We start from the raw sequence: 115,343 nt of genomic DNA, 5'->3' as shown, positions 1-115,343 counted from the left end.
TAAAGCTTGTTGAATGGACGCTTGGTTCAATTCGCTCACCCTTTACGATGGTTTTGTATTTACGAAACGCTCATATTGCTCTATGAGTCCTTCACGTTCTAAGACGTGTTTTTGATGATCACCAAAAACGTCAAAATGTGATAATTCTCCCCGTTCGTGGACCCACTCCGGACGAAAGCCGTAGCTCTTCCCCCATTGTAGCAATTTCTCAATGTCTGAACAGGCGACTTTGGTTACAGAATCGCACCCTGGGAAACGTTCATCAACCCAGTAGTGCGTTAAAATACTAATCTCACCTTGTTTCGCTCGTTCTTTCCATTGCATGAGCTCTTGTTTGTTAATTCCAAATGCCACGCCTTCTCAACCTTTCACGTCCTACTTTGTTCTTTATATACAGCGTGCCAATCCGGTGCTGCCTTCTTAATCGAAACAGGACGGAAATCTTCCTTACGAACGACGACGTGCGTAGTCGTCCCATCTACACAGACATCTCCGCTTTCATCCTTAATTTCGTAGCCATACGTGGCGCGAATGCCTGTGTAAGACTCTAACCACGTCGCGACTGTTGCGACAGTTGGGTAACGGATCGCTTTTTTATAGGAAAGGTTCACTTCAGTCACAGGAGAAAGCAACCCCTCTGCTTCCATCTGCGCATAGGAGAAGCCAAATTTCTCAATTAAATCCGTTCGACCTATTTCACACCAAATCAAGTACTGTGAATGGTGAATCACACCCATTTGATCGGTTTCTGCGTATCGTGTTTGTACTGGTACTTCAGATTTTAACATGATCTACACCCTTATCCATAAAGTTCTATATTTTTCTAGCATATAAAATAACGATTACGCAATCAAGCACTAGCCATCAAAAAAAGCAGAAACTGCACAATTCAGAAGAAAAAAAGCCTTAAAAGATCGGGAGTTTCCGTCTTTTAAGGCTTTTTAATACTAAGCTTTACGTTTTGAATCCAGTTTTGCGTCGATTTTTTCTAATGCCTCACGGTCATTCATAATTTGTTCCCGATTCGTCCGAAGAAGTTCCTGGAAACGAGCTTTTTTAATACGTTTCATACACAAATCATCTCCTTTTCCACATTATGGGTAGAAGCGGACAATTTTATGCATCTTCTTTTGGGCTAATGTACCATTCATTGTTGCGATTGATCGTTAACAAGAAAATGTTATCGGCCGAATCATAACCCCTTTTCTTCAATTGCTTATAAAATTTCTCTTCCGATAAATGCTCAGGAAGGTTTTTTTTCTTAAGCGTCCCATCCGAAATGATGACCGATGCATACCCTTTATCGTTCGTTGAGATGTTCATATCATCTGGAGTTAACTGGTCAAAACGCGCTTTTTTAATAACACTAACCTTCCCATTTTGCTCAAGCACGACCGTGTCGATCTCATTTAAATCTGAACTACTCGCTTGCCGAAGTTCCATAAGTACTTGTTCAATCGTCATGTTCGCTTTTCTTAAGATTTTCTCATGAAACACACCGTTACTCGCAAGAATGTACGGCTCATCTTCAAGGAAACGACGAGATTTCTTCGGGAGTTTAAGCGCAATATACGATAGCGACCAATGTAAGGCACCAATCGTTGCCGCTGCTAGAAACGGCCCCCCCAATTCACTGTCCCCGGTTGCGAGTGGTTCACCAAGAATGTCCCCGATGACAACACCAAATATAAAGTCCAACGGATCAACTGTTGCCATCGACCGCTGACCGAGCAATTTGATCATCGTAAAAATGTACACATAAACGATCAACGCTCGAACCGCAAACCCGTATAACGGTAACGACGAAGATCCTTCCCACAATTCCACTAGTTGGTCCATCAACACCCCACCTTACACTTCCACATTAACGTGCGCAATTGGAAGAGAATTATTCTCGGTGTGGCTGGTTGATGGCATGGGTCTGGGGAAATAGCTTATTACGGTGCGTGAAATTATGAGTTGGAGTAAAGGTGCTATTCACATAACCTGCTCTATGTGAGCAGAACCCCGCTGATCGTGACGGTTTTCTCTTCGGCTGATCACAATCAGAGCCGTTTCATCTTCGCACAACAAAAAAAGCACCCCAAGAAGGGGTGCTTTTTAATAGAAGCTTATTTCTTCGCTGCTTCTTTTAGCTTGCTACGTAGTACCATCGGTAGGATTCCACCGTGGCGGTAGTAGTCGATTTCAATTTCAGAGTCAAAGCGGACAATCGCTTCGAATGTTGTTGTTTTACCAGCTTCATCCGTTGCTGTTACAGAAATTGTATCACGTGGTGTTACGTCATCTGTAATGTTGATGCTGAACGTCTCTTTACCTGTTAGGCCGAGAGAGTCTGCACCTTCGCCTTTTTTGAATTGAAGTGGTAGTACACCCATAAGGGCAAGGTTACTACGGTGGATACGCTCAAAGCTTTGCGCGATAACCATCTTGATGCCAAGAAGGTTTGTACCTTTCGCTGCCCAGTCACGTGAACTTCCCATTCCGTAGTCTTCACCAGCCATAACGACAAGGCCCGTGTCGTCTGCTTTGTACTTCATCGCAGCGTCATAGATCGCCATGACGTCACCTGTTGGCCAGTACGTCGTATAGCCACCCTCAGTGCCTGGTGCCAATTGGTTCTTGATGCGGATGTTCGCAAATGTACCACGCATCATGACTTCATGGTTACCACGGCGTGAACCGTAAGAGTTGAATTCAGAAGGCTTAAGACCTTTTTCCATCAAATACTCACCGGCAGGGCTGTTCTTCGCAATTGAACCTGCTGGAGAAATGTGGTCTGTCGTAACAGAATCGCCGAACTTACCGATCGCACGAAGGTCTGTAAGTGGCTTAATGTCTTGTGGATCTTCAGACATGTTCTCAAAGAACGGTGGGTTTTGAATGTACGTAGACTCACTATCCCAGTTGTAAAGGTTCGCATTGTCTTTTGATTGTAATGCGTTCCAACGTTCGTTGTTGTCGAACACGTTCTCGTACTCATCTTTGAACAATTTCGGAGAAACATTCTCACGGATGAACTGCTCGATTTCAGCTGATGATGGCCAAAGGTCGCTGAAATAAACGTCGTTTCCGTCGCTGTCTTTTCCGAAAGAATCTTTACGAAGGTCAAAGTTCACATTACCTGCAAGTGCGTAAGCAACAACGAGTGGCGGTGAAGCCAAGTAGTTGGCACGTACAAGTGGGTGAATACGTCCTTCAAAGTTACGGTTACCAGAAAGCACTGAAGAAACGAGAAGATCGTTATCTGCAATCGCTTGCTCAATTTCATCTGGAAGTGGACCACTGTTACCGATACATGTCGTACAACCGTACCCAACGAGGTTGAATCCAAGTTTGTCAAGGAAAGGCATTAGACCTGAATCCTCTAGGTAACGCGTAACAACTTTTGAACCTGGTGCAAGTGATGTTTTCACGTACTCAGGCACGTCAAGACCTTTTTCTACTGCTTTTTTCGCAACAAGTCCAGCACCGATCATTACTGATGGGTTAGACGTGTTCGTACAGCTCGTAATCGCTGCGATTGTTACGGCACCCGTTGCAAGGTCAGACTTCTTACCGTTAGGGTGAGCAACTTCTACAGAGCGATCAAGCTCAGAGCTCTCAAGACCGAAACCGTGGTTGCCTGCTGGTGCAGTAACCGCTTTTTCGAATGCAGACTTCATGTTGTCAAGTTCAATCATGTCTTGTGGACGTTTTGGACCTGCTAATGAAGGCTCGATTGTGCTCATGTCAAGTTTTACAACTTGCGTGTATGTCGGCTCCTCAGCGTCTGGAGTGAAGTACATGCCGTTTGCTTTCGTGTAAGCTTCAACAACAGCGATTTGTTCTTCAGAACGACCTGTTAGGCGCATGTAGTTCAATGCTTCTTCGTCAACTGGGAAGAAACCACATGTTGCACCGTATTCTGGTGCCATGTTTGAGATTGTCGCACGATCAGCAAGTGACATGCCTGATAGTCCTGGTCCGAAGAACTCAACGAACTTACCAACAACGTTCTTCGAACGAAGAAGTTGTGTCACTTTAAGTGCTAAGTCAGTTGCAGTTGCGCCATCTGGAAGGCTTCCTTCAAGACGTACACCGACAACTTCTGGTGCTGGGAAGTATGAAGGTTGTTGAAGCATTCCTGCTTCCGCTTCAATACCACCAACGCCCCAACCAAGAACGCCAATACCGTTGATCATCGTCGTATGAGAGTCAGTACCGACGAGTGTATCAGGGAACGTAACACGCTCACCTTCAGCATTTTCGTTCACGTGAACGACGTTCGCTAAGTACTCTAAGTTCACTTGGTGAACGATTCCTGTTGCTGGTGGAACAGCACTGTAGTTTTCGAATGCTTTTGTTGCCCAGCTTAGTAATTTGTAACGCTCTTCGTTACGTTCGAACTCAAGGTTCATGTTCTTCATAAGTGAATCACTTGTACCGAACTTGTCAACTTGTACAGAGTGGTCAACGACGAGGTCCGCTGGAATCGCTGGATCGATTGATTCAGGATCGCCACCGAAGTCTGCAATCGCTTTACGTAGTGACGCTAAGTCTACAACTGCTGGAACACCTGTAAAGTCTTGCAAAATAACACGTGAAGGTTTGAACGGCACATCTTCGCTGCCACCGTCTTTTTTGCCCCACTTCGCAAGGCTTTCTACGTGCTCAGGCTTAATCACCTTTCCGTCTTGCTGTCTTAATAAAGATTCCAATAATACTTTAATAGAATATGGAAGTTTCGATACGTCTGCGACGTTGTTTAGTGATTTTAAATCATAATAAACATATGATTTACCATTAACGTCGAATGTTTGTTTGGCTTGATAGAGATCGTTTGTTTTACTCATCAAATCCCTCCCTTTACTCCTATCATATAATACGTTCGCTAATTTGTCGAAACTAAAAGTGCAAAAATCGTCATCCCTTGTTCAACTTTTTTCTTATATGCTATGATAAGAATTGATTATACGACTGAGGTGAACGACGTGTTAGAAAATCTATTTATGTGGTTTATCGTTTTTTGGGGCGTCTTTATGATCGTTTTTATGTTCATCGGTGGGTTCTTTATGTTTCGAAAGTTTTTGAAGCGTCTTCCGAAAGAAGACGGCAACTCGGTTCTCGATTGGCAAGACTATTATCTTGAGAAAACGAGACACCTTTGGACGAAGCAACAGAGCGATTTGCTCGAAGAATTAATCTCCCCGGTTCCCGATCTTTTTAAAGACGTGGCACGTGAGAAGATTGCAGGGAAAATTGGCGAACTTGCGCTAGAACAGAAAGCAAATAGCATATCAGAAGACTTGCTCATACGCGGATACATTTTAGCAACACCAAAACGTGATCATAAGTTTCTACGGCGGAAACTCGATGAGAAGAACATGAGCTATGAGCAATACGAACATCTTCTTTCCTAAAAAAAACTCACAGAGAACTGTGAGTTTTTTTGTTATGTGCGTTCGCCTTTCATCGACAAATTCCAAAGTGTGCCGTCACGAGTTGCTTTTCGGTGAATCTTCTTAAACGAATAGAGCATTGCGATTCGCCACGGTAAAATCATCCCAAAAGCAAGTAAGAAAAACATTCCTGCTAGTTGCGGCAAAACGACTTGCTCGCCGAGGATCAACTTCACGATTACTCTAGCAATTAATAAACCGACAAGTAAGTAGATAAACATCTTCGAACGTTCCATATAAATTTCGCCTTCACGAATGTGAAAATTCGACGTTCGAATTAAAAAATACGAACAAATCACACCCGTAATTAACGGCCCGAAGATTTGTAACGTTTCAAGTCGCGCCGGTTCATAGACGAACATCAAAAACCCTGTGCTCATCATGATTGGCGGGATGATTATCTTCTTTACAGAAGCAGGTCTTTTAATTGCTTTCAGACGAATCATAATGACGGCTGAACTCATAAGAACTGCCATAATTGTCGTTAAGAGCAACAGCGTCGATTCTGTCATGACTTTGCTCTCCTTCCACTATGTACCCTTATGCACCTATCATACACTGATTCTCTCTAATCATGCAAAATTCGCAGAGAAATGATAAAACACCTCGAGTGTTGGAGGTGTTTGTTGTTACTTTTTATTGCTAACGTCTTGCTGCTTTTGCATTGCTTTCATCATTTGATTGATTTTCTTTTGCGATGGGTTCTGTCCCATTTGCATCATCATGACGCGTAGCATTTGCTCATTAATTGGTGGATTCTTCTTCATGTAATTCATCATTGTTTTACGTGCGATGAAAAAGCCTAATGCAACCCCACCTAATAGAGCAGCAAGCGCAATTAACACGACCCAAATAGTGCTCAAATCATTTCCTCCTTACCCTTATCCATAAGCAGTATCTAATAAAAACAGATGTTTGTCCTAAACAAACACCATCATTATACCGTAAGTTACTACTTATGAAAAGTCCAGAACCACTCAGATTAAGAGGGATTTGAATTTAACCGGCTTTAACCAGCCGTACTTTTCTCGCTGAACGTCACACGCAAAAAAGTACGGATCAAGCGATTGCAACGTATCAAACCAAGGCCATTCATCATCAAGCCCTTCTTCGCTCCAAAGCTGAATGCGCTGCTCACTAATCGACATTTTCATTTCTTGATTGTGCTCAATGAAAATTACTTTACCACCAGCAATTTTCTTTTTATGAAAAGGTAACTGTTCCGTTATCTCGTCCATCGATAACGGTCGACAAATGTAATCGATTTGTTTTTTGACGATCTCATACAACGGCTTTACCGTCTCATATTCTTTAAAAAGACGAAATAGCTTGTCTTCTGCACGTACAAAAGAGTTCGCATATTCTGTTTTTAATAAGTAAATGTCATAACGATGCATACTGAGACCGCCTCCTTCTTGTTTCCCATATCATACCAAACAAAAGGTAAAAAACGTGTCGTTCTATGCAAGTCTTTCCTTCTAATGTCGTCAGATCGTTCGATTATTTGTAAGAATGACGCCCCTAGTCGAAAACAAAGAGCAGAGACTGTACGTAGCCCCTGCTCTTCGCGGTATTATTTTAGAACGTTTGTGACAGTGCTCACGACATTGTCGACGTTAAATCCGAATTTCTCCATCACGAGATCTCCAGGTGCAGACGCGCCAAACGTATCAATTCCAATAGATGCGCCAGTGCGGCCTGTGTAACGTTCCCAACCAAACGTTGTACCTGCTTCAATGGAAACAACAGGGACGTCTGATGGCAATACTTCTTCTTTATAAGATGCTGATTGCTTCTCAAACCACTCTTGGCTCGGCATGCTTACGACACGCGCTTCAATGCCCTTTTCATGAAGTGCTTTCTTCGAATCAAGTGCAAGCGACACTTCAGAACCTGTCGCAAGTAGTGTAACGTCAGGTGAACCACTATCACTTAAGACGTACGCTCCCTTTTTCACTTGCTCGTAAGCTGCGTCCGCATCAATCATCGTTGGCAAACCTTGACGCGTAAGAATAAGTGCTGTTGGGTGGTCTTTCGCTTCAAGCGCCAACTTCCAAGCAGCAGTCGTTTCATTCGCGTCCGCCGGACGGATAACCGCCAAGTTCGGGATCATGCGAAGTGAGCCCGTTTGTTCAACCGGTTCGTGTGTTGGGCCGTCTTCACCAACTGCAATGCTGTCATGCGTAAACACGTACGTTGCCGGTACATTCATAAGTGCAGACAGACGAATCGCAGGTCTCATGTAATCAGAGAAAACGAGGAACGTCGCTCCGTATGCATGTAAACCACCGTGAAGCATAATTCCGTTTACCGCTGCAGCGGTCGCGAATTCACGAACACCGAACCAGACGTTACGGCCAGAACGGTTTTCCTTCGTAAAGTCTTCATGAGCGTTCATGAGTGTGTTGTTCGAAGAAGCAAGGTCCGCAGAACCACCGAAGAACCCGTTCACTTCTTCAGAAAGTGCTTGAATCACGTCCCCTGATGCTTTACGAGTCGCAAGCTTATCTTCTCCAACGGTGTATTTCGGAAGCTTTTGAAGATCAGCGACGTTCCACTCACGGTCAAACGCACGGTTGAGTTCCGCCGCGAGTTCAGGATGAGCGCTTTCATAAGAAGCGAACACGTCTTGCCACGCTTTATGAGTAGCGGCTCCTTCTTCTTCCTTCTCACTAAATAAACTACGTACTTCGTCTGGCACGTGGAATTCTTCATGATCCCATTTGTAGCTCTCTTTAATGAGTGTTGATTCGTCGGCGCCCATCGGCTTACCGTGCGCTTCGTTCGTACCTGCACGGTTCGGAGAACCAAAACCGATGACCGTCTTAATCTCGATCATACTCGGACGTGGATCTTCTTTCGCTGCTTGAATGGCAGCGTCGATCGCATCTACATCGTTCCCGTCTTCAACGAGAATCGTATGCCAACCGTATGCGTCATAACGCTTTAATACGTCTTCTGAGAATGAACGGTTCAAGTCACCGTCTAATGAAATGTCGTTCGAATCGTACATCACGATCAACTTGCCTAACCCTAAATGTCCAGCAAGTGATGCGGATTCAGAAGCAACACCTTCCATAACGTCACCGTCGCCACAAAGCGCATACGTATAATGATCAAAAAGCGTATGATCTGCATTGTTGTACGTGCTTGCTAGATGCGTCTCAGCCATTGCCATACCAACACTCATCGCAAGACCTTGACCGAGTGGTCCAGTGGTTGCATCGACTCCAGGCGTATGACCGAACTCTGGGTGACCTGGGGTTTTACTTCCCCATTGACGGAAGTTCTTCAATTCTTCCATGGAAAGCTCATAGCCACTTAAATGCAATAAACTATATAGAAGCATCGAACCATGTCCTGCTGACAACACGAAACGGTCACGGTTCCACCAATCCGGTTGCTTCGGATTGTGATTAAGGTGTCTTGTCCATAAAGCAAACGCCATTGGCGCAGCTCCCATCGGCAATCCTGGATGTCCAGAATTCGCACGATTAATGCTATCAATTGATAGCGTACGGATCGTATTGATTGCTTTCTCTTCCACTCTGTTCAAGGTGATTCATCCTCTCAATTCAACCTAAATAGTCTACACCCTTATGATAAACGGTTTCACGAGGCAAAACAACCTTAATGACGAACAGACTAAGGGAATATATGTTCGATTATTAGGTGAATAAAAAACCTGGAAAAGTACGTCCAGGCAAGCGGTGCCATTCCTGCATTAATAAGAACGCTTAGGACTTATGCAATCGACTTCTTTGGGAGTTACATCTTGTCCGTCTTCGTTTACGAGTGTGACCGATTGTAATTGATTGCGGAATGTATTCCGTAAATTGTCGAAATACTCCACTCGTAATGATTGCTGCTCTTCGATTTCTCTACTCGTCAGACCAATCGTTCTTGAGCGCTTTGCAAGTTCATTCATTCGATCAATTCTCTCTTGTGACTTCAACGTGAATCCCTCCCTTATCAAGAGATCGTACTACTTAAGCGTACACGATTGTATGCGCTTGCTCAAGGCAACAGCAGAATTGCTTAACATAGACCTATATCGATAATCCGTACAACTTACACAAATCTATAGATCTTATTCCCTTACAAACCCAATGATAAACCTATAATTACGAATATTCAGATTCAAGCTGAATTAATCATTAAACTTCATATTAAAAACCTATGTTCGCAACCGTTAACATGGCAATTACAGCAACAAAGAATAATACTAAAATTGCCCACTCTTCAATTGATGTTCTTCTTATAAAGCTTTGCATTCTCTTCACAATTCTCATCTCCCCAAAACGTTTGTTCGTATATCGACTATAACTAAGAACGAACGTTCGTGTCAAGAGGAAAAATAGAACGGATGTTTGCAAACACATGTTTTGTATGCTATATTCGACATAGTAAAAATTTAGAAATTGTGAGGTGAACGACGGTGTCAAAATTGTCTCCACGCCAGGAGAAGATTCTTACGTACATTAAATCCAATGTTAAAGCGAAAGGGTATCCCCCATCAGTTCGAGAAATCGGGGAAGCCGTTGGACTTGCCTCAAGCTCGACCGTCCACGGACATCTTGCTCGCTTAGAGAAAAAAGGCTTTATTCGACGCGATCCTACGAAACCGAGAGCAATCGAAGTGTTGCACCTCGATGCACAAAATGAAACGAATGCAACGCAGTCCTCATCTTATACACAAGGCGAAGTACCGGCGCCAACTTCTTACGTACCGATGATCGGGAAAGTAACGGCCGGACAACCGATTACTGCTGTTGAGAATATTGAAGAATACATTCCATTGCCTGAATCTTATGTCGGTCATGACCAAGTGTTCATGCTTACGATTGTTGGGGAAAGTATGATTAATGCCGGCATTCTTGACGGTGACCGTGTCATCGTTCGCCAACAACGCACCGCAGAGAACGGCGACATCGTCGTTGCGATGACCGAAGACCAAGAAGCAACAGTGAAACGCTTCTTTAATGAAGGAAACCACATTCGTCTTCAACCAGAAAACGATTCAATGGAACCGATTTTATTAACCAACTGCCAAATTCTCGGCAAAGTCACTGGCGTCCTTCGTACCATTCATTAAAATCTGTGGTAATCACAGATTTTAATTATTAGTTTACATAATATATTTATGGTTACTATTTATTTTTTAACAATGACGAATTGTAAAATCAAGTGCAACACCTAAAAATAAAGACAGCTCATGACAGCCTTGTGTAAGATGGATTGTAACCACACAAATACACCTACGGAGGCTTTGTCATGAGCTATCAACATCTTACCACATTTGAACGAGCGCGTATTGAAACGCTACAGAAAATAGGATACTCGATTCGGAAAATCTCCGATGAACTAAGAAGAAGTCCTTCCACGATATCAAGGGAGCTTCGTCGCAATACTGTCGTTACTCAAGAATACCGTTCTGAGATCGCACAAGACATCGCTCATAAGCGGCGCCTAGCATGTCGCCCTGATGGGAAGTGGAGTCCTGAGCTCGCTCGGATTATACAAGAAAAGCTAGATCAAACGTGGTCTCCAGAGCAGATTGTAAATCGTCTATTTTTTGAAACGTTATCTTTCAAGACCTTGTACAGATGGCTTTATCAAGGGTTTCTCGAACGTAATGTTCAGGTCCTTCGCCACAAGGGGAAACGTCAGAAACCGAAAGAAACACGCGGGCGCTTTAACATCGGTACTACCATTCAAAAGCGACCGAAAGACATTCGAAAACGCGAAACATTTGGTCATTGGGAACTCGATACGGTCGTCTCGAGCCGTGGAAAAAGTAAAGGTTGTATGGCTACGCTTATTGAGCGCAAGACACGTTGGTATATCGTCTTTAAGATGCCGAATCGTACGGCAGCTTCTATGGAGTCAGCCATTAAAAGCTTGCATAAGTTACTGCCGTCCGGAGCGCTGAAAACAGCGACCGTGGACCGAGGAAAAGAATTTGCGTGCTATTCAAGGATCGAGGCCGATCTCCCACTACGCATCTATTTCGCAGATGCTTATTCGTCTTGGCAACGTGGGAGTAATGAGAATGCCAATGGTCTTCTGCGCGAGTTCTTTCCGAAAGCATATGATTTAAGTCTTGTATCTGAGGGAGAAATGGAGAATGCCCTTCGTTTAATTAATGGACGCCCACGCAAATGTTTAAATTGGAAAACGGCGCACGAGGCTTTTCAACATGAACTGTTGCACTTAGATTGACAAACCGTCCAATAAAAAAAACGCTACAAAAAGCTGTAGCGCTCTTTCTCCTTACTTACAGTAGGTAAGCTGCAAGCGAAGAAGTTTGGACTTCCTTTACTATATCCCTCACAACCATCCACGACAATCGGTTTTACAATCAATTAACAAACAATTCATACACCATTTACGATTTAGTACATTAACAAAGAATTGTTACAATGCCTCAAGATGTACTAGTACGAAGGTTTTCCTGATGTTTTGTGGAACGGTGGCTGCATCGGCCTTTTTTCAATGACTAATACACTGTCGTAATAACTCATTGAATACGCCGACTTCGTAAAGTCATTCACCTGCAACCGCTCGTCTTCAGAATGCCACGCATTCAGTTCATCGATCCGTTTCTTCGAATACTCAATAAATGTGTTCGCCTTCTCATAGCCACCAGCATAATAACTCATGTAACTCGTATGCAAATCTTCAATAAGAAAAACACCATTCTCTGAAAGCAACGGAAACATCTCTTCAAACGTAATGATTTGCTGATCCATCGAGTGCCCACCATCATCGATGATGATGTCAAACGTCGGCAACGTTGGCTTGATCGACTTCCAAAACTCACGATCGCCTTGGTCGCCAATTAGTACTTGCACTCGGTCTTCTTCAAACGACTTACAAGTCGGATTTATATCCAACCCGTAAATGTTCACTTCTTTCCCGAAATAGTCCTTCCACATTTGAAGCGAACCACCGTGAAAGACTCCAATCTCCATTACGTTCACATCTTTATCAACAAAACGCTCAAAATGCCGCTCGTAAATGTCGAAATAATGATCCCATTTGTGAATTAAGCGGTCATTATTGTTTTCAAAGTACTCGCGAAGCTTGTTCATTGCAACACCCCTAGGTCTACTGTGTAGGGTATATATATGGCAATGGGGTTGGAATGTTGCTTAGTTGGTTAAATGTATAGAACTTATCTAACTAAGCTTAAAAAATCTTAGCGTTTTGTTTAAAAGCGTCATTTTTAAAGATTATTTTTTTCTATTAACGAGTAACCTAATCTTCTATAGACATAGAGATAAGAGGACTGGTATAAATAATTTTAATGGAGAAAGCTCTTCCATTCCAATAAACCATTAATTCATAAATTTTTATATAAAGCCCATAGATGGATTTGAAAAGCTGAACACTACTTTACCATTTCTGTATCAGGGGTTTTGTACGGGCTTCATTTCCCCATGAAACCCATGAGTACTGGATTGTTGGTATCCCTCTCCCCTGTGCGATCTCGGTTAATTCCAAGTGTTTGTAATTAGTTTGTTAGCAATTTAGTTTGCAGATTAGTTAGCACAATAATAGAAAAATTTGAATTTCATTAATGGATACAGCAAAACCTAAGCTTACTACTCTTAAATAATCACTATCACTTATTTGCTGTTAGGATAAACATTTGCCATTAGATGAGCATTCTATTAGATTATTTACCAATGTATATTGCAACAGAATGTCTAGCACGAGTCAACGCTACGTAATATTTTGCTAAAGATTGTTCTTTAAAGTTAGTGTCAATTCTCATAGCATGATTTTTCATTTCTGAAGTCGGGAAAATTAAAACATGATCTCTTGTTACACCTTTAGATGTACCAAAGGTCAAATACTCCAAATTATTTGGTAGACCATATTTTTCAGCCTTTTTAAATATTCTTTTATCGTAGTGAAGAATTGTGGGTTCCCTATTTTGAATATGACTAAGTAAATTGCTTTGATTTTCTATAAGAATAATTCCTTCATCCTCTAATTTCTTGCTTTTTCTGACTGCTCTCAACTCAAGATCATCATATAAAGGATTTACAAAATCGCATATCTCTTGATTACATCGGTAACAGTCATTTAACTGTTCTATTTCTTTAATACTCATTTCTTCTTTAAAGAAATTAAATATCTTACTATTTTTATATTTAGAGTGTTTTCTACCACTGTTAGTAGAATATGTTGATTGTCTATGGTCACCAACAATAATAATATTACATTCTAAATTATATAGCTCTTTTACTATTTCTAAATCATAACCATTCAAATCTTGAACTTCATCAATTAGAATAGTACTATACATTTTATTGATTCTATTAAAAACCATCCCATTAATCTTGTTATTAACCTCACAAATGAGTTGAGCAAGTCTCTCAGAATATAATTTATTCTGACGATTAATATAGTACTTTACGTTCTCAGTAGTGACACCTTTCTTCTTAGGTATTTTGCTTTCCATAGTATTGTCTAAACCTTCAATAGCAGGAATTTCAACTAATTTTCTGTATGGTTTGGCTAATTCATTTAATAAAAACTCTATCCAAGTTCGACATTCAATTTCTTTAGGTATAAATCCTTTATCCTTTAAAATATCATCCTTCATTGATCGTAAGTTGTTTCTTGTGTAAGTAAGGTAAAGCACCTTTCCTTCTTGTATATTAATAAGAGCCTCTTTAATTAATAGAGTAGTTTTTCCCGTCCCTGCACCAGCTTGAATTATTCTTTTAACGTACGGCATTTTTTATATACCCCGGAAAATCAAATTCTTCCTCATCATCCATAAGAACTTTCAACGCCCAATCAGTCTTGTTTTTTTGCATATAATTCTCTAACTCTTCCACTGTCAAATCTTCCTTATCCAAAACCTTCTTAAGACTTTCATAGTTCTCCCCTGCATATAGAAATTGCGGCTCTAACGTCTTTAAAGTATTGTTTTGATCAGCACATATATTGATAAATGTTTCCCTATAATCAGCATATTTTTTTTCTATATTCTTAGCAAAATCACCATCATTGTCAGTAACTACTGAAGTATCTATTTTTAAAAGTTTTGCAATATCTAAAAACCGTTTAAATGATAGCCCATTAACACTAAAAACATCAACCCCATCATCTAATGGAACTTTACCATTATACTTAGCTGTGTAACATTTAGTTACGATTAATTCATCGGCTGGACCTTCCACCAATATAACTCTATCGGAAAGTATAAATCTTAGGGTATTATAATTCGGCATTTTCTGAAAATAACGTACTGTCTCATCATCTAGATTGTTCATAGCACTATGGTTTTCACGACTAAGCAGTATTAACTTATTTAAATGAAGCTTATTAAGCACATATGAATTATGAGTAGAAATAAAAACTTGTTGACCTACTGATAACTCTTCCAAGCGAGAAAGTAATTTACGCATATTTGAGAAAGATAAGTGATTCTCTGGTTCTTCCATTAATAATATTGTCTGCTTATCTTTACGATTTTGCACTGCATAAACAGACTTTAGCATATTTTGATTTCCGGTTCCTATATTATCAAACGGAATATTATCGATGTAAGCATTTACAGCAGATTCCCAACTCGTTTTCCGGCTTACATCAAGTGAGAGTGTTAACTCTTTAGGATCATCTTTATTAAATGATCCTTTCTTCTTCTCATTTAAAATTTTGTTCAATTCTATTACTTCATCTCTTTTAGCAAATTGTTCCTTATATTCTCGATATAGGACTGAAAGATTAGCACGTTGCTTGTTATCTAAAGTATTATCAATTATTCCCATAAAATGCTTTTGAGGAAGTTGACCAAAAGACGCATCGTTTGAATCAATTAGGTACGATTTAAAAGGAATTGATCTTGGTGTAATTATTGAGTCCCCAAAACTTCTCCACTCTATAGAATAATATTCTGTTGGTATGTAAGAAATCTCTTTGTTAGCCAAGTACTCTCTATACTCCTCGCTATATCTTTCATCAAATCTAATTGAAAGACTAAATCCTAAAAGATCTTTAATTAATGAATTCTCTGTGCCTCGAAATTTATTTAATTCTTGATCATCAGATTCTGAAAAATATATCTCAATTAAAATTTTAGGTGGTTCAACGGTTTCTATTTCTCCTCCTTGAAAGCGTCTTGCGTCTTCAACAAATTTATTATTAGCTGATATATTAAATAAATAAGGATTTATCTCATAATAAATAGGACGATTACGAAGATTTCCTGTCAAAGCTAAATGTATTATCTCCAAAATTGTTGATTTCCCTGTCCCGTTATTTCCAATTAACAAATTCATATCGTTATTAACACATAAGTCAAGATTTTGAAAGCTCTTATAGTTCCTTACAATGATTCTTTCTATTGTCATTATACACCCTACCTTTATATTTAAGTTGCTAACTCTATTTTCGACAACTTTTCTATTTTTTTCAATATATTAATATTAATTAAAAAAATTTACTTCAGCAAAGTTTATTACTGATTACGTTTTTATTCTTCTTCAAAAACAAAAACCCCGCCTAACGGCGAGGTTTTGACCTAATTATTGAAGTAATTGAAGTACTGATTGAGGAAGTTGGTTTGCTTGAGCAAGCATAGATTGAGAAGCTTGTGAAAGGATGTTGTTCTTTGTGAATTCCATCATCTCACGAGCCATATCTACGTCGCGCACGCGTGATTCAGCTGCTTGAAGGTTCTCAGAAGCGTTATCAAGGTTAGCAATCGTATGCTCAAGACGATTTTGGATAGCACCGAGATAAGAACGTTGCTCGGAAACTTGATTAATTGCGCTATTGATCGTATCAATAGCACCATCTGCTGCTACCTGGTTAGAAACATCAATTCCTTTTGTAGTTGTTAATTCAACAGATGCAGCTGTACTTGTTGTAACATCTCCAGCAGTACTTTCAGTGAAGTCAATTTGTCCTGCATTTTCTGTATCTTCTTCAAGGTCACTTACCTCATACCATGATGAGCCATTTTGAATTGCAATAATCTCATCATCTGAATTTCTAAGAACAGTAGTTCCTGAATCAACTGTAACATTATTTCCGTCAACAGTTACTGTCTCATCACTACTTAACTCTTCTGCTACGTAAGTTTCTCCATTAAGCGTATGAGTTGTTACTTCTGCTGGTGCGTCAATGTTGTCAGCCCCGTCTTTTGCAGCTAAACTTCCATTTTCATCTACTTCAACGTCGTTAACGTTAAACCATTCACTGCCGATTTCTACAGCAACAACGTTATTATTACCATCAACAAATGCATTTTGATTTTCTACACCTAGAACAGTACTATCGTTGTTAACTGAACCAGTTACAACCTCAGCTTCTCCTTCTCGTGACACTCCTAGAGTAGAAGAGTTTAAGTTACCAATTTCAACATTGATACTTTGGCCTGAGTTAGCGCCAATATGAAATTCACCTTTAAAACTACCATTCAATAGGTTTTTATTATTAAATTCCGTATTACCGGCGATTCGATCTAGTTCTGCTGCCAAAGCATCTACTTCTTCTTGAATAGCTTCACGGTCAACGTCATCTTGGTTTGTATCGTTTGCTGATTGTACTGCGAGTTCACGCATTCTTTGAAGGATGCTATGTGATTCGTCTAAAGCACCTTCAGCTGTTTGGATCAAAGAAATACCATCTTGTGCGTTACGGCTTGCTTGATCCAGTCCACTGATTTGTGCGCGCATTTTCTCAGAGATCGCTAGACCTGCTGCGTCATCGCCTGCGCGATTAATGCGTTGTCCTGAAGACAATTTTTCCATTGATGTTTGCATCGATGTTTGGTTCATTCCCATTTGGCGATGCGCGTTCATTGCGCTCATGTTGTTGTTAATAATCATACTTGTCACGTCCTTATAATGTTGTTTAGGTAGCATCCATTCTACCTATTTGAATGACATCCTTGTCATCCTTACATGGTTTATATCGGACGTTTGTGACGGTTGTTAATAGATTTCTAAAACTTTTTCAGGAATTTAGTCCAAAATGGTTTCACTTAGTCAATTTCAACTGTTTTAAAGTTGTGTGGATGCGTATTTCACACTTAACCACCGATTAATGATAAAGAACAGCAATCCTGATAACAGATAGACGATGTTAATTAGCATCCCTTCACCAACCAACGTTCCTGTTAGCAACAACGAAATTAGCGAACCCATCACAATACTTATTCCTGAGAAAATCAATATTCCATATAAGACATTGATTTTGTTATTTAAAAGTGTGTAAACCATTAAACAAACAACGTGTAAGGGTATAACGAATACTAAGAAAATCGGCAGTATTTCTGTCATGATGAAGTAATACTCAACCATCGGAGAATTCAGCGTGAAAAACACGGTAAATAAAACAAACACGATCACACTACTACAAAGAGCACTCGCAATACTAACAATAACATTCACAGTAATTCCTCCTTCTAAAAGTCGGACTACTTATTACAAACCATAGTATTATTATAAACCGTTCGTGCACTGTAGGTGATGAGGTTACGCGCTGTGGTATTCAAACTCTTAAACTTCTATAATCTGAATAGACACATTATTGAAGAATAAAATAACCATAAAGATAAGTTCTCAGGACCGAGAATAAATACAAATTAAAAATTGTCCCTTTGCTAAAAAACTGAATATTTAAATTCCAGAAATCATATAATAAATCTTTATTGCCATCATATTATAATAGTGAAGGAGGGTGCCGTCTAACACCCTAGTGGGATATAGATGCTGCATGACCCTCCGCTATCAATTTCACATAAGCATGTTCACTTTTGTGCTGACATTCACCAAAACTTTTGGTTAAGCTATCCATACAGAGTAATTGCGTTGAGAGTCACAATTTCAGCAAGTTCGTTCCCTTATCTTATGTATACCTCCTTAAAAACTTGTACATAATTTTACTACAGCAGTCCTTTGTTTTGTTCTCGCATGAACCTTGACACGTCCCTTTATGGGGCGTGCTTTTTTGCTCTTTTTTATGTAAAAAACACCCCGCACGGTTAATTGCGGGGTGATCACTCGACCATTGCGAGCAAATAATGGAACCTCAATCATAGCACTAATTATCTATAATATTAATACTTAATAGCTAGCAACTATTTCCATTTTTCTTTTTGAGCTTTCAATGACTTCGTCTTCCTTTTAGCTTTAGGAATCGTACTTAATTCTGCCGATGATGTACACAACAAAGAAAGTACATCAGTTGTATCAATACACGTACCATTTTTCATCAGTAACAGTTTCAAACTGAGTCATTTATATGAATTTTATCTTAGTGGTACGAACCCCACATATCTTCAATATGCTCAATCAACTTAACACGTTTCTCATAAGCTAAATCGTACTGCTTAAAAACATAAACACCATCAGACACACTCACATTCACAGCTTTTCTAATGTCTCTCTCGGAGTATATTAATCGGACACTGCCGTTATTGTCATCGACTTTGTTCAATTCCTGAATTGTTATATATTCCATTTGTAAACAACCCTCCATGTTAAATGTACTAACAATACTTTAACACGTAAACGCCTAACATTGTAAAAGTTCACAGAAATGAAAAATAATTATTACTCTTCTACAATTTGTATCTTGCATACTTTCTTCATATTGAAGGCCAAATAAAAAAGCCCTATCCCTCTCAGGATAAGGCTTTCTAGCTCTTAGTAAGAACTCATATACTGCTCGCGCTCCCACGGGTGCACTTGCGTTCTAAACATGTCCCATTCGATCTCTTTTGCTTCAACAAAGTGTTCCATTGCGTGTTCGCCTAGGGCTTCTACGAGGACTTTGTCAGCTTTGAGTTCGTCTACGGCACCTTTGAGGCTACCTGGTAGAGCTTCGATTCCTTCTTCTTGTAACTCTTCTTCGCTCATGATGTAGATGTTGCGGTCTGTTTCTTCAGGAGCTTGAAGCTTGCGCTTAATTCCGTCAAGGCCAGATGCAAGAAGCGCTGCCATTGCAAGGTATGGGTTCGCTGCTGGGTCTGGGCTACGTACTTCGATCCGTGTGCTCGCCTTACGTGAAGACGGAATTCGTACGAGTGGGCTACGGTTTCTTAGTGACCAAGCGATGTAAACCGGTGCTTCGTAACCTGGTACAAGGCGCTTGTACGAGTTAACGATTGGGTTTGTGATCGCTGTAAATGCTTTCGCATGGTCTAAGATTCCAGCTAGGAAGTGCATTGCTGTTTCGCTAAGCTGAGACTTTGTGCTTTCGTCGTAGAAAGCATTCTTGTCACCTTTGAATAGGGACATGTTACAGTGCATTCCTGAACCATTCACACCAAAGAGTGGTTTCGGCATGAATGTCGCGTGAAGACCGTGCTTTCTAGCAATTGTCTTAACGGCTAATTTAAACGTTTGGATGTTATCACATGTTGTGATCGCATCTGCGTATTTGAAGTCAATTTCGTGTTGTCCTGGCGCTACCTCATGGTGAGATGCTTCGATTTCGAAGTCCATTTTCATGAGTTCAAGAACGATGTCACGACGGCAGTTTTCGCCTAAGTCCGTTGGTGCAAGGTCGAAGTAACCACCTTTGTCGTTTAGTTCCATTGTTGGTTCGCCTTTTTCGTCGTTCTTGAAAAGGAAGAATTCTGGCTCTGGTCCAATGTTGAAGTCGGTGAAGCCCATTTCTTCAGCTTCTTTAAGTACTCGCTTCAAAATGCCGCGCGGGTCGCCTGCAAATGGTGTTGGTGCTTCGCCTGGCTCGCTTGGCTCGTAAATGTCACAAATTAAGCGTGCGACTTTGCCTTTATCTGGCGTCCAAGGGAATACAACCCACGTATCAAGATCTGGGTATAGGTACATGTCTGACTCTTCAATACGTACGAAACCTTCAATTGAAGAACCGTCAAACATCATTTCATTGTCTAAGGCTTTCTCTAATTGATCAACAGGGATCTCTACGTTCTTGATCGTTCCTTGAAGATCCGTGAATTGTAAACGGATGAATACGACATCTTCTTCTTGTGCAAGTCTTGTAATATCTTCGCGCGTATACTTTGCCATGTGTCTTTATTCCCCTTTTCATTTAATAATGCAAAGCCTTAAAGCTTCACTGTATGTGACTTACATCTGATTGGGTTCAGATGTAAGGGATCACTATGATTTGTAGAAGTGTGAAAGTTGTCCTTGAATCATCGATGCTTTCTTCTGATTCGGATGGTGCAGAGCTTCTCGCTTCATCTGTTCGCGAAGCCTCTTCAGTTCTTCACGCTCTTCTTGTTCTTTCTTGTACTTTTGTTCTTGCTCCATCATCATCTCTTTAATGCCTGCCATGTTGACGCCACGATCAATTAATTGCTTAATGTCAAGTAGCCGGTCAACATCAGCGAATGAGAATAAACGCTGATTGCCCTCTGTACGTGCAGGCTTTACGAACCCATGAGATTCATAGTAACGAATCTGTCTTGGGGTGAGATCGGTTAATTCCTTCACGATGCGAATGGAGAACAAAGGCATATGCAATCGTTCACTCTGTTCCATGTTGCTCCCCCTTTCTCCTGCTGAGAAAAGAACCGCTTTACGTCTTATATTGTGTGAATATATTACTTATTTTAAGAGATCGGTACTACCATGTCAACTTTTTTCCGTAAATGATGTTAAAAAAGTTAACATGAGCTAATCGATCATCGATTGTAGCGCTCTTCGAATTGCAACTTTACAGTGTGCGAACGTTAATCCGCCTTGCACGTAAGCCGTATATGGCGGTGCTACTGGGCCATCTGCACTTAACTCAATGCTCGCTCCGAGCACGAACGTTCCTGCTGCCATAATAACGTCACCGTCATATCCAGGTAATGGTCCCGGAATTGGTGTTGCCTTCGCATCGATTGGAGAATGGTGTTGAATGCTTTGGCAAAATGAAATCATGTCTTCCGCATTTCCAAACTGAACCGCTTGAATGAGATCGGTTCTTCTCGTCGTTGACGACGGTGTCGTTTCGTAACCTGCTTTCTCAAGCATCGAAGCTGTATAATGGGCGCCTTTAATCGCATCGGCAACGACCGTCGGTGCGATAAACAATCCATGGTACGCATCTTGTAGAAAAGCACCTGTCGCTCCGGCTTCCATACCAATGCCAGGAGCCGCAAGGCGAGCTGAGGCTTGTACGACGAATGATTCTTTACCGGCAATGTACCCGCCAGTTTTCGTAATGCCGCCGCCTGGGTTTTTTATGAGAGATCCTGCTAACAAATCGGCTCCGATGTGACCCGGTTCAAGTTCTTCCGCAAATTCTCCGTAGCAATTATCAACGAAAATATGTACGTGACCGTGTCGCGCTTTAATTGATTGGATTTGATACTTCATCTCTTCAATAGAAATTGACGGGCGATCGTCATACCCACATGAGCGTTGAAGAACGACCCATTTCGTCTTCGCAGTGATCGTATCGTTTACGAGGGCAACGTCTACACGACCTGTGTCATCAAGTGGCACGACTTTTGTTGTCATCCCGTATTGTTTGAAGTTCCCCGCTTGATCCCCGTTTAAACCTACAACTTCTTTCATCGTCGCATACGGTTCTCCACTTGCATAAACGAGCTCATCTCCAGGCCGTAAGTTCCCGAACAGCGCCGCTGTAATGGCGTGCGTCCCTGATACGAACTGAGGACGCACGATCGCTGCTTCCGTTCCGAATATACGAGCGTAAACGCGACCGAGTGCGTCACGTCCTTCATCGTCATACCCGTAACCGTCTGAACCATTCAAATGGTAGCTTGAGATGCTTTCCGCTTGGTACGCATCAAGCACTTTTGCTTGATTCTGTTCACAAACGATGTCGATTTGTTTATAGATGTGTTGCAATTCTTCTAATGTTTCATCGTTCCATTGTTGAATGACTGTATTCATGTTGAAACTCCTTCATCTTTTCACTGTTGATTTATTTCTGGATGGCTTCGGTTTGCAAAGCCTGTGACCGTATACACTTCATCGCTCTCATCAAATTCAATATGCTCGACGATTGTCGTCGTTTTGAGTCGTGCGAGTCGCTTTCCTTCTGAAGCATCGACAGTTAACGTATACGCCTGCATGTCTTCTTTAAGTGCGATTTCAATTTGCGCGTTCAAAGCGTCCAGGTTGTCTTTATGCTTTGCACTAATGTAGACTTTCGGGTTTTTCAGTTGTTCTACCCCATTTGGAATTGGGTTCGTTCGATCATATTTGTTCAATACTGTAATCGACGGAATGCCTGTTGCACCGAGTTCCTCTAATAACGTGTCGATTGTTTCTTGCTCTTCACTCATGTACGGACTCGTGACGTCAATGACACGTAGCAACAAATCACTGTCGGACACTTCTTCAAGCGTTGAGCGAAAGGCAGCAATTAACGTTGTTGGCAAATCGCGTATAAAACCAACCGTATCACTAATTGCGACGTGTAACCCAGAAGGTAAGCGGTATTCCCGGGTTAACGGGTCCAGTGTTGCAAATAAAAGGTCTTCAGCAAACGCCTCTTCATCGGTTAATGCATTTAAGAGCGTCGTTTTCCCTGCGTTCGTATACCCAACGAGCGCCACTTTCGGGACGAGGCGTTGGTGTTTGTTGTTTTTGAGCAACTGACGGTGTTTGACGATTCGTTTTAACTCGCGCTTTAACTCGTCCATCCGACGTTGTATATGACGGCGGTCGGTTTCAAGCTTTGTCTCACCAGGACCTCTCGTCCCAATTCCACCACCGAGCCTCGACAACGAATGTCCTTGTCCACGAAGCCTTGGCAACAAATACGTCATTTGCGCGAGCTCCACTTGTATTCGTCCTTCTTTCGTCCGTGCGCGCTCAGCAAAAATGTCCAAAATGAGTTGCGTACGGTCAATGACCGCCGCTTCGGTGTTCGCACTCAACGTATAGCCTTGTCGAGGCGAAAGTTCACCGTTAATGATGATCACGTCCGCCTCGTGTTCTTCAACGAGCTCTTTTAATTCTTCCATCTTCCCTGACCCGACATAACTCGTGACGTGGGCGGTTTTACGGTTTTGCGTTTCGGTGTGAACGACCGTTCCGTGGGCGGTGTGGACTAAGCTCTTTAACTCTTCAAGCGACTGCTGTGCTTCTTCTTCTTTTTCGTTTTCTTCAATAACTGCTACGACGATCACTCGTTCCAAATGATCTAACCTCCTAGAAATCTCGTTCCGTTAATGTTTTTAAAGCATCGATGTCTTTTTCTGTTTGTTCTTTCACGATGCGAACTGCGTGAGAGCGGATCGCCTTTTCAATGGCGTTTCGAATTGCCCGGCCATTACTGAACGGTTCTCTTGCTCTACCTTTTTGATCATCTAATTTCTTCTTCAGTTTTTCTTTTGCATCAATCGTCCATACGTAATCTCTTGATTGCAACATATTCTCTGCGATCATCATCATCTGATCCATTGAAAAGTCAGGAAAATCCAACTGAATCGGGAATCGTGAAGGAAGCCCAGGGTTTAGCGTAATAAACTGTTCCATTTCTTTCGAATACCCAGCTAAAATTAAAATAAACGAATGGTTTCCTTCATCCATCGCTTTCACGAGCGTGTCGACCGCTTCTTTTCCGAAATCCTTCTCTCCACCACGATTTAACGCATACGCCTCATCAATGAACAGGACCCCTCCGTGAGCTTTTTGTAGCAGCTCTCTCGTCTTTTGTGCGGTTTGGCCAATGTACTCCCCAACAAGGTCCGCCCGCTCTGCTTCAATAAAATGACCTTTACTTAAATATCCAAGGTCTTTTAATAATCGACCGACAAGACGTGCAGCGGTTGTTTTCCCTGTACCTGGATTTCCTTTGAAGATCATGTGCATTGAATGGGCTTCTGTCTTCAATTGATGTTTTTCACGACAACGGTTAATATGAACCCAAGCATAAATTTCACGAACCATGGCTTTCACGTTTTCAACGCCAATGAGCTTTTCGAGTTCGAATTCTGCTTTTTGAAGTAAATAGTTAATGTTAGTCGTGTTAACGTGCGGTTCTTTTTTTATCTCTTTTTCACGCAGTCGCACACGAATTTTCGTTTTCTGCTCGTGAGCATAACTCATCATCATCCCTCCGTACATTTCCATCACGGGTGTTTGCCCATATCTTACGCAACCCGATATGAAAATGTGCAACGAAGCGCACTCATTACTATCATTGTATCGAAAGGAGTAAACCGTTGCACCCTTTACAAGAACAGTTGCCAACAACGGCAAACCAATACTTAGAACAACTCACAGCTAAAGGCCGGAAATCGTCAACGGTCCGCAGGTATGCGTATGATATCGCTGACTTTTATTCGTTTATCGACGTGACGAACCATCCTGCGTATACAAAAGAGACGTTAGAACACTTTATGAAGCATCTCATTCAAGAGCGCCATTATAAGCATAAAACATACAAACGGGTCTACCGTGTGTTGCATAGCTACTTTAACCATTTGATGCACCAGAACGTACTCTCAGACAATCCGATCGAGCACGTCATATTGCCAGATGAAGAGGATGAGCCGTTAACTGAAGACGATCTTTTTACTAAGAAAGAAATCGACCAGTTGCTACGATCTACTGAATCCATCGACGGACTGAATGATGATCAAAAACAATCACGTCCGCTGCTTGCACCGAGAAATTTGATTATGCTGCGGTTAATTCTCTTTTATGGCTTACGCTTGCAAGAATTACACGGTCTTCATATCGATCATTTGCTCTCGTCGAACACGCTTTTTGTTACGCCAGTCGACGGTGAAGTGAATCCTAGGAAAATTACGCTTCAACAAAAAGACCAAACGCTGCTTGCAAACTATCTGGATGTGATTCCTAAAGCGGTGAAACCTGTGCGTGGCAACGAACATCCATTGTTCGTCGCGTTTGACTTTAAACGTCAGACGTATCGCTGGTCGTATGAAGAAGACAAACCAAAGCGTTTAACGATCGTGGCGATTCAGAAAATGATCCGCGAAGAACTACGTCGCGCTGGTATTCCGCTCGGTCGAAGCGCCCAACATATGCGCCATACGTTTATCGTGAACGCCTTACGTTTAGGTCGTTCGACAAAAGACATTCAAACCCAGCTCGGTTTGCATTCAGAGCTCGTATTGCTGCGGTACGAAACCATTGCCGATTCGATGAAAAAAGCTCATCATCTTTAAACGATGACGAGCTTTTTTTCGTTACGATTCAGATGGATCCAGTTGTAGCTGTACGTTTTTTGAAGGGGAAAACGTTGAGATCGCATGCTTGTATACGAGTTGCTGCTTTCCGTCCGTATCAATGATGATCGTAAAATTATCAAATGCCTTTAAGTAACCGCGAATCTGAAAGCCATTCGTTAAGAATACGGTAATCGAGATGTTTTCTTTTCTAAGCGTGTTCAGAAATTGATCTTGAATATTGACGTTTTTCACCGCGGAGCCCCCCTAATTATGTCTGCTGTCTAATTCGACATTTTTTCCAATTCCCCTGCAAGAAATTGAACAATTCCCGTAAAATGGTCATGTTTTTCTTGCTCACTGTCAAACCAATGGACCGTTTCTTTGTTACGAAACCACGTGAGTTGCCGTTTGGCAAATTGCCTTGAATGGGTTTTGATCGTCTCAACGACGTGCTCAAAGGATGCTTTTCCTTCGAAATAATCAATCCATTCTTTGTAGCCAATCGCTTTCATCGCTTGTTCGTCTCGTAAACCTTCTTCGTAAAGCTGCTGGACTTCTTCAAACAGACCTTGTTCGAGCATGACGTCGACGCGGCGCTCAATTCGTTCATAAAGCGAGCTTCGGTCCATCGTTAACCCAATCATAATCAGATCATATGGCGAGTTGTCAACCGATTGCAGTGGTTTTGGTGCATCGTGCCCACGTTCTAACAGCTCAATCGCCCGAATCATCTTCCGAATGTTGTTCGGATGAATCCGCGCAGCAGCCGCTTGATCAAGGCTATGAAGTCGCGCATGCAACCGTTCGTTTCCGTTCGGCTCTAAAGCAATTGCTTCTAACTGTTGTTGAACGTCTCGGTCTGCTTTTTCTTCTTGAAACGACCAGTCTGACGTAACGCCTTTGACGTACATGCCAGTACCACCGACTAAAATTGGCAGACGTTTGCGCTCATGAATGTCTGTGATCGTCTCTTTTGCGGTACGTTGAAACTCGGCGGCGCTAAATGATTCATCTGGCTTTTTTATATCAAGCAAATGGTGCGGCACGTTGTCTTTCTCTTCTTCGGTCACTTTTGCAGTGCCGATATTTAACCGCTCATACACTTGGAACGCATCACCATTAATAACTTCACCATTAAACGCCTTAGAAAGCGCGATGCCAAGTGCCGTCTTTCCGACAGCGGTTGGTCCGACGATAACAACGAGAGGACGTTTCATAGCCTTCTCCTTTCCTTATAATCGACGTAATGCGCCGTAACTCGTTCTGGATGGGCGTTTTTCTAGCCTCTCAAACGAATACTTTTCCCATAATGAGCTACTACTTTCTGCTTTTAAAATAACATGCTTTCTAGTCACACGTCTCGCTTCATCTAATGTTTCTGATTGTAACGTGTCATAACTCGCGGATGCTCGTAAGCCATTTAGTGATAAAGACTCATCGATCGTTCGTTCGAACATCGGATCAAGGTAGACGACATCAAACGATTGATCAGGTAACGTTCGTAAGTATTCGGTATGGTCACGTTGAATGACTTGAATGCGACGCATCGCGTCAAGTAGCGACTCACTGCCATCATCCCACGTAACCAGGCCACTTTTAACAAGTTCTGCAACAGCATGTTGCTTTTCAACACCGTGAACGATTCCGTCTTTTCCGACGAGGTAACTTGCAACGATGCTGTCACTCGCAAGGCCTAACGTTAAGTCCAAAAACGAATCGCCATGTTGCAATGTTGTAATAGTGGCAAACGGATCGCGACCCCCTTTTTCGAGTCGTTGTATGCGAATCGTCGCCATACTCGGATGAAAAAAGAAATCATCATGACCTTTATTGTAGAGCACGTCTTTGCCATTTTTCCCGACCATATAGACCGCAGTGTCTGTGTGGTGCATGCTCGCAATCGTCCGCTTCTCCCTGGCAAGGTGCGGGACGTTCCACTCGTGCGACAAGCGCTTTGCTTTTTGAAGCATCGGTAATGTTGGCTTACGACTTGTCGTAATGAGCATGAATGCATTTCCTTTCTTATTGAAAAGGAGGTGCTCCCCTAAGCGGGTAGCACCTCGTATTCGACGTTAGTTCTTCGCGGAGTATTTAAATAGAACGTATGCCATAACGACTGCTACAACTACAGCTATAAACGTAATGCCAAGGATGGCTACTAAATCCATCGGTGTCATGTCTCTCTACTCCTTTATCTGTCATTCTTTCGTATAACAATCCCATGTCATACAAGTTGTCTTTTCCTAGTGTATCATAGAACAAATCATTTAAACAACGAGCATGTGACAATCAAGGAACGATTTGTCAATTCATGACACGTTTAAACATTTTTTCAAGCTCATATGTCGTTACATGAACGAAGATGTTCCGTCCGTGAGGGCACGTAAACGGCTCCTCGCAGGCACGTAGACGCTCAATCAAACTCAGAAGTTCATCATTTCGCAAATGACGATTGGCTTTAATTGCCGCTTTGCACGACATGAGAATCGCTGCTTCTTCACGCAAAGCAACAACATCTGGTTTCTTAAGCTCAAGCGCTTGATTCGTCAGCTCACGAATCGTCTCTTCTTCTTGACCTTTCGGGAACCATGTCGGATGCGCACTCACACGGTACGCTTGTTGCCCGAAGCGCTCCATATACAAACCAATCGATTGAAAGTCTTCTTGCAACTGCTCAATATGAATGACTTCTTCATTCGTAAATTCCATTACGAACGGAATTAACAATTCTTGCACGTCTCGGTTTTTCTTATACAGCAACGCATGAAACTCTTCGTAATAAATCCGCTCTTGCGCTGCGTGTTGGTCGATCATGTACAAGCCCCGATCATTTTGAGCCAAAATGTACGTTCCATGCAATTGCCCAATCGGGTAAAGGGGCGGAATACGCTCAATAGACGCTTCTTCTCGTTGTTCTTCCTTTACTTCAGGCTCAGGCTGTGACGTAGGTGTAGGTGCTACTACACGTTCCTCTGGCACGTCGACGTTTGGTTCTTGTTTAACGATCGATTCAACTTCGTAGTGTGATGGAACGGGCTCTTCAACCGTTTCTCGAACAGGTTGCTTCTCTGAATAAGACAATGGCAGTGGGGTTTCTTCAAACACGGGTGTCTTCTCTTTTATGACGTCGTTTGACGTTTGTTCAGGTATAAGTGTTTCGCGCGCTAAGCGGCGCTCAATGCTTTCGGTGACTTCTTGTAAAAGCGCCTCTTCCTTACTGAGCCTCACGTCCCACTTAGACGGATGAACGTTCACATCAACGAGAGAATGGTCCATCGCAATGGACAGAACGACAATCGGATGACGGTGCGACGGCAAACGGGTGTAGTACGCTTGTTCAATCGCTTTCACTAACGGGAAGTGACGAATGTAGCGACCGTTAATAAACGTACTCATATAATGTCTACTCGCCCGGTTCACTTCTGGTTCAATGACGAACCCTGTAATCGTGTAGTCAAGCGTCTCATGATGGATCGGGAGTGCCTTCTCCATCACTTGCTTGCCGTATATCGCAAACATCACATGACGCAAATCACCACGACCATTTGTGAACAGCATTTGCTTATGGTTATGAGTAAAGCGAAATGAAATGTCTGGTCGTGATAACGCCGCCCGGTTCATAATATCAGTAATCTTGCCGAGTTCGGTGTTAATTGTTTTCACGTGCTTTAAGCGAGCAGGGGTGTTGAAGAACAGTTCCCGAACTGCAATCTTCGTGCCTTGTCGTGCCTTTGCTTTCGTTCTTCCGATCAATCGTCCACCTTGATACGTCAACTCAACACCTGCATTGCCATTTGCGCTCGTTTCAATCGTTAGTTTGCTCACTGACGCGATACTCGGCAACGCTTCCCCTCGAAAACCGAGTGTTTCAATGCGGTGCAAGTCGGATTCTTTTTTGATTTTGCTCGTTGCATGGCGTAAAAAGGCGAGCTCCACTTCATCTTCTGGTACACCGTGACCGTTATCGATGATCACAATCGACGACAGGCCACCTTCTTCAACTGCAACGTCGATTTCAGTGCTACCCGCGTCAATCGCATTCTCGAGTAATTCTTTCACGACCGAAGCGGGACGCTCCACAACTTCACCTGCGGCGATTTTATTTGATAAATGTTCGTCCAGTTGAATGATTGTATTCATTGCACTCACACTTTCTTAACGCAATTTTCGTTGCCATTCGTACAGTTTCTCTAACGCTTCAAACGGCGTTAAATGAAGGACATCAAGCTGCTGTAGTTCTTCTTTCAATTGAGCAAGCTCACGATCAGTCGTCGGTTTCGGCTCTTTCACTTTTTCCGCTCGTTTCGGTTCTTCAAACAACGTTAACTGCTCATCTGGCATCGGTTCGGTTCGTTCTTGAACCGGCGCTGTTGGTTGTCCACTTTCATACGTTTTTAATAACGTTTCCGCACGGTCAGTCACTTCAGTCGGCAACGAGGCCAGCTTCGCGACGTGAATGCCGTAACTTTTGTCCGCTCGCCCTTTTTCTACACGGTGTAAAAAGACCACATTTCCGTCTTCTTCCTCTGCTTTTACGTGCACATTATCAAGCGTCTCTAGCTCCTCTTCGAGTACCGTCAATTCATGATAATGCGTTGAAAACAACGTCTTCGCTCGCACCCGTTCATGAATAAATTCGATAATCGCTTGCGCTAAAGCCATGCCATCATACGTCGATGTTCCCCGACCGATTTCATCGAGCAAGATTAAACTATTGTTCGTCGCTTGATTTAACGCATATTCGGTTTCAACCATCTCGACCATAAACGTACTTTGACCGCTCACAAGATCATCAGCGGCGCCGATGCGTGTGAAAATCCGATCAAATCGCGGCAATTGTGCGGTGTCAGACGGCACGTAGCACCCGATTTGCGCCATTATGCTAATGATCGCCACTTGCCTCATGTACGTACTTTTTCCGGCCATGTTCGGACCTGTGATGAGTAACATCTCTCGCTCTTCGTGCAAGTGCACGTCGTTTGCGACGTAATCGCCGGCAGGGATCGTCACTTCAACGACCGGGTGACGACTGTTTACGAGGTTTAACGTACGATCATCGGTAAACGACGGTCGCGTAAAGCGTCGGTTTTCGCTCACAACCGCAAACCCTTGCAAAACGTCGATGTAAGAAATCACTTTCGCGAGTTGTTGGATTTTCGTAATTTGAGCTTTTGTCGTTTCCCGAATTTGCACGAACAAGTCGTACTCAAGAACCTCCATTTTCTCTTGCGCGTCGAGAATCTTTCGTTCCATATCTTTTAGTTCAGGAGTGACGTAGCGCTCCGCATTCGTTAACGTCTGTTTACGCTCAAAGTAATCAGGAACGAGGTGTGATTGCCCGCGAGACACTTCTAAATAGTAGCCGAACACACGGTTATAACCGATTTTCAATGTCTTAATCGATGACTTTTCACGTTCTTCCCGCTCTAAATTGCTAAGCCACGTTTTGCCGTTTTCATTGGCTTCACGGTACTCGTCCAATTGTTCATGAAACCCTTTACGAATCATGCCTCCGTCTTTTGTAGAAATCGGCGGTTCATCAACGAGTGCGTTTTGTAAGTGATCCGCAAGCGCTTCACACAACTCAGCTTCTTTTGTTACTGCACGTCCTTCGATGCCGAGCTTGTTGACCGCTTCAAAAATGGATGGCGCTTGTTGCAGCGAGCGCTTTAATTGCACAAGTTCTCGTGCGTTCACGTTGCCATAGGCGACTTTACCGACTAATCGCTCCAAGTCATAAACGTTTTGCAACGCATCTTGAATGTTGACGCGCTCAAGCATTTCATCTTTAAGCTTGTTCACAAGTTCCAAACGGCGCTCAATCGCTTGTTGATGATACAACGGTGACTCGATCCAGCGACGAAGTCGACGGCTTCCCATTGCGGTTTTCGTTTCGTCGAGCAACCCGAAAAGCGTACCCTTTTTCGTGCGATCAATAAGCGACGACGTAAGCTCTAAGTTCCGTCGCGTATGGGCATCCATTTGCATAAATTGTTGCGACATTCTAACGGTTACTGGCTGCAAATGATCAAGGGATCGTTTTTGCGTTTCACTTAAATACGACCATACTCGTCCAACTGCCTTTTCAACCGCTTCATCTTGTCCGTCGTACAACGATTGAAGTGGCTCTGGAATCGTGTCTTGATCATCAAATGAGACCGTAAATGGAACGGCTTTAAGCCAGCTTTTCAAATCCCCTGGGTAGTCGTGGCTCACGATCAGCTCTTTCATGCCATCAATGAACAACACACGTTCAAGCTCAACGAGCTCATCGGTGACGATGCCAGCTTCCGTTTCCCCGGTCGTTAAATCACTTTTCGCATACGCGATTTTGTCTTTATGAAAGCTTAGCGCGGCGATGTAATGATTTTCTTCAGCGCTTAATGCTCGTCCTTCCATCACCGTTCCTGGTGTAATGACCCTCACGACGTCACGCTTTACAACGCCCTTCGCTTCCCTTGGGTCTTCCACTTGTTCACAGACAGCGATTTTGTAGCCTTTTTCTATAATTTTATCGATGTATGATTCTGCCGAGTGATAAGGAACACCGCACATTGGAATCGCGTCGTCGCCCTTTCCCCGTTTCGTTAATGTAATTTCAAGTAATTGAGCAGCTTGAATGGCGTCTTCATGAAAAAGTTCATAAAAATCACCGAGCCTAAAAAATAAAAACGCATCTTTATACTCGCTCTTTATTGATAAATATTGCTGCATCATCGGTGTTTGTTGTGCCACAATTATTCCCTCTCATTCTAACGCGAACTAGGTCAAATTATAGCATAAATTGTTCGTTTTAGACGAAGAAAAACCAGGAGAATGCCCTCCTGGTTAGCTCTTTTTATCTTCGAATTTCTCTTCTTTTTGATGGTCACGGTCTTTGTCTCGATCGCGGTCACGATCATGGTGTTCAAAACGATCCCGCTCAGAATGCTCAAAACGATCTCGCTCACCGCGCTCTCCTCGTTCTCCCCGTTCGCCTCGTTTTCTCCCCCCGAATTCCCGAGGCGGTCGGCGTTCTAGAAACTTCGGATCAATGCTATCTTTTAACTCTTGATCTGACACTTCTTCGCTCCACTTCACATCTTGATAGTGGGCATCTTCTTTATCTGGGTGTACGAGTACGCACACTTTCGTTTCACCGACCACTTCTGCGGCGAACTCCTTCTCAACTTCAACGTTCACATCCGTACCATTTTCAGCAATTAACGCTTCTAACGTATGAGGTTGTTTCGTCGAGCGGGCGATTACGTCAAGTTCATCGGTAATCAGTTCATCCGGTCGCATCTTTAACGGAATGCTTTCATGGTACGAAACGGTATTTGTAGCAACGTCCGTTTTCGTATTCTTTTCATAGGAATACCAAACGTTAATGTCATACGTTCCTTTAATTTGGATGCTATCTCCTTTACGGACAGCATCGTAACGATGATTAATGACCCAACACCCTAAGATGCTCGTCGGTTTATGTTGAGGGCAAATCGTGTGTGTAGTTTTTGAGTATTTCCTACCTTTTCCACAAACAGCTTTCGTAATAATTTCACGATAGTGTTGTTCAGACACGTCGCGTTCCTCCCTTTTTTCAGTATACCGGCGCCAATATGCCTCTTCTTATACATATGTATGAGCAAAGGCAAACTTCATGCACATTCATTTTGATTATTTTCGTGAAGCTCTTCTACACCTATCTTATTAGGCGAAACAAAAAAAAGAACCAACCTTATGGCTGGTTCTTTAAGACACTTATTCTTTGTCCAAGTAAGCGCGTAGCATCCAATCATCTTTCTGGAAGTCACGTGCAATTTCTTGAATTGCATCAGCGAGGGACATCGCTTGCTTGTCTTCAAGTTGCTCCATCACTTCATAGAGATCTGCACTCATTCTTTGGAGATCTTCAGATAGATCTTTTACCATTTCTTCTTCTGATTTGTTGCCAGTCGCTTCATCAATCGTCGCTACTTGCAAATAATCTTTCATCGTAGCAAGTGGTTTTACCTGAACGACGAGCATTTGCTCAGCATATTCATCGATGTGACCTTTCACTTTGTCATACATCTCTTCGAACTTCTCATGAAGCGAGAAGAAATGTTGACCTTTGATGTACCAGTGATAATTGTGAAGTTTAATATAAAGGACGTGTAAATTTGCCAGTTGTTCGTTTAATTCTTTTTCCATGTTTTTTGCGCTTGTACCTTTAATGTTCGCAGTTTGTCTTTTAGCCATTGTTATAGCCTCCTTAAGTATTTCACGCAATCTCTCTTACAACTATTATTATATTATAATCGTTATAAATAAACAATAGTTATAAACAAGTTTTTTGCTGCTTAGTTATTTTCTACCCGTTCTGCGAAGAAAGTATGCCACTTATTTTAAGGAATGGTGAAATTATGATGTCGCGGAGGAACGAGGTTTACGTTTTCATCAGGAAAGGGAGGTTAGGGATAAACGTTCTATAGTGCAGATTACTGTTGCTTGGCTCTGGCATTAGATGGATGATCAGGGGAGCGGATCTATTCTTCTTTTTTTGAACTGGCTTCTGCTTTGTTTTGTTTTACGATGCCCGCGCCTTGCACCACGCTACACGCCGCTTGCTACACCCTACCCTCCGCTTGCACCACGCCAACCGCCTCTTGCAACGCACTACCCGCCGCTTGCTACACCCTGGCCCGCTCTCGCACCACGCTCCATCCAACAAAAAAACAGACCTGAAGAAATCAGGTCTGTTATCCGCTTACTATTTATTTGCTTTTTCGATGTGTGAAGTCACGTCGTTTGAAATTGTTGAGGAAACGAGTTGGAGTACTTCGTTTACTTCGGTTTGGCTGCGTTTGAATTCTTGTACGATTGGAATCTCGTCGATTTCTTTGTGAAGGCGGTTGATTTCGCGTTGGGTCTTTTTCATCGCTTCACTTTTTTTGTAGTGTTGCAAGTTGACGAGTTCTTTTTGCTTTGCTTTTACTTCTTCGATCATGCTTTGAACTTTTTCGTTTTCGTTAATTTGCTTTTCTGCACGGATGAAAAAGTCTACTTCTTCTGTTTCGGTAATCTTTTGTGCTAGTTCTTGGGCTTTTGCCATAATGTCTTCTTTATTGTACTTTGGTTCTGTCATGCGTTCTGCACCTCGCTGTATTCTACTAGTTCTCCATCTAACGACCATGTTTTCACTTCAGTGATTTTTGCGTAGATGAGTTGTCCGATTTTCTCTTTTGGTGCGCGCACGTTCACTCGTTTGTTCGTTCGTGTTCGACCTGAGAGGACTTCTGGATCTTTTTTGCTTTCGCCTTCGATGAGTACTTCAACGACTTGGCCTTGCATTCGCTCATTGCTTTCTGCAGATAGGCGGTTTACGACTTCATTTAAGCGGTGGAGACGGTCTTTCTTTACGTCCATCGCCACGTTGTCTTCCATACGTGCGGCTGGTGTGCCTTCACGTGGTGAATAGATGTACGTGAATGCGCTGTCGTATTTCATTTCTTCAACTAAGCTTAGCATATCTTGGAATTGCTCTTCTGTCTCGTTCGGGAATCCGACGATCAAGTCTGTTGTAAACGTCGCGTGAGGCATTGCCTCTTTAATACGGCGGGCAAGATCAACGTATTGCTCGCGCGTATACTTGCGACCCATTAACTTGAGAATGTCGTTGTTTCCGTGTTGAACTGGAAGGTGAATGTGTTCAAGTAGGTTGTCGCCTTTGGCGAGTACTTGAATCAACTCATCATCAAAGTCACGAGGGTGGCTCGTCGTAAAACGAACGCGTGGAATGTCAACTTTGCGAATCGCATCCATTAACTTTCCTAAACTACTTGGCTCTTCTAAGTCTTTTCCGTAAGCATTTACGTTTTGACCGAGGAGCGTAATTTCTTTGTAGCCAGTGCGGGCGAGCTCTCGCACTTCCGCAATAATGTCTTCTGGTTTACGGCTACGCTCTTTTCCTCGTGTGTACGGTACGATGCAATACGTACAAAACTTGTCACAGCCGTACATGATGTTTACCCAAGCTTGCGTCTTGCCGGCGCGTTTACGCGGCATGTTCTCTACAACGTCGCCTTCTTTTGACCAGACTTCAATGACCATTTCTTTACCGAGAATCGCATCGTGAAGAAGTTCTGGGAGTCGGTGAATGTTATGTGTACCAAAAATTAAGTCGACGTGATTATGTTTTTGCATAATCTTATTGACGACGCTTTCTTCTTGGCTCATACAACCACAAATTCCAACGACGACTTCTGGTCGCTCAACTTTCAGACTCTTTAAGTGACCAATCTCACCAAACACTTTGTTTTCGGCATTTTCACGGATGGCACAAGTGTTGAGTAAAATCACATCTGCTTCATTCGTATCGTCCGTGCTCGTAAAGCCGAGCTCTTCTAAAATACCTGCCATATTCTCTGTATCGTGAACATTCATTTGACAGCCATATGTACGAATGAGGTAACGTTTGCCAATGCCGATTTGTTTCATTTGTTCAGGCACACTAAAATCATAATGAAACTCCACGTCTTTGCGCTTACGACGTTGACCTTTACGGTAATTCGGCGGGTCGTTTACGATGATGTTTCGACCACCGATTCTCATCACATCTTTACCTTCATCGTTTTTCTCGAATGTTGCGTTTGAGAAATCGAAGTATTTTCCAAAATCTTTATGATCTAGAGAATTCCCTTTATCGTTAGCGTTTTTATGGGTCTCATTGTGACGGCGGTTTTGCTCGCTCATAGCCATCCCCTTTCTTTCTTACCCTTACGTCCATGTTACAGTGCATACAAGACTAAATTATAAAGGCTTAGGCGTCATAAAACAACCATCGTCACCGTTTTGAAACGAAAAAGCTCTTCAAATTGAAGAGCTTTAACGTTTCACCTTTAATGAACGCAAACGATTGATGGCAGCGGCCACTTCGAGTCGTCTCGGTTTTGCAAAATCACCAGGATGTTTTCCTGGATACGTTGATAATGCATCTAAGTGATTCTCGGTATCTTTTTCATATAAATCTAGAAGCTCAGAGAGCGTTCGTCGGTCGTTTACATAGTTCGTTGCTAAATAGTGAAGCGTCTGGGCAATTGCTCGTGTCTGTGACGGGTCAATCAGTTGTTCGACACTGGCTAAGTCGATGTCTTCTTTACCGTAAATAATCGTATGAAGCCCTTTTGCTTGCACCTTTTCACGCTTGCCTCGTCTCGCATCAAAAGAACATGAGTCAATCATTCTAGAGGCGTTCATTTGCCCGAGCGTGTTCGCAGTTGTTCGTTTCCGCTCGCTCTGTTCGTTGTTGACGATTTCTTTTGCACGCTCGGTGACGTTTTTCACTTCGTACTCATCGAGCATGATGACGTTGTCAGCGACTTCTAAATAATCGCCACTTCCTCCGACAACGACAACAGTTGAGATTCCGTTCGTTTCAAACAAGTCACGTACACGATCGATAAACGGTGTGATCGGTTCTTTTTCTTTTGCGACGAGTTGTTGCATTCTCAAGTCACGAATCATGAAATTCGTTGCACTCGTATCTTCATCAATGAGCAATGTATTCGCACCTGCTTCCATTGCTTCGATAATGTTAGTCGCCTGCGACGTAGAGCCGCTCGCATTATCCGTGGAAAAGTGTTCGGTGCTCTTTTTGTTCGGCAATTGATTAATGAATGGACGAATGTCGACGTTCGTCACTTTTCTTCCATCCTCTGCTCGGATTTTACTCGCCAAGTCGTCGGTAATTACGAACTCTCGTCCATCGCCTTTAATATGGTGGTAGACGCCCATCTCAATCGCTTTTAATAGCGTGCTTTTGCCGTGGTAACCGCCACCGACAATTACCGTTACCCCTCGTTTAATGAGCATGCCGCTAAGCTTCCCGTGATGCGGGAGCGTAACCGTTACTTCATCACTCGTTGGGCTTTTAAATCGCTTTACGTCGTCAGACGTATTCGGATGGTCGCTCACGCCACTTTGTCTTGGCATTACTGAGCCGTTTGCGATAAAAGCAACCGCGTTTTCATCTCGAAGGAATTGACGTAGATACGTTTGATCATCATACAGTTCAAGATGCGTTTGTAGAGCGGATACATCAAGCTTGTATAGCCCGTCTTCAACGACTTGTGGCAACTGCTTAAGAAGACGTTTCTTCGCTTCGTTCCCTAAAATCGTCCGCCCTCTCGCTGGTAAATGAAGTGAGAGTCTTACGTCTACACTCGTTTGATCGATTGTCACGGCTGTACGATCGAGAATTTGCTGACTCGGACGGTCAATCTGCACGTCTTTTTGCATGCCATTCTTCTTTAAGGCACGATCAACGCTTCTTGCAAGATAATCGGTAAACGCAACATAACGCTCATCACGGTAGTGTGTTTCGTCTACTTTTAAATTTTTAAGAGGCACACGCACGCGAATGCGTGACGGGCTTGCGTAAGGATCTGCTTGTACGTGATCAATGTGCAACGTAAAGTTGTTGTATTTGTGGCTACCTAATAAGTCTTTATAAGCTTTGTATCCTTTTTTATCAATGCGATTAATGGTTGTTTCTAAATGATTCACAGATAACTTCTCCTTTATTTGTTACAGTTGTTCAGTTGCAAAACAAAAAGCTTGATGTTGTGACAACACCAAGCTTTTTGCAACTCTTATTATCTAGGTTCAATAATAAGCTTAATGGCGGTCCGTTCTTCACCATCAATCTCGATGTCGGTAAAGGCTGGAATGCAGATAAGGTCAATCCCACTTGGTGCGACAAATCCTCTTGCAATGGCGATTGCTTTAATGGATTGATTAAGCGCTCCTGCACCAATGGCTTGAATCTCGGCTGCACCCCTTTCACGAATGACTCCTGCTAGGGCACCGGCTACTGAATTCGGAACAGATTTAGCTGATACTTTTAATACTTCCATGAAATTGTCCTCCTATCGGTTTTAAATGGCACCGTTATCCCACTATATTGCAGCAGTTGCCTTCCTATGCCTTGAACCTAAAAAATTCAGTTATTCATAAAAAGGGTGATCGTCATTGATCAATATGCGTTTAATCGATTTCGCTTTTCCAGTTGTATCATCAAGATCAATGATGACAGCACTTAACTGCGTTCTCCCGTCAGCGACTTCAAAACGAGTAGGCAGCGCGGTCAAAAACTTGTCTAAGATCAGTTCGCGGTCGACACCTAGAATTCCGTCATATGGACCGGTCATTCCTACATCGCTAAGATACGCGGTCCCACCTGGGAGAATTCGTTCGTCAGCGGTCTGAACGTGCGTGTGCGTTCCAATCACTGCACTTGCCATTCCATCTAAATACCAACCCATCGCTTGCTTTTCACTCGTAACTTCTGCGTGAAAATCAACAAAGACGAAAGGTGTGCGTTTCTTTGCCAGTTCTACTTCTCTCTTTACCGCTCGGAAAGGATCGTCAATATCCATAAGGAATGTGCGCCCCATTGCATTAATGACAACAACTTCTTGACCGTTAATATTAACAGAGACGACTCCTTGACCTGGAGTGCCTTCTGGATAATTGAGCGGACGAACAAGTTTCTTTGCATCATCAATAAACGTAAAAATCTCTCGCCGTGCCCAAGCATGGTTTCCGAGTGTAACAACTTGAGCTCCCGCTTCTAAAAACCCTTTATAAATCTTCTCCGTAATTCCTTTACCACTTGCAGCATTCTCACCATTAATGATAGTCATTTGGGGCTTGTACTTTTTTCTTAGTTTCGGAACGTATTCCGAGACCATCGTTCTACCAGGGCGACCAAAAACGTCACCAACAAATAAAATTCGCACGGTTACCTCACCTTTTTTCATGCGATGATACACTATACCCGCTTAAAAACGTGTTAAAACGCCTAGTGTACAGCATGTTTTTTCAGAAAAAAGTAAAGCAGCACATAGTGTGCTGCTTTACTTTGCGTAATCCACCGCCCGTGTCTCCCGAATTACGGTAATTCGGATATGACCCGGGTAGTCTAATTCGTTTTCAACTCGTTTCGTAATGTCACGAGCGAGACGATGAGCGAGCACATCGTCTACGAGATCCGGCTTCACCATAATGCGGACTTCGCGACCCGCCTGTATGGCATACGTCTTTTCAACACCATCAAATGATTCTGCAATCTCCTCAAGCTTTTCGAGTCGGCGTATATACGTTTCAAGCGTTTCACGTCTTGCACCTGGTCGAGCAGCTGATAACGCATCTGCTGCCGCCACGAGTGTTGCAATGACCGACGTCGCTTCTGTATCTCCGTGGTGAGAAGCTACACTGTTCACCACTACCGCATGTTCATTATATTTCTTCGTTAATTCAACACCAATTTCAACATGGCTTCCTTCAATTTCGTGGTCAATCGCTTTTCCAATATCATGGAGTAACCCGGCACGCTTCGCAAGCGTTACATCTTCTCCGAGTTCTGCTGCCATGAGCCCTGTTAAGTGCGCGACTTCTAACGAGTGTTTCAACACGTTTTGACCATAACTTGTTCTAAATCGAAGTCTTCCGAGAATCTTAATCAAATCAGGATGCAAGTTGTGAATGCCCATTTCAAATGTGGCTTGTTCACCATACTCGCGAATCCGTTCATCGACTTCACGTCTTGCTTTGTCAACGGTTTCTTCAATTCGTGCCGGATGAATACGCCCATCTTGCACGAGTCTCTCAAGAGACGTGCGTGCAATTTCACGGCGAATTGGATCAAAACCAGAAAGTATGACGGCTTCAGGTGTATCATCAATGATGAGATCAATGCCTGTCAACGTCTCGAGCGCGCGGATATTTCGACCTTCGCGTCCAATAATTCGACCTTTCATCTCATCGTTTGGTAAGTTCACGACAGAAACAGTCGTTTCTGCGACATGATCTGCAGCAAAACGCTGCAATGCAAGTGAAAGGATTTCTTTCGCTTTCTTGTTCGATTCTTCTTTTATTCGTTCGGTGTTCGACTTGATCATAACGGCTGAATCGTGTTCAAGTTCTTTCTCAAGGTCGTTTTTGATGATTTGTCTTGCTTCATCTCTCGACATGCCTGACACACGTTCAAGCTCTTCTTGTTGTTTTGCAATCAAATCTTCCATTTTACTGTTCATCGCTTCGGTTTCACGTTGCTTTTCAGCGAGAAACTCTTCTCGTTTTTCAAGTGTCTCTTCTTTCTTATCGAGAGATTCGCTCTTACGGTCGAGCGTTTCTTCTTTTTGAAGAAGACGACTTTCTTGCTTTTGAATTTCGTTTCTCCGTTCGCGAATATCGTTTTCGGCTTCGGATCGAATGCGGTAAGCTTCGTCTTTAGCTTCGAGGATCGATTCCTTCTTGCTAGCTTCAGAGTCGCGCTCCGCTTCTTCTATCATCTTCTTAGCAGCTTGTTCGGCACTAGAGATCTTTGCCTCGGCAATCTTCTTACGGATGATATAACCGATGAACCCACCGACAACTATCAGCAAAATGGAGATGATCACAAATACTGGATCGTTACCCATCAAGGATACACCTCCTTTGCTATAAAGTTGTTTCAATTCTTGCGGGCTTGCCGACGAAAAACGGAGAGAGCAGCTAGATCGGTGTTGGTCTTACATTTGGGTTTCATCTCATTGTCGTACCAAATGTTTCCATCTGCTTCCATCATTCATCATCATTTGTGCTATGAATGGATCATATATGAACAAAACTTGTTCAAGTTTATGAAAGAATGAAGAACTATATGCCGCTTGGATAATCTGTCAATAAATCAAACCTATAATGTACGGCGGCGACAAGCACTTTATTCATTCCATTTAATTGTATACTTCAATTCTTACAAATGTCAACAAACCTTTGCTCTAAAAACCGTTAAAACCCTTGCTATTAAAAAGAAAAGCAAGGGGTCGCTACCCCTTGCTCCTCGAACGTTTACTCTTGCTCTAAGTTCAATGCCATCTCTTCTTCTTTGTCGCCTTCTACTTCTTTTTCTTTCGAACCGTTTAGCTCAAAATGATCGCGAATCTTAAGCTCAATCTCAGAAGCTACGTCTTCATTCTCTTTCAAGTATTGCTTGGCGTTCTCACGACCTTGACCGAGTCGCTCACCTTCGTACGCATACCAAGCACCGCTCTTGTCGACAATTTCAATGTCAGTCGCAATATCAAGCAATGAACCTTCTCTAGAGATTCCCTCTCCGTACATAATGTCCACTTCCGCTTGACGGAACGGTGGCGCTACTTTGTTCTTTACGACTTTAAGACGTGTCTTATTCCCGACGATGTCATTGCCTTGTTTCAATGCTTCCGCACGACGCACTTCAAGTCGAACAGAAGAATAGAACTTAAGTGCACGTCCACCTGGTGTCGTCTCAGGATTTCCAAACATCACTCCGACTTTCTCACGAATCTGGTTAATGAAGACCGCAATGGCATTCGATTTACTAATCGCACCTGACAACTTACGAAGTGCTTGCGACATGAGACGCGCTTGCAAACCGACGTGCGTATCCCCCATGTCACCTTCGATCTCAGCCTTCGGTGTGAGTGCAGCAACAGAGTCAATAATTAAGATGTCAATCGCACCGCTTCGAATTAACGCTTCAGCAATCTCTAATCCTTGCTCTCCTGTATCTGGCTGTGAAAGAAGTAGTTCATCCGTATTCACCCCAAGGTTCCGCGCATAAACAGGGTCAAGGGCATGCTCTGCATCGATAAATGCAGCTTGGCCACCGTTACGTTGTACTTCTGCAATCGCATGAAGGGCAACTGTCGTCTTACCTGAAGATTCTGGTCCATACACTTCAACGATTCGGCCACGAGGATACCCACCTACTCCAAGTGCGATATCTAAAGCAAGTGCACCACTTGAAATCGTGGAAACTCGGCGCTCAGACTCTTCACCAAGCTTCATAATTGATCCTTTACCAAATTGTTTCTCAATGTTTCGAAGCGCTTGATCCAGCGCGACTTTACGATCATTCATTCTATTCGTCTCCTTTATATCTAAAAAATCACGTCGACTTTATCATCAATTCTCTACTAATTTCCCTCTGCTCACATCATAACGAACTTTTTTTCGTTTGCCAAGCAAAAATACGAACATTTATTCGATTTTTTTCGTCCCACAAGAAAAAGCCGCAAACAACACGTTACGGCTCTTTCCTATTTACGCTTTTGATGGGTTAGGCTTTCTGTTCTCTCGTTTCGGGCGAGGTTTTGCTGGTTCTAAGTTCACTCTTGCACCGTTTAAGCGTGAGTGGCGCAAGCCTTCGTACACAAATGGAGCTACAGCTTCTGGCACTTCAATGAACGTAAAATTTTCGAAAATATCAATGCGTCCGATTGATTTACCTGGAATGCCAACAGCGTTTGCTACTTCTTCAATTAAGATCTTCGGTGTCATGTTGACGTTTCGTCCGACGTTAATGAAGAAACGCACCATGCCTTTAGCAGCACCTGTGTCGCCAAAGCTATAGCCTTCCTCAGACAAGTTGTTCTCCGTTTGATAGTTCATTGAGAGAAGCGCTTGAATGATGTCTCGCTCATTGAACTCTTGCAACAGTTCATCGGTTAAGTCATCAAAGATCGATACGTCGTCTTTCGCCGAGATGACATTCGTAATTTGTGTTTTCCATGCGTCTTGTTGTTTCTCAACGACTTCTTCAATCGTCGGAATCTCACGCGTTGGAATTTGCATCTTAATTTCTTGTTCAATTGAACGAAGGTGCTTCATTTCACGCGGTGTGACGAGCGTTAGCGCTTGCCCTGTCTTTCCAGCACGTCCTGTACGTCCAATACGGTGTACGTAGGATTCTGGGTCTTGTGGAATATCGTAGTTGATAACGTGACTGACGTTATCAACGTCAATCCCCCTTGCAGCAACGTCTGTTGCGATTAAGAATTCAATGGAACTGTCACGGAACTTACGCATAACTGCATCACGTTGGGATTGTGTTAAATCACCGTGAAGTCCATCTGCGAAATAGCCTCTCGCTTGAAGCGATTCCGTTAGTTCCGCTACACCTTTTTTCGTACGAGAGAAAATAATTGCAAGCTCAGGACTATAACGATCAATAATCCGGCAAAGAGATTCTAACTTGTTTCGTTCAAGTACTTTAAAGTACAATTGCTCGATGCTCGGTGCTGTCACTTCACTTTTAGAAATTGAAACGGTTTTTGGTTGATTCATATAACGACGAGACAACTTACGAATTGGTCCTGGCATCGTCGCTGAGAAAAGCAGTGTCTGACGGTCTTTGTTCGTCTGCTTTAAGATTGATTCAATGTCTTCGATAAAGCCCATATCAAGCATTTCATCGGCTTCATCTAAAACAAACGTTTCCACTTGATCAAGCTTTAACGTTTTACGACGCAAGTGGTCTTGAATACGCCCAGGTGTTCCAATAACGACTTGTACTCCTCGTTTTAACGCTTTGATTTGATGGCCAATCGATTGACCACCATAAATCGGCAACGTCGTAAGCTTCATATGTGCAGAAAGCTTCTGAAGCTCTCCAGCAACTTGAATCGCAAGTTCTCGTGTTGGTGTTAAGACGATCGCTTGAACGTCAGAATTCGCTTGAATTTTATTGAGAAGCGGAATTCCGAAAGCCGCTGTTTTCCCTGTTCCTGTTTGAGCTTGACCGACAACGTCGTTTCCTTCTAGAACGATCGGAATCGCTTTTTCTTGAATTGGTGACGGCTCTTCAAAGCCCATGTCTTTGATTGCTTTTTTTAGTTGAGGTTTAATTGCTTCATGGTCGAATACATTCATCTATTAATCACCTTTTTTCTTTTGTAACAGTAGTACGTGACACGCTTCTTTCGCTGCACGCCTACGGATCGTTTCTCTCGTACCACTTAAGACTCGCTTAAAGACTGCAGTCTCGTTTCCATCTGCAACACCGATGAACAACGTTCCGACAGGAAGCCCTTCAAGCTCATCAGGTCCTGCAACACCGGTTAATGCAATGCCCATCGTTGAACCGCACCGGTCGCGCACGCCTTCTGCCATTTCTTTTGCACACTGTTCGCTTACTGCACCGTACGTATCAATGGTCGCTTGACGAACGCCTAACTGCGATACTTTCGCATCGTTGCTATACGTAACAAAACCACCGACAACGACTTGTGACGCACCTTTGATTGACGTCAAACTTGAGGCCAAGCCGCCACCTGTAATGCTTTCTGCAGTCGCAATCGTACTCTTCGTGCAAGCGAGTTCTTCTAATGCTTTTGAATAAAGACTGTCATTGTCAAAACCGTATAAATATTTGCCCACTCGAGCATAAATTTCTTGCTCCGTTGCGTCTAGTAACGCTTTTGCTCGCGCTGTATTCGTCTCGGTCACCGTAAGTCGGAGCGTGACCTCATCTTCCCCTGCGAGCGGGGCTATCGTTGGGTTCGTTTGTGCAGAGATCAAGTCTTGCAGTTTAGCTTCTAAACTGGATTCCCCAATTCCATAAAAACGAAGCACGCGTGATTCAAAGAAATTACCCGACGTATTCATCGTTGCTAAATACGGTTCCAATTCTCGCTCTACCATTGTCCGCATTTCCCTTGGAGGACCTGGTAGTAAACAATAAAGAACTCCTTCGTGCTCCAATGCCGAACCACATGCAAGTCCAGCGTGATTGTGAAACACGTGTGCACCTTCAAACGTGAGCGCTTGTTTTTTGTTGGCTTCACTTACAGTTCTTCCTCTTGAAGTGAAAAACTGCTCCACATGCTCAAGTGCCGCCTCATCATAGATGAGGGGAACTTGAATTAATTCTGATAATGCTTCACGCGTTAAATCATCTTCCGTCGGCCCGAGACCTCCAGTAAAAATAATCAGATCGTGGTGTTTTCTTGCTTCGATAATCGCCTGTTGTATTCGTTTTTTATTGTCACCGACGACCGTATGTTTGTATACATTCACTCCGTGATTTGCAAGTCGGCTAGAGATGTGCTGACCGTTTGTGTTCGCAATTTGACCGAGTAATAGTTCCGTTCCAACTGCAATAATTTCAGCATTCATTCAGCATGCCTCCTTCAATTAGGCATCTTTAAAAATGTGTTTGTTCTTCCAGAAATAATCGATTCCAGAAACAATCGTCAAAATGACGGCAATCCACATCAATAGATCTGCGAGTGGGAATCCCATGCCTTCAAACGGTGCGTTATGAACCATAAGAAAGAAGATCGCAACCATTTGAAAAACTGTTTTCCATTTCCCAAGTGGACTCGCCGCAATCACGGTTCCATCTGCAGCTGCAACGAGGCGCATACCTGTTACCGCAAATTCGCGAGTTAAAATAACAACCGCCATCCACGCAGGTAGCATATCAAGTTCAATGAGCGACAGTAAAGCCGCAGTGACGAGTAATTTATCCGCTAAAGGATCTAGGAATTTGCCGAAGTTACTAATTAGGTTTCGGCTTCTAGCTATGTATCCATCTACCCAATCGGTAAGCGCCGCAATGGCATAAATCAATGCCGCTACGAGATGATTAACCGGTATTTCGGAATCAAAAACAGAAACCGTTCCCCAATCAAAAGGATATAAAAAGACAAACATAAAAATAGGAATAAATGCGATTCGTGCGAGCGTAATCTGATTCGGTAAGTTCAAAACCGATCCTCCTTTTGCAAACACGCTTATAGTTTAACAGAAAAGCAAGTTAATCGAAAACAGGCGTCTTTATAGTCTACCGAAATGTAAGTCGATTGAAAAGAAAAACATAAAGTCTGCTACCGTCAAGTAGCAGACCGTACTCATTATTCTTCTAACTCTAATGTAATAAAGTGATGATGCGTATCCACTGGATATTCCAATTCTTCGCCATTGACCGTAATCGTTACACCATACGTATTCCCGACGTTCATCGTAATGGAATCTTGATCGTCAACTTCAAATGATTCATCACTTGAGAAAACGCCGTCCATGCCAATGACCGTTCCATTACGCTCGTCTAGAATTTGAATGTAACTCTCTCCATCAAATTCAAGATCAATCGCGAATGAATCACCAGTTACCGTAAACAATGACTCGTTATTGTTCGTCTCTTCAAACGTCAACGTCTCGTCCGTTGATGGCTCGTCTTCGTCTTCATTTTGAGCTTCATCGTCATCTTCAGTCGTGCCTTCGGTTGAAGATGTGTCTTCTTCGCCTTCATCATCGCCCACTTCGTCGTCTTCTTCCTCATCAGGTGTCGTTCCGACGATATTCATCGACTCTTCTTCAGGAGCCGCTTCATCTGTTCCAGATGGAAACGCCATAATCGCCCAAATCCCTGCCACAATGGCAATCAAGAACAATCCGATAAAAATAGCGGGCATGTAATTGCTTTTCTTCTTCCGTTCTTTCGTTCGTGTCTTTTGCTGTTCAACCCGTGAAGGCAGATCAACAGCTTCTTGTTTTGGCTTCGGTAAATCCGATTCAAATTGCTGGAACACTTCATCTGGTTCAAGACCGAGTGCTTCTGAGTAACTTTTAATGAAGGCTCGGGCATAAAATGCACCGGGCAAATCACCATAGTCGCCTGACTCAATGGCTAACAAGTAACGCTTCTGAATTTTCGTACGCTTTTGAACTTCTTCTAAATCCCAGCCAAACTCTTCACGCTTTGACTGCAAAAACTGACCTAATTCTGTCATCTTACCACCTTCTACCTAGCTAATATCAAAAGAGGAGAAACCTGACTCAACCATTTCATATGTGATCTTCTCTTTATCATTGTTCCTAAGTTCAATAATACAATCGAAATCTTGTAACGTATACGCAGTTTCACGAACAAATATGTCTGGATGCTCAACAACTTTTACAGCTGGCAATTGCATAATTTCATTCACTAAATTGCGATGCTGTTCGTTTGCTCTCATCGTCGTGACAATCCCATCAATGATGTAGACGAGATTTTCACCCCGTTCATCATCCGCAAGCTTCGAACGAACGGTTTGTCTAAGTAAAGTCGATGAAATAAACGACCAATGTTTGTTCGCGCAAACACTTGCTGCAACGATTGATTCGGTTTTTCCAACTCGTGGCATCCCACGAATTCCAACGAGATAATGACGTTCTTCTTTAAACAATTCAGCCATAAAATCAACGAGCAAGCCGAGTTCATCACGAACGAATCGATACGTTTTCTTATCATCCGCATCGCGTTCAATATAACGACCGTGCATCACCGCCAAACGGTCTCGTAAGCGCGGTTGTCGAATCTTCATTAACGTAATAATTTGCATCGTTTCTAATATGTCACGCAAGCGCGCGATGTTATCATCATTTGCAGAGCGAATGAGCATTCCTCGTCGGTTGTTCTCAACACCGTTAATCGTTACGATATTGATCGATAACATACCGAGTAGAGAGGAGATATCCCCAAGAAGACCGGGTCGGTTTTGATGAATTTGATATTCGAAATACCATTCTTTCTTTTCCGCCATAAATAGTGGCCTCCTTTAACTATATACATATATTGGTTAAGTATACATCTGTCATTTTACGTTATTTTCAACCATTTGAATAGTATTTTGTCTACAAACAAAAAACGCACCGACCAATGTTGGGATCGGTGCGCTTAACGTTTAATGTTTTTGTACGAGTTTGACCATCATGTTCGCAATCGCATGTTGTTCAGACTCGTCTGCGACTTTCCACATATCCGCTAGCACTCGTTCTTGTTCGTTTTGTGGTTCTACTTGATTCGCTAAATAATCGCCAACTTCAAATGCAACGTCAGAAACGACACTTTCATTTAGGCCGTCGTGTTGTGCAGATTCTAGGCGATCGCCTAAAAACGATTTCCAGTGGTCCCAATTCTCAAGAACAGACATGATCTTCCTCCTCCATTCATAAGTCACTACACGTGTAGTGTGAATCAAAGCGAGAAAATTATACATGCCTACCCGTTAAAGCCTCCATTGATGGAGAACACGTGGCCATTCACGTATGCCGCTTCTTCTGTAAGTAAGTACGAGCATGCCGAAGCGATCTGTTCTGGCGTTCCGAACATTCCTGCTGGAATTCGTGAAGTGAGTTCTTCTTTGTCATCAGCTGAAAACGAAGCCATCATGTTCGTTTCAACGACTCCAGGTGAGACGGCATTAACAGTAATCCCTGAGATTGCGACTTCCTTTGCTAACGCTTTAACAAACGCCAATTGGGCTCCTTTCGCCGTCGAATATAGAACTTCCATTGACGCCCCAACCTCACCCCAAATCGAGGAGATCAGAATGATTCGTCCTGATTTCTTTTGAATCATCGTTGGTAACACTCGTTTTGCAATCGCCATCGCAGAATAGACGTGATGGTGCATAAGGGCATCCCGTTCTTCATCCGTATAATCGGTATACAATCCATATAAATCGTGACCACTTGCGTGAATAAAAGCGTCGATCGGCACTTCAAGTTCATTAATAAAAGCTGACGTACTAGACGACGACGTTAAATCACCTTGAATTAACGTCACTTCGCTACCGCTTGCTTCACAGATTTGTTTTAGCTTTTCAGCACGTTCTTTTCCTTTAAAATAATGCAGGAACAAATGTGTCCCTGCATTCGAAAGCGACGTAGCGATCGCTTGACCGATTCCGCCACTTGCTCCAGTAATTAAAACGCTCTGTTTCACTTTGGCAATACCTTCATGATTGAGCTATGATCATCAACGAAGTGACGCTGAAGAACCTTTTCTAGATCATCAAGTGTTAACGCCTCAAGTTTTGGAACGACTTCAAACAAATCATCGTTATTCATTTCGTAGCGAGTGAATTGCGTTGCAATAAATTCCGAGCTGTTTAATTGTTTAAGGAAAGAACCGATTTTACGCTTTTTCGTAATCGCCATTTCCTCTTCACTTAATGCTTTTTGTTTGTAAGAGCGGATCGTCTCACGCACTTTCTTTACGAGAGCGTCTGGATCTTTCGTGTCGCCACCGATCGCTGAGAATCCAAACGAGCGCTCCATCGTAAAGTCCGTTGAAAATGAACTATCAATAATACCTTCACGATACATTTCTTCGTACGCCTCTGAGCTTGGTCCGAACATGATGTCTAAAAGCATTTGCATTGCGAGCTCATAGCTTAACCCTTCAAGCGGGTAATCGTCATTGGCTTCTTTAAATCCGAGCAACACTTTTGGCGTTTGCACGTTCATGTGAAGTGTATCTTCTTTTTTGTAGCTCGTTTCGGGCTCATCACCATAAATGCGTGTAATTTCCCCTTGCTCTTTGAACGTTTTTCCGGCTTGGTTTTCTTTTACGAGCGATAGCATTTCGTCTGGGTCAACTGGACCGACGATAAAGAGAACCATGTTTGATGGGTGGTAAAACGTCTCATAACATTGATACAACATATCTTTTGTAATGTCTTGAATGGAGGAGACCGTACCGGCAATATCTACGCGTACGGTGCTTTTCTCATAAAGAGCCGCAATCAGTCCGAAAAACAAGCGCCAGTCTGCGTCGTCTTCATACATACGGATTTCTTGTTCGATAATGCCCTGCTCTTTTGCGACAGATTCCTTAGTGAAATAAGGCTTTTGCACGAAATCAATGAGTGTTTTTACGTTGTCTTTGACGCCACTCGTGCTTGAGAACAAATACGCAGTTCTCGTAAAACTCGTAAACGCATTCGTCTGCGCCCCGCGACGAGAAAACGTATCGAACACATCTCCTTCTTCGTCTTCAAACAACTTGTGCTCAAGAAAATGAGCGATCCCATCGGGAACTTTTACGACTTCATCTTCATTCATTGGCGTAAATTGATCATCAATCGAGCCGTAATTCGTCGTGAAGATGGAGAAAGTTTTGTTGTTTTCATGACGCGGCAAGATGTAGACCTTTAGGCCATTGTCGAGCGTTTCTTTATATAACGTTTCGCCGAGCTGTTCGTAATGTAGTTTTTCCATTATGCACGCTCCTCCTTACCCGTTAACAAGTACACTGTATCTAATTCAATCGCTTTTGAGACGCGTTCAACGTCTTCACGCGTAACTGCATCAATTTCATTCACTCGCTCTTCAACAGAGCGTTCTCGACCAGTGAGGACATTTTGATACATTAAATCAATATTGCCCCGGGCAGTATCGACTTGTTCTAGAATTTGATTTTTAATCATTAGCTTTGTTGTCGTTAGTTCATCCTCGGTGAAATCACCCGCTTTAAGGGCGTCGAGCTGTTCGGTCATAATCTTTGTTGCTTTTTCAAACTGCTCAAAACCGATCCCAGCCATTGCAAAAATTAAGCCTTTATACGGTTCATACCGAGACGCCGCATAATACGCCAAGCTTTCCTTTTCTCGCACGTTTACGAATAACTTTGAGTGTGGAAACGCACCGAAGATCCCGTTCGCAACAAGAACAGTTGCATACTCCGCATCACTTGCCGTATACGGAACACGAAAACCTAAATGCAGTTTTGCTTGTTGCAAGTCTTGATGCTCAATGACTTCACGACCGTTATTCGTTGAACCGTTCACCGTTGTGCTCGTTTTAACCGCTCGGCTTTTAAACGATGCTTTTCTCTCATTTAAAACTGGCGTTAATTCGTCTACTTTCCCTGGACCCGTGATAAATAAATCAAATTGATCGTTTTCAAGCAGTGATTCATACGCTTGTTCTAAGTCTTGTGTAGTAAGTGCTTCGACTTCATCGTACGAACCATAGGGGTGAATGCCATACGTTTCGTCTTTGCACATTTCTTCAATAAGGCGACCGTTCGCATAGCGCACTTTATCGTCTGCGATATTTTTGATTTTACTTTTGAGTGCTTGCTTTTCTTCGTAAACGATGCTTTCTTTAAACGTTCCGTTTTCACGCACCGGCTCTAAAAGTGCTGACGTTAAAAACGTGAGCGCCTTTTTCACGAGTGGTTCGTCTTCTTGTTGTAAGAACTTCTCGTGAGGCACTTCCATGAAAAACGTGAGAAAGTGCTGCTCACCTTTTTTACTAACATCACCGCCGAATGATGCACCGTACAACGAGTCTAAGTGTTTGCGAATCGCACGTCTTGACGGAAAGTTATTCGTTCCAGCTTGTAACACTTGCATAAGAAGTGCACGAGCTGCTGCTGAACCTTTTTCTAACGGTGCTTTAATTTGCAAGACAAACGTCGTCGTTTTGTATTTCTTACTCGGTTGAAAATGAACATTCATGCTACCGACTTGAAAAGTTTCTACTTCTGCCATGTACATCACCTTTTCTATTTACTTCGCATCTGTCATGTCTTCTGAATCCATTCGTTTTAATACTTCTCGCGGTTTCTTACCTTCATAAGGTCCGACAATTCCTTGTGCTTCCATTTCATCAACGAGTCGCGCTGCTCTCGTATACCCAATTCTAAATCTACGTTGTAGCATTGAGACCGATGCGGTGTTCATTTGCATAACGAGGTCGACTGCATCGTAAAACAGTTCATCGGTTGGTTCTTCGTGCGTCTCAACGACATCGTCTGGCGTCATTTCTTCTTCGTATTGTGCTTTTTGCTGATCAATGACAAAGTTAACGATCTCTTCTACTTCATCATCTGAAATAAATGCACCTTGTATTCTCGTTGACTTGTTAGCACCTACTGGTAAAAACAACATATCGCCTCGGCCGAGTAACTTCTCCGCACCTGACGAATCAAGAATCGTTCTTGAATCAGTCGAACTCGATACGCCAAACGCAATGCGTGATGGGATATTCGCTTTAATGACACCTGTAATGACATCGACTGAAGGACGCTGCGTTGCAATAATCATATGAATGCCTGCAGCACGAGCCATTTGCGCTAAGCGCGTAATCGCGTCTTCCACATCGCTTGAAGCGACCATCATTAAGTCGGCGAGCTCATCGACAATCACGACGATATAAGGTAAAAGAGGTTTTTCCTCTTCTTCGTCTTTCTCATTGTGCTTCCGGACCATCGCATTATACCCTTCAATGTTCCGGCTACCGCTATGAGAGAACAAATCGTAACGACGCTCCATTTCAGAGACGACCTTTTTCAGTGCTTGAGCTGCTTTTTTCGGTTCGGTCACGACCGGTGTTAATAGGTGCGGAATACCGTTGTACACATTCAGTTCAACCATTTTCGGGTCAATCATCATCAGTTTCACTTCATGAGGCTTTGCTCGCATTAATATACTCGTAACAATGCCGTTAATGCAGACACTTTTCCCGCTACCTGTTGCTCCCGCTACGAGAAGGTGCGGCATTTTGTTCAGTTCTGCCATCATCGGCTCACCTGAAATGTCACGCCCGAGCCCGACAGATAATACACTGTCACTGCTTGAGCCTTCAATCACTTCGCGTAAAGTAACCATCGCAACATCTTGGTTTGGTACTTCAATTCCGACGGCGGATTTCCCTGGTATTGGCGCTTCAATTCGAATGTCTTTGGCAGCAAGTGCCAAGGCAATGTCATCGGTTAAACTGACAATCTTACTGACTTTTACGCCAACCGCAGGTTGTACTTCGTATTTGGTTACAGCAGGTCCTAAATGAACTTCGTTCACTTGAGCTTGTACACCAAAGCTCTTTAACGTATCTTCAAGTTTCTTCGCGTTCGTAGACACTTGATTACGATCACTCGTTTGATGATTTTGCACCGGAGATTGTAACAAATCGATCGCTGGAAGCTGATAATCTTCATTTGAGCGTTCGGTCGTAACGAGCGGTGCCATTTCATCGTCTTGATCGTCTTTTCTCTCTGACGCTCTTCTAGGTTTCGCATCTTCCTTCGCATACGTATTCTCTTGGAAGTTATGGATCACAGGACGCTCATGATCTGTGGTTGCTTGCTTTTGCTCTTGCACTGATCGTTCGCCTTTGTTCTCTGCAACTGGCTTCGTCTTCGCTGTTGTCTGTTGTTGATTAGTCGTTGTGGTTTGATTATTTTTCACTTTCGTCTGAATCCCTTTTGTAAAGTTCCAAACGACTCCTGCTCCGTATCGCACTTTTGAGGAAGCATAGTCGTACACATCGCGAATCGACTTGCCACTGAGTAAAATAAACGAGACGACGAATAAAATAATTCCAACTGCAAACGTTCCTTCAACATCAAACAAAAACGTACCCGTTGCATACCCAAGTGCACCGAGCATACCTCCACCGAGATCATCCGCTTGTCCGAGTAAATCCATGCGATAAAGTTCTAACGTGTTGATTAACACGGAACCGTTCGAAAAGGGACCAACACTTTGTAAGTTCTCAAACAAACTTAAATGTGTATATAAAAGGACCGTAAACATCGCTAAATAGAGACCTGTAAGTCGCTTTGTCCAAACTTTAGGTAACACTCGTTTAAAAATTAACGTGAGCGCAAACAAATACAACAAGAAGGTGATAAAGTGATACCATTCCCCTGCAAAAAAACGAAACAACTGAATAAGAATCGTACCTACTGAACCAAAATTAAACGTCGCAATGAGCGCGAGCATGACAATCGCAATTCCGCTCAACTCAAACTTCAATTGCGTCGTCCAATCTTGTTGCTTTTTCTTTTTCTTCTTTTTCTTCCCCACTGCACTCCTCCCCCTAACAAAAATCAAGCATGGTCAGAGATGGCATTGCTGGTTTATTATAACATAAACCGCTTCTTTCAAAGCTTACAAACGTCTTACATCGCTTGCGATCATAAAAAAGATGAGCAACATATCGTTGTTCATCTTAGCTGTTCCAAAGTGTACCCGGTTCGTATTTTGGGTCTAAATAATCACTTGGGTTCGGACTGATCAATTTTCCGACCACCCATTCACCTTCAAGGTTTTTCTCAAGCATAACGACACCTGTTTCAGTTTCTACGTAACATGATTCAGTTCCTTCTTCATTCGGAAAAATTTCTTCATAAGCAAGTGGGGTATATAAAATCATTGCAAAGGTGCCTCACCTTCATCGATCAATTGTCGTAATTTCTGAATTGCAGGACCTAGCCCGCCTACCTCATCAATCAATCCATATTTAACCGCATCTTGTCCGACAACATTCGTACCAATATCCCTCGTTAAATTTCCTTTGTCGAACATTAATTCTTTGAACAGATCATTTTTAATGTTTGAGTGACCAGTCACAAATTGAATCACGCGCTCTTGCATTTTCTCAAGGTATTCAAACGTTTGTGGCACACCAATGACTAGGCCATTCAAACGTACAGGGTGAATCGTCATCGTTGCAGTTTCTGCAATAAATGCGTAGTCTGCTGCAACCGCGACGGGTACACCAATTGAATGGCCGCCACCGAGAACAATCGTTACGGTCGGCTTGCTCATGCTTGCGACCATTTCTGCAATCGCAAGTCCTGCTTCCACGTCACCACCAACGGTATTTAAGACGAGCAATAATCCTTTAATTTTAGGATTTTGTTCCGTAGCGACGAGTTGAGGCAAGATGTGCTCGTACTTTGTCGTTTTATTTTGTGGGGGGAGTTGCATATGACCTTCAATTTGTCCGATGATCGTGATGCAATGAATATCGGATTGCTCTGCGGTCGGCACGCTCGTTTGGCCAAACGCTTGAATTTTGTCGACAACGTTATCCGACTTTTTCCCTTTATCGGGCGCAGGTTGTTCTTCAGGCATAAAAAAACCTCCTTTTCCCACTTAGTATTGATCTCATCGAACGGTTTATACACCAAAAAACACCCGCTGACAGATCAGCAGGTGTTCGTTATTACACTTCCATAATAATAGGTAAAATCATCGGACGGCGTTTCGTTTTGTCATAAAGGAAACGACTTAATACGTCACGCACGTTGCTTTTTAGTGAAGACCATTCGTTTACGTTGTCACTCATACACGTTTTTAACGTGTCGGAGACTTTTTGTTTTGCTTCTTCAAGCAGTTCCTCAGATTCTCTCACGTAGACGAACCCACGAGAAATAATGTCTGGTCCTGAAACAAATTCGCTCGTCTTTTTGTTAAGTGTCACAACGACGACGAGAATTCCGTCTTTAGAAAGCAAACGGCGATCACGCAAAACGATGTTTCCAACATCACCGATCCCTAGTCCGTCAATCAAGACGTTCCCGGCAGGTACTTTTGACGCTTTAATTGCTTTTTTGTCTTCGAACATAAGCACGTCACCGTTATCCACAATATGAATACGATCGCGATGAACACCTGTCGTCTGTGCAAGTTGCGCGTGGGCAAATTGCATGCGGAACTCACCTTGAATCGGCATGAAGTGTCTCGGTTTCATGAGGTTAAGCATGAACATGAGTTCTTCTTGGCTCGCATGACCAGATACGTTTACTTGCGGGTATTTTGTAACAACTTCTGCACCTAGTTTGTACAACTGATCAACGACACGTCCAACCGACTTCTCATTGCTCGGTGATGGGCTCGCAGAAATAATCACCGTATCTTTCGGTAAAATCGAAAGTTGACGATCGCTACCCTTTGCCATTCGATGAAGTGCAGATACTGGCTCGCCTAAACTTCCGGTACAGAGTACAGCGACTTCATCGGTGTTATATTGACTGAGTTCATCTACAGAAATGACGAGGTTTTTAGGCACACGTAAATAATTTAAGCGTTTTGAAATATCAATGACCTTCATCATTGAATCTCCAACGATGGCAAGCTTACGCTTCGTTTCATTTGCCGCATCAATGACTTGTTGAATACGATACACATTGGATGAATACGTACTAACAATGACGCGCCCTTCTGCTTCACGGAACATACTCTTAATTCCCGCTTCTGTATCTTTCTCAGACGGCGTTGTACCCGGCACTTCAGCATTTGTACTATCTGAAAGCAATACGAGTACACCTTTTTTACCGTAATCGGTCATGCGACCAATATCTGAGAATTTGCGGTCTGGTGGTGTTTGGTCGATCTTAAAGTCACCCGTGTACACGACATACCCTTGCGGTGTCTGAATGGCAATTCCTAAACAATCAGGAATGCTGTGGTTTACTCGGAAAAACTCAACGCGAATTTTCCCTGCTTTCATGTTGCCACCAGGTGAAACGACCTTTAACTTCGTTTGATCGGATGGGTTTTTCGCTTTAAGATCATCTTCAATAAGTCCGATCGTTAACTTTGAACCGTATACAGGGACTTGCAGTTTATCAATAATGTAGGCAAGCGCACCTGTGTGATCTTCGTGTCCGTGTGATAACACGATGGCTTTTACTCGGTCTTTATGTTGTACCAAATAAGAAATATCAGGAATTACGACATCAATTCCGAGCATATCATCTTGTGGAATCATTTGACCTGCATCTAGTACAATCATTTCTTCATCAACTTCTACAACGTACATGTTCTTGCCCGTTTCCCCGAGTCCGCCCAGGGCAAACACACGTACTCGACTTTGTGTCTCTTCTTGCTTAGACATGTGTTCCTCCTACTTCATCTATTCTAGTTGTTGTCGCTTTTCCGTCTAAGCGACCTGTCCGTCTATAATCGCAAAAACATGCTACATGCTTATGCACCTTAACCGAACGAATGAACTGCTAGTAGTATAACTCAATACGTCGGGATAAAACAAGTCAGAACAAGGCAAATATAGGCATAGAAAAGCCCTAATGACCTTTAATCATTAGGACTTTGTTGATGTTTATTACGAGTTCTGTTCTTCTGCAAGTCTGAACATATGATGCAGTGCGTTTACTGCGACGTCCATTTCATCTTCACGTACGAGCACCCAAATCGTCGTATGTGAATCGGTCGCTTGAAGAATTTCAATCTCTTCTTGATGTAGCGCTGTCGTAATCTTTGAGACGACCCCAGGAACGCCAGTCATCCCAGCACCAACGGCACTTACTTTCGCACATCGTGGCAAAAGATTTGCTTTGTAACCGAGCATTTTTACCGCTTCTTGCACATGCTGTTCTTTATGCATAGGTACGGTAAAGACGACCTCATAACGACTAATGTTAATAAAGTCTACGCTAATCCCCTCAGCAGCAAGCTTCGTAAAGATTAAAGATGCTGCTCCGTGGTCATCTTCAGCTTTTTGAACGGTTACTTGCGATAAATCTTTGACATACGTAATGCCTGTGACGAGCCGCTCCTCAACATCGCTACCAGGAAGTTGATCTCTAGACATCGTAATTAATGTACCGGTTGAATCAGACTGCAAAGAGCGAATACGGAGTGGGATCTTTGCGTACATCGCAATCTCGACCGCTCTTGGATGAATCACTTTAGCCCCTTGATATGCCATATTGCTCACTTCTGAGTACGTGAGCGTCCTTAATGGCTTCGCATCATTTACGATGCGAGGATCAGCTGTCATAATGCCATCCACATCGGTGAAAATATCGACATACTTCGCATTTAAAGCCGCACCGAGCGCCGTCGCTGACGTATCACTTCCGCCACGTCCAAGCGTCGTTAACTCGCCCTTCGTTGACTCACCTTGAAAACCAGCGACAACTAAAACGTCACTTTCTTTGAACCGTTCGAGAATCGCATCGGTTTTCATTTCTGTAATACGCGCATTTCCAAACGTGTCGTTCGTTACAAACCCGGCCTGCTTGCCTGTAAGCGCACTCGCTTTCAAACCTTGACCGATGAGGAGGTTCGTAAACACGACGCTTGAGATAATCTCCCCACACGATTGCAACAAATCTTGCTCACGCTTAGGAACGTGCGCATCATTTCCATCGATTAATCCGAGCAATGTGTCTGTGCTGTACGGGTCGTTACTGCGCCCCATTGCGGAGACAACAGCGACAACTTTGTGTCCACTTTCAACAGCAGAACGCACGTGCTGAGCTGCAATTTCTCGCAACTCAGCCGATTGTACGCTCGTTCCGCCAAACTTTTGAACGACGATTGTCATGATGATTGTCCTTCTTTAACAATACCTAACTTGATCAGGCTTTCTGCAATTTGCACTGAGTTATACGCAGCTCCTTTTAACAAATTGTCAGAAACGATCCACATGTGGTACGCATTGTTTTTGTCGAGGTCTTTACGAATACGTCCGACAAATACGTCTGGCAATCCTACAGATGTTGTCGCTAACGGATACGTTTGCGTGGATGGATCGTCTTGAAGCGTAATACCAGCACCTTCTGAAAGGATCGCTTGGATTTCTTTTACGCTTTTTCCTTCTCCATCTGTCTCGATGTAAACGGACTCCGAGTGACCTGTCTCAACTGGAAGTCTTACACAAGTAGCAGCTACTTCTAGTGCATCGTCATGCATAATTTTCTTCGTTTCATTGATCATTTTCATTTCTTCAAACGTATATCCATTCTCTTCAAAAAGATCAATTTGTGGGACCGCGTTAAAGGCGATTTGATAGTGTTTCTTATCACCAGACACTGGCAACACTTTAGGATCAATTTCTTTTCCTTCAAGAACATCCTTTGATTGTTCTCTCATTTCTTCAATCGCATCAAGACCCGCACCTGAAACGGCTTGGTACGTTGACACGATCACTTTCTTTAACCCGAGCGCTTTCTTGATTGGCTCAAGCGCTACGACCATTTGAATCGTGGAACAGTTCGGGTTCGCAATAATTCCGTTGTGACCCTTTAAGTCTTCTTCATTTACTTCTGGTACAACGAGTGGTACATTTTCGTCCATACGAAACGCACTTGTATTATCGATAACAATGGCGCCACGCTTGACAGCTTCTGGAGCCAGTTTCTTTGAAATTGAACCGCCTGCTGAAAACAGGGCAATTTGCATACCTTCAAACTGCTCGGGAGCAGCTTCTTCAACCGTATACGTCTTGCCTTTAAATACAATCTCTTTTCCAGCGGAGCGAGGTGATGATAATAATTTAAGAGAGCGAACCGGGAAGTCTTTTTCTTCGAGTGTTTTTAGCATTTGTTGTCCGACTGCACCTGTGGCACCGACAACTGCTACATTATAACCTGTGTGTTCTGTCATTTGTTTAGTTCCTCCTCAAGTCATTCAACAATGTGCATTGATTCGTAATGTCACATGCTACTATTTACGATATAAGAGTCTAGTAAATTAATCAACAGCCATTACACGTCAATCGTTATATTTATCGATTAAGAGCGGTTGGTATTGACGACCTTCTAATGCTTCTTCAATTGTTGACGGGATTGCTTCCATTCTCGCAACAAGTGAAGTAGGCTTCTTGACCGGGTCGTCTTGACCAAATGGCACGAGAAAGACGTGTTTCATCGTTAGAAGTGTCGCTAAATTCTTTGCATTAAGACCGAGTGCATCGTTCGTGGAAATCGCCGCAACAACGGGCGAACCGTTTCGTAGCGTTGCTTTTGCAGCCATCAAAACCGGGGAATCTGTTAACGCATTTGCAAACTTGCTTAAGCTGTTACCCGTCATCGGTGAAATGAGCATACAATCAAGTGGTGTTCTTGGGCCGTATGGCTCTGCTTTCACAATTGAATTAATCACTTCATGGTCTGCTGCCTTCTCAATCTCTGAAATCCAATGCGCGGACTTACCGAACTTCGTATCTGTCGATTGCACCGTCCAGCTTACAAATGGTACAACTTCTGCACCTTTAGATCTCAGTGTATTAATTAGCGGAATAACCTCTTCTAACGTACAGTGAGAACCTGTTAAACCGAACCCTATTCTTTTCCCATTAAGATCCATGCCGAAACTCCTTTTCTAAGATCTTCCTCGTCGCTTCACCGAGAATTTCTCCTGCTGTTCGTGGGGCAACTCTCCCTGGTAAACCCGGTACGTTCATGACGATATTGGACAAGGAGGTTACATCTTCTTTTAAAAACGCTCCTGGCTTGCTACTAATATCTAGTAAAAACGCTGACGGCTTTAGTTGTTGCAATACGTTAGGTGTAAACACATGCGCCGGAATCGTATTAATTACAATGTCAAATGAAGCTAGTGATTGTTCAAATTCAGCAAACAATAACGTTTGAAAACCCCTTTGAACCGCTCGAGCCTCTTCTTTCTCAACCATTGTCGTAACGGTCACGTTCGCGCCAACACCTTTAAAAACGTCTGCAATCGTTTGCCCACATCTTCCGTATCCAAATACACAGACTTGTGATCCGTGAATGGTGTGATCTGTCTTTTCAATCGCTAATTGAAGACAACCTTCAGCGGTAGGAATGGAGTTTAAAATCGCGACGTCTTCACGATCGAGAAAGCTCATCACTTTCCGATCTTTAATCTTTTGTAAAAAATCCGTTCGAACTCCAGTAATCCAGATGCAATCTTTATTTGTACGTTCAACATGAGTAGTTGATAATTGTTCGCTTCGGCCATTTAAAACATCAATTGAACCGTCGTCTCCTATTCCTTGAACCGGAACAATGACCGCAGACAATTGTTCAAAAGGGATGTTTTCCAAGCTGCTTCGTACGACGTTTACATTGTCAGCTGATTCATCAAACCCAACTGTATACAACGTATCAACATAGGCAGAAAGCGTCCCAATTAAGGCAAGAAAGCGACGATCTCCACCGAGTATGGCAACATGCAGCATGAACACCTTCCCCCCTTTACTAATTCCACACATGTTTAGATTATGAGCGTCCAGACAAATCGGTGACCATAGTTACGAAATGACTGGGGACTGTCCCCTAATGCGTTAATGCTGCACTCTTGTGGGGGACTGTCCCCCATTACGGTAATACGTTACTATGCCGGGGGACTGTCCCCACAAAAAAGCTGCTTGGGCGTTTTCACCCAAGCAGCTTATGTTTTATTTAGATCGATCGACGATAATCATGTCTTCTCCGATTGTATGGATGTGCCGCCAGTGGATTTCTAGCATGTCTTCAGATCGTCGAAATGGTGTCCAGCGATTTGTCGGAAACAAAAACGCGTGAATTTCACCTGTCGTCTCATCAATCCTCGCATCTAGGCGTCCCGGGACACCGAGACGTTCACCTTGTTCATAGTCGACGATTTCCTTTGCACTCATTTCACTAAGTCTCACAAGAACGCCTCCTCTTCCATATAGGTTATGAAAAAGAGGAGGCGTTCAGAACGTTAACTCGGTGCTTTTCCTTCTTGACTAATAAGAGAAAGGGCAATCGGACTGTTGTACACCGACTCCGCAAATAATTTCACCTGATTGTGTGTTACACTTTCAATCCGGTCAGACAATTCATCAAGCGTTTGGTGACTACCAATCGCAAGTTCATTGCGACCATTTCGATTCATACGACTACTCGGGCTTTCAAGACTTAAAACTGTACTTCCTAATACGTGTGCTTTTGCATCTTCTACATCGGTTGCAGTAATCTCATCGGTCACAGCGAATTTTTTAACGGTATCAATAATAGCATGATAAGATTCATCTAAACGATGAGTTGCTGTTCCCGCATACACAGTTAGAAGACCCGTGTCTTGGTACGACGTATGATACGAATAAACGGAATAGGCGAGCGCTTTTTGTTCACGGATTTCTTGAAACAATCGACTACTCATGCCACCGCCGAGCAAATGGTTGTAGAGTACACTTGCATAAATGTTGTCTTCTACTAAAGGAACCCCTTGGAACCCTAAGCATAAATGCGCTTGCTCAACAGCTTTTTTGCGAATAAGGTGTTTAGGTTGAATCAAAGTCGGCGCAGAATCGCACGTCTTACGCTCACCTCTCTTATGGTGAAAAAAGGCTTCTTCAATGACCGCTAATAGCTGCTCATTGATTCGACCGGCGATTGAAATGACGATGTTCTCTGGTCGATATTCCCGCTCCATAAAATTGAGTAAATCTTCCCTCGTAAATGAGTTGATGGAAGCTTCAGTACCGAGAATCGGTCGTCCGATTGAATGATCACCAAATGCTGCAACGTCTAGAAGGTCATGGACAACGTCATCAGCGGTGTCTTCAACCATGCGAATTTCTTCAATAATGACTTGGCGTTCTCGCTCAATCTCTTCTTCTAAAAATGCCGAGCGAAAAAACATGTCTGTTAAAAGGCGCACCGCTTCCTCAGCATGACGCTCTAATACTTTCGTATAAAAGCACGTATACTCTTTCGATGTAAACGCATTCACATGCCCGCCGAACCGATCAAAGCGAACGGCGATGTCTTGTGCATTCATCGTGTCTGTCCCTTTAAAGAGCATATGCTCAATGAAATGGGCGATTCCGTTTTCTTTTGCTGTCTCATTTCTAGAACCGGCATTTATCCATATACCGATTGAAGTCGAATGGACGTGTGCCATTTCCTCTGTTACGATTCGAACGCCGTTCGGTAATGTTTTGCATTGAACCAATGCTCTCCCTCCTCAACACTTTCAATCTGTGGTCCTGTTGCTCTTTGCTCGCTCATGACGGAGGAAACCGGTGCAATCTCTAATCCTTGTTCGCGAATTTGAACGATCATCTCGTCAATTCCCTCAGCAGTCGGTTTTGTCGGATGCATGAGCACCGTTGCACCCGGATGGATGTTTGTGACGACTCGCTCCACCATCGTATCGGTTGATGGATTTTGCCAATCAATGGTGTCTACTGTCCATAATACGGTATACATTCCCATATCACTAGCAATTTCGACAACTTTATCATTAAAACTTCCAGACGGAGGGGTAAACCACGTTGGTGTAACGTCCAATGTCGCTTCAATGATGTTGTTCGTTCGCTCTAACTGATCTTTGATTTCTTCTTCAGATAACGTTGCCATGTCTGGATGGTTGTACGCGTGATTGCCGATTTCGTGACCTTCTTCTTGAATCATACGAGCCAAACGCGGTTGACTTTTTGTCCAAGATCCATCAAGGAAAAACGTTGCTTTTACATCGTGTTCGTTTAACTTGTTTATGATTTCTGGAAGATGCTCATTTCCCCACGCCACATTAATTAAAAAGGCAACTTGAGGCTTGTTCGGGTTCGCTTTATAAAATGGTGTCACATCAAGATCAGCCATACCAATTTCCGGGGCGACTTCGTCAAATACGAGTAACTCTTCAACGTACCGCTCTTCATCTTCCATGTTTTTGAGCGATGCTTCAACGTCCACCACTCGACCGTTATAACCTGGTATGCCTTTCCAGACCGGATCAATCACCGCATCAATTGGCAATTCATCGAATTCGGCTTTCGCCCTTTTTATCTTTTCTATGATCTCTTCATTCGTTTCTGTCGTTGTCATCGTTTCCACTTCTTCATTCCACGTATCTACCGTTTCATCAGTAAAATGAGGAATTTGAAATGCGGTAAAGCCTATAAATATGACCGTTATTCCGACGATAAATTGAATAAATCGTATACGTTTCATCCGTGCATTCCTCCCTTGTCCTTATTTTATGCACAAGGGCTTCGAGAATGACTGGAATTAATCGTTCTTATGTATGCGCTCATTCGCGCAAGGAAAATAAAAAAACTTGGTAGTGGACCAAGTTTTTCAGTTATTCGCTTTTGTTTTCAACCGGCTTCTCTTTTGTTTCTTCTTTTTCTTCATCTTTCAGAAGAACTTTATGAGAAAGGTTTACACGGCCTTGGTTATCAATCTCCGTAACTTTCACTTCAAGTCGATCCCCAATTTTGACGATGTCTTCGACTTTATTCACACGCTCTTTTGCAAGCTGTGAAATATGAACGAGACCATCTTTGCCTTTAAATAGCTCAACAAACGCGCCAAATTTCTCGATGCGTTTAACTTTACCGTTGTAAATCTCTCCAACTTCAACTTCACGAACGATGTCTTCAATAAGACGTTTCGCAGCTTCGTTTTCAGTAGCATTTGTAGAAGAAATGTACACTGTACCGTCTTGTTCAATGTCAATCTTAACACCTGTATCTTCGATGATTTGATTGATCACTTTACCACTCGGTCCAATCACATCACGAATCTTGTCAGGTTTAATTGACATCGTCATAATCTTCGGCGCATAGGCAGATAGTTCAGGACGAGACGTTTTGATTACATCAAGCATGCTGTTTAAGATGTGTAACCTTGCTTTTCTTGCTTGCTCTAATGCTTCAACAAGAATATCTCGGTTTATACCTGAAATCTTCATGTCCATCTGAAGAGCGGTAATTCCTTCACCCGTACCGGCAACTTTAAAGTCCATGTCCCCAAGTGCATCTTCCATTCCTTGAATGTCAGTGAGCACGGTTACATAGTCATCTTCTTTGACAAGACCCATTGCAATCCCTGCAACTGGAGCTTTAATCGGTACACCAGCATCCATCATCGCAAGGGTACTTGCACAAATACTTGCTTGAGACGTTGAACCGTTTGACTCTAGCACTTCAGATACGAGGCGAATCGTGTATGGGAACGACTGCTCATCTGGAATCACTCGTTCTAATGCACGTTCTCCAAGTGCTCCGTGTCCAATTTCACGACGACCTGGCGCACGAATCGGTCCAGTTTCTCCGACACTAAATTGCGGGAAGTTGTAATGATGCATGAAACGTTTCGATTCTTCTTGTCCCAATCCATCAATAATTTGAACTTCACCTAATGCACCGAGCGTACAAACGCTCATCGCTTGTGTTTGTCCACGCGTGAAAAGACCTGAACCGTGCGTTCTCGGAAGAAGTTGAACTTCTGAAGCTAGCGGACGAATTTCTTCTGGGCCACGACCGTCTGGTCGAATCTTTTCTTTCGTGATCAGCCTTCTGAATTCTTCTTTCGTTAGCTTATGTAAAATTTCTTTTACATCTCCGTGCATCTCTTCATCTTCAAATTGCTCAAGAATGTCTGCTTCAACGACTTTAAGAGCTGCTTCTCGTTCATGCTTCTCTTTAACAAGTACAGCATCTTTAAGTTTACCTTCAGATAGTGCACGAACTTGTGCCTCAATATCTTGGTTAACCGTTGCTAAAACGACGTCCATTTTCTCTTTGCCGACTTGGGCAATGATGTCTTCTTGGACAGCGATAATCGCTTTGATCTCTTCGTGTGCAAAAAGAATGGCTTCGAGCATTTTCTCTTCTGACACTTCGTCAGCTCCGGCTTCAACCATGTTGATGCCTTCCTTCGTTCCTGCAACCGTTAAATCCATAATGCTTTCTTTAGACTGTTCATGTGTTGGATTAACGACAAATTCACCATCAATTAATCCAATTTGAACACCTGCAATTGGACCTGCAAACGGAATGTCTGAAATTCCTAGTGCAAGTGAAGAACCAATCATAGCAGCCATCTCAGATGACGCATCTGGGTCAGCACTCATTACGGTGTTAATAACTTGTACATCATTACGGAATCCATCTGGGAATAAGGGACGAATCGGACGGTCAATCAAACGACTTGTAAGCACCGCATGTTCAGATGGGCGGCCTTCACGCTTAATGAAACCTCCTGGAATCTTACCTGCTGCGTACAGACGCTCTTCATAATTAACCGTTAGTGGGAAAAATGGAAGGTCTTTTGGTTCTTTTGAGCCTGTTGCTGCTGTTAAAACGGCGCTATCACCGTAGCGAACGAGCACTGCTCCACTAGCTTGCTTTGCAAATTTACCAATCTCAAATGACATTTCACGCCCACCGACGGTGAGTGAAAATGTTTGGGGTTCACCTGTCATAAAAAACGGTTCCCTCCTTTAAAACGAATTTAGTTACATATCTTATAGATTTTAAAAAAAGCGGGAAATATCCCCGCTTTTCTCGTTAACGACGTAATCCTAGCTTTTGAATGATCTCACGGTAACGCGTGACATCTTTGTTACGCAAATACGTGAGTAAGTTACGACGCTTACCAACCATCTTCAAGAGACCACGACGTGAGTGGTGATCTTTCTTGTGTGTACGTAAGTGATCGTTTAACTCGTTAATTTGCTCAGTTAGGATAGCGATTTGAACTTCTGGTGAACCAGTGTCCGTATCGTGAGTTTTGAACTCCTCAACGATTTGTTGTTTACGCTCTAGACTTAGTGCCATCCTTTCCACCTCCTTTTCTTCTATATCCTTAGTCCTCGCAAATCGCCGGTGGAGCGTACCTGCCAAGAATAAGGTGTGTCGTCTCATCTAAGTGACAGACTACATGTGATAGAATACCTGTTTTCAAACAAAAATGCAAGAGATTCAGCTGATTTTAAAGTATTCTAACGCTTTTTTTTCATCATCTTTCATTTGAGCAACGAGAGCATCCGCTGATGAGAATTTCACGTCATCTCGAAGTTTCTCATAAAACTGGACGATCATCGTCTCCTCATACAGATCTCCGTCAAAGTCGAGTAAGTACACTTCAATACTCACTTCTTTACGATCATCAAAGAACGTTGGCAGGTAGCCAATATTGCATAGCGCAGGGTACACACGACCCATAACGATCGCATCTACGACGTAAACACCAGTACTTGGCGTAATGAACGGTACGTCTAATGAGAGGTTCGCAGTTGGAAAGCCGAGTTCACGTCCACGTTGGTCTCCGCGTATAACTTTCCCATCGATTTGATATGGTCTCGTCAGTAACGATTGTGCAAGCCTCATCTGACCGTCTTTAATCGCTTGGCGAATACGAGTCGAACTTACTTTCTCGCCTTCTTGTTCCCATTTCTCTACGACAGACGTCGTAAAGCGTCCTTTGCTATGCTCTGGCATCGTCTCCATAGAACCTTTGCCGAACTTGCCATAGGAATAATCAAAACCCGCGACAACGTGCACAGCATGAATTGGAATAAGATAAGTATCGACAAATTGTTGAGGAGATAAACTCGAAAGTTCTCGGTCAAACGTGACGACAAACACATGATCAACACCGACTGACTCGATCGCTTTGATTTTCTGATCAAGCGGCGTAATCTCATCGTATACATCGACAGGGTCGTTTCCGAGTACCGTTTTTGGATGAGGGTGAAACGTAAGCACCGCACTTTCGACGCCTCGTTCTTTTGCTTTTGTTTTCGCTTCTTGAATGACTCGTTGATGCCCTTGATGAACACCATCAAAATATCCAAGCGCAACGCTAACCGCAGGGTTGTCGTTACGTTCTTCTTCACTTCGCCCTTTTGTTAGGTAATGGATTTGCATACGCGTCACTCTTTCTTTTTAAGAAGGTCTTCGTAACATTACATTTGGTTTAATCTTCGAAGGCTTGTTCGGATGATGCTCGTAGATCGCAACGAGTGTGCCTTGGTACGTAAACACAAGCTTTTGCTCAAACGGAACCGATACATCCGATTCATCAAGCACCGCACCGTTTTTCACCAAGTTAAACAGCGTGTCACTTAATTCCATATGTGGAAGGTGTTGAAGCGTTTCACTGATGGGTAGAAGATAAGACATCCGCTCTTCAAGAGAAGCTGCCTCCATTTGCTCCGCCGTTACACATTGAGAGTCTTTAACTCCGGCGCTCATCGTCCGTGTTAAAGAATGCAAGTGTGCCGGAAACCCAAGCGCCTGCCCGACATCAACTGCAAACGTTCGTATGTACGTACCTTTTGAACACATTACAGAGATTGGAAAGTGTGCAGATGTTCCGTTTAGGCTAATCTCTCCCGTACGCTTTGCATCGTAAATCGTCACTTGACGTTTCGGCCTTTCAACTTCAATACCTTCTCGTGCGTATTCGTATAAGCGCTTTCCTTTTACTTTTACAGCCGAATACATCGGAGGGATTTGTGTAATCTCGCCGTTGAATTGCTTCAAAACGTGATCGACCGCTTCTTCTGTTGGCGTTTCGTGAAGCTCGACCTTGTCAAGAATCTCACCTTCAGCATCTTCAGTCGTCGTTGTCGCTCCGAGTGACACAATACCTTCATAAGCTTTCGGGCGCTCCATTAACATTGGAACGAGCTTTGTCGCTCTTCCAATGCATAGAAGCAAAACGCCAGTCACAGCAGGATCAAGCGTTCCTGTGTGACCGACTTCTTTTGTTTGTAGCCATTTCCGAGCTTTAACGACCATATCGTGTGACGTATGGCCTGCTGGCTTGTACAAAGGTAATATTCCGCTTTGCATAGGCGTACTAATCCCCTTTATCTATATCTTTCAATAGCTCTTCAATGCGATTACCATAGGCAATCGACTCATCAAATTCAAAGTCAAGCTCAGGCGTTTTACGTAGCTGAATCCGCTTGCCAATTTCAGAACGAACAAACCCTTTCGCCTTTTTCAATGCGGCTAGCGCCTGGCTTTTCTCTTCATCTGAACCTAATACGGTGACATAAACGGTTGCTTGTTGTAAGTCACCCGTTACGTCTACACCTGTTACGGTTACAAATTGTACGCGTGGGTCTTTGACGCCTCGCATTAAGATGTCGCTTAACTCTTTTTTGATTTGTTCACCGACACGTTGTGCACGCATTTGACTCATACTTCCACCTCAATCGTTATTCGATTAGGTGTTATAACCATTCAAACGATATTGAGATGCACTCAATATCTTCGTGCATCTCAATCATGTTTTCTAGCACACGCAATTCTTTCTCAATGACGGTTTTATCATTGCTCACACAAGCTGCAGACAACACCGTACGTTGCCATGCATCTTGTTTATCCATTTCGGATACAGACAAATTGCGCTTTCTTGCTCGCGTAAGAATGCTTTGTAACACCGATCGTTTCTCTTTTAGAGAATGTGAGTCTGGCAACGAGCATTCAAGATGAATGACGCCTATCACGTTCTTGGAACTTCAACCATCTTGTAAGGCTCAATGATGTCGCCTTCTTTGACATCGTTAAAGTTCTCAAGTGTAACCCCACATTCGTAGTTTGTTGCAACTTCTTTAACATCATCTTTGAAACGTTTTAATACATCAACTTTACCATCGTAAACGATCACACCGTCACGAATTACACGAACGCTACTATCACGAGTGATTTTTCCTTCGAGAACGTAACTTCCAGCAATTGTACCGATTTTCGATACTTTAAACGTTTGACGAACTTCCACTTGCCCGAGTACTTTTTCTTCGAACTCTGGATCAAGCATTCCCTTCATCGCTGACTCAATCTCTTCGATTGCGTCATAAATCACACGGTGAAGACGAACGTCTACTTTCTCAGAATCAGCTGTACGTTTCGCATTCACATCTGGGCGAACGTTAAATCCGACGATAATTGCGTTTGAAGCCGATGCTAAAATAACGTCAGACTCTGAAATTGCACCAACTGCTGTATGAATGATGTTTACTTTCACACCTTCAACGTCAATCTTCTCTAATGAGCCTTTAACTGCTTCAGCAGAACCTTGAACGTCGGCTTTAATGATGACGTTGATTTCTTTAAGTTCCCCTTCTTGGATCTGATTAAACAGATCATCAAGGCTAACTTTAGAAGACTGTTTACGTTCAGCTTCTTTTGCTCTTGCTTGACGGCCTTCACCGACTTGGCGAGCTTTTTTCTCATCTTCAAAGACGAGGAATTGATCTCCTGCTTGAGGCACATCACTTAGTCCTGTAATTTCTACTGGTGTAGATGGACCAGCAGTTTTCACGCGACGTCCTAAGTCGTTGACCATCGCACGAATTCGACCGAATGTGTTACCGACAACGATCGGGTCACCGACGTTCATCGTACCGTTTTGAACGAGCAACGTAGCAACCGGTCCACGTCCTTTATCAAGTTCAGCCTCAACGACTGTACCTTGCGCACGCTTATCAGGGTTTGCTTTGAATTCCTCTACTTCAGAAACGAGTAGAATCATCTCTAGCAATTCATCAATGCCTTCGCCTTTAACGGCAGAAACGTTAACGAAGATCGTTTCTCCACCCCATGCTTCAGGAACGAGCTGATGCTCTGTTAACTCTTGCATAACGCGATCAGGATTGGCGTTTTCTTTATCCATTTTGTTAACCGCTACAATAATTGGTACTTCCGCTGCTTTAGCGTGGTTAAGTGCTTCAACCGTTTGTGGCATAACACCATCATCTGCTGCAACAACGAGAATCGTAATGTCAGTTACTTGTGCACCACGCGCACGCATCGTCGTAAATGCGGCGTGACCAGGTGTATCGAGGAACGTTACTTTCTTGCCGTTCTCTTCAACTTGGTATGCACCGATGTGCTGCGTGATTCCGCCTGCTTCAGTGTCCGTTACTTTCGTTTTACGTATCGCATCAAGAAGCGTCGTTTTCCCGTGGTCAACGTGTCCCATAATCGTTACGACTGGAGGACGAACGCCTAAGTCAGCTGGTGCGTCTTCTTCTTCGTATAGATCCATATCAAGGACATCGACGATTTCTTCTTCTTCAACTTCAACACCGAAATCTTCACAAAGGAGTTGGATTGTCGTAACGTCAAGCTCTTCGTTCTTTGTCGCCATTACGCCCATACCCATAAGCTTTTTAATGATTTCCGCTGATTCTTTTCTTAACTTTTCAGCGAGTTCAGCAACAGATAAACTACCTGAAATCTTGATTTTGTCTGGCGTCTTAGCCATTTCTTTCGGACGATTCTTCTTGCTCTTTCCACGTCTACCTGGTCCACGATTACCTCTTAAATGTGGTGGACGTTGGTTTTGTTGTGGTGATTGCTTACGATTTCTCGTAGAGTTATCCACTTTCTTCGCTGGTTTCTTTGCATTGGCAGATTGCCCTTGCTGATTATCTTTTTTCTGCATACTCCCATCCTTACTCTCCGCTGATTCACTCTCTAGCTGTTTGATGGCATGATCATCAATCACGGACATATGGTTGTTAACTTCTATATTTTTGGCCTTTAAGGCGTTGACAATATCTTTACTGGACTTATTAACGGTTTTAGCGTATTCATATACTCGCATTTTCGGCATAGACATAACCTCCAGCTTCTAATCATCGATCATCGATGTCAGTTTTTTGGCGAACCCTTTGTCTGTTATGCCAAGTACAACCCTCTCCTGCTTTCCGATTGCTCTACCTAGATGTTCTCTTGTTCCTGCTGTTTTAATCGGTGTGTTGTATGATTGACACTTCGCATGAAACAATTTCTCTGTATTGTTAGACGCATCGTTTGAGATGAGTACTAAATCGACTTTGCGATCACGAACAAGTCGAAGAACCGTATCTTCCCCACTGACAAGTTTACCAGCGCGCATACACAACCCTAAAAAGCGATAAAAAGCTTCATCGGTCATGAATCGTTCCCTCTACTTTCTTCAATTAATCGTTCGTAATCTTCTGTTGTGACTTTTACTTTTAAATGACGAGATAATAAATCCTTATCCTTCAACTTCAGAAAGCTTTCACGATCGTTTGTAATGTAAGCACCTCGACCGTTTTTTTTGCCTGTGAGGTCTACTGCAACATGACCTTCACTGTCACGCACAATGCGTGTTAAATCTTTCTTCGGCTTCATCTCATTGGAGACGATGCATTTGCGCATCGGGACTTTGCGTTGCTTCATTCTTCTTCTTGCTCCTCAACCTGACCGTCAAAGTCAGACTCTTCGTTCGAAGGTTCTCCAGGTACGCGAGCCGTACTCGGATCGTAAATACCAAGTTCTTCTGCTTCTGATTGAGACTTAATATCAATCTTCCAGCCTGTTAACTTCGCTGCTAGACGTGCGTTTTGTCCGCGCTTACCGATCGCAAGTGAAAGTTGGTAATCTGGCACAATGACGAGTGTGCTTTTTTCCTCTTCATTCACTTGAACATCGAGTACTTTTGATGGACTTAATGCGTTACCTACGTAATTAACCGGGCTTTCTGAGTACTCAACGATATCGATCTTCTCGCCTTTAAGTTCGTTTACGATCGTCTGAACACGTCCACCTCTTGGACCGACACATGAACCGACAGGATCAACTTCTGGGTCTTGAGCAAACACAGAAATCTTAGAGCGATCTCCTGCTTCACGAGCGACGGAACGAATCTCTACAGTTCCATCATAAATCTCTGGAACTTCTAATTCAAACAAACGCTTTAGAAGACCTGGGTGAGTTCTTGAAATCATAATTTGTGGACCTTTAGTCGTTTTTTCTACTTTCGTAATATACGACTTAATACGGTCGTTGTGTTTGTATTCCTCATTTGGCATTTGCTCATTTTGAGGCAAGATCGCTTCAACTTTCCCAAGATCAACGTAAATAAAACGGTGGTCTTGGCGTTGAACAATCCCTGTCATAATATCTTCTTCACGGTCAATGAAATCAGAATAAATGATGCTTCTCTCTGCTTCACGTACACGTTGTGTAACGACTTGTTTTGCGGTTTGGGCCGCAATACGACCGAAATCTTTCGGCGTTACTTCGATTTCAACAATGTCATCTAACTCGTAGGAAACACGAATTTCCTTTGCTGACTCAATTGAAATTTCAAGTCTTGGATCAAACACTTCTTCAACGACTTGCTTTCTTGCAAAAACTTTAATCTCACCATTATCTCGGTTAATGTCAACACGGACATTTGGAGCTTGGCTAAAATTACGTTTATATGCAGAAATAAGTGCTGCTTCTATCGCTTCTAACACGATTTCCTTTTCGATGCCTTTATCTTCTTCTAGCGTCGTTAAAGCATCTAGAAAGTCGCTGTTCATAACGGAACATATCCCCCTTCAAGTAGTACTACGGCTTAGAGTACAGATAGCCTTGCTGTAGCAATTTTTTCTCGTGGAATCGTGATCGTTTTCGCTTGTGCCTTCACACGAATCGCAATCGTTAATGTTTCATTTTCATAGCTTGTCAAATTGCCTTCGAATTCCTTTTGACCGTCCAATTGCTCATACGTTTTTACATAAACGTTTTTGCCAACCGCCTCGACAAAGTCTTTCTCTTTCTTGAGCGGTCGTTCAGCACCTGGCGAGCTTACTTCTAAATAATAAAATCCTTCAATTGGATCTTCACGGTCTAACGCTTCGCTCACTCGCTCACTTACGAGGCTACATTCATCGAGTCCAATTCCGTCTGGATGGTCGATGAACAAACGTAAAAACCAGTTTTTACCTTCTTTTTTGTACTCGATATCAACGAGTTCCATTCCAAGTTCTTGAAGGATCGGTTCGGTAATTTCTGAAACGGCGGTTTGAATGTTTTGTGACATCGTTTCCCTCCTTGCTGCGACAATCAATACTTTATCGGAATCGACTTATTACATACAAGAAAGAGTGGGGAAGCCCCACTCTTTCATAAAAACTTATCCGTTTGTCACCGATAACAACGATAGCACATATTCCCAGACATTGCAAATGCCTAAGGGTTACGGATTAGAACAGTGACAGCTGGTTGGAATCTGGCAAGCCTTCAAGCGCTCCGCTTTGGTCGAGGTGTTCGATGACCGTTTTGGTCGCTTTGCTTCGTTGTTGAAGATCTTCTTTAGAAAGGAACTCGCCGTCTACTCGTGCTTCAACAATGGACTTGGCAGCATTTGCACCGACACCTTCAAGTGCCCCAAACGGTGGAATCAACCCGTCGTCTTCTACGAGGAATGCCGTCGCTTCAGAACGATACAAGTCTACATCTTTAAATTCAAAACCACGTTCACACATTTCAAGGGCAAGTTCTAGCACGGTAACTAAGTTTTTCTCTTTAGGCGATGCGTCAAAACCTTTGGCGTTAATTTCTTCAATTCGCGCTCGAATGGCAGCTCCGCCTTTTTGCATCGTGTCAATTTCAAAATCACTCGCTCTTACGCTGAAATACGCTGCGTAAAAAAGAATCGGATGATGAACTTTGAAATAGGCAATACGTACTGCCATGAGTACGTAGGCCGCAGCATGGGCTTTCGGGAACATGTACTTAATCTTTAAACAAGAGTTAATGTACCACTCTGGCACGTCATGCTTTCGCATCTCTTCAATCCACTCTTCTTGCAACCCTTTTCCTTTACGTACGAACTCGGTAATCTTAAAGGCAAGACCGGGCTCAAGCCCTTTGTAAATCAGGTTTACCATAATGTTATCACGAAGACCAATAACGTCTTTTAACTCACAAATGCCGTCACGGATTAACTCTTCAGCATTTCCTAGCCACACGTCTGCACCGTGTGAAAGGCCTGAGATTTGCAGTAGCTCTGAGAATGTCTTCGGCTTTGTTTCTTCAAGCATTTGACGAACGAAGCGTGTTCCGAACTCAGGGATTCCGTACGTCCCCGTCTTACACATAATTTGATCTTTCGTAACACCTAATACTTCTGGGCCTTCAAAGATTTTCATAACTTCTTTGTCATCAAGTGGGATGTCCTTTGGATCCATCCCACTTAAGTCTTGCAACATACGAATAACGGTCGGATCATCGTGTCCGAGTATATCGAGTTTTAACAAGTTATCATGAATGGAATGGAAATCAAAGTGCGTCGTCTTCCACGTCGCATTTTTGTCATCTGCAGGAAATTGAACTGGGCTAAAATCATGCACATCGTATTCTTCGGGAACGACGATAATTCCACCTGGGTGTTGCCCTGTCGTTCGCTTAACTCCTGTACAGCCTGAAACGAGTCGATCAACTTCTGCACCACGGTAATAAAGGCCGTGATCGTTTTGGTATCCGCGAACGTATCCGTATGCGGTCTTTTCCGCTACAGTACCGATTGTACCGGCACGATATACATTTTCTTCACCGAACAAATCCCGAGTATAGGCGTGTGCCCGTGGTTGATACTCTCCTGAGAAGTTCAAGTCAATATCGGGAACTTTATCCCCTTTAAATCCGAGGAACGTCTCAAACGGAATGTCTTGCCCATCACGGTCGTAATTCGTTCCGCATTTCTCACACTCTTTTTTCGGTAAGTCGTACCCAGATGCGACTGAACCGTCATCAAAGAAGATTGAATGCGTACATTTCGGACAGACGTAATGCGGCGGTAACGGGTTCACTTCTGTAATCTCTGACATCGTTGCAACGAACGATGATCCGACTGAACCCCTTGAACCTACAAGGTAGCCATCTTCAAGCGAACGCTTTACGAGCTTTTGGGAAATTAAATAGATCACCGCAAAACCGTGACCGATAATGCTGTCGAGTTCTTTCTTAAGTCGCGCTTCAACAATTTCAGGCAACTCTTCACCATAGATTTCTTTCGCCTTGCCGTACGTAATGTCACGCATTTCATCTTCGGCACCTTCAATTGTCGGTGTATACAACTCGCTCGGAATTGGCTGCACGTCATCTGCTAGATCAACGAGGTTGTTCGGCTCGACGATGACGGCTTGTTTCGCAGCTTCTTCACCTAAAAACGAAAGTTCTTCTAGCATTTCATTCGTCGTTCTAAAATGCGCTTTCGGTAACGTTTGGTTGTTAAGGGGGTTCGCACCACCTTGAGAACCGATCAAAATTTTACGGTACACCGAATCTCTCGGTTCCAAGTAATGAACGTTGCCCGTTGCAATGACCGGTTTATCCAACTTTTCTCCGAGACTGTGCACTTTACGCAACACATCAAACAACTGCGCTTCTGTGCGAATGATTTCTTTTTCGATGAGGTGCATGTACAACGCAGGTGGTTGAATTTCGATGTAATCATAAAACTGTGCGACCTTCTCCGCCTCTTCAAGTGACTTTTGCATCGCGGTCTCAAACACTTCGCCTTTCTCACATCCAGAACCGATAAATAATCCCTCTCGGTGTTGCTTTAATTTAGAACGGGGGATTCTCGGAGTGCGGTGGAAATAATGCATATGCGAAAGTGAAACGAGCTTGTACAAATTCTTTAAACCAGTTTGATTTAATACGTGGATCGTCACATGTGACGGTCGGTTTTTATAGAAATCACCTTGACCCATGTTGTCATTCAACTGATTGTGATAATTAATGTCTTTTTCTTGAGCATCCTTCGCAAGCTTTGAATACAAGTATGCCGTTGCTTCTGTATCATAGATTGCACGGTGATGACTCACAAGCTCAATATCAAACGTCTTACAAAGTGTGTTCAGACGATGATTTCTAAGGTTCGGGTGTAGGAACCTTGCTAATTCTAACGTATCGACGACTGGGTTTGTAACCTCAGGCCAACCGAGCTTTTTGTATCCAGCATTAATAAATCCAATATCGAAGCTTGCGTTGTGGGCGACAAGACCACAATCACCGACAAAATCACGAAACTCTTCTAAGAGTTGACTTACTTCTTTGGCGTCTTCTAGCATTTTGTCTGTAATGCCTGTAAGCTCTGTAATTTTTGCGGTTAATGGAACGTGAGGATTTGCAAACGATTCATATCGCTCCACAATCTCGCCGTTTACGACCTTTACAGCTGCAAGCTCAATAATCGTATCATAGACCGCTGAAAGCCCTGTCGTCTCAACGTCAAATACAACAAATGTGTCTTCAAGCAAATGACGTTTTGCTTCATTGTAAGCGATTGGAACCCCGTCATCGACTAAATTGGCTTCCATTCCATAAATCGCTTTAATGCCATGCTTTTTCGCAGCAGAGTACGTTTCTGGAAACGCTTGAACGACACCATGGTCCGTAATTCCTACCGCACGGTGACCCCACTTGGCTGCTTGTTCAATGAGTTGTGAGCTAGAAATGGTTGCATCCATCTGACTCATGAGAGTATGCGCGTGAAGCTCTACTCGACGTTCGCCTTCTGGCGCATCATCGATCCGTTCTGCCATGGAGATTTCTGTAATGTCATTAGCAATCATGACGAGGTCACGAACGAACGTGTCGTTTTGAATGCTTCCTCGTGCTTTGATCCACATCCCCTTCTTTAATTGTTGCATCATCGGGATGTCTTCTTTGTCTCTTGAGAACATTTTCACGAGCAACGAGTCACTATAATCGGTCACTTTGCACGTAAGTAGCAGTCGACCGCTTCTCAGTTCACGTGTTTCGACGTCAAATACGTACCCTTGAACAGTTACCCGTCGTTCTTCATCTTGAATCGATGTTAATTGCATCGGATCGTCTTTGATTGGATACCCGAGCTGCAGAGGTGCATTTTTTACACTGTTCTCTGCATTTTTCTCTTGTTTTTGTCGCTCCATCATCGCTTCGATGACTTTAGACTGTTCTTCTTCTTTTTTCTTTTCTTGGAATCGTTGTGTTTCTTCTTCATCCGCACCGACATACGTATACACATTGATTCGCTCAAAACCACATTCAAGAAGTGCTGTTTCAATAACGGGCTTAGCTTGTCGCTCTAAAGACGTAGCTTCTGCATCACTCAAGCTACGAATCCCGAGTCCTTTGCTTGATACGTGGGGCTTCAAACGTTCTAGTTTGAGTTGAATATGGTCAGGGAGATCTTTTGTTTTCCGTACAATCGCAGGCCAAAACGACTCAACATTGTCCAAGTTCAGTGCACCTGTCTTGAATGACATCGTAAATCCGACGGATGCAATCTCGCGAAATGCAAAGACGAGTTTTTCTTCAAGCATTTCAAAGACGAGTGGCGTTACGGGCGATGGGAGTTGAATGTAAAATTGCCAATGACGTCGTTGCCGATTGACTTCTAACCGTTCGATCGAGCCTTCGCGAAGCTCTTTCTCTTTAATCTCTTCAGGAATACCAATTTGTTCTAGTAAAAGCTGGAACCTCTCTTGTCTTACGCGATCGCTCACTGACGTGCACACCTTCTTTCAAATCCTATCATGAAAAAGAGAGAGACGATTCCTCGCACCCTCTCTCACCTTGCATTTATCTTTTCAAAAACGCTGCAAGCTCGTCTACATGTACTTCATGGACAACACCTGTTTTGCGCTCTTTCACTTCAACAATTCCTTCACTCGCTCGTTTACCAACAGCAATGCGTAATGGCAAACCGAACAAATCACTATCTTTGAACTTCACACCCGCTCGTTCTTTACGATCATCATACAATACGTCATAGCCGTCTTGTTGAAGGGTTTCGTAAAGCTTCTCACTTAACTCAACTTGCTCGTCGGCTTTTGCATTTAAAACGAGTAAGTGCAAGTCAAACGGTGTGACTTCCTGTGGCCATACGATGCCGTTTTCATCATGGTGCTGCTCAATGATCGCTGCAAGCGTACGAGATACCCCAATGCCATAACAACCCATCTTCAATGGTTGACTACGACCATTCTCATCAAGAACTTCAGCCTTTAACACTTCGGAATACTTCGTACCAAGCTTAAATACTTGCCCGACTTCAATACCTTGTGCGAATTGAATAGTACCAACTCCGTCTGGAGAAGCATCGCCTTCTTTAATCATGCGAAGGTCAACGATATCAGCGTCCGCTAGGTCACGTGATATTGAAACGTTCGTAACGTATTGCCCTTGCGCATTTGCACCTGTTGTTGCGTTTTTCACGTGTGTTAATCCGTGATCTACGACGATTGTTAGACCTTCATCTGCATGAAGTGGCCCAACATACGCTTGTTCAACACCGAACAATGCTTCAACTTCTTTTGACGATGCTTCTTGAACCGCAAGCGTCTTGAAGTGTCCACTAAGCTTCACATCACTAATCGTGTCTTCAGCTTTCGAAACGACAAGCACAGGCTTTTCATCTACGAAAAACAGTGTGTTTCGTAGTTCAATTGAATTGCCAGAAACCGCAGCTGCCAGATTGTCTGCTGAGATTTCTTTGAGGTCTTGTTCAACACCGATCTCTTCATCTGTTGGTGCTGCCGTTGCTGCAATTTCAATGTTCGCTGCAAAAGTTGACGCATCCGAGTACGCGATCGTGTCTTCACCAATTGCTGCGAGTGCTTGGAATTCGTGCGTCTCACCGGCAGAGCCACTAATTGCACCACCGTCAGCTTTAACCGCACGAAAATCGAGCCCACAGCGCTTGAAGATTCGTTCATACGTTTTGTACATAGACTCGTATGTTTCGTTTAGCTCATCATCTGAGACGCTAAATGAATACGCATCTTTCATGATAAATTCGCGTCCGCGGAGAAGCCCAAAGCGTGGTCTGCGCTCGTCGCGGTACTTCGTTTGAATTTGATACAAGTTCACTGGTAAACGTTTGTACGACGCAATGCCGTCACGCACGAGTGTTGTAATCACTTCTTCATGTGTTGGTCCGAGTACGAATTCACGATCATGACGATCATTCAGTCGCATTAGTTCAGGTCCGTAGTCCCCGAGGCGTCCTGATTCTTCCCAAAGCTCTGAAGGTTGAATGGCAGGCATCAATAGCTCTTGTGCACCTGCGGCATTCATCTCTTCGCGAATGATCGTTTGGATTTTTTGAATCATGCGAAGTCCGAGTGGTAAATACGAGTAGATCCCCGATGCTGTTTGGCGCATAAGTCCTGCTCGTAACATGAGTTGATGACTCATCGCCTCAGCATCAGACGGCACATCACGCATCGTTGGACTAAAAAATAATTGTTGTCTCATCGCGTTCATCTCGCTTTATTAGTAGTTGATTTATAAGAACAATCGAGTAATGTCATTCCATGTTACCATGAGTACGAGTAACATGAGTAAGGCAAATCCTACAAAATGTGCCATTCCTTCTTTGTTCGGGTCAAGGGGCTTCCCGCGAATCGCCTCAATTCCGATAAAGACGAGGCGTCCTCCATCTAGTGCTGGAATTGGAAGTAAGTTCACGATTCCGATGTTTACACTTAACATTCCTGCCCATAAAAATAGCATTTCATAGCCGAGTGCAACAACATCTCCGGTCACATCATAAATCCCTACAGGTCCAGCTAACATATCAATAGAGAATTCACCTGTGAAAATTAATGACAACACATCAAAAATTAATTCGACGACTTCATATGTTTGAATAAAACTGTTTTGAATGACGAGTAAAACACCGTGATCACGCTCAGGTATAATCCCGATTTGTCCGATGTCTCGGTCCCAAGGTTCATGGTACACAGCAGTTGGTGTAATCGAGATCGTTTCCACGGAGCTGTCTCGCTCTATGCTAAATGCAATCGCCTCATCTGGGCTATTCTGGATATATTCTTGGACTTCTCGCCAGTCACTCATCTCTTGTCCATCAAGCGCTAAAATGGTATCGCCATTTTGAAGACCAACTTCTTCAGCCGGTGATGTTTCAGCCACTTGACCTACTTCTGGAACAGGCACGCCGTCGATAAATCCGTATCCTATGAATAGAACGATCGCTAAGACGAAGTTCATAAACGGCCCTGCAAAAATCGCTACCGCTTTTTGCCACGGTTTTTTAGAACCGAACTGGCGATCCCACGGTGCAATTTGATTCCGTTCTTCATCGACGATTAAATCTGCTTTCGGGTCAATCTCATACGTTTGTAATCCTTCTTCTTCGTCGCCGTAGGCATCAATCTTTAGTTGATGTTCAAGATCAATACGTTCAACGCTTACGACTTTTGCTTCTGGGTGTTTCGCTTTGTTGTTGACAATAATCTCTTTAACTTTGTCTTGATCATTAAACGTTAATCCAATTTCATAGCCTGGTTTAATTTGAACCGTTTCTGGATCTTCACCGGCCATGCGAACGAATCCACCGATCGGGAAAAGACGAATCGTATAGAGGGTTTCATTTTTCTTTTTGGAATACAATTTCGGTCCGAAGCCAATGGCAAACTCTCGGCAGAGAATGCCCATTTTCTTCGCAAAGTAAAGATGTCCCCATTCGTGTATGGCTACGATTAAGCCAAAAATAATGATGACGGCTATTAACGTTTGCACGTGCGTCCCACCTTCTCTGTCATTGCGCTGCTACACGTTGACGAGTCTCTTCATCGACCTTAAGAACTTCTTCAATCGAAGGGTGAGAGATTTGCGTATGCGTTGCGAGCGCTTTTTCTACAGTTTCTGCTATTTCTAAGAACGACAATTCTTCTTTCAAAAACTTCTCAACCGCAATTTCATTCGCCGCATTCATTACCGTCGGCATTGAACCGCCTTTTCTACCTGCTTCAATGGCAAGATCTAAACAACGGTGTCGGTCTTTGTCGGTTGGCTCAAAATGAAGCTTGCCTACTTCCAACAAGTTTAACCTTTCTGTACCGTGGAGTTCAAGTCGATTCGGATACGTCATGGCGTATTGAATCGCAACTTTCATGTCTGGTGATCCGAGTTGCGCCATGACGCTCTTGTCTTTGTACTCTACGAGCGAATGAATAATGCTCTCACGGTGGATTAAAACGTCAATATGATCGTAATCAATATCAAACAACCAACGTGCTTCAATCACTTCAAGACCTTTGTTCATCATCGTTGCTGAATCAATCGTCACTTTTTGTCCCATCGACCAGTTCGGATGTTTTAGGGCGTCTTGAAGCGTTGCATTTTTCAGCTCATCATACGACCAATCTCTGAAACTTCCTCCAGACGCAGTCACGATGATTCGTTCCACTTCGCTCATTTTGTTTCCTCGTAAGCTTTGCAAAATGGCTGAGTGCTCACTATCAACGGCAATTAATTCAGCACCGTATTTCTTGCACGCGTCCGTTACGATGTGTCCAGCGGTAACGAGCGTTTCTTTATTTGCGATTCCGATCGTCTTTCCTGCTTTAATGGCACTCATCGTCGGCTTTAAGCCTCGCGCTCCGACCATTGCATTCATTACAAAGTCAATGCTCGGAGACATTAATGTTTCTAACATTGCTTCTTCACCAGCGTATGCTTTTGCCTGTCCTAAATGGCCTTCTAAACGTGAAAGGTCTTCTTTACGTTCAATTAAGACGATGTTCGGTTGAAATTCTGCAATTTGTTCTTTTAAAAGTGAAATGTTTCGTCCACATGCGAGTAGTTCTACTGTGAACTGATCACGATGCTCACGGATCACGTCTAACGTTTGTGTACCAATAGACCCAGTTGATCCTATGATGGCAATTCTTTTCATATGCTTATCCCCCTAAAATGACCGATACAACATAAAGCAACGGAAAGACGAACAGAAGACTATCGAAGCGGTCGAGCACCCCTCCGTGTCCTGGAAGAATTCGTCCAGAATCTTTCACATCGTAATAGCGCTTAAACGCTGATTCAACTAAATCCCCACACTGTCCAGCAACAGAGATGACAATCAACGCTACAATCGTAACGAATAGTGATTCATAAGGTGGTAAAAAGAGACTGTAAACAACCCCTACGATGAGCGCTAATAATAAACCTCCTGTTGCACCTTCAATCGTTTTATTCGGTGAAATATGTGGTGATAGTTTAGTTTTTCCGAATTTCTTTCCGAATAAATAAGCGCCTGTGTCTGTTGCCCAAATGGCAAGCAACACAAAAAATATGTATGGTAAACCAAATTCAATGCGAGCCGCATAGAAGAAATGAAAACCGATCCCTACGTACAACGCTGAAAACGCAACAAACGCAACAGCACCAAAATGATAGCGGTTGTTTGAAAGAAACGTTGTGAGTAGCAGCAACATGAAGATGACAATCAACCATGCCAATGTCGCCTCATTGCTAAAGCGTTCTAAGTTCGGTCCTGTAAGTAATAAAACGAGGGCAGCACTAACTCCAAGTGCTGCAGGAATTGATAGAATTGGAATTTTGTTCATACGAAGCAACTCAAAAAACCCAACGACGGTCATTGCTGCGACGAGGGCAAGAAAAAGCGGTCCACCAACAATGAGTGGAATTAATAAAACGACGAGTCCTACAACTGCTGTTAACACTCTAAGCTTCATAAGAAATCTCCTTATAGACTGCCGTATCGACGCTTGCGCGCTTGATAGACGTCAATCGCTTCTAAGAAGTCTTTTTTTGAGAAATCGGGCCATAATACGTCCGTAAATACGAATTCACTATAAGCCATCTGCCAAAGCATGAAATTACTCAAACGGATTTCTCCACTCGTGCGAATGAAGAGGTCAGGATCTGGGTAATGGTGACTAAACAAGCTCTCTGTAATATCTTGTTCGGTAATACTGTTGGCGTCACGCTTCCCCTCATCCACTTCAAGACAAAGCTTCTGTACAGCTCGAGTAATGTCGGCTCGACCTCCATAGTTCAAGGCCAAATTCAATACGATTCCATCGTTATTTGCCGTTTCATTCACTGCTTTTTGTACCGCATTTATCGTGTGTTGCGGAAGACCATCATTTGATCCCATCATTTTGACTTGTACGTTGTTTTTCATTAACTTCGGTAACTCGCTCTCAATAAAGCGTTCTGGCAAACGTAAAATGAAATCAACTTCGGTTTGTGGTCGACCCCAATTTTCAGTAGAAAACGCAAACATCGTAAGGATTTTCACCCCGATATCATCTGCACTTTCTGTGATTTCATGAATTCTTTTCATTCCTTCACGATGACCGATGTTCCGAGGAAGGCCACGTTTTGTTGCCCATCTCCCGTTCCCATCCATGACGATCGCTACGTGCTCTGGGACGTGGAGAAATGTCCCCGCCTCTTGAGATTCATTTTGCTTTTTTAAAAACCTCTCCAACATTGTACGCACCAGCCTCGTGTTCGTAAAATACTACAAAAGTAAACAACCTACCGTTTACTTTTATTGGTTGCGGAAGGTTTAATTTTAATATATTTTTCGTGCAAGTACAAGATAAAACCCTCTGCAAATAGAGGGTTTTATCTGCATGAAGCAACTTACACTTCCATAATTTCTTTCTCTTTCGCTTCCGCGATACTATCGATCTCTTTTACGTGTTCGTTTGTTAACTTTTGCGTTTCATCTTGACCACGACGTGACTCGTCTTCAGTGATTTCGCCATCTTTCTCTTGCTTTTTAAGAGAATCGTTTGCATCACGACGAATGTTACGTACAGATACGCGAGCATCTTCAGCATACTTACGAACGAGCTTTGCAAGCTCTTTACGACGCTCTTCAGTAAGCGCTGGGATCGTAATACGAATAACTGAACCGTCATTGTTCGGTGTAAGACCGAGATCTGCTTTTAAGATTGCTTTTTCAATTTCAGCAATGGATGACTTATCAAATGGAGAAACAACAAGCAAACGTCCTTCTGGGACACTCACAGTAGCCACTTGGTTAAGTGGTGTATCCATGCCGTAATAACTTACTAATACTTTATCAAGAAGGGCTGGGTTCGCACGTCCTGCACGTAGTGTTGCAAGCTCACGGTTTAGAGCTTCGATTGACTTTGTCATTTTTGCTTTTGCATCTTGCATAATTTCTGCTGACATTAGGAGTTCCCCCTCACAATCGTTCCGATTTTTTCACCTTCAACTGCCCGTTTAATGTTGCCTTCTTCTGTAATTGAGAAGACGAGTAACGGGATGTCGTTATCCATACAGAGTGAAGAAGCGGTAGAATCCATCACTCCAAGACCATCTTTCAATACGTCTAAATAGGATAGTTCTTCGTATTTCACTGCCGTTTCATCTTTGAAAGGATCAGCACTATACACACCGTCAACTTTGTTTTTCGCCATGAGAATGACGTCGGCTTCAATTTCTGCAGCGCGAAGTGCAGCCGTCGTGTCAGTTGTGAAGTAAGGGTTACCTGTACCGGCTGCAAAAATAACGACGCGCTTTTTCTCCAAGTGGCGAATCGCTTTACGACGTATGTAAGGCTCAGCAACTTGTCTCATTTCAATACTTGTTTGTACGCGACTTTCTACTTCAATATCTTCCAAACTGTCTTGTAGTGCGAGCGCGTTCATAACTGTTGCAAGCATTCCCATATAGTCAGCTGTCGCACGATCCATCCCTTGCGAACTCCCTGCCATACCACGCCAAATGTTTCCTGCGCCTACGACAATCGCTACTTCCGTTCCTAAGCCTACGACGTCCTTGATTTGTTTTGCAATTGATTGAATGACATTAGGATCAATGCCATACCCTTGATCTCCTGCAAGTGCTTCCCCACTTAATTTCAATATGACACGATTGTATGTGTGCATGTGTTGCTCCTCCAATTAACAATTTGTTGCGTGTTTAAAACATTTAGGTTGTAAAATAGGGAACACAAAGTGTTCCCTACATCTGTACTTACTTCTTCACTTGAGACATTACTTCGTCTGCAAAGTTATCTTCACGCTTTTCAATACCTTCGCCTACTTCGTAACGTACGAAAGTTTTTACAGTAGCATTGTTCGCTTTAAGGAATTTCTCAACCGTTTGGTCACCGTCTTTAACGAATGGTTGGTCAATAAGAACAACTTGTTCGAAGAATTTCTTCAAACGACCTTCAACCATCTTCTCAACGATGTTTTCAGGCTTTCCTTCATTAAGCGCTTGTTGCTTAAGAATTTCACGCTCTTTGTTTGTTTCTTCTTCAGGTACACCGTCACGGTTTACATATTTCGGGTTAATTGCAGCAACATGCATTGAGATGTCTTTTGCAATTTGCTCATCTGTTGTTCCTTCAACAACTGAAAGAACACCGATTTTACCTCCCATATGCAAGTAAGCACCGAATGCACTATTGTCGTCTTTTTCAGCGATTGTGAAACGACGAAGTGAAATCTTCTCACCGATTTTAGCAATTTGGTCAGTAATGTAGTTCTCAAGGGTACCGCCATTTGCCATTTCTGTTTGAAGTGCTGTTTCAACATCTTTAGGCTCAGTTGCAAGTAAGTGATCCGCGATTGTATCAACGAGGTTCAAGAACCCTTCATTTTTCGCAACAAAGTCAGTTTCAGCGTTAATTTCAACGATGACTGCTTTGTTTCCTTTAATTTCAACTTTTGTTAACCCTTCAGCAGCAACACGGTCTGCTTTCTTAGCTGCTTTTGCAATGCCTTTTTCACGAAGGTATGCAACGGCTTCTTCCATGTCACCGTTTGTTTCTGTAAGAGCTTTCTTACAATCCATCATACCTGCGCCAGTTTTTTCACGTAGTTCTTTTACGAGTTTAGCTGAGATTGCCATACACATTCATCCTCCTTATTGATCCTAAGACTAACAACTGTTTAAAAAAGGGGTGCAAGGGTATTCCCCTTGTCACCCCAGTAATTGAACCGTATATTATTCTTCGTTTGCAGTAACTGCTTCTTCTTTAACTTCTTCTTCAACAACTTCTTCAGTTTGAGTCGCCTCAACAACTGCATCAGCCATCTTAGAAGTTAAAAGACGTACAGCACGGATTGCATCGTCGTTACCAGGAATCACATAGTCGATTTCATCTGGGTCACAGTTCGTGTCAACGATCGAGATAATTGGAATGTTTAATTTGTGCGCTTCTGCAACTGCAATGCGCTCTTTACGTGGGTCTACGATGAAGATTGCATCCGGTAAAGATTTCATTTCTTTAATTCCACCGAGGAATTTCTCTAAACGGTCCATTTCCTTTTGAAGAAGGATAACTTCTTTCTTAGGAAGAACTTCAAATGTACCGTCTTCTTGCATTTTTTCAAGATCTTTAAGGCGCTTGATACGCTTTCTAATCGTTTCAAAGTTCGTTAATGTACCACCTAACCAACGTTGGTTAATGTAGTATTGTCCAGCACGAAGAGCTTCCTCTTTAACTGAATCTTGAGCTTGCTTTTTCGTACCTACAAATAGAATCTTTCCTCCGTCAGCAGCAAGGTCGCGAACGTACTTGTAGCACTCGTCCACTTTCTTAACTGTCTTTTGAAGATCAATAATGTAGATCCCATTTCTTTCTGTGAAGATGTAGCGATCCATTTTCGGGTTCCAACGACGTGTTTGGTGACCGAAATGAACACCTGCTTCGAGCAATTGCTTCATTGAAATAACTGCCATGATGTATTTCCTCCTTCGGTTTTTTCCTCCGCATTGCATCATCTTCAAACCTGACCGCCTAAGGGCACCGAAGTTTGAATCCGCAAGCGTGTGTATTAACACCGTCAGTAAATATACCACATCTTTAAGAAGAAGAGCAAGGGTGTTATGAAGAATCATTGAGAAATTTTGTCGTTTTGCTGAAGTTTAAGAAGAAGTTGCACTTCTCCTGTCCCCATTTCTAATTGTTTGGCAATGTGTTCAGCTTTATATCCTTCATTCGCCAACTGTACTACTTTAGCTTCCTTTGAGTCACTAATAACGCCTTCCTCAGGCTCTTTGTCATAGTTTGGCGTGACTTCTTGTAGCACTTCTTCAAATGAAGGTTTGTTCTGAATCGCTCTTAATACGTGTTTGTTGTCTTCTTTCATCTTATTTGTATAACGAATGAGCAATTGTTCAATCTCATCCACATCTTCACGGGTGTGTCCTTTAGGTTTCGTGTAGACAAGATAGATGATGACCGCCATTGTAATAAGATGAAGAAAAAGGCTGACAACGACAAAAGTAGACATTGTCTCGCTCCCCTCGTGCATCGATCCTATCATGTTTGGATAACAATTTCACCGTCATGTAGTCGAAACGTTACTGATTTACGGTCTTTCGTAACAGAGCGTCGATACTTCCCGAAATGAGCGACTGTGTTCATATGTGTTAGTTTGTCGACGACAATTCTGACAGAATCGTTATAAACGTGATCTTGTTCTTCAATCTCACTAACTTTATCGTGAGCAAGATAGATCTTCGTTAACCAGTCCTCAATGGAGCTTCGAATTCTTAAAAGCAACACACGATCCTTCACATCTAAGCTCCCTTGTTTCAATTCCTTCGCAGCAAGGGCGGTTTTTAACTTTTGCAATTTCGCTAATTCCGATTTTCCCGCTTTAATCATCTCTTTTGATTGAATTTCTTTAGTAAGCCGTTGTTCTGATAAGCCGATGTACAGACTCGTTGGAGTGTTGAGTTGGTTTCCAGACTCGCGGACGTGAATATACCTTCCTGCTGAACATTTACCGCCAATCACATTCCCCCGCCCTTTGTAGCAAAAAAGCGAGTGACCTGCATCCACTCGACTATGAATGATGCTTTGGGTAACCATAATGTTGTTCCCAGCCGTAACAACGCCTTGATTAATGTACTCACATTGGACATCATATTCTGCGGTTACTGAGCCTTTCCCCTGCGCTGCAATGCCTTTACCAATGTATACAGAACCACCTGCTTGAATCGTTGCCCCTTCAACAATCCCTGTCACTCGGACGTCTCCGTCTGCTTTAATTTCATATCCTGCAGGAACAGAACCACGAATGACAACATTGCCATTAAACGCAATGTTGCCGGTTTCAAGAGATAAGTCACCGTTTACTTCGTACACAGGAAAAACGTGAATTCGTTTGCCTTCTATACTCATTTGACCGCTTACACTAGCAATGATCTTATTGTCTTGTACGGTCGTATTTTTGCCATTTCTTAAAACAAAGTCATGACCGACCATTCCTGGTAACACTCGTCCAGTTACAGTCTTCCCTTCTGCCCCTCTCGTTGCCGCGATCTTTTTACCGATCACTTCACCTTGAACAGCCATCGGGATTACTGTTACATTGCGAAGGTTTTTTGGTAAACGTTCATCGATTTGATCGCCTTGTTGTTGTTCGACGGGTAGTAAATAGGCCGCTTCCCCCTTCGTCGGCTTTGTTCCTTCTGCAAGAACTAGAGGAAATGAAACAAGTCTTGGCTGTTCCGTCAGCTTTTGTAATACATCTTCTTTTACGCCGAAATTTATGTTTGACTTTTCTAAAAATAACAGTATTTCAGATCGTGTGAACGTTGTCTGTTCATTAATTGTTGCGGTTTTGTAGCAACTCGCTGTCATCTGATCATCGCTCATTTGCAAACGTAAACAGTCTTCAGGCTTCATTTTCTCTCCCCCCAATCGAATCTCTAACACGTTATGTTATGTAAAAACTGCTGTGTACGAATGATTAGTACACAGCTGTGCTTTTCTTAAATGCAGTTCTTAATCTAAAGAGCGCTTTTGAGTGAATCTGAGAAATTCGTGACGTTGACAGACGCAATGTTTTACCGATTTCAGTTAAGGTAAGTTCTTCGAAATAAAAAAGAGAGATCACGAGTTTTTCGTTTTCATTAAGTAAGGAAATACGCTCTTGCAATTGCTCATACACGAGTTTCTTCTCAAGTTTCTCATGTGGAATTTCGTTGTTTTCATCTTTTAAGATCGTCTGAAAAGCGTCTTCATGATCATTCTCTGGCTTTGTCTCTTGGTCAATGGATAAGAAGTTAGCGATATAACCATCCATCGTTGTTTTTAGAACTTCATCACTCGATAAACCAAGTTCATGTGCCACTTCAGCTTCGCTTACGTGGCGACCTAGACGTTGTTCTAAATGCTCTGTTGCTTCTTCGATGCGTTTCATTTTCTCTCTCGTCGAACGAGGTAACCAATCTTCTTTACGTAAACTGTCAATAATGGCACCACGAACACGGAACGACGCATACGTATCAAATTTCAACTCTCGTTCGTGATCAAACTTTTGCAATGCATCATAAAGCCCCATTAAACCGTGTGAACGTAACTCGTCACGTTCCATATTTTTCGGCAGTGCAATGAGGATTCGGTGAACGTGGTAGTCTACTAAAGGAAGGTATGCTTGAATGAGTTGGTTTGCAGCGTCTTTGTCACGACTCGTAATCCATTGTTCCCACGCTTCTTCTAACCGTTCCTTAGCCATTGTTCTCCTCCCACTCTTTTTAATAAGTTGTTAATTGATCGCCTTTCGTGCGAATGGTTAGTTGTTTTGTCGTGGCATGGAACCGAACGGTTCGCCCGGTTGTTCCACCAGTTTCTTCAGCTACGAGTTCAATTCCTAAATCAACTAACATTTTCTTAATAACAGCAACGTTACGCATTCCAATTTGCAACCGATCTTCAACATCACGAAGGACCGCGAACATTTGCGCACCACCAACGATTTTTGCTCGACAATCGGATAAGGGTACGTTGTAGCGACTCGTAAGTATACGAACCATATATGGAATAGCGATATCAGCATATTTGACAGGCTTTGACAAGCTTGGTTCTTGTCCACGACTTTTATATTCGGGTAAAACGACATGACCGAGTAACGCAATGTTCTTCTTATTGCTATACAAACAGACTGCGACACAAGAACCGAGGCTCGAAACGTGAAGAACGTCCTCATTAAACCCCATCACTACTTCACCCATTCCAGCACTCAACATCCGCGGTTGCTCTACCCTCATGACTCGACCACCCATTCGTCGCTTAAGTTAAAATAATTAAGTCCATTGTACCACGAACATACTTTATTTAGGAAAAAACGAACAGAAAAAAGAGTAAAGCCCTATAAAATTCGAAGCGCTTTTAGCATTTCAGTAGCCATTTGCTTTGCAGGAACGACATAATCTGCAAGACCTGTATCAATGACTGCTTTTGGCATTCCATAAACGACCGCTGATTGCTTTGATTCAGCAATGACCGTAACCTCTTGTTCTTTCTTTAATAACGTCAACCCGTTCATTCCGTCGTTACCCATTCCTGTCAATACGACAGCCAAGACATTTGTCTTCTCGATCGTTGCTAACGAGTAAAATAGACTATTGACCGACGGTTGATGAATGTCGCGCCCATAAGGCGAGTCGACTCGTAGTTCAATCGTTTTAGTACCTGACATCAGTTCTTTTATGAGCATATGCCGGTCCCCTGGAGCAACATAGACGACACCGTTTTTCACACGCTCACCGTCTGTCGCTTCTTTTACAGGCATCTTACAAATCCGGTCGAGTCGCTGAGCGAAAGTCTCCGTAAAGGCTTTTGGCATGTGTTGAACAATGAAAATGGGAACATCAAGTGGCGGCAGTCGCTCTAGTACGTGTTGCAACACCCTTGGTCCACCTGTTGAAGCACCAATTGCAATGACTTTTTTTGTCGCTGAGCGGTTGATCTCATCGTTTACACTTGCGTTTGGTCGTGCTCTCTCAGTATCTGTGCTTTGTACGTTCGCTTGTTTCGCTAAGCGAATCTTCGTAAACAGCTCTTCTTCAACGAGCTCCATATTTAAGGAGATGGCCCCTGATGGCTTTTGCACGAAATCAAACGCACCGAGCGTTAATGCACGAATTGTCTCAGTCGCCCCTTGACGGGTTAACGTACTCACCATAATAATTGGTGTTGGGTTTTGTTCCATAATGACTTCTACTGCTTCTAAACCATCAATTACTGGCATCTCAACGTCCATCGTAATCACATCAACTGAAATCGTACCTTTAGTGATCAATTCAATCGCTTGTTTGCCATTTTTGGCAATCGCAACAACTTGCAAATCTTCTTGCTGATTGATCGCATCACTCATCCACTTGCGCATAAAAGCAGAATCATCTACGACGAGTACAGAAATCATGGGGCACCCCGTTCTTTAATCAATGTGTGACACACATCTTCAATGCCTTGAATGTCACGCAACGATCTACTAAAACGAACATTTACGTTTAAATACGTATCAGACGTCTCAATGATGTTTTGTACAAGTTGTAACGATTCGTCTTTGGCAGTTGAGACGAGCACATACTGCGAAACGTTCACTAACTGATTACAATAACGCTTCATTCGTCGATACAACTGCAATAAATGCGCTTGTTCAAATTCACATATAACAAGCACGGCAAAATGTTCGTCGCCAGTAATACGGTCATTAAAACGAACGTCATATGACAAATCTACGCCTTCATGAAACGTGTCATCACTCGTGATCATTGCAAAAGTGGCTGAGTCATGGTCTACAAATGCGTTCATTTGTTTTCGCAAATTCTCCGCTTGATCTCTCACATTCATCTTCCTTTTTGCATGAACTTTATGATCGTTGATAAATCAAACATCGTTAAGTCTTCTGGCACATCTTGTCCATTCCCTATGAAGGCAATCGGTTTGTTTAGTTCATTTGTTACATTTAATAAACTGCCGTACGTATTCGTTTCATCTAACTTTGTGAAAACGAGCTGATGAATAGGGAAATCTCGAAACTGCTCCAACAATTGATCAAGATCAGTTTCTTTCGTAGTTAAGGATAAGGTAAGGAGGTATTCTGTGTGTTCATTCGTTTGATTAACAATTGCCTCTAATGCTGTAACATGGTCTGAAACGAGATAATTTCTTCCTGCCGTATCGACAAAGATAATGTCTACATGCGAAAGCTTCTCAAGTGCTTGTTTATAATCGTCTGCACTATACGCCACTTCAATCGGAACGTTTAAGATTTTGCTATACGTCATTAATTGCTCAACAGCTGCAATTCGATACGTATCTAACGTAATAAAACCGATGGTTTTGTTTTGCTTTAATTTGTACATGGCAGCAACTTTTGCAATCGTCGTCGTTTTCCCAACACCCGTAGGTCCTAGAAAAACGGCGACTTTTGATGATTCTTTCAAGCGACCGACATTTAATGGATCATTGAAAAAGGGGGATAAGCTCGTCTTTAATAATTCATCGAGGCTTTGACGTTCACTTTGCCGATAATACTGCTTTAACGCTTCTTCAATGACGACATTCACGAGCCGTTCTTTGACCCCTTGACGCTCTAATAATGACTTCATTTGAATGATGACTTCAGGCAAGTGATGGTCAAATGAACTCGGTGCGATTGGTTTTGTGACGTCTACGCTTTGATCGATGATCCGTTCTTTTTTTTGTTCCGCTTGTTTCGTTGGCTCAAGACTAAGCGCCGCGATGACTTCAATTTCAGATACATTTCTCAAACCAAACCACCGTTTTTCTTCGACAGTTGTTTTATGGAGAATGACCGCGTTTTCCCCAAACGCCTGCCTCACTTTTTTCATTGCTTCTGCAGTCGTTTTGCCCCGAAATTTCTTTACGTTCACGCGACATTCACCACCCCTACACTTTGAATCTCTAAATCTGGTTCCAATTCGTTGTACGACAACACCGGTACGTGAGGCATGATGCGTTCAATAAGCTGCTTCACATGCATTCGAACTGCCGGTGAACAGAGAACGACCGGAGACTGCCCCATTTGTGTTAGTTTAACGACTTCTTCTTGAATCGACCTCAACATCTTTTGTGACTGGTCTGGGGTGAGCGACAGATACGAGCCATGTTCTGTCTGTTGCAAAGCATCTGCAATCGCTTTTTCAGTAGAGCCGCTTAACGTGACTACATACAGCGGTCCTCCTTGCACCGGCTTAACTGCTTTTGTAATTTGTCGTGACAATGACTGACGTGCATATTCAGCCATCACTTGTGGATCTTTAAACATTGAACCATAATCCGCCAACGTCTCGAAAATAACAGGCAAGTTGCGGATGCTTACTTTTTCTTTAAGCAAATGTTTTAACACCTTCTGAACATCACCTAGACTTAGTGGATTCGGTGTGACTTCTTCAACGAGTGTTGGATGCGTTTCTTTTATATGTTCAACGAGCTGTTTCGTTTCTTCTCTCGTTAGAAGCTCATGTGCATAGTTTTTGAGTACTTCTGTTAAGTGGGTCGACACGACAGAAGGAGGATCAACGACTGTGTAACCCGACAATTCCGCTTCATCTTTCATTAAATCATCGACCCAAAGCGCTTTTAATCCAAATGCCGGTTCTACGGTTTCGATTCCAGTGATCGACTCATCATCAACACCAGGACTCATTGCCATGTAATGATCAAGCAACAATTCACTTCGGCTCACTTCATTACCACGAATTTTTATGACGTATTCGTTTGGTTTTAATTGAATGTTGTCCCGAATACGAATAACTGGAACGATCATCCCTAACTCAAGGGCAAGTTGACGCCTGATCATCACGACGCGATCTAACAAGTCTCCACCTTGATTGGAGTCCGCAAGCGGAATAAGACCGTAACCGAACTCAAATTCAACTGGATCAATCGTGAGAAGATCGGTGACATTGTTCGGTGTTGTTGGTTCTTCCTCCGGTTCTTCAATCGGTTTCTCTTCTTCGACTTCCGGAGCTTTTCGGTCAAGCACATAACCGCCAATCCCTAAAAACAACGCAATGGGCATCGTTAAAAGGATCGGAATTGGGGTAAATATGCCGAGCAAGAAAATCGCAGCTGCTGCAATGTATAACAACTTCGGATACGCAAGCATCTGCTTACTAATATCTGCACCGAGTGTGCCATCAGAAGCTGCTCTCGTAACGACGATCCCTGTTGCGGTTGCAATGAGAAGTGCTGGAATTTGAGTTACTAATCCGTCCCCGACGGTTAATAATGTGTATGTACTGGCTGCTTCTTGGAAGCTCATGCCCATTTGTGCCATTCCAATAATGAACCCAAAAATAATGTTAATGAGGACGATAACGATCCCGACGATCGCATCTCCTTTTACGAACTTACTCGCACCGTCCATCGATCCGTAGAAATCCGCTTCTTTTTCGATTTTCTCTCTTCGTTTCTTTGCTTCTTGGTCGGTAATCATGCCCGCATTTAAGTCAGCGTCAATACTCATCTGCTTACCAGGCATCGCATCGAGGGTAAAACGTGCGCCAACCTCAGAAACACGTTCTGCTCCTTTTACAATGACGATGAACTGAATGACAACGAGGATTAAAAAGACGACAAAACCAACGAGGGGGTTCGATCCAACTACAAAGTTCCCGAACGTATCAATGACTTCACCAGCTTCCGCACGACCGAGAATTGCTCGTGTCGTCGAAACACTAATGCCGACGCGAAATAGTGTTGCTAAAAGTAGCACCGTTGGGAAGATCGAGAAATCGAGTGGTTCTTTCATATTCATTGCCACAAGAATAATCATTAAAGAAAGTGAAATATTGACGATAATAAGAACATCAATCATCGGAGACGGCAAAGGAATAATGAGCATCGCCACGATTAAGATTACGAATATGAGTATAAATAAATCACGGAATCGCATGCGTTAGTTCCCCCTTTGTTTCGTCTCGTTTTCTAAGCGGTATACGTACGCCAACACTTCAGCAACCGCTCGAAATAAATCTTCTGGAACTTCGTCATCAACATCGGTTCCATCGTACAACGCCCGCGCTAACGGACGATTTTCTACGATCGCTATGTCGTGATCCGTTGCGATCTTTCGTATTCTTAAAGCCATATAATCGACGCCCTTGCCGATTACTTTCGGTGCAGTCATTGAAGAATCATCATATTTTAAAGCGACGGCGTAATGGGTTGGGTTCGTAATTACAACGTCTGCTTTAGGAACTTCTTGCATCATCCGCTGCATCGCTAAATCTTGCGCTTTTTGTCGGCGTTTTGCTTTGATGAGAGGATCCCCTTCCATTTTCTTGAACTCATCTTTGACGTCGTGCTTTGACATTCGAATTTGTTTTTCATGATCAAATCGCTGATAGACAAGGTCAGGAATTGCAAGAATGAGCAATAGAATCGCAGAAGCAACACCGATCATTCCAGTTAATAGACTCACAACATAATAACCGTCTAACACGTCATATAAGCCAAGCATTAAAAGATCATCGCGAAACATCCACAAAATGCCGAATGCTAGCGTACCGACGAGGACGATTTTGAGAAGTGCTTTTACGAGTTCAACGAGCGCCCTTGCCGAGAAGATTCGCTTAAACCCTTTTAATGGATTAATTTTTGATAGTTTCGGTTTGATGACTTCTGGTGCGAACAACACACCAACTTGAACCATACTAGCAATCACACCTGTAAGCGCTGCGACGAGTAAAATAGGAATAATAACAATGCCCATCTGAATAACAATTCCCTGAAACATACCCATTGTATCTTCAACGGTAAATGAAAGGGACGCATAGTTGATGTACGTTTCATAAAACAAATCTTGCATGAATTTTGCTGGAACCGCAGCATACACGAATAGAAAAATAAAAACGATCAATAAAATGAGTGCAGTATTAATGTCTGTACTTTTAGGTACTTGACCTTTTTTTCGGGTATCTTGACGTTTTTTCGGCGTTGCTTTTTCCGTTTTCTCACCTGAAAAGTATTGGAGATCCATTGATAACATGCTAGGCACCTCCAAACAATTGCATCATCGTTCGCATCGCAATCGCCATTTCTTCGGTTAGATTTCGTAGTAAGTAAAAGAACGCTGGCATCGTGATCATCATAATTGGTAGACCGATAATAATCTTAAGCGGTAGACCGACGACAAAAACGTTCATTTGTGGCACGGCTCTAGACATCATTCCGAGCGCCACATCAACAAGAAACAATGATCCCACGATTGGGAACGACATGAGAAATGCGATTAAAAACATCGTCACAAACGCTTCAACGGCGGTTTCCATGACCGATGAAGTCGTAATGTTAATGCTACTTACTTCGATGGGTACGTACGAAAAGCTATAAAACATCCCGTCTAAAAGCAAGTGATGCCCGTTGCTCGCAAGCAAGAACAATATCGCAAACGCGTATAAGAAACCACCCGTTAACGGCGACTGTGCTCCTGTTTGTGGATCAATTACATTCGCAACGAGAAAACCGATCTTCAAATCGATAAACGCACCGGCAACTTGTATTGCATAAAACAACATCGATGCAATTAGACCGAGCAAGAGGCCAACCATTACTTCTTTGATGATTAATAGAAAGTAGGAGCCATCAAGACTTATATCTGGAACGTCAATCGTCAGTAACACGATGAGTGCAAAAAAGAACGACAACCCAATTTTGAAGTACGACGGAACGTTTCGGTATGAGAAAACAGGAATCGTTGCCATAAAGGCGATAAGCCGAACAAAAATTAATAAAAACGCGGGTAAGCTGTTGATTACATCCATGTGATCATCAACCTATGTAATGATGTAAATTCGTATAAATCTGCTCAGTAAAAAAGATCAATTCATTTAACATCCATGCACCAAAAATGACAATGCCAACGAGAACGGCGACGATTTTCGGGATAAATGCTAACGTTTGCTCTTGAATTTGTGTTGTTGCTTGGAAAATGGCCACCCCGAGCCCGATGACGAGTGCTAAGAGCAGCAATGGACCTGCAATCATTATAATGACCATGACGCTACGCTCAGCGAGACTGAGTACCGTTTCTTGAGACACGCGACACCATTCCTTTATCTAAAAACTAATCAACAGAGACTGGACGACTAAATACCAACCGTCTACTAAGACGAACAACAACACTTTAAATGGTAATGAAATCATAACTGGGGGCAACATCATCATCCCCATCGACATGAGTACACTTGCGATGATCATATCAATGACGAGAAAAGGAATAAAAATGAGAAAGCCAATTTGAAACGCCGTTTGCAATTCGCTAATCGCAAATGCTGGCACGAGCGCCGTTAACGGCACATCATCGAGCGACTCTGGCGTCTCCATTCCTGCATAGCCCATAAATAACGCCAAGTCTTTCTCTCGTGTATGTTCGGCCATAAATTCTTTAATCGGTGCACTCGCTAACTCAAACGCTTCTTCTTGATCAATTTCTCCATTAAGAAATGGTGTTACTGCTTCATCGTTCACTTCTAGAAGCACAGGACCCATAATGAAAAAGGTTAAGAAAAGCGCGAGGCCAATTAACACTTGCGTCGGTGGCATTTGTTGGGTGGCAAGCCCCATTCGCACAAAGCCGAGTACAACAATGATTCTCGTAAAACAGGTCATCATAATCAAAAATGCAGGTGCTAAACTTAACACTGTTAGTAATAACACGAGTCGAAGGGTCGTTGCGACACCTTCTGGTTCATCCGTTAACCAATCTGCATCAATTCCCGGGATCGCCACTACAAAATCAATCATCGGCGCACTCCTAACCGTTCAACATCTTTCGTTTTCTCACGATCAACGTCTTCTAAGTGATCGTTTAACGTATCGTAAATGTTGATGTCTTTTTCAGGCGTCCGCTTCATCGATTTAAGTTTTTGCAGCCAGTCCGTTGAAGAGGTTTGCTCGTCTTTTTGATTAAGAATACGCTCAATTTCATTCTCATCACGTATTTCATCTAACAGTGAGATGTTCTCTCCAACACCTACGACCAACAACCGATCGCCAATACGTACAATTTGAACGGATTTATTTTGTCCAAGAGGAATGCCTCCGATATTTTGCATCGTATTCGATGATTGCATTTGATAGTTTTTTCTGCCGAGCAGTCGCAACAATACGTACATCAATGCAATGACGACGAAAAGCGCAAGAAAGAGTTTGAACAAAACGCTCCATACACTCTCACTTGCTGCTGCATTTTCGCCGACGACTGAAAGCTCGTCCCCTGTTTCTGTAACGCCACTTTCACCCCGAAATGTATCTGCGACAGAAGAATCGGCAAACACATGGGCGCTGCCATTAAAAAACATGATAATGGCAATCGTCGTGGCAACGACCCATGGTTTGACTAGACTCATAACCGTCTTCCCCCTTACGCTAACGTCTTTTTCACTGCATCAATGACTCGGTCCGCTTGGAACGGCTTAACAACAAAGTCTTTAGCCCCTGCTTGAATAGCGTCAATGACCATCGCTTGTTGTCCCATGGCAGAACACATAATAATTTTCGCAGATGGGTCGAACTCACGAATGACTTTGAGTGCTTCAATCCCATCCATCTCGGGCATCGTAATGTCCATCGTCACAAACGTCGGTTCTGTTTCTTTGTACTTTTCAATCGCTTCACGACCGTTTTCTGCTTCACCGACAACGATGTAATTGTTTTTCTCTAAAATGTCTCGAATCATCATTCTCATAAACGAAGCATCGTCTACAATCAATACTCGATTTGTCATGGTTAATCCCACCTATCCTTATTTTAAGTGTTCTATTCTCTTCGAACGGCTAACGATATCTGTCACACGAACGCCGAAGTTTTCATCAATAACAACGACCTCACCTTTAGCAACGAGGCGCTGATTTACGAGGATGTCCACTGGTTCACCAGCGAGCTTATCTAACTCAATAATCGATCCTTGCGTAAAGTTTAAGATGTCACGAATCGAACGGCGCGTTTTGCCGAGCTGTACGGTTACATCTAGCGGGATGTCCATTAGAATGTCTAGATTGCGACTTTGTTCACTCTGTTCAGAGCCACCTTCAAAATTAGCAAATTCAGCAGGTTGGATCGTTTTCTGTACCGCTTTTGGTTCGGGTCTTGGTTCATGTCTTGGTTCAGGTAAGGGTACTGGCTCTGGTGTTGGTGTTGGTTCGGGCACATGTCTTTCTACAGGAGTGTCAAGCGTATGCTGTTCCGTAGGCTCAACATCATTTGTATGAAACATGACCGGAGCCGCTTCTTCTTGAACTGGAGGTGCTGTATCCATCGTAGACGCCATTTCAAGTGCAGGGTTCATTAATTTCTCTACGAGCTCTTTTGCAAACTCTACAGTAATGAGTTGCATAATGATTGAGTCAATGAGCTCTCCAATCTTCAAACGAAACGACACTTTAATAATCGTGCCTTCTTGTGGCAAATACTCTAAGCCTGAGCCTTTTTCTAAATCAAGCATATTAATGCCTGGTGGGGAAATATCGACTCTCGTATTAAAAATCGTTGACAGTGATGTTGATGAACTTCCCATCATTTGGTTCATCGCTTCTTGGACTGCACTAATATGAATTTCTTCAAGTTGTTCTGGTGGCTTCGTACCGTCTCCACCGAGCATTAGATCCGCAATAATTTGCGCGTCTTGCTGTTTAATGACGAGAACATTGGCCCCTTTGAAGCCTTGTTTGTATTCCACATGAATCGATACGTGTGGATTTGGAAATTCTTCATGCAATAACTCTGCCTTAACCGCATCAACGACTGGTGTCGTAATTGACACTTTTTGATTTAACAGTTGTGATAGCGTTGTGGAAGCTGTACCGAACGAAATGTTACCGATCTCTCCAATTGCATCTTTCTCAATTTCTGTAAGAAATTGAGTCACATTCGTTGATGCTTTAGAAGGCGCTGGTGGGTACACATCATCACTCGAGCTCGCATCTTTCTCTTCTTCCAACCCAGCAAGTAGCTGGTTAATTTCCTCTTGGGAGAGCGGCTCATCATTCATCGTCTGCATCCTCCTTTATTTCTTCAATAATTTGTACAGCTATTCTTTGTTTTTTTCGTCCTGGCTGCACTGAATATTTAGGTTTTCCTCCGACTTTGGTCATTAAAGGAGTATGTATGCTTTGGTTCAACTCTAAAACATCACCAATTTGTAGGTCTTTAAGCTCAGATACTGTCATTTCTGATGTTCCGAGAATCGTCTCAACATCGATCATCGCTTGTCGTACCGAGCGTCGAATATCTTTTACTTCATTTTCATCACGCTCTTTGTTCGGCGATTGCATCCAATAATGAGCAGATAACTTCGGAAGCAATTCTTCTAATACGACGTAAGGCAAACAAACATTAATCATGCCTGATGTTTCATTGATCGTCGTCGATAAACTAATCACAACGACGGTCTCATTAGGGCTTTGCAGTTGAACGAATTGGGGATTTACTTCTAGATCTTCCATGACTGGTTGCAAATCTACGATGCTCGTCCATGCTTGTTGAAAGCTATCAAGCATATGGTTAAACAGCTGAGAAAGAATTCTCGACTCGATTTCGGTTAACGTTTCCACTTTGTTCATTCCTGTGCCTCGTCCACCTAAAATGCGGTCGACCATTGCGTAACCGATGTTCGGGTTTACTTCAATTAAGAACCGACCTTCTAACGGATACGCATCAAAAATACTTAATAACGTCGTCGAAGGGATCGAACGGATAAACTCTTCATATGGCAGTTGATCAACAGAGGTCACATGAATTTGCACGAACGTTCTCAGCTGCGCTGAAAAGACCGTCGTAAGCAAACGAGCGAAGTTCTCATGAATGCGCGATAGCGAGCGAACTTGATCCTTCGAAAATCGAAGAGCACGTTTAAAATCATAATTCGTAATCCGTTTCGCTTCGTCTTCTTTTATCAGTTCTTCAACGTCCATCTCACCTGTGGACAGCGCAGATAAGAGAGCATCAATTTCCCCTTGTGACAATACATCTGCCATTTTGCTTCACCTCATTCATTGAATCACTCGTTCAGTCGTATACACATTGATGACCGAGCCGCCCTCAAGCATGTTCGTAACGTCTTCTTTTAATGTTTGTTCAAGTTCTCGTAAACCTTCTGAGTCTTGCAATTGATCTGCTTCCATCCCGGCAAGACGGTGAATAATTGCATTTTTAATTTGAAAATCGCGCTTTTCAATTTCTATTCGCGTCTCTTCGCGATCCCCTTCAATACGAAATGACGCACGAATAATATGATCGCTACTTAAATTCGTCGTTAATTGTTCGGTATCCCAGGAATTACTCACAATTTCATCAATCGTCGGTCTTTCTGAACCTTCGACGGATTCGGCTTCGTCCCCGAAGAAGACATACCAAGAAAATGCGGCAATAACGACGAGAAGTAGGGTAAACGTTGCACCGATAAAAGCTTTTTTCATACGTCTTCCTCCTGTTTTGATGCTGCAGCAACACCGTACATCATGAGCTTTGCTTCAATCACTTCGTTAACCTCATGAAGCGATTCTCTGACGACAAGCTTGCGATTGCCAACGAGCGTAATCGTCGTATCAGGCAATTCTTCAATCGTCACTATGTGAACGATTTGCAAATAAAACGGTTGTCCATCAAGGCGTGTAAGTGGAATCATAGAATTGTTCGGGTCACAACGACCGTGACCCGACCTCCTTTACTATTTCAAGTTCAAGAGCTCTTGCAACACTTCATCTGATGTTGTAATAATTCGCGTGTTCGCTTGCAACCCACGCTGTGCGGTAATCATCTCAACGAACTCTTCTGAAAGGTCAACGTTTGACATTTCCAGCGTTCCGGCAGCGATTTGGCCGAGGCCTTCGGTGCCAGGGGCGCCGACTATAATTCCTGCATTTTCAGCAGTTGCGTCATTGGAGTTAGATGTAGTTCTATAAAGATTGCCTCCGACTTTTTCTAATCCCTCAGGGTTGGCGAAGGTTGCTAATGAAATGACTTGTTCCGAATTACTTTCTCCTTCTATAATTACCGTGATTGAACCGTTAGCTCCTATACTAAAGCCCTCAGCATTACTAGGTATGCTCAATGCTGCAGGCGGAGGGTTACCAGTTGTACCATCCCCCTCACCTAATAGATAGTACCCGTTCGAATTGACAATGTGGCCAGTATTATCACGATAAAAATCTCCCGCACGTGTATAAAATACCTCTTCACCATTACTCACTCTAAAATACCCATCTCCTGCAATTCCAAGATCTAGCTCACGGCCTGTCGGTTGCAACGCTCCTTGCGTATGGATGTTCGTAATAGAACCCGTAGATGAACCGAGACCTATTTGACGAGGGTTCGTTCCACCTAACCCATCGCCAGTACCTGCGCTTGCGCCTTGTACTTGCTGACTGAGCATATCTTCAAACGTGTAGCGGCCTTTTTTGAAGCCGTAAGTGTTGACGTTGGCGATATTGTTGCCGATGACGTCTAGTTTTTGTTGGTGGTTTTGTAAGCCTGTAATGCCTGAGTACATGGATCGAATCATTTGTAGTTCCTCCTTTTAATCGTCCGCATCAATCGGTCAGCAGACGGTTCGCCTCCTCTTACAGGTCCAGCGATGGTTTGACGATAATCGTTCCGTCGATGTTTGAAATAATTCGGTCGTTCATTTCACTTTGAGCCATAGCGGTGACGACCGTATGGTTTTTGCCACTAACGATGAGTGCAGCATTGTCGGTGATTACAAGTGGTTGATTGATGCCTTTCGTATGGGCTTCTTTCACTTTTTCAGAGACACGCAACCAGTCTTGATCACTAATTGTAATTCCACGTTCTTCAATGCGTGTTTTTGCATGTTTACTAATTGTGATCGGGTTCGTCTTTTGTGCATCTTGCAATGCTGTTTGAAACGAAGTTCCTTCAGAAGTGCGGTTTTGTTCATGTGTCGCTGTTGCTCGTGTTTTTACAGGTAATGCGTGGGGAAGTTGATGCCACGTTACGTTCACGATGATTCTTCCTCATTCGCTGCTTCTTCAGCTGGTGTTACTTCTGTAATTTGACTGCTACTAATCCAGCGACCGCTGTCTACTTGAACCTCAATTACGCCATTTTCTGAGCGACGCACGCTCGTCACAACGTTATCGTCGTACACTTTTTTTGGAAACCCGTTTGCATCTTCAATTTCACGGTAATACGTCACGTTTTTACCGATTAATTCACTATGCTGCACGAGCGCTGCTGATTCTTGTTGGTTAGAAAGCTTTTGCATCGCAGCGTTCATGTTCGTCATCTGCTCGAGTGAAGAAAACTGAGCCATCTGTGCGATAAATTCTCGATCGTCCATCGGGTCAAGTGGATCTTGATTTTGTAACTGTGCAATTAACAGTTTCAAAAAATCATCTTTTCCTAACATCGTTGACTCTGTCGTAGCGACCGGAACACCGTGAATTTGGTTGCGTTCTTGAATGCCGTTCATTACATTTACATTCATGTTGAACTCTCTTCCTCCTTACTCTTCGTTCATACTTTCTCGTAGCCACTCTTCAAAGCTTAAGAACGCTCCTTCTTCTGTTTCTTCACGTTCTTGTTCTCGCTCTTTACTAGTTGCATGATCTTCGTTTGATTCTTCCTCGTCTTGTTGAGACTGCGCATCTTCAATGGTCACTTTCTCGACTTGCAACTGTTGCGTGACAAATGCTTGGCGTAGTGCTGGAAGTTGGGCTTCTACAATGTCTCTAGCTGCCTTCGTTGCAGTCGTTACTGTCGCTTCTAATTGCCCTTGTTGAATCGTTAATGCGACAGTCATCTTCCCTAAATGCTCAGGCCTTAGTTGAACGGTAAGCGTCTGCGCGGCACCGGTGCGTTGCAAATGCCCTTTCGCTAGAATGCTTTGAAACTGCTTCATAAATTGCTGCTCTACCGTTCGGTTGGAAGCGTGTTGTCCCAATTGAATGACGTGTTGTTCTGTCGCTGTGAGGCGTTGCTGCGTTTGCTGCATCATTAATTCCGGTTGACTCATAACCGTTTGTTCTCGACCAGGGAGTACACTCGGAAACGTGTAAGAACGGTTCGGTTGTTGTTCTTCAACGGTCGGGTTGTTTAACGATGCTTGAACGGTTTGCAGCACTGTTTCTAGCCGCTCGACGACGCGGGTGACTTTCTTCTCTATGTTTACGCTTTGTTCAGTATGTAATCGCCTGAACGTCTCAACTCGCTCTTCAAGTGCCCGAAAACTTCTTTCAATAACCGCAACGGTCTCAACCCGATTTGTAAAAGACGATTCACCGCTTGGGACTGAACGATTTGGAGCTTGTACAAGCTGTTCTACACCTCTTAACAACGCTTCAAGTTGTTCAACGTGTTCAAGACTGTTCTCCTCTGTCTGTTCAGATTCGAGCGGATTGATTTCTTCTAGCAACTGGACCAATTGCTCTACAATTTGTAGCCGTTGTTCAGGCATACCCATTCGTTCATTGTCAGCTTCTTGAAGTTGTGCTAACGGCTGGAATGCTGCGACTTGCTCCAATGAACGAAGCGACTCACTGTCTTGTTCTTTCGTGTGTTGGTCGTTTCTGCTCTCTACAAAACCGTTCAACAGTTGTTCAAATGAAAATGGCGTTTGTTCATTTGTATCTCGATCTGACTGCTTCTGATCCACTCGTACACTTTGCTTTGGGATCTCCATTTGAGGTAACAAATGAGATGCGATCACGTTTTCGTTTCACCTCCTTTCAATTAAGACGATGTCGTAGCCAGCGCTGTCATTACTTCAGCTGCCCGTTCTGGTTCCATATGTTGAATAATGGCCGCACGTTCATTCTCTTTAATGACCGACATATGACTCACCAAGTCCTCAAGAGACAATTCATTCATAATATCTGCTGCTCGTCTTGGATTCATGGATTCATAGACGTTTGCTGTTTGTTTTAAAGTGTCACTTTCCTCTTCACTCGAATTAGGCGGGTTTTCAGCAACAAAGGCTTGGTCCATTTCAATTTGATTCAGTTCCCGTTCAAGTGATGTGATCTGTTCGTCTTTTGCAACGAGTTGTTGTTCTAATTCATATACGCGCTCTTCTAGCAACTCGTCTGTTTCTTCTTCCGCCACATCACTCGCAAAAAATGTTTGCGCGGTTTTGATTGGGTTAACGTCTAGTAAATAGAGAAAGATGGCACCGATGGTGAGGAGGGTAATCAATGGAATAAGAAAAACGAACAAAAACGTTTGACCAGATCGTTTTTCCCGATGTGATCCCGTCTTTTTAGTTCCCATGCCAATCCCCCTTAGTTTTGTCGTATGTATAATAGCGTTGCTGTTTCATCAAGTTGTTGTTGCTCAAAGAGCTTTTCTTCTTGCCTATACGTTTCATGTTGCTTCACTTTTAGCTTTTCTAATTTCTTTAGTTCAATCGTTGCATGATGGAGCGCATCTTTTTGCACATTCATTTTTGCTCGTGCATCGTTTGCAAGTCCTTGAACATGAACAATTTCTTTTTCCATCCGCTCACTTGCCATTTGTGCTGTTTGCAATGCGGCGATTGTCGTGCCCGAAGTGGCATACCCTTCTACTCCGACAATCATTTGTTCCCGGTCCCGAAGCAAATGGTACAGCCGATATCCTGCTTCTTCGAACTGCTTACGAGACACTTCGAAGTGCTTTTGTTTCTCATCTCGCTCTTTTTCTTTCACTTGCAATAACTTCTGAAGTGAAAAGGAAAACGTCATAATAGTCTCCTTTCATCTACACTTGGTGTAACGATTCAATCGCTTCTTCGTATGTAGGTGCTTCATCATTTTGTTGTCTTAGAAATTGCTTAATCGCTGCATACGTGTCAACCGCGTGATCGACGGCGTGATCATTGCCTTTTTTATAAGCGCCCACTTGGATTAAATCCACGGTTTCTTCATAAATCGCTAATCGACTTCGTACGTCTTGCGCTTGATCACGATGCTTTGTTGATACGATCTGATTCATTAATCGACTGACGCTTTTTAGGACGTTGATTGCTGGAAAATGCCCTTGATTCGCGAGTTCTCGATCGAGAACAATATGACCGTCTAAAATTCCCCGTACCGCATCTGCGATCGGTTCATTTAAATCATCGCCATCTACGAGTACCGTGTAAAAAGCAGTAATCGCTCCTGATTCATTTGTACCTGAGCGTTCCAATACTCTCGGTAACATTGAAAATACCGACGGTGTGTATCCTTTTGTTGTTGGTGGTTCTCCGGTCGCAAGACCGATTTCTCGTTGCGCCATCGCATAGCGCGTGACCGAGTCCATCATTAAGTTTACGATTTTCCCTCGATCGCGGAAGTATTCCGCAATTGCCGTTGCCGTCTCAGCGCCTTTAATTCGAACGAGTGCTGGCTGGTCTGATGTCGCAACAATGACAATGGTGTTTTTCATTCCCTGTTCACCGAGATCATTTTCTAAGAAGTCTTTCACTTCTCGTCCACGCTCACCGATGAGCGCAATCACGTTCACGTCCGCTTGAGAAGAACGAGCAATCATGGAAAGAAGTGTACTTTTACCGACACCACTTCCTGCAAAAATCCCGACCCGCTGACCGACACCCATCGTTAGAAGCCCATCAATTGCCCGAACACCTAAAGGAAGGACATCAGTAATCGCTGGTCTCGTAAGCGGGTTTGGCGCTTCTTGGTCGACAGAAATTCGCTGTAAGCCTTTTGGTAACTCTTGACCGTCTAACGGTTCACCAAGACCGTCTAACACTTTGCCAATTAATGCGTCACCAACTTGAATTTGTAGCGAATGTCGGGTGTTCTTTACGATGCTTCCCGGTTGGATGCGAGCCGTTTTTGAAAAAGGCATAAGCAGTAATATGTTTTCTTTAAAGCCGACAACTTCCGCACGAACATGCTTTCCGTCTGATTGGATAATCTCGCACACTTCACCAACTGCCGCTTTTGGTCCGTTCGCTTCAATCGTCAGTCCAACGACACGTTTCACCGTTCCGTACCATTGAAATCGGTCAATTGATGAGAGTTGTGGTAACAGATCAATCGCTTTCATTCGCAGACCCCTGTCCCTCTTCTAGAAGTGCTGTTAGCTCTGTTTTCAAACGATGGAGTTGCGTCGTAATGCTTGCATCCATTCGCCCTTTCGGAGTCAAAATCACACATCCATCTTCCTCTATATTCGGATCTGGGAAGAAACGAATTCGTTCAGCTATTGTAAACAACGCTTCGTATTCTGATCGCCTTTGAATCGTTGCTTCGTAATGACTCGGATGAACGTGGATGAGCACTTCCGTTTCTTCATGAACTTCTTGAATTGCTGCTTTCAAAAACGAAGCATATCCCTCTTGTTCTTGCATCGTGACATTCGTCATTTTTTTTGCCAAAGCACAAGCAAGATCTAAGATGTCTACTTCTGCATGACGCAAATAAGCATCATAATCAACTTTTGCTGACTGGACAACTTCTGTAGCTTGGGCAATTTGCTCTGAATACTCGTTGTGACCTTTTGCAAGTCCGTCACGGTACCCTTCTTCTTCTCCGCTTCTTCTCGCTTGTTCATGTAATCGTTTTGCTTCTTCTTCAGCCGCGAGTCGTTCATTTTGAATCGCTGTTTTAGCCGCTTCGATTTCTGCGTTCGCTTCATCAAGCAAACGTTTCGCTTCTGTTCGAGCATTTTTAACGAGTGTATCTGTTTGAGCCTTTACTGCTTCGTTCGTCTCGACGAACGGTTCGTCATCACGCTCTTTATGAAAGGTATGAAGCAGTAACGTATACGGAGATTGATGGTCCGTTTGGTTGCTTTGCTTAATGATCCTAGACAACGATATCATCTCCTCCACCACGTGCGATGACAATTTCACCCGCTTCTTCGAGGCGACGAACAGCGTTCACAATTCTCGTTTGGGCATCTTCAACATCTTTCAAACGTACAGGTCCCATGAATTCCATTTCTTCGCGGAACGTTTCTGCCATTCGTTGCGACATGTTGCTAAAGAGAATCTCCCGAACTTCTTCACTTGCCACTTTAAGTGACAGCTGTAAATCTTCGTTATCAACATCACGGATAATGCGCTGAATAGAGCGATTGTCGAGCGTGACAATATCTTCAAAGACGAACATCCGCTTTTTGATTTCTTCTGCAAGCTCAGGATCTTGAATTTCTAAGCTATCTAAAATCGTTCGTTCTGTACTCCGATCCACACTGTTTAACACTTCAACGACTGACTCGATGCCACCAGCTTCTGTGTAATCGTGCGTGAACGTAGAGGCAAGCTTTTGTTCTAGCACACTTTCCACTTCACTAATAATCTCTGGTGACGTCCGGTCCATCGTTGCGATTCGTTTCGCAACATCAGCTTGTAAATCTGAAGGCAATTCAGACAAGATCTGTCCACTTTGATCAGGATCTAAATACGATAAGACGAGTGCAATCGTTTGTGGATGTTCATTTTGAATAAAGTTCAAGACTTGTACAGGTTCAGACTTTCTTGCAAAGTCGAACGGACGCACTTGCAACGTTGACGTAAGTCTAGAGATAATTGCCATCGCTTCATCGTTTCCTAACGCTTTTTCTAACACGTCACGGGCGTAACCTATTCCACCTTGAGTCATGTAATCTTGAGCGACCGCTAACTGGTGAAACTCTTTAATAAGCGATTCCTTAATGTCGTTTTCGACTTTGCGTACATTTGCGATTTCTAGCGTTAATTGTTCAATTTCTTCTTGCTGCAAATGTTTATACACTTGTGCTGAAACGTCTGGGCCAAGCGAAATAAGCAATGCAGCTGCTTTTTGTTTACCGGTAAACTTCTTTTTTGTTTTGACCATTGGTATGTGTGCCCCCTAGTCTTCTGAAAGCCACGTACGAAGCAACTTCGAAAATTCTTCTGGTCGCTCCCTTGCGAGTTGTTCCAATTTCTTTTTTCGTTCCGCGCTTGGCGTTAAATCTTCTGTTGGAATTTCTTCAATTTCTTCGTCATACGTTAATTCTTCAACTTCTTCATACTCTTCTCTGTTTCGTCTGAGCAACAACACAATACCAATAACCAGAGCGATGATCCCGACTGCTGTTACCACATACGCCCATGTAGGGATCGTAAAGCTTGACGTCGGTTCTGTGTCAGCTTTCCCGTATAGCGGCTGTGATGTAACGAGAATCTTCTCTGAGACTGTGCCGTCCATCTCTTCTAAAAGCGGTTGATCAATGCTCGTCATAACGACTGACTCTAACATAGATTCAATTTCGCTCAGTGCTTGTGGCGGTAAAGACATCGGGTCGTCTGCAACTGGTGGTTCAACGACGACTTGTACACCTAAGTCACGGATCTTATAAGGACTTTCTTGAATTTGACGGTGAATTCGATTCACATCGTAATTGATGCGATCTTCCATTCGTTCATAATCACCGTCACCCCCGGCAACGACACCTGGGTAATTTGCAATATCATCTTCACCTGTACCTGCAACACCTTCGTCATTTGGAGCTTGTCCCTCGTAATACTCAGACACACGCTCTGCACTGATGGCAATTCCTTCGGTCGCATCTTCGTCTACAGGCTCAATGAGTTCTTCTTCACGATATTCTTGAGTGAAATCAACATCGGCTGTCACGGATACAACGACTTTGTCTTGTCCCATCATTAAGCCAAGCATTTGTTGCAAACGTTGCTGCAAGTCATTTTCAATCGTACGACGGACTTCACGTTGCTGGTCATACGCTTGCATATTTTGCATGCCTTCTTGACTTTCATAAAAATAACTATTAAACAATTGATCGGTAATGACGATATTATCGGTAGGCAGGTTCGGTATACTTTTGGAAACTAAGTTGTACAGTGCTTGAACATTTCCTTGGTCAAGTGTCATCCCTGGCGCAAGCGTGACGACGACAGACGCTTGAGCTGTTCCTTCTTCATCGCTTAACCAAATCGTCTCTTCTGGTAATTGGATCATTACCGTAGCGCCTTGCACGCCATCAATCGTTTGGATTAACGTTTCTAATTCAGATTGCATTGCCGCTTTTTCCATGACTGAAAACTCGTTGTCAGTCATTCCGAACCCTAAGCTATCACGGAAATCATCATATGTAATTGAGCCTGTGGCTGGTAAGCCTTCCGCTGCAAGTTCTACCTTTATGTTATCGACGAGTTCTTCAGGTACAAAAATGGTCGTTCCGTTATCGCGAATTTCGTTTGGGACACCACGACTATCCAATGTCTCCTTAATCTGACCCGTTTCGCTCACAGACATGTTGCTATATAGCGGGGCGTAACTCGTTCTAAATGTAAAAAAGATGATTAACATAATGACGACGAGAATGAGTACGAAGGAAGCAACAAAGATTCCTTGTTCTTTTCTCGTTTTTGACGTCCAAAAACCTGTTATTTTGTCTCGATACTGTATGAGTCGCTCATTCATGAACTGCCTCTCCTATTTCCTAACATTCATTACACTTGCATTCGCATCATCGTCTCATATGCTTCGACGACTTTATTTCGTACTTCAACTGTTGCTTGTAATGCGATTCCTGATTTCTCAGAAGCAATCATTACATCATGCAATGATTCAACGTCTCCATTTACGAGCCGCGTCGTCATCTCTTGTGAATGCTGTTGCTCGTTGTTTACAGATTGAATGGCTTGTTGTAACGTCGTTGCAAACGACTCATGTGCGTCAGCAGCCGTACGCTCAACACGCGGTTGGATTGTCTCTTTGGCAATCGATTGCACAGGCGCAAACATCGATGTGTGCTGGATCGTCACGTTCATTCACCTCTACTTTTAGTTTCTATTACCCTCGTCCAATTTCTAATGCTTTCATCATCATGCTTTTGTGCGCATCAAAGACCGTTACATTTGCTTCATACGAACGTGTTGCCCCCATAATATCGACCATTTCTTTTAGAGGATCAACATTTGGCATGTGTAGATTACCATCTTCATCAGCATCAGGATGTCCTGGCTGATAGATCGTTTTACCTGGCGTTTGGTCAGCAGTAATCGATGTAACTTTCACACCATCTGCGTTTGAAATGCTTTGATTTCTTTGCTCTGATAAAATTGACGCAAAGCTTTCGTTTTTGTTCGGTGCTAGTGTGACGACTTTTCGTTCATAAGGTTGCCATTCTCCGTCTACCATCGTAGCCCTCGTCGTTTCTGCATTTGCCATATTGCTCGCTGCAACGTCCATACGTAAGCGCTGTGCGGTTAACGCAGATGATGTTGCGTTCATTCCAGTAAATAATGACAACCTAGCTTCCTCCTCGAATTGCTGTCTTTAATGAACTAAACTGACCGTTTAAACGATCGCTTACTGCTTGATAGTAAATTTGATTGTTCGCCATCTTAGCCATTTCTTTGTCGAGATCGACACTGTTGCCACTATGGGAGTACATCACATTTCGTGGGTTTACTTGTTTCATTTGTTCAGAGTGATATGTAAAAGGTACGTGACGCTCATCAGTTCTATGTGCCAAAAGCTCTCCCTTGGCTTCGCTTAAAACGTCTTTAAACTGCACTTGTTTTGCTTTATAATTCGGTGTGTCCACATTCGCTATGTTTGATGCGATCGCTTGTTGTTGCATCATTGAGGCATTCATGCCCCTTTCAAGCGACGAGATCGTTGTTGAAAATAGTGCCATTTTGAACCTCCTCGTCCATTTGATGGCTTAAATCATGACAAAGCTTCTAATCGCTCAGAAACATTTGTTACTTCCGTAATACGCTAATCGTCTCTTTAATTGTATTCACTTTTGGAATGTTTTTCTATAAAAAAACAGTTTTTACTACGAATTTCACTAATATAGAACTATAAATTACACGTTTCGACAAACAAACAAGGTCTATACTACTAAGTAGTCTGAAAAATAAATAGTCTTTTAGCATTATATGAAGGTGGTAGAAAGGTAGTTTTATAGTCTATTTGAATCAGTCCTTTTCTTATTTTCATATTACATATTTTGTAAAAACGACAAATTCCCCTTCGAACTATTATTATCTTAATACTAAGAATAATTAAATTATCACATTCATAGTTCTTTATAACTAGAATATAAGGCGCGAATCTAAGTCATTTCGAGCTCCATAATTCCGCTTTTCACTTTCGTTTAGGAAGTAAGACACATCGGTCTTTGACTCGCAGTTTCTAAGTACTACATGGCACTAAACACAAAAAAGCATCGCAAATGTGAGAACTCACATTTGCGATGCTTTTATTTATAGATTCTACTCTTCACGAAGACGCTCGAGTTCGTTTAAGAATTTACCGTTAAGAACTTTAATATACGTACCCTTCATACCGAGTGAGCGAGATTCAATAACTCCCGCACTCTCAAGCTTACGAAGCGCGTTTACGATGACAGAACGAGTAATTCCTACGCGGTCAGCAATTTTACTTGCAACGAGTAGACCTTCTTTGCCATCAAGTTCTTCAAAAATGTGCTCAACAGCTTCAAGCTCACTGTAAGAAAGGGAGCTAATTGCCATTTGAACGACAGCTTTGCTACGTGCTTCTTCTTCGATCTCTTGAGCCTTCTCATGAAGGATTTCCATACCAACTACTGTTGCACCGTATTCAGCAAGAATTAAATCATCATCGTTAAACGAGTCGTTAAGTCTAGCAAGAATAAGTGTACCAATACGTTGGCCACCACCGTTGATTGGAACAATGGTCGTAAGTCCTGTTTTGAATAGTTCTCTGTTTTCAACAGGGAAAGCTGTATATTTGCTGTCAATGTCAAGGTTTGGCGAAGTGTCCGCCACCGAGAAAAGTCCTTCTGTGTATTCTTCAGGGAATTGACGCTCTTCTAAAATACGATCAATGCGATCGTGCTCAATTTCCTGTTGAATTGAATAGCCAAGAAGCTTCCCTCTTCGACTTACAACAAAGATATTTGCAGAAATTACGTCACGTAATGTTTCTGCCATGTCCTTAAAATCGACATGTTGACCTGCTGATTTTTGTAGCATTTCGTTGATCTTTCTAGATTTCGTTAATAGTTCCATCTCCTGTAGATCCTCCTAATCATAAATTACAAGATATAGTGGCTGGTATCCTCATTGCCTGCAACATCTGCTAGTTTCTCATTGACATAACTTGCGGTAATAGTGATTGTTTCTAACGTGACATCGGATGCTTCAAACGACAGATCTTCTAACAATCGTTCCAACAACGTATGCAGTCTTCTTGCACCGATGTTCTCAGTCGTTTGATTTACCTGCTCTGCTAACTCAGCCAATCTAACTACAGCTTCGTCAGAAAATTCAACGTTTATACCTTCAGTTTCCAAAAGAGCAGAATATTGTTTTAAAAGTGCATTATCAGGCTCACGAAGTATTCGCACAAAATCGTCTTTACTTAAGTTGTTCAGCTCTACCCGAATCGGGAAGCGCCCTTGAAGCTCTGGAATTAAATCCGACGGTCTTGATACGTGAAATGCACCCGCTGCGATAAACAAAATGTGATCGGTTTGCACGGGACCATACTTCGTTGTTACTGTTGATCCTTCCACGATCGGCAATATATCTCTTTGTACGCCTTCTCGTGAAACGTCTACAGAACTTGACTGTTGTTTACCAGCTACTTTATCAATTTCATCAATAAAAATCATGCCAAGTTGTTCTGTCTTATCAACAGCTAGTTGGCCGACTTCATCCATGTCAACGAGCTTTTGTGCTTCATCGTCAATAAGAACTTGCCTTGCTTCGCGCACAGGCAGCTTACGCTTTTTCTTTTTCTTTGGCATCATACTACCGAGCATATCCTGCATCATGCCCATTTGTTCCATGCCAGATCCAGAAAGCATATCCATAAGCCCTTGTTGTTGCTCTTCAACTTCAACCGTAACGAGTTCATCTTCTAATTCACCATTTGCCAATTGAGAAGCCGTTTTAGTACGGCGTTCTTTTATTGAATCACGTTGCTCTGACTCATCATCCAAGTCAACGTCTTGATTCATGTTCCCTTGGGAATTAAAAAACATCTCGAGCGGGTTTTTGTACGCTTGGCTTTTCTTTTTCGAAGGAACAAGTAGCTCAACGAGACGCTCATTCGCTAAGTTCTTCGCTTCTGGTTGTACGCCTTTCATTTTCTCTTCTTTAACGAGACGAACGGCAACCTCCACTAGATCACGAACCATCGATTCGACATCTCGACCGACGTAACCAACTTCGGTAAACTTCGTTGCTTCAACTTTCACAAACGGAGCTCCTACGAGTTTGGATAAACGCCTTGCGATTTCAGTCTTCCCGACACCTGTCGGTCCGATCATTAAAATGTTCTTCGGTGTGATCTCATCACGAATGTTCTCCGCTACTTTGCTTCTTCGATAACGATTACGAAGCGCAACAGCTACGGCACGCTTTGCACCATTTTGACCAACAATATATTGATCAAGCTTATTAACAATTTGCTTTGGTGTTTGATTGGCATGTTCCAAAAGCCATCACCTATCCTTCATTCTTAGAATGATACTAAGCTGTTAAATTTCTTCAATGATTCGCTCATGGTTTGTGTACACACAAATGTCTCCAGCGGTCTTAAGTGCTTCTTCAGCGATCTCCTTTGCGGAAAGAGCTGAATGTTTCGCAAGCACACGTCCCGCTGCTAAGGCGTAAAAACCTCCAGAACCGATCGCAATCATGCCATCATCAGGTTCAATGATTTCACCAGTCCCTGCGACAAGAAGAAGTTTATCTTCATTCATGACAAGAAGCATCGCTTCTAGCTTGCGAAGCACTTTGTCATTACGCCATTCCTTTGCGAGATTAATAGCAGCCCGGTCCAATTGTCCGCTCGCCTCTTGCAACTTGCCTTCAAACATCTCAAAGAGCGTAAACGCATCTGCAACAGAACCTGCAAATCCTGCAAGAACTTTACCGTTGTAGATTCTGCGAATCTTCTTAGCTGAGTGCTTCATGACTGTCGCTTGACCGAACGTTACCTGTCCATCACCTGCCATTGCACCTTTACCGTTATGTCGGATTGCAAAAATTGTCGTAGCATGGAATGAATGTTCCATGTTGCCTCCTTTCAGGCACGTGGGTGTGCACCTTTGTATACGTGACGAAGACGATCTGTCGTTACGTGCGTATACTTCTGCGTCGTACGGAGGTTCTCATGACCGAGAAGTTCTTGTACTGAACGCAGATCAGCACCTTCATTCAACAGATGAGTTGCAAACGTATGCCTTAGACTATGCGGAGAGATTCGCAAAGTGCGCGAAGCTTCCTGTACACGTTTCGTTAGTGTATGACGTAAACCACGATCAGTAAGGGGAAGACCACGAAAATTTAAAAACACATGCTGTGCTTCTTCGCGCATTAAACGCTTTCGTCCATCTTCAAAATACCTCTCGAGTGCATCAATCGCAAAAGCGCCGATTGGAACGTATCGTTCTTTACGTCCTTTCCCTAAGACATGAACGGTTTCTGTCACGAAATCAAGATCCGTCATCTTCAAATTCGTGCATTCACTCACTCGTATTCCCGTTGCATACAGCAACTCTATGATCGCAAGATCTCTTTGTTTTAGTGGGTCATCTCCACGACAAACTTCAAATAGGGATTGAAGCTCCTCTTCATAGAGGAAGCGTGGCAGTCGATTGGGCTGCGAAG

The 115,343-nt window shown here is 43.0% G+C and carries 116 protein-coding genes (2 of these 116 running past the window's edge); 4 read left to right on the top strand and 112 right to left on the bottom strand.

Annotated elements, in window-relative coordinates; all coding sequences use genetic code 11:
- From nadE to acnA, 6 genes are all read right to left on the bottom strand, one after another.
- Positions 1-30 carry the 5' portion of an ammonia-dependent NAD(+) synthetase gene (nadE, locus tag JOD17_RS08700; protein WP_204697051.1) on the bottom strand. 798 nt of this gene lie to the left of the window's left edge, so 30 of the gene's 828 nt are visible here — the first part of the coding sequence; its start codon is at positions 28-30; its stop codon lies beyond the left edge, outside the window.
- Positions 31-42: 12 nt separating this feature from the next.
- On the bottom strand, positions 43-354 hold the full coding sequence (locus JOD17_RS08695) for a hypothetical protein (RefSeq protein WP_204697044.1): 312 nt from the start codon (positions 352-354) through the stop codon (positions 43-45).
- A gap of 14 nt (positions 355-368) precedes the next feature.
- Entirely contained in the window at positions 369-788 is a 420-nt protein-coding gene (locus tag JOD17_RS08690) for an acyl-CoA thioesterase (RefSeq protein WP_204697042.1), read from the bottom strand.
- Positions 789-947: 159 nt separating this feature from the next.
- A complete protein-coding gene (locus JOD17_RS08685; RefSeq protein WP_081831795.1) occupies positions 948-1,070 on the bottom strand; it encodes an FbpB family small basic protein in 123 nt (40 codons plus the stop codon).
- 46 nt (positions 1,071-1,116) lie between these two features.
- Positions 1,117-1,839, bottom strand: a complete 723-nt coding sequence (locus tag JOD17_RS08680; RefSeq protein ID WP_239575350.1) for a DUF421 domain-containing protein — start codon at positions 1,837-1,839, stop codon at positions 1,117-1,119.
- A 272-nt stretch (positions 1,840-2,111) separates the two neighbouring features.
- The gene (acnA, locus tag JOD17_RS08675) at positions 2,112-4,835 is read right to left on the bottom strand and encodes an aconitate hydratase AcnA (RefSeq protein WP_204697039.1); all 2,724 of its coding nucleotides are present in this window, start codon (positions 4,833-4,835) and stop codon (positions 2,112-2,114) included.
- 138 nt (positions 4,836-4,973) lie between these two features.
- Between acnA and JOD17_RS08670 the strand changes: the two genes are divergently transcribed.
- Positions 4,974-5,402 carry a DUF2621 family protein gene (locus JOD17_RS08670; RefSeq protein WP_042418853.1) on the top strand — a complete coding sequence of 143 codons (429 nt, stop codon included), beginning with the start codon at positions 4,974-4,976 and terminating at the stop codon, positions 5,400-5,402.
- A gap of 32 nt (positions 5,403-5,434) precedes the next feature.
- Here the strand turns inward: JOD17_RS08670 and JOD17_RS08665 are convergent, their stop codons facing one another.
- The 5 genes from JOD17_RS08665 to JOD17_RS08645 form a co-directional block, all read right to left on the bottom strand.
- A complete protein-coding gene (locus JOD17_RS08665) occupies positions 5,435-5,953 on the bottom strand; it encodes a CcdC family protein (RefSeq protein WP_204697037.1) in 519 nt (172 codons plus the stop codon).
- 117 nt (positions 5,954-6,070) lie between these two features.
- Positions 6,071-6,304 (bottom strand): YneF family protein, encoded by a 234-nt coding sequence (locus JOD17_RS08660; protein WP_042361241.1) that lies wholly within the window; start codon positions 6,302-6,304, stop codon positions 6,071-6,073.
- 114 nt (positions 6,305-6,418) lie between these two features.
- Complete coding sequence (gene sirA / locus JOD17_RS08655) at positions 6,419-6,838, bottom strand: sporulation inhibitor of replication protein SirA (RefSeq protein ID WP_169962389.1); 420 nt, start codon at positions 6,836-6,838, stop codon at positions 6,419-6,421.
- Positions 6,839-7,014: 176 nt separating this feature from the next.
- Positions 7,015-8,997 (bottom strand): transketolase, encoded by a 1,983-nt coding sequence (gene tkt, locus JOD17_RS08650; protein WP_239575348.1) that lies wholly within the window; start codon positions 8,995-8,997, stop codon positions 7,015-7,017.
- Positions 8,998-9,165: 168 nt separating this feature from the next.
- Complete coding sequence (locus JOD17_RS08645) at positions 9,166-9,396, bottom strand: DUF896 domain-containing protein (protein WP_204697035.1); 231 nt, start codon at positions 9,394-9,396, stop codon at positions 9,166-9,168.
- Positions 9,397-9,879: 483 nt separating this feature from the next.
- On the opposite strand from JOD17_RS08645, the gene lexA reads away from it, so the two are divergent.
- Together lexA and JOD17_RS08635 are read left to right on the top strand one after the other, a co-directional pair.
- Positions 9,880-10,536, top strand: coding sequence for a transcriptional repressor LexA (gene lexA, locus JOD17_RS08640; RefSeq protein WP_204697033.1), 657 nt, complete (start codon positions 9,880-9,882; stop codon positions 10,534-10,536).
- A gap of 179 nt (positions 10,537-10,715) precedes the next feature.
- Positions 10,716-11,663 (top strand): IS30 family transposase, encoded by a 948-nt coding sequence (locus JOD17_RS08635; RefSeq protein ID WP_204697032.1) that lies wholly within the window; start codon positions 10,716-10,718, stop codon positions 11,661-11,663.
- Between the two features lie 215 nt (positions 11,664-11,878).
- On the opposite strand, the gene JOD17_RS08630 is transcribed toward JOD17_RS08635, so the two are convergent.
- From JOD17_RS08630 to JOD17_RS08580, 11 genes are all read right to left on the bottom strand, one after another.
- A complete protein-coding gene (locus JOD17_RS08630; RefSeq protein WP_204697030.1) occupies positions 11,879-12,535 on the bottom strand; it encodes a class I SAM-dependent methyltransferase in 657 nt (218 codons plus the stop codon).
- 587 nt (positions 12,536-13,122) lie between these two features.
- The gene (locus JOD17_RS08625; RefSeq protein WP_204697028.1) at positions 13,123-14,193 is read right to left on the bottom strand and encodes a UvrD-helicase domain-containing protein; all 1,071 of its coding nucleotides are present in this window, start codon (positions 14,191-14,193) and stop codon (positions 13,123-13,125) included.
- Positions 14,180-15,814: an ATP-dependent nuclease gene (locus JOD17_RS08620; RefSeq protein WP_204697026.1), complete on the bottom strand. Its 1,635-nt coding sequence runs from the start codon at positions 15,812-15,814 to the stop codon at positions 14,180-14,182. Before JOD17_RS08620 ends, JOD17_RS08625 begins: the two co-directional genes overlap by 14 nt.
- 174 nt (positions 15,815-15,988) lie before the next feature.
- Positions 15,989-17,296, bottom strand: a complete 1,308-nt coding sequence (locus JOD17_RS08615; RefSeq protein WP_204697024.1) for a flagellin N-terminal helical domain-containing protein — start codon at positions 17,294-17,296, stop codon at positions 15,989-15,991.
- A gap of 174 nt (positions 17,297-17,470) precedes the next feature.
- Positions 17,471-17,860 (bottom strand): hypothetical protein, encoded by a 390-nt coding sequence (locus JOD17_RS08610; protein WP_204697022.1) that lies wholly within the window; start codon positions 17,858-17,860, stop codon positions 17,471-17,473.
- Positions 17,861-18,725: 865 nt separating this feature from the next.
- Complete coding sequence (locus JOD17_RS08605; protein ID WP_042361238.1) at positions 18,726-18,932, bottom strand: hypothetical protein; 207 nt, start codon at positions 18,930-18,932, stop codon at positions 18,726-18,728.
- A gap of 185 nt (positions 18,933-19,117) precedes the next feature.
- Positions 19,118-20,467 carry a type I glutamate--ammonia ligase gene (gene glnA / locus JOD17_RS08600; protein ID WP_204697021.1) on the bottom strand — a complete coding sequence of 450 codons (1,350 nt, stop codon included), beginning with the start codon at positions 20,465-20,467 and terminating at the stop codon, positions 19,118-19,120.
- A 93-nt stretch (positions 20,468-20,560) separates the two neighbouring features.
- Positions 20,561-20,944: a MerR family transcriptional regulator gene (locus tag JOD17_RS08595; RefSeq protein ID WP_204697020.1), complete on the bottom strand. Its 384-nt coding sequence runs from the start codon at positions 20,942-20,944 to the stop codon at positions 20,561-20,563.
- Positions 20,945-21,079: 135 nt separating this feature from the next.
- Complete coding sequence (locus JOD17_RS08590; RefSeq protein WP_204697019.1) at positions 21,080-22,312, bottom strand: methionine gamma-lyase family protein; 1,233 nt, start codon at positions 22,310-22,312, stop codon at positions 21,080-21,082.
- Between the two features lie 20 nt (positions 22,313-22,332).
- Positions 22,333-23,565 carry a GTPase HflX gene (hflX, locus tag JOD17_RS08585; RefSeq protein WP_239575346.1) on the bottom strand — a complete coding sequence of 411 codons (1,233 nt, stop codon included), beginning with the start codon at positions 23,563-23,565 and terminating at the stop codon, positions 22,333-22,335.
- Between the two features lie 13 nt (positions 23,566-23,578).
- On the bottom strand, positions 23,579-24,478 hold the full coding sequence (locus JOD17_RS08580; RefSeq protein WP_239575345.1) for an AAA family ATPase: 900 nt from the start codon (positions 24,476-24,478) through the stop codon (positions 23,579-23,581).
- 116 nt (positions 24,479-24,594) lie between these two features.
- Here JOD17_RS08580 and JOD17_RS08575 point away from each other — a divergent pair, with 116 nt between their 5' ends.
- Entirely contained in the window at positions 24,595-25,566 is a 972-nt protein-coding gene (locus tag JOD17_RS08575) for a tyrosine-type recombinase/integrase (protein ID WP_204697018.1), read from the top strand.
- A 21-nt stretch (positions 25,567-25,587) separates the two neighbouring features.
- Here the strand turns inward: JOD17_RS08575 and hfq are convergent, their stop codons facing one another.
- From hfq to xerC, 90 genes are all read right to left on the bottom strand, one after another.
- Positions 25,588-25,821, bottom strand: coding sequence for an RNA chaperone Hfq (gene hfq / locus JOD17_RS08570; RefSeq protein ID WP_042361235.1), 234 nt, complete (start codon positions 25,819-25,821; stop codon positions 25,588-25,590).
- A gap of 29 nt (positions 25,822-25,850) precedes the next feature.
- Positions 25,851-26,786 carry a tRNA (adenosine(37)-N6)-dimethylallyltransferase MiaA gene (gene miaA / locus JOD17_RS08565; RefSeq protein WP_204697017.1) on the bottom strand — a complete coding sequence of 312 codons (936 nt, stop codon included), beginning with the start codon at positions 26,784-26,786 and terminating at the stop codon, positions 25,851-25,853.
- Positions 26,787-26,801: 15 nt separating this feature from the next.
- Complete coding sequence (locus JOD17_RS08560) at positions 26,802-27,575, bottom strand: class I SAM-dependent methyltransferase (RefSeq protein ID WP_204697016.1); 774 nt, start codon at positions 27,573-27,575, stop codon at positions 26,802-26,804.
- Between the two features lie 298 nt (positions 27,576-27,873).
- Complete coding sequence (gene mutL, locus JOD17_RS08555) at positions 27,874-29,709, bottom strand: DNA mismatch repair endonuclease MutL (protein WP_204697014.1); 1,836 nt, start codon at positions 29,707-29,709, stop codon at positions 27,874-27,876.
- 15 nt (positions 29,710-29,724) lie between these two features.
- Positions 29,725-32,304: a DNA mismatch repair protein MutS gene (mutS, locus tag JOD17_RS08550; protein WP_204697012.1), complete on the bottom strand. Its 2,580-nt coding sequence runs from the start codon at positions 32,302-32,304 to the stop codon at positions 29,725-29,727.
- Between the two features lie 93 nt (positions 32,305-32,397).
- Entirely contained in the window at positions 32,398-33,129 is a 732-nt protein-coding gene (cotE, locus tag JOD17_RS08545; protein WP_204697010.1) for an outer spore coat protein CotE, read from the bottom strand.
- 180 nt (positions 33,130-33,309) lie between these two features.
- A complete protein-coding gene (locus JOD17_RS08540; protein ID WP_042418663.1) occupies positions 33,310-33,789 on the bottom strand; it encodes a Dps family protein in 480 nt (159 codons plus the stop codon).
- A 511-nt stretch (positions 33,790-34,300) separates the two neighbouring features.
- The gene (locus tag JOD17_RS08535) at positions 34,301-34,675 is read right to left on the bottom strand and encodes a YlbF/YmcA family competence regulator (RefSeq protein ID WP_042418660.1); all 375 of its coding nucleotides are present in this window, start codon (positions 34,673-34,675) and stop codon (positions 34,301-34,303) included.
- Complete coding sequence (miaB, locus tag JOD17_RS08530; RefSeq protein WP_204697008.1) at positions 34,672-36,282, bottom strand: tRNA (N6-isopentenyl adenosine(37)-C2)-methylthiotransferase MiaB; 1,611 nt, start codon at positions 36,280-36,282, stop codon at positions 34,672-34,674. Before miaB ends, JOD17_RS08535 begins: the two co-directional genes overlap by 4 nt.
- 132 nt (positions 36,283-36,414) lie before the next feature.
- Positions 36,415-38,094, bottom strand: coding sequence for an ABC-ATPase domain-containing protein (locus tag JOD17_RS08525; protein ID WP_204697006.1), 1,680 nt, complete (start codon positions 38,092-38,094; stop codon positions 36,415-36,417).
- 89 nt (positions 38,095-38,183) lie between these two features.
- Positions 38,184-38,444 (bottom strand): stage V sporulation protein S, encoded by a 261-nt coding sequence (locus JOD17_RS08520; RefSeq protein WP_204697004.1) that lies wholly within the window; start codon positions 38,442-38,444, stop codon positions 38,184-38,186.
- 90 nt (positions 38,445-38,534) lie between these two features.
- Complete coding sequence (locus JOD17_RS08515; RefSeq protein WP_204697002.1) at positions 38,535-39,329, bottom strand: TIGR00282 family metallophosphoesterase; 795 nt, start codon at positions 39,327-39,329, stop codon at positions 38,535-38,537.
- A gap of 117 nt (positions 39,330-39,446) precedes the next feature.
- A complete protein-coding gene (rny, locus tag JOD17_RS08510; RefSeq protein ID WP_204697168.1) occupies positions 39,447-41,012 on the bottom strand; it encodes a ribonuclease Y in 1,566 nt (521 codons plus the stop codon).
- Between the two features lie 409 nt (positions 41,013-41,421).
- Positions 41,422-42,474, bottom strand: a complete 1,053-nt coding sequence (gene recA, locus JOD17_RS08505) for a recombinase RecA (RefSeq protein WP_204697001.1) — start codon at positions 42,472-42,474, stop codon at positions 41,422-41,424.
- Positions 42,475-42,657: 183 nt separating this feature from the next.
- Complete coding sequence (locus JOD17_RS08500) at positions 42,658-44,265, bottom strand: DEAD/DEAH box helicase (protein WP_204697000.1); 1,608 nt, start codon at positions 44,263-44,265, stop codon at positions 42,658-42,660.
- Positions 44,266-44,268: 3 nt separating this feature from the next.
- The gene (locus JOD17_RS08495) at positions 44,269-45,510 is read right to left on the bottom strand and encodes a competence/damage-inducible protein A (RefSeq protein ID WP_204696999.1); all 1,242 of its coding nucleotides are present in this window, start codon (positions 45,508-45,510) and stop codon (positions 44,269-44,271) included.
- 18 nt (positions 45,511-45,528) lie between these two features.
- Positions 45,529-46,104, bottom strand: coding sequence for a CDP-diacylglycerol--glycerol-3-phosphate 3-phosphatidyltransferase (gene pgsA / locus JOD17_RS08490; protein ID WP_204696998.1), 576 nt, complete (start codon positions 46,102-46,104; stop codon positions 45,529-45,531).
- A 146-nt stretch (positions 46,105-46,250) separates the two neighbouring features.
- Positions 46,251-47,129 carry a helix-turn-helix domain-containing protein gene (locus tag JOD17_RS08485; RefSeq protein ID WP_204696997.1) on the bottom strand — a complete coding sequence of 293 codons (879 nt, stop codon included), beginning with the start codon at positions 47,127-47,129 and terminating at the stop codon, positions 46,251-46,253.
- Positions 47,130-47,144: 15 nt separating this feature from the next.
- Positions 47,145-47,921 carry a DUF3388 domain-containing protein gene (locus JOD17_RS08480; RefSeq protein WP_042361141.1) on the bottom strand — a complete coding sequence of 259 codons (777 nt, stop codon included), beginning with the start codon at positions 47,919-47,921 and terminating at the stop codon, positions 47,145-47,147.
- Between the two features lie 141 nt (positions 47,922-48,062).
- Positions 48,063-48,311 (bottom strand): DUF3243 domain-containing protein, encoded by a 249-nt coding sequence (locus tag JOD17_RS08475; protein WP_204696996.1) that lies wholly within the window; start codon positions 48,309-48,311, stop codon positions 48,063-48,065.
- 68 nt (positions 48,312-48,379) lie between these two features.
- Positions 48,380-49,105: an elongation factor P 5-aminopentanone reductase gene (gene ymfI / locus JOD17_RS08470; protein WP_204696995.1), complete on the bottom strand. Its 726-nt coding sequence runs from the start codon at positions 49,103-49,105 to the stop codon at positions 48,380-48,382.
- On the bottom strand, positions 49,102-50,382 hold the full coding sequence (yfmH, locus tag JOD17_RS08465) for an EF-P 5-aminopentanol modification-associated protein YfmH (RefSeq protein WP_204696994.1): 1,281 nt from the start codon (positions 50,380-50,382) through the stop codon (positions 49,102-49,104). The genes ymfI and yfmH overlap by 4 nt, the downstream gene beginning before the upstream one ends.
- Positions 50,382-51,659 carry an EF-P 5-aminopentanol modification-associated protein YfmF gene (gene yfmF / locus JOD17_RS08460; RefSeq protein WP_204696992.1) on the bottom strand — a complete coding sequence of 426 codons (1,278 nt, stop codon included), beginning with the start codon at positions 51,657-51,659 and terminating at the stop codon, positions 50,382-50,384. Before yfmF ends, yfmH begins: the two co-directional genes overlap by 1 nt.
- A gap of 18 nt (positions 51,660-51,677) precedes the next feature.
- Positions 51,678-53,978 carry a DNA translocase FtsK gene (locus tag JOD17_RS08455; RefSeq protein WP_204696990.1) on the bottom strand — a complete coding sequence of 767 codons (2,301 nt, stop codon included), beginning with the start codon at positions 53,976-53,978 and terminating at the stop codon, positions 51,678-51,680.
- Positions 53,979-54,123: 145 nt separating this feature from the next.
- Positions 54,124-54,327 carry a YlzJ-like family protein gene (locus JOD17_RS08450; protein WP_204696988.1) on the bottom strand — a complete coding sequence of 68 codons (204 nt, stop codon included), beginning with the start codon at positions 54,325-54,327 and terminating at the stop codon, positions 54,124-54,126.
- On the bottom strand, positions 54,324-55,031 hold the full coding sequence (locus tag JOD17_RS08445) for a ClpP family protease (RefSeq protein ID WP_204696986.1): 708 nt from the start codon (positions 55,029-55,031) through the stop codon (positions 54,324-54,326). Before JOD17_RS08445 ends, JOD17_RS08450 begins: the two co-directional genes overlap by 4 nt.
- A 91-nt stretch (positions 55,032-55,122) precedes the next feature.
- On the bottom strand, positions 55,123-56,796 hold the full coding sequence (locus tag JOD17_RS08440; RefSeq protein ID WP_204696984.1) for a ribonuclease J: 1,674 nt from the start codon (positions 56,794-56,796) through the stop codon (positions 55,123-55,125).
- A gap of 225 nt (positions 56,797-57,021) precedes the next feature.
- Positions 57,022-58,248 (bottom strand): aspartate kinase, encoded by a 1,227-nt coding sequence (dapG, locus tag JOD17_RS08435; RefSeq protein WP_204696982.1) that lies wholly within the window; start codon positions 58,246-58,248, stop codon positions 57,022-57,024.
- Complete coding sequence (gene asd / locus JOD17_RS08430; protein WP_042361132.1) at positions 58,245-59,309, bottom strand: aspartate-semialdehyde dehydrogenase; 1,065 nt, start codon at positions 59,307-59,309, stop codon at positions 58,245-58,247. The genes dapG and asd overlap by 4 nt, the downstream gene beginning before the upstream one ends.
- Positions 59,310-59,417: 108 nt before the next feature.
- Positions 59,418-60,011, bottom strand: a complete 594-nt coding sequence (locus tag JOD17_RS08425; RefSeq protein WP_204696980.1) for a dipicolinate synthase subunit B — start codon at positions 60,009-60,011, stop codon at positions 59,418-59,420.
- Entirely contained in the window at positions 60,001-60,867 is an 867-nt protein-coding gene (locus JOD17_RS08420; RefSeq protein WP_239575384.1) for a dipicolinate synthase subunit DpsA, read from the bottom strand. The genes JOD17_RS08425 and JOD17_RS08420 overlap by 11 nt, the downstream gene beginning before the upstream one ends.
- 219 nt (positions 60,868-61,086) lie before the next feature.
- Positions 61,087-61,323 carry a YlmC/YmxH family sporulation protein gene (locus JOD17_RS08415; protein WP_042361129.1) on the bottom strand — a complete coding sequence of 79 codons (237 nt, stop codon included), beginning with the start codon at positions 61,321-61,323 and terminating at the stop codon, positions 61,087-61,089.
- 53 nt (positions 61,324-61,376) lie between these two features.
- Complete coding sequence (locus tag JOD17_RS08410) at positions 61,377-62,612, bottom strand: M16 family metallopeptidase (RefSeq protein ID WP_204696978.1); 1,236 nt, start codon at positions 62,610-62,612, stop codon at positions 61,377-61,379.
- Positions 62,570-63,613 (bottom strand): polysaccharide deacetylase family protein, encoded by a 1,044-nt coding sequence (locus JOD17_RS08405; RefSeq protein WP_204696977.1) that lies wholly within the window; start codon positions 63,611-63,613, stop codon positions 62,570-62,572. The genes JOD17_RS08410 and JOD17_RS08405 overlap by 43 nt, the downstream gene beginning before the upstream one ends.
- A gap of 130 nt (positions 63,614-63,743) precedes the next feature.
- A complete protein-coding gene (locus JOD17_RS08400; RefSeq protein ID WP_420827933.1) occupies positions 63,744-65,822 on the bottom strand; it encodes a polyribonucleotide nucleotidyltransferase in 2,079 nt (692 codons plus the stop codon).
- Between the two features lie 133 nt (positions 65,823-65,955).
- On the bottom strand, positions 65,956-66,225 hold the full coding sequence (gene rpsO, locus JOD17_RS08395) for a 30S ribosomal protein S15 (RefSeq protein WP_042361128.1): 270 nt from the start codon (positions 66,223-66,225) through the stop codon (positions 65,956-65,958).
- 144 nt (positions 66,226-66,369) lie between these two features.
- Positions 66,370-67,317 carry a riboflavin biosynthesis protein RibF gene (ribF, locus tag JOD17_RS08390; protein WP_204696975.1) on the bottom strand — a complete coding sequence of 316 codons (948 nt, stop codon included), beginning with the start codon at positions 67,315-67,317 and terminating at the stop codon, positions 66,370-66,372.
- 18 nt (positions 67,318-67,335) lie between these two features.
- The gene (gene truB, locus JOD17_RS08385) at positions 67,336-68,247 is read right to left on the bottom strand and encodes a tRNA pseudouridine(55) synthase TruB (RefSeq protein ID WP_204696974.1); all 912 of its coding nucleotides are present in this window, start codon (positions 68,245-68,247) and stop codon (positions 67,336-67,338) included.
- Between the two features lie 7 nt (positions 68,248-68,254).
- Positions 68,255-68,602, bottom strand: coding sequence for a 30S ribosome-binding factor RbfA (gene rbfA / locus JOD17_RS08380; protein WP_204696972.1), 348 nt, complete (start codon positions 68,600-68,602; stop codon positions 68,255-68,257).
- A gap of 31 nt (positions 68,603-68,633) precedes the next feature.
- Positions 68,634-68,909, bottom strand: coding sequence for a DUF503 domain-containing protein (locus JOD17_RS08375; RefSeq protein WP_169962244.1), 276 nt, complete (start codon positions 68,907-68,909; stop codon positions 68,634-68,636).
- Entirely contained in the window at positions 68,906-71,020 is a 2,115-nt protein-coding gene (gene infB / locus JOD17_RS08370; RefSeq protein ID WP_042415692.1) for a translation initiation factor IF-2, read from the bottom strand. Before infB ends, JOD17_RS08375 begins: the two co-directional genes overlap by 4 nt.
- 18 nt (positions 71,021-71,038) lie before the next feature.
- Positions 71,039-71,344: a YlxQ family RNA-binding protein gene (locus JOD17_RS08365; protein WP_042415691.1), complete on the bottom strand. Its 306-nt coding sequence runs from the start codon at positions 71,342-71,344 to the stop codon at positions 71,039-71,041.
- Entirely contained in the window at positions 71,341-71,613 is a 273-nt protein-coding gene (rnpM, locus tag JOD17_RS08360; RefSeq protein WP_204696970.1) for an RNase P modulator RnpM, read from the bottom strand. Before rnpM ends, JOD17_RS08365 begins: the two co-directional genes overlap by 4 nt.
- On the bottom strand, positions 71,610-72,743 hold the full coding sequence (gene nusA, locus JOD17_RS08355) for a transcription termination factor NusA (protein WP_042415684.1): 1,134 nt from the start codon (positions 72,741-72,743) through the stop codon (positions 71,610-71,612). Before nusA ends, rnpM begins: the two co-directional genes overlap by 4 nt.
- Before the next feature lie 35 nt (positions 72,744-72,778).
- The gene (gene rimP / locus JOD17_RS08350) at positions 72,779-73,246 is read right to left on the bottom strand and encodes a ribosome maturation factor RimP (protein ID WP_042415682.1); all 468 of its coding nucleotides are present in this window, start codon (positions 73,244-73,246) and stop codon (positions 72,779-72,781) included.
- A 163-nt stretch (positions 73,247-73,409) separates the two neighbouring features.
- Positions 73,410-77,705, bottom strand: coding sequence for a PolC-type DNA polymerase III (locus JOD17_RS08345; RefSeq protein WP_204696969.1), 4,296 nt, complete (start codon positions 77,703-77,705; stop codon positions 73,410-73,412).
- Between the two features lie 76 nt (positions 77,706-77,781).
- Positions 77,782-79,458, bottom strand: a complete 1,677-nt coding sequence (locus JOD17_RS08340) for a proline--tRNA ligase (protein ID WP_204696967.1) — start codon at positions 79,456-79,458, stop codon at positions 77,782-77,784.
- Positions 79,459-79,488: 30 nt separating this feature from the next.
- A complete protein-coding gene (rseP, locus tag JOD17_RS08335; protein WP_204696966.1) occupies positions 79,489-80,745 on the bottom strand; it encodes an RIP metalloprotease RseP in 1,257 nt (418 codons plus the stop codon).
- A 19-nt stretch (positions 80,746-80,764) separates the two neighbouring features.
- Positions 80,765-81,904 (bottom strand): 1-deoxy-D-xylulose-5-phosphate reductoisomerase, encoded by a 1,140-nt coding sequence (dxr, locus tag JOD17_RS08330; RefSeq protein WP_204696965.1) that lies wholly within the window; start codon positions 81,902-81,904, stop codon positions 80,765-80,767.
- 4 nt (positions 81,905-81,908) lie between these two features.
- Positions 81,909-82,703 carry a phosphatidate cytidylyltransferase gene (locus JOD17_RS08325; RefSeq protein ID WP_204696964.1) on the bottom strand — a complete coding sequence of 265 codons (795 nt, stop codon included), beginning with the start codon at positions 82,701-82,703 and terminating at the stop codon, positions 81,909-81,911.
- A gap of 11 nt (positions 82,704-82,714) precedes the next feature.
- Complete coding sequence (locus JOD17_RS08320; RefSeq protein WP_204696963.1) at positions 82,715-83,467, bottom strand: isoprenyl transferase; 753 nt, start codon at positions 83,465-83,467, stop codon at positions 82,715-82,717.
- Between the two features lie 155 nt (positions 83,468-83,622).
- Positions 83,623-84,180 (bottom strand): ribosome recycling factor, encoded by a 558-nt coding sequence (gene frr / locus JOD17_RS08315; protein ID WP_204696962.1) that lies wholly within the window; start codon positions 84,178-84,180, stop codon positions 83,623-83,625.
- Positions 84,180-84,899: a UMP kinase gene (gene pyrH, locus JOD17_RS08310; protein ID WP_204696960.1), complete on the bottom strand. Its 720-nt coding sequence runs from the start codon at positions 84,897-84,899 to the stop codon at positions 84,180-84,182. The genes frr and pyrH overlap by 1 nt, the downstream gene beginning before the upstream one ends.
- An 88-nt stretch (positions 84,900-84,987) precedes the next feature.
- Positions 84,988-85,869: a translation elongation factor Ts gene (gene tsf, locus JOD17_RS08305; RefSeq protein ID WP_204696958.1), complete on the bottom strand. Its 882-nt coding sequence runs from the start codon at positions 85,867-85,869 to the stop codon at positions 84,988-84,990.
- A 96-nt stretch (positions 85,870-85,965) separates the two neighbouring features.
- The gene (gene rpsB / locus JOD17_RS08300; RefSeq protein ID WP_042360271.1) at positions 85,966-86,703 is read right to left on the bottom strand and encodes a 30S ribosomal protein S2; all 738 of its coding nucleotides are present in this window, start codon (positions 86,701-86,703) and stop codon (positions 85,966-85,968) included.
- A gap of 155 nt (positions 86,704-86,858) precedes the next feature.
- Complete coding sequence (locus tag JOD17_RS08295; RefSeq protein WP_204696956.1) at positions 86,859-87,257, bottom strand: DUF6115 domain-containing protein; 399 nt, start codon at positions 87,255-87,257, stop codon at positions 86,859-86,861.
- Between the two features lie 29 nt (positions 87,258-87,286).
- Complete coding sequence (locus JOD17_RS08290; RefSeq protein WP_204696954.1) at positions 87,287-88,660, bottom strand: DUF342 domain-containing protein; 1,374 nt, start codon at positions 88,658-88,660, stop codon at positions 87,287-87,289.
- Positions 88,661-88,724: 64 nt separating this feature from the next.
- A complete protein-coding gene (locus JOD17_RS08285; protein WP_204696953.1) occupies positions 88,725-89,492 on the bottom strand; it encodes a FliA/WhiG family RNA polymerase sigma factor in 768 nt (255 codons plus the stop codon).
- Positions 89,493-89,511: 19 nt separating this feature from the next.
- Positions 89,512-90,024 (bottom strand): chemotaxis protein CheD, encoded by a 513-nt coding sequence (locus JOD17_RS08280; protein ID WP_052361135.1) that lies wholly within the window; start codon positions 90,022-90,024, stop codon positions 89,512-89,514.
- A 101-nt stretch (positions 90,025-90,125) separates the two neighbouring features.
- Positions 90,126-91,181 carry a protein-glutamate methylesterase/protein-glutamine glutaminase gene (locus tag JOD17_RS08275; RefSeq protein WP_204696952.1) on the bottom strand — a complete coding sequence of 352 codons (1,056 nt, stop codon included), beginning with the start codon at positions 91,179-91,181 and terminating at the stop codon, positions 90,126-90,128.
- On the bottom strand, positions 91,178-91,606 hold the full coding sequence (locus tag JOD17_RS08270) for a hypothetical protein (RefSeq protein WP_204696939.1): 429 nt from the start codon (positions 91,604-91,606) through the stop codon (positions 91,178-91,180). Before JOD17_RS08270 ends, JOD17_RS08275 begins: the two co-directional genes overlap by 4 nt.
- Positions 91,607-91,608: 2 nt before the next feature.
- On the bottom strand, positions 91,609-92,658 hold the full coding sequence (locus tag JOD17_RS08265) for a hypothetical protein (protein WP_204696936.1): 1,050 nt from the start codon (positions 92,656-92,658) through the stop codon (positions 91,609-91,611).
- Positions 92,655-94,685: a flagellar biosynthesis protein FlhA gene (flhA, locus tag JOD17_RS08260; protein WP_204696934.1), complete on the bottom strand. Its 2,031-nt coding sequence runs from the start codon at positions 94,683-94,685 to the stop codon at positions 92,655-92,657. The genes JOD17_RS08265 and flhA overlap by 4 nt, the downstream gene beginning before the upstream one ends.
- A 3-nt stretch (positions 94,686-94,688) precedes the next feature.
- The gene (flhB, locus tag JOD17_RS08255) at positions 94,689-95,780 is read right to left on the bottom strand and encodes a flagellar biosynthesis protein FlhB (protein ID WP_204696925.1); all 1,092 of its coding nucleotides are present in this window, start codon (positions 95,778-95,780) and stop codon (positions 94,689-94,691) included.
- Position 95,781: 1 nt separating this feature from the next.
- The gene (gene fliR / locus JOD17_RS08250) at positions 95,782-96,555 is read right to left on the bottom strand and encodes a flagellar biosynthetic protein FliR (RefSeq protein WP_204696919.1); all 774 of its coding nucleotides are present in this window, start codon (positions 96,553-96,555) and stop codon (positions 95,782-95,784) included.
- 7 nt (positions 96,556-96,562) lie between these two features.
- Positions 96,563-96,832 carry a flagellar biosynthesis protein FliQ gene (gene fliQ, locus JOD17_RS08245; RefSeq protein ID WP_042415643.1) on the bottom strand — a complete coding sequence of 90 codons (270 nt, stop codon included), beginning with the start codon at positions 96,830-96,832 and terminating at the stop codon, positions 96,563-96,565.
- A gap of 18 nt (positions 96,833-96,850) precedes the next feature.
- Positions 96,851-97,537: a flagellar type III secretion system pore protein FliP gene (gene fliP / locus JOD17_RS08240; RefSeq protein WP_042415641.1), complete on the bottom strand. Its 687-nt coding sequence runs from the start codon at positions 97,535-97,537 to the stop codon at positions 96,851-96,853.
- Positions 97,534-98,142 carry a flagellar biosynthetic protein FliO gene (gene fliO / locus JOD17_RS08235; protein WP_204696918.1) on the bottom strand — a complete coding sequence of 203 codons (609 nt, stop codon included), beginning with the start codon at positions 98,140-98,142 and terminating at the stop codon, positions 97,534-97,536. Before fliO ends, fliP begins: the two co-directional genes overlap by 4 nt.
- 14 nt (positions 98,143-98,156) lie before the next feature.
- Positions 98,157-98,519, bottom strand: a complete 363-nt coding sequence (locus JOD17_RS08230; protein ID WP_042360261.1) for a response regulator — start codon at positions 98,517-98,519, stop codon at positions 98,157-98,159.
- 18 nt (positions 98,520-98,537) lie between these two features.
- Positions 98,538-99,782, bottom strand: coding sequence for a flagellar motor switch phosphatase FliY (gene fliY / locus JOD17_RS08225; RefSeq protein ID WP_204696917.1), 1,245 nt, complete (start codon positions 99,780-99,782; stop codon positions 98,538-98,540).
- Positions 99,775-100,767, bottom strand: coding sequence for a flagellar motor switch protein FliM (gene fliM, locus JOD17_RS08220; protein ID WP_042360259.1), 993 nt, complete (start codon positions 100,765-100,767; stop codon positions 99,775-99,777). The genes fliY and fliM overlap by 8 nt, the downstream gene beginning before the upstream one ends.
- 15 nt (positions 100,768-100,782) lie before the next feature.
- The gene (gene fliL, locus JOD17_RS08215; protein ID WP_204696916.1) at positions 100,783-101,208 is read right to left on the bottom strand and encodes a flagellar basal body-associated protein FliL; all 426 of its coding nucleotides are present in this window, start codon (positions 101,206-101,208) and stop codon (positions 100,783-100,785) included.
- On the bottom strand, positions 101,205-101,417 hold the full coding sequence (locus JOD17_RS08210; RefSeq protein WP_204696915.1) for a flagellar FlbD family protein: 213 nt from the start codon (positions 101,415-101,417) through the stop codon (positions 101,205-101,207). Before JOD17_RS08210 ends, fliL begins: the two co-directional genes overlap by 4 nt.
- Positions 101,418-101,459: 42 nt before the next feature.
- Positions 101,460-102,293, bottom strand: coding sequence for a flagellar basal body rod protein FlgG (gene flgG / locus JOD17_RS08205; protein ID WP_204696913.1), 834 nt, complete (start codon positions 102,291-102,293; stop codon positions 101,460-101,462).
- Positions 102,294-102,351: 58 nt separating this feature from the next.
- Entirely contained in the window at positions 102,352-102,753 is a 402-nt protein-coding gene (locus tag JOD17_RS08200) for a TIGR02530 family flagellar biosynthesis protein (RefSeq protein ID WP_204696911.1), read from the bottom strand.
- Positions 102,750-103,238, bottom strand: coding sequence for a flagellar hook assembly protein FlgD (gene flgD / locus JOD17_RS08195; RefSeq protein ID WP_239575342.1), 489 nt, complete (start codon positions 103,236-103,238; stop codon positions 102,750-102,752). The genes JOD17_RS08200 and flgD overlap by 4 nt, the downstream gene beginning before the upstream one ends.
- Positions 103,239-103,256: 18 nt before the next feature.
- Positions 103,257-104,459, bottom strand: a complete 1,203-nt coding sequence (locus tag JOD17_RS21705) for a flagellar hook-length control protein FliK (protein WP_204696909.1) — start codon at positions 104,457-104,459, stop codon at positions 103,257-103,259.
- A gap of 23 nt (positions 104,460-104,482) precedes the next feature.
- Positions 104,483-105,019 carry a MotE family protein gene (locus JOD17_RS08185; protein WP_204696908.1) on the bottom strand — a complete coding sequence of 179 codons (537 nt, stop codon included), beginning with the start codon at positions 105,017-105,019 and terminating at the stop codon, positions 104,483-104,485.
- Positions 105,020-105,030: 11 nt separating this feature from the next.
- Positions 105,031-105,471 (bottom strand): flagellar export protein FliJ, encoded by a 441-nt coding sequence (gene fliJ, locus JOD17_RS08180; RefSeq protein ID WP_204696907.1) that lies wholly within the window; start codon positions 105,469-105,471, stop codon positions 105,031-105,033.
- A 16-nt stretch (positions 105,472-105,487) separates the two neighbouring features.
- A complete protein-coding gene (gene fliI / locus JOD17_RS08175; RefSeq protein WP_204696906.1) occupies positions 105,488-106,783 on the bottom strand; it encodes a flagellar protein export ATPase FliI in 1,296 nt (431 codons plus the stop codon).
- Positions 106,770-107,552 carry a flagellar assembly protein FliH gene (fliH, locus tag JOD17_RS08170; RefSeq protein ID WP_204696905.1) on the bottom strand — a complete coding sequence of 261 codons (783 nt, stop codon included), beginning with the start codon at positions 107,550-107,552 and terminating at the stop codon, positions 106,770-106,772. Before fliH ends, fliI begins: the two co-directional genes overlap by 14 nt.
- A complete protein-coding gene (gene fliG, locus JOD17_RS08165) occupies positions 107,545-108,558 on the bottom strand; it encodes a flagellar motor switch protein FliG (RefSeq protein ID WP_204696904.1) in 1,014 nt (337 codons plus the stop codon). Before fliG ends, fliH begins: the two co-directional genes overlap by 8 nt.
- A gap of 15 nt (positions 108,559-108,573) precedes the next feature.
- The gene (gene fliF, locus JOD17_RS08160) at positions 108,574-110,148 is read right to left on the bottom strand and encodes a flagellar basal-body MS-ring/collar protein FliF (RefSeq protein WP_204696903.1); all 1,575 of its coding nucleotides are present in this window, start codon (positions 110,146-110,148) and stop codon (positions 108,574-108,576) included.
- A 29-nt stretch (positions 110,149-110,177) separates the two neighbouring features.
- Positions 110,178-110,492 carry a flagellar hook-basal body complex protein FliE gene (gene fliE, locus JOD17_RS08155; protein ID WP_338028773.1) on the bottom strand — a complete coding sequence of 105 codons (315 nt, stop codon included), beginning with the start codon at positions 110,490-110,492 and terminating at the stop codon, positions 110,178-110,180.
- Between the two features lie 28 nt (positions 110,493-110,520).
- On the bottom strand, positions 110,521-110,979 hold the full coding sequence (flgC, locus tag JOD17_RS08150; RefSeq protein ID WP_204696901.1) for a flagellar basal body rod protein FlgC: 459 nt from the start codon (positions 110,977-110,979) through the stop codon (positions 110,521-110,523).
- A 1-nt stretch (position 110,980) separates the two neighbouring features.
- Positions 110,981-111,370 (bottom strand): flagellar basal body rod protein FlgB, encoded by a 390-nt coding sequence (gene flgB, locus JOD17_RS08145; protein ID WP_204696899.1) that lies wholly within the window; start codon positions 111,368-111,370, stop codon positions 110,981-110,983.
- A gap of 583 nt (positions 111,371-111,953) precedes the next feature.
- Entirely contained in the window at positions 111,954-112,733 is a 780-nt protein-coding gene (gene codY, locus JOD17_RS08140; RefSeq protein ID WP_204696897.1) for a GTP-sensing pleiotropic transcriptional regulator CodY, read from the bottom strand.
- 26 nt (positions 112,734-112,759) lie between these two features.
- The gene (gene hslU, locus JOD17_RS08135) at positions 112,760-114,166 is read right to left on the bottom strand and encodes an ATP-dependent protease ATPase subunit HslU (RefSeq protein ID WP_204696892.1); all 1,407 of its coding nucleotides are present in this window, start codon (positions 114,164-114,166) and stop codon (positions 112,760-112,762) included.
- Between the two features lie 42 nt (positions 114,167-114,208).
- Positions 114,209-114,748: an ATP-dependent protease subunit HslV gene (hslV, locus tag JOD17_RS08130; protein WP_042360246.1), complete on the bottom strand. Its 540-nt coding sequence runs from the start codon at positions 114,746-114,748 to the stop codon at positions 114,209-114,211.
- 11 nt (positions 114,749-114,759) lie between these two features.
- On the bottom strand, positions 114,760-115,343 hold the 3' portion of the coding sequence (gene xerC, locus JOD17_RS08125) for a tyrosine recombinase XerC (RefSeq protein ID WP_204696891.1). 316 nt of this gene lie beyond the right edge of the window; 584 of the gene's 900 nt are visible here — the last part of the coding sequence; its start codon lies off the right edge, out of view; the stop codon is at positions 114,760-114,762.

The sequence above is a fragment of the Geomicrobium sediminis genome, assembly GCF_016908595.1.
Taxonomy (GTDB): Bacteria; Bacillota; Bacilli; order Bacillales; family Marinococcaceae; genus Geomicrobium_A; species Geomicrobium_A sediminis.
Note: the sequence above shows the minus strand (reverse complement) of the source record. Positions and strands in the feature narration are given on the sequence as shown.

Bases quoted from the DNA above. Each gene is read 5' to 3' on its own strand.
- JOD17_RS08690 (WP_204697042.1), bottom strand. From the start codon at position 788: ATGTTAAAATCTGAAGTACCAGTACAAACACGATACGCAGAAACCGAT.
- JOD17_RS08685 (WP_081831795.1), bottom strand. From the start codon at position 1,070: ATGAAACGTATTAAAAAAGCTCGTTTCCAGGAACTTCTTCGGACGAAT.
- JOD17_RS08680 (WP_239575350.1), bottom strand. From the start codon at position 1,839: ATGGACCAACTAGTGGAATTGTGGGAAGGATCTTCGTCGTTACCGTTA.
- acnA (WP_204697039.1), bottom strand. From the start codon at position 4,835: ATGAGTAAAACAAACGATCTCTATCAAGCCAAACAAACATTCGACGTT.
- JOD17_RS08665 (WP_204697037.1), bottom strand. From the start codon at position 5,953: ATGACAGAATCGACGCTGTTGCTCTTAACGACAATTATGGCAGTTCTT.
- sirA (WP_169962389.1), bottom strand. From the start codon at position 6,838: ATGCATCGTTATGACATTTACTTATTAAAAACAGAATATGCGAACTCT.
- JOD17_RS08635 (WP_204697032.1), top strand. From the start codon at position 10,716: ATGAGCTATCAACATCTTACCACATTTGAACGAGCGCGTATTGAAACG.
- JOD17_RS08630 (WP_204697030.1), bottom strand. From the start codon at position 12,535: ATGAACAAGCTTCGCGAGTACTTTGAAAACAATAATGACCGCTTAATT.
- JOD17_RS08625 (WP_204697028.1), bottom strand. From the start codon at position 14,193: ATGCCGTACGTTAAAAGAATAATTCAAGCTGGTGCAGGGACGGGAAAA.
- JOD17_RS08620 (WP_204697026.1), bottom strand. From the start codon at position 15,814: ATGACAATAGAAAGAATCATTGTAAGGAACTATAAGAGCTTTCAAAAT.
- JOD17_RS08615 (WP_204697024.1), bottom strand. From the start codon at position 17,296: ATGATTATTAACAACAACATGAGCGCAATGAACGCGCATCGCCAAATG.
- JOD17_RS08605 (WP_042361238.1), bottom strand. From the start codon at position 18,932: ATGGAATATATAACAATTCAGGAATTGAACAAAGTCGATGACAATAAC.
- glnA (WP_204697021.1), bottom strand. From the start codon at position 20,467: ATGGCAAAGTATACGCGCGAAGATATTACAAGACTTGCACAAGAAGAA.
- JOD17_RS08595 (WP_204697020.1), bottom strand. From the start codon at position 20,944: ATGGAACAGAGTGAACGATTGCATATGCCTTTGTTCTCCATTCGCATC.
- JOD17_RS08590 (WP_204697019.1), bottom strand. From the start codon at position 22,312: ATGAATACAGTCATTCAACAATGGAACGATGAAACATTAGAAGAATTG.
- JOD17_RS08580 (WP_239575345.1), bottom strand. From the start codon at position 24,478: ATGAGTTATGCTCACGAGCAGAAAACGAAAATTCGTGTGCGACTGCGT.
- miaA (WP_204697017.1), bottom strand. From the start codon at position 26,786: ATGAAACGTCCTCTCGTTGTTATCGTCGGACCAACCGCTGTCGGAAAG.
- JOD17_RS08560 (WP_204697016.1), bottom strand. From the start codon at position 27,575: ATGCTCATTACGACAAGTCGTAAGCCAACATTACCGATGCTTCAAAAA.
- mutL (WP_204697014.1), bottom strand. From the start codon at position 29,709: ATGAATACAATCATTCAACTGGACGAACATTTATCAAATAAAATCGCC.
- JOD17_RS08540 (WP_042418663.1), bottom strand. From the start codon at position 33,789: ATGGCTAAAAGACAAACTGCGAACATTAAAGGTACAAGCGCAAAAAAC.
- JOD17_RS08535 (WP_042418660.1), bottom strand. From the start codon at position 34,675: ATGACAGAACCAAAGTACAATAAAGAAGACATTATGGCAAAAGCCCAA.
- miaB (WP_204697008.1), bottom strand. From the start codon at position 36,282: ATGAGCGAGCAAAACCGCCGTCACAATGAGACCCATAAAAACGCTAAC.
- JOD17_RS08520 (WP_204697004.1), bottom strand. From the start codon at position 38,444: ATGGAAGTATTAAAAGTATCAGCTAAATCTGTTCCGAATTCAGTAGCC.
- rny (WP_204697168.1), bottom strand. From the start codon at position 41,012: ATGGGTAACGATCCAGTATTTGTGATCATCTCCATTTTGCTGATAGTT.
- recA (WP_204697001.1), bottom strand. From the start codon at position 42,474: ATGAATGATCGTAAAGTCGCGCTGGATCAAGCGCTTCGAAACATTGAG.
- JOD17_RS08500 (WP_204697000.1), bottom strand. From the start codon at position 44,265: ATGAATGTATTCGACCATGAAGCAATTAAACCTCAACTAAAAAAAGCA.
- JOD17_RS08495 (WP_204696999.1), bottom strand. From the start codon at position 45,510: ATGAATGCTGAAATTATTGCAGTTGGAACGGAACTATTACTCGGTCAA.
- JOD17_RS08485 (WP_204696997.1), bottom strand. From the start codon at position 47,129: ATGACAGAATTAGGTCAGTTTTTGCAGTCAAAGCGTGAAGAGTTTGGC.
- JOD17_RS08480 (WP_042361141.1), bottom strand. From the start codon at position 47,921: ATGGCGGAAAAGAAAGAATGGTATTTCGAATATCAAATTCATCAAAAC.
- JOD17_RS08475 (WP_204696996.1), bottom strand. From the start codon at position 48,311: ATGTCTGTTCTTGAGAATTGGGACCACTGGAAATCGTTTTTAGGCGAT.
- yfmH (WP_204696994.1), bottom strand. From the start codon at position 50,382: ATGGAAAAACTACATTACGAACAGCTCGGCGAAACGTTATATAAAGAA.
- yfmF (WP_204696992.1), bottom strand. From the start codon at position 51,659: ATGGCAGAAGTAGAAACTTTTCAAGTCGGTAGCATGAATGTTCATTTT.
- JOD17_RS08450 (WP_204696988.1), bottom strand. From the start codon at position 54,327: ATGATTTTATATACCCCACTTGCTTATGAAGAAATTTTTCCGAATGAA.
- JOD17_RS08445 (WP_204696986.1), bottom strand. From the start codon at position 55,031: ATGCCTGAAGAACAACCTGCGCCCGATAAAGGGAAAAAGTCGGATAAC.
- JOD17_RS08440 (WP_204696984.1), bottom strand. From the start codon at position 56,796: ATGTCTAAGCAAGAAGAGACACAAAGTCGAGTACGTGTGTTTGCCCTG.
- dapG (WP_204696982.1), bottom strand. From the start codon at position 58,248: ATGACAATCGTCGTTCAAAAGTTTGGCGGAACGAGCGTACAATCGGCT.
- asd (WP_042361132.1), bottom strand. From the start codon at position 59,309: ATGACAGAACACACAGGTTATAATGTAGCAGTTGTCGGTGCCACAGGT.
- JOD17_RS08425 (WP_204696980.1), bottom strand. From the start codon at position 60,011: ATGGATCTTAATGGGAAAAGAATAGGGTTCGGTTTAACAGGTTCTCAC.
- JOD17_RS08420 (WP_239575384.1), bottom strand. From the start codon at position 60,867: ATGCTGCATGTTGCCATACTCGGTGGAGATCGTCGCTTTCTTGCCTTA.
- JOD17_RS08405 (WP_204696977.1), bottom strand. From the start codon at position 63,613: ATGAAACGTATACGATTTATTCAATTTATCGTCGGAATAACGGTCATA.
- JOD17_RS08400 (WP_420827933.1), bottom strand. From the start codon at position 65,822: ATGTCATTTGAGATTGGTAAATTTGCAAAGCAAGCTAGTGGAGCAGTG.
- rpsO (WP_042361128.1), bottom strand. From the start codon at position 66,225: ATGGCACTAAGTCTAGAGCGTAAACAACAAATCGTTGAGGAGTTCAAA.
- ribF (WP_204696975.1), bottom strand. From the start codon at position 67,317: ATGCAAATCCATTACCTAACAAAAGGGCGAAGTGAAGAAGAACGTAAC.
- truB (WP_204696974.1), bottom strand. From the start codon at position 68,247: ATGCAAAGCGGAATATTACCTTTGTACAAGCCAGCAGGCCATACGTCA.
- rbfA (WP_204696972.1), bottom strand. From the start codon at position 68,602: ATGAGTCAAATGCGTGCACAACGTGTCGGTGAACAAATCAAAAAAGAG.
- infB (WP_042415692.1), bottom strand. From the start codon at position 71,020: ATGCCGAAAATGCGAGTATATGAATACGCTAAAACCGTTAATAAGTCC.
- JOD17_RS08365 (WP_042415691.1), bottom strand. From the start codon at position 71,344: ATGACCGATGAAGCTTTTTATCGCTTTTTAGGGTTGTGTATGCGCGCT.
- rnpM (WP_204696970.1), bottom strand. From the start codon at position 71,613: ATGAAGCAACGCAAAGTCCCGATGCGCAAATGCATCGTCTCCAATGAG.
- nusA (WP_042415684.1), bottom strand. From the start codon at position 72,743: ATGAACAGCGACTTTCTAGATGCTTTAACGACGCTAGAAGAAGATAAA.
- rimP (WP_042415682.1), bottom strand. From the start codon at position 73,246: ATGTCACAAAACATTCAAACCGCCGTTTCAGAAATTACCGAACCGATC.
- JOD17_RS08340 (WP_204696967.1), bottom strand. From the start codon at position 79,458: ATGAGACAACAATTATTTTTTAGTCCAACGATGCGTGATGTGCCGTCT.
- dxr (WP_204696965.1), bottom strand. From the start codon at position 81,904: ATGAAAAGAATTGCCATCATAGGATCAACTGGGTCTATTGGTACACAA.
- JOD17_RS08325 (WP_204696964.1), bottom strand. From the start codon at position 82,703: ATGAAGCTTAGAGTGTTAACAGCAGTTGTAGGACTCGTCGTTTTATTA.
- JOD17_RS08320 (WP_204696963.1), bottom strand. From the start codon at position 83,467: ATGTTGGAGAGGTTTTTAAAAAAGCAAAATGAATCTCAAGAGGCGGGG.
- frr (WP_204696962.1), bottom strand. From the start codon at position 84,180: ATGTCAGCAGAAATTATGCAAGATGCAAAAGCAAAAATGACAAAGTCA.
- pyrH (WP_204696960.1), bottom strand. From the start codon at position 84,899: ATGCACACATACAATCGTGTCATATTGAAATTAAGTGGGGAAGCACTT.
- tsf (WP_204696958.1), bottom strand. From the start codon at position 85,869: ATGGCAATCTCAGCTAAACTCGTAAAAGAACTACGTGAAAAAACTGGC.
- rpsB (WP_042360271.1), bottom strand. From the start codon at position 86,703: ATGGCAGTTATTTCAATGAAGCAATTGCTCGAAGCAGGTGTTCATTTC.
- JOD17_RS08295 (WP_204696956.1), bottom strand. From the start codon at position 87,257: ATGTCTACTTTTGTCGTTGTCAGCCTTTTTCTTCATCTTATTACAATG.
- JOD17_RS08290 (WP_204696954.1), bottom strand. From the start codon at position 88,660: ATGAAGCCTGAAGACTGTTTACGTTTGCAAATGAGCGATGATCAGATG.
- JOD17_RS08285 (WP_204696953.1), bottom strand. From the start codon at position 89,492: ATGGCTAAGGAACGGTTAGAAGAAGCGTGGGAACAATGGATTACGAGT.
- JOD17_RS08280 (WP_052361135.1), bottom strand. From the start codon at position 90,024: ATGAGGGTAGAGCAACCGCGGATGTTGAGTGCTGGAATGGGTGAAGTA.
- JOD17_RS08275 (WP_204696952.1), bottom strand. From the start codon at position 91,181: ATGATTTCTGTACTCGTCGTAGATGATTCTGCTTTTATGCGCAAGTGG.
- flhA (WP_204696934.1), bottom strand. From the start codon at position 94,685: ATGCGATTCCGTGATTTATTTATACTCATATTCGTAATCTTAATCGTG.
- flhB (WP_204696925.1), bottom strand. From the start codon at position 95,780: ATGTTATCAATGGATCTCCAATACTTTTCAGGTGAGAAAACGGAAAAA.
- fliR (WP_204696919.1), bottom strand. From the start codon at position 96,555: ATGGATGTAATCAACAGCTTACCCGCGTTTTTATTAATTTTTGTTCGG.
- fliP (WP_042415641.1), bottom strand. From the start codon at position 97,537: ATGATTGATTTTGTAGTGGCGATCCCGGGAATTGATGCAGATTGGTTA.
- fliO (WP_204696918.1), bottom strand. From the start codon at position 98,142: ATGAGTCTAGTCAAACCATGGGTCGTTGCCACGACGATTGCCATTATC.
- JOD17_RS08230 (WP_042360261.1), bottom strand. From the start codon at position 98,519: ATGACAAATCGAGTATTGATTGTAGACGATGCTTCGTTTATGAGAATG.
- fliY (WP_204696917.1), bottom strand. From the start codon at position 99,782: ATGAATGATGAGCCGCTCTCCCAAGAGGAAATTAACCAGCTACTTGCT.
- fliM (WP_042360259.1), bottom strand. From the start codon at position 100,767: ATGGCAGATGTATTGTCACAAGGGGAAATTGATGCTCTCTTATCTGCG.
- fliL (WP_204696916.1), bottom strand. From the start codon at position 101,208: ATGAAAAAAGCTTTTATCGGTGCAACGTTTACCCTACTTCTCGTCGTT.
- JOD17_RS08210 (WP_204696915.1), bottom strand. From the start codon at position 101,417: ATGATTCCACTTACACGCCTTGATGGACAACCGTTTTATTTGCAAATC.
- flgG (WP_204696913.1), bottom strand. From the start codon at position 102,293: ATGATTCGATCCATGTACTCAGGCATTACAGGCTTACAAAACCACCAA.
- flgD (WP_239575342.1), bottom strand. From the start codon at position 103,238: ATGAATGTAAATGTAATGAACGGCATTCAAGAACGCAACCAAATTCAC.
- JOD17_RS08185 (WP_204696908.1), bottom strand. From the start codon at position 105,019: ATGGGAACTAAAAAGACGGGATCACATCGGGAAAAACGATCTGGTCAA.
- fliJ (WP_204696907.1), bottom strand. From the start codon at position 105,471: ATGACGTTTTCCTTTTCACTTCAGAAGTTATTGCAAGTGAAAGAAAAA.
- fliI (WP_204696906.1), bottom strand. From the start codon at position 106,783: ATGAAAGCGATTGATCTGTTACCACAACTCTCATCAATTGACCGATTT.
- fliG (WP_204696904.1), bottom strand. From the start codon at position 108,558: ATGGTCAAAACAAAAAAGAAGTTTACCGGTAAACAAAAAGCAGCTGCA.
- fliF (WP_204696903.1), bottom strand. From the start codon at position 110,148: ATGAATGAGCGACTCATACAGTATCGAGACAAAATAACAGGTTTTTGG.
- flgB (WP_204696899.1), bottom strand. From the start codon at position 111,370: ATGGCACTATTTTCAACAACGATCTCGTCGCTTGAAAGGGGCATGAAT.
- codY (WP_204696897.1), bottom strand. From the start codon at position 112,733: ATGGAACTATTAACGAAATCTAGAAAGATCAACGAAATGCTACAAAAA.
- hslV (WP_042360246.1), bottom strand. From the start codon at position 114,748: ATGGAACATTCATTCCATGCTACGACAATTTTTGCAATCCGACATAAC.